This window comes from Stenotrophomonas pictorum JCM 9942, assembly GCF_001431585.1.
Classification (GTDB): Bacteria; Pseudomonadota; Gammaproteobacteria; order Xanthomonadales; family Xanthomonadaceae; genus Stenotrophomonas; species Stenotrophomonas pictorum.
In genome coordinates this window covers 113,818-195,490 of the sequence record NZ_LLXS01000017.1, presented here as the reverse complement: position 1 = coordinate 195,490, position 81,673 = coordinate 113,818, and the positions used below count along the sequence as shown (strand labels likewise).

At 65.9% G+C, this 81,673-nt stretch carries 81 protein-coding genes (1 of these 81 cut by a window edge); 31 read left to right on the top strand and 50 right to left on the bottom strand.

What is annotated here, in order from left to right; genetic code table 11:
- The first annotated feature begins 199 nt into the window (after positions 1 to 199).
- The 3 genes from ARC78_RS07410 (at position 200) to arsC (ending at position 2,321) form a co-directional block, all read left to right on the top strand.
- Positions 200 to 685 carry a DUF456 domain-containing protein gene (locus ARC78_RS07410; RefSeq protein WP_054659173.1) on the top strand — a complete coding sequence of 162 codons (486 nt, stop codon included), beginning with the start codon at positions 200 to 202 and terminating at the stop codon, positions 683 to 685.
- A gap of 144 nt (positions 686 to 829) precedes the next feature.
- Positions 830 to 1,969, top strand: a complete 1,140-nt coding sequence (locus ARC78_RS07405; protein ID WP_083468479.1) for a phospholipase A — start codon at positions 830 to 832, stop codon at positions 1,967 to 1,969.
- A 4-nt stretch (positions 1,970 to 1,973) separates the two neighbouring features.
- Positions 1,974 to 2,321: an arsenate reductase (glutaredoxin) gene (arsC, locus tag ARC78_RS07400; protein WP_054659169.1), complete on the top strand. Its 348-nt coding sequence runs from the start codon at positions 1,974 to 1,976 to the stop codon at positions 2,319 to 2,321.
- A gap of 43 nt (positions 2,322 to 2,364) precedes the next feature.
- On the opposite strand, the gene ARC78_RS07395 is transcribed toward arsC, so the two are convergent.
- Positions 2,365 to 2,898 carry a DsbA family protein gene (locus tag ARC78_RS07395; RefSeq protein WP_054659167.1) on the bottom strand — a complete coding sequence of 178 codons (534 nt, stop codon included), beginning with the start codon at positions 2,896 to 2,898 and terminating at the stop codon, positions 2,365 to 2,367.
- 203 nt (positions 2,899 to 3,101) lie between these two features.
- Between ARC78_RS07395 and ARC78_RS07390 the strand changes: the two genes are divergently transcribed.
- Positions 3,102 to 4,211: a sterol desaturase family protein gene (locus ARC78_RS07390; RefSeq protein ID WP_057506010.1), complete on the top strand. Its 1,110-nt coding sequence runs from the start codon at positions 3,102 to 3,104 to the stop codon at positions 4,209 to 4,211.
- A gap of 23 nt (positions 4,212 to 4,234) precedes the next feature.
- On the opposite strand, the gene ARC78_RS07385 is transcribed toward ARC78_RS07390, so the two are convergent.
- Positions 4,235 to 4,870: a glutathione S-transferase family protein gene (locus ARC78_RS07385; protein ID WP_054659160.1), complete on the bottom strand. Its 636-nt coding sequence runs from the start codon at positions 4,868 to 4,870 to the stop codon at positions 4,235 to 4,237.
- Between the two features lie 148 nt (positions 4,871 to 5,018).
- Entirely contained in the window at positions 5,019 to 6,536 is a 1,518-nt protein-coding gene (locus tag ARC78_RS07380; protein WP_057506009.1) for a fumarate hydratase, read from the bottom strand.
- A 238-nt stretch (positions 6,537 to 6,774) separates the two neighbouring features.
- Here ARC78_RS07380 and ARC78_RS07375 point away from each other — a divergent pair, with 238 nt between their 5' ends.
- The 4 genes from ARC78_RS07375 to ARC78_RS07360 all read left to right on the top strand — a co-directional run bounded on the left by ARC78_RS07375 (position 6,775) and on the right by ARC78_RS07360 (position 10,627).
- Entirely contained in the window at positions 6,775 to 7,419 is a 645-nt protein-coding gene (locus tag ARC78_RS07375) for a trimeric intracellular cation channel family protein (RefSeq protein WP_054657928.1), read from the top strand.
- A 70-nt stretch (positions 7,420 to 7,489) separates the two neighbouring features.
- Positions 7,490 to 7,819, top strand: a complete 330-nt coding sequence (locus tag ARC78_RS07370) for a BON domain-containing protein (protein ID WP_054657926.1) — start codon at positions 7,490 to 7,492, stop codon at positions 7,817 to 7,819.
- Positions 7,820 to 7,900: 81 nt separating this feature from the next.
- Complete coding sequence (locus ARC78_RS07365) at positions 7,901 to 9,760, top strand: ABC transporter ATP-binding protein (protein ID WP_054657924.1); 1,860 nt, start codon at positions 7,901 to 7,903, stop codon at positions 9,758 to 9,760.
- Between the two features lie 84 nt (positions 9,761 to 9,844).
- A complete protein-coding gene (locus ARC78_RS07360) occupies positions 9,845 to 10,627 on the top strand; it encodes a ferredoxin--NADP reductase (protein WP_057506008.1) in 783 nt (260 codons plus the stop codon).
- A 563-nt stretch (positions 10,628 to 11,190) separates the two neighbouring features.
- Here the strand turns inward: ARC78_RS07360 and ARC78_RS07355 are convergent.
- Positions 11,191 to 11,676 (bottom strand): glutathione peroxidase, encoded by a 486-nt coding sequence (locus tag ARC78_RS07355; RefSeq protein WP_054657922.1) that lies wholly within the window; start codon positions 11,674 to 11,676, stop codon positions 11,191 to 11,193.
- A 150-nt stretch (positions 11,677 to 11,826) separates the two neighbouring features.
- Here ARC78_RS07355 and ARC78_RS07350 point away from each other — a divergent pair, with 150 nt between their 5' ends.
- Entirely contained in the window at positions 11,827 to 13,998 is a 2,172-nt protein-coding gene (locus ARC78_RS07350) for a M3 family metallopeptidase (RefSeq protein WP_057506007.1), read from the top strand.
- Between the two features lie 71 nt (positions 13,999 to 14,069).
- On the opposite strand, the gene cfa is transcribed toward ARC78_RS07350, so the two are convergent.
- Genes cfa through ARC78_RS07335 form a run of 3 tightly spaced genes read right to left on the bottom strand, consistent with a single transcriptional unit; the run spans position 14,070 to position 16,387 of the window.
- Entirely contained in the window at positions 14,070 to 15,185 is a 1,116-nt protein-coding gene (gene cfa, locus ARC78_RS07345) for a cyclopropane fatty acyl phospholipid synthase (protein WP_054657920.1), read from the bottom strand.
- A gap of 18 nt (positions 15,186 to 15,203) precedes the next feature.
- A complete protein-coding gene (locus ARC78_RS07340; protein ID WP_054657918.1) occupies positions 15,204 to 16,037 on the bottom strand; it encodes a DUF3298 and DUF4163 domain-containing protein in 834 nt (277 codons plus the stop codon).
- Between the two features lie 56 nt (positions 16,038 to 16,093).
- Positions 16,094 to 16,387 (bottom strand): GNAT family N-acetyltransferase, encoded by a 294-nt coding sequence (locus ARC78_RS07335; RefSeq protein ID WP_054657916.1) that lies wholly within the window; start codon positions 16,385 to 16,387, stop codon positions 16,094 to 16,096.
- A gap of 206 nt (positions 16,388 to 16,593) precedes the next feature.
- Here ARC78_RS07335 and ARC78_RS16850 point away from each other — a divergent pair, with 206 nt between their 5' ends.
- The gene (locus ARC78_RS16850; RefSeq protein ID WP_172675043.1) at positions 16,594 to 16,752 is read left to right on the top strand and encodes a hypothetical protein; all 159 of its coding nucleotides are present in this window, start codon (positions 16,594 to 16,596) and stop codon (positions 16,750 to 16,752) included.
- A 143-nt stretch (positions 16,753 to 16,895) separates the two neighbouring features.
- Here ARC78_RS16850 and ARC78_RS07330 read toward each other — a convergent pair whose 3' ends face one another.
- Both ARC78_RS07330 and ARC78_RS07325 read right to left on the bottom strand, forming a co-directional pair.
- Complete coding sequence (locus ARC78_RS07330; RefSeq protein WP_089153133.1) at positions 16,896 to 17,513, bottom strand: rhomboid family intramembrane serine protease; 618 nt, start codon at positions 17,511 to 17,513, stop codon at positions 16,896 to 16,898.
- 2 nt (positions 17,514 to 17,515) lie between these two features.
- Complete coding sequence (locus ARC78_RS07325) at positions 17,516 to 19,084, bottom strand: POT-type proton-dependent oligopeptide transporter (RefSeq protein WP_054657912.1); 1,569 nt, start codon at positions 19,082 to 19,084, stop codon at positions 17,516 to 17,518.
- Between the two features lie 159 nt (positions 19,085 to 19,243).
- Between ARC78_RS07325 and ARC78_RS07320 the strand changes: the two genes are divergently transcribed.
- Together ARC78_RS07320 and ARC78_RS07315 are read left to right on the top strand one after the other, a co-directional pair.
- Positions 19,244 to 21,013, top strand: coding sequence for a M14 family metallopeptidase (locus ARC78_RS07320; protein ID WP_057506006.1), 1,770 nt, complete (start codon positions 19,244 to 19,246; stop codon positions 21,011 to 21,013).
- Positions 21,014 to 21,155: 142 nt separating this feature from the next.
- A complete protein-coding gene (locus ARC78_RS07315; RefSeq protein ID WP_241772695.1) occupies positions 21,156 to 21,890 on the top strand; it encodes an endonuclease/exonuclease/phosphatase family protein in 735 nt (244 codons plus the stop codon).
- A 76-nt stretch (positions 21,891 to 21,966) separates the two neighbouring features.
- On the opposite strand, the gene ARC78_RS07310 is transcribed toward ARC78_RS07315, so the two are convergent.
- Positions 21,967 to 22,578, bottom strand: a complete 612-nt coding sequence (locus ARC78_RS07310; RefSeq protein WP_054659749.1) for a superoxide dismutase — start codon at positions 22,576 to 22,578, stop codon at positions 21,967 to 21,969.
- Positions 22,579 to 22,847: 269 nt separating this feature from the next.
- On the opposite strand from ARC78_RS07310, the gene ARC78_RS07305 reads away from it, so the two are divergent.
- Both ARC78_RS07305 and ARC78_RS07300 read left to right on the top strand, forming a co-directional pair.
- Complete coding sequence (locus tag ARC78_RS07305; protein WP_054659751.1) at positions 22,848 to 23,312, top strand: guanyl-specific ribonuclease; 465 nt, start codon at positions 22,848 to 22,850, stop codon at positions 23,310 to 23,312.
- Positions 23,309 to 23,755: a barstar family protein gene (locus ARC78_RS07300; protein ID WP_054659753.1), complete on the top strand. Its 447-nt coding sequence runs from the start codon at positions 23,309 to 23,311 to the stop codon at positions 23,753 to 23,755. The genes ARC78_RS07305 and ARC78_RS07300 overlap by 4 nt, the downstream gene beginning before the upstream one ends.
- Positions 23,756 to 23,761: 6 nt before the next feature.
- Here the strand turns inward: ARC78_RS07300 and ARC78_RS07295 are convergent, their stop codons facing one another.
- The 3 genes from ARC78_RS07295 to ARC78_RS07285 form a co-directional block, all read right to left on the bottom strand.
- Entirely contained in the window at positions 23,762 to 24,289 is a 528-nt protein-coding gene (locus ARC78_RS07295; protein WP_054659755.1) for an SRPBCC family protein, read from the bottom strand.
- A gap of 64 nt (positions 24,290 to 24,353) precedes the next feature.
- Positions 24,354 to 26,249, bottom strand: coding sequence for an ATP-binding cassette domain-containing protein (locus ARC78_RS07290; RefSeq protein ID WP_057506005.1), 1,896 nt, complete (start codon positions 26,247 to 26,249; stop codon positions 24,354 to 24,356).
- 37 nt (positions 26,250 to 26,286) lie between these two features.
- A complete protein-coding gene (locus ARC78_RS07285) occupies positions 26,287 to 27,192 on the bottom strand; it encodes a LysR family transcriptional regulator (protein WP_057506004.1) in 906 nt (301 codons plus the stop codon).
- 97 nt (positions 27,193 to 27,289) lie between these two features.
- Here ARC78_RS07285 and ARC78_RS07280 point away from each other — a divergent pair, with 97 nt between their 5' ends.
- A complete protein-coding gene (locus ARC78_RS07280; RefSeq protein ID WP_054660294.1) occupies positions 27,290 to 28,324 on the top strand; it encodes a YeiH family protein in 1,035 nt (344 codons plus the stop codon).
- 46 nt (positions 28,325 to 28,370) lie between these two features.
- Positions 28,371 to 29,747, top strand: a complete 1,377-nt coding sequence (gene dbpA, locus ARC78_RS07275) for an ATP-dependent RNA helicase DbpA (protein WP_057506003.1) — start codon at positions 28,371 to 28,373, stop codon at positions 29,745 to 29,747.
- A gap of 253 nt (positions 29,748 to 30,000) precedes the next feature.
- Here the strand turns inward: dbpA and ARC78_RS07270 are convergent, their stop codons facing one another.
- The 7 genes from ARC78_RS07270 to ARC78_RS07240 all read right to left on the bottom strand — a co-directional run bounded on the left by ARC78_RS07270 (position 30,001) and on the right by ARC78_RS07240 (position 35,636).
- On the bottom strand, positions 30,001 to 30,333 hold the full coding sequence (locus ARC78_RS07270) for a hypothetical protein (protein WP_054660457.1): 333 nt from the start codon (positions 30,331 to 30,333) through the stop codon (positions 30,001 to 30,003).
- Positions 30,333 to 31,121: a thioesterase family protein gene (locus tag ARC78_RS07265; RefSeq protein WP_054660455.1), complete on the bottom strand. Its 789-nt coding sequence runs from the start codon at positions 31,119 to 31,121 to the stop codon at positions 30,333 to 30,335. The genes ARC78_RS07270 and ARC78_RS07265 overlap by 1 nt, the downstream gene beginning before the upstream one ends.
- A 29-nt stretch (positions 31,122 to 31,150) precedes the next feature.
- The gene (locus ARC78_RS07260; protein WP_054660453.1) at positions 31,151 to 31,681 is read right to left on the bottom strand and encodes an adenine phosphoribosyltransferase; all 531 of its coding nucleotides are present in this window, start codon (positions 31,679 to 31,681) and stop codon (positions 31,151 to 31,153) included.
- Between the two features lie 21 nt (positions 31,682 to 31,702).
- Positions 31,703 to 33,265, bottom strand: a complete 1,563-nt coding sequence (locus ARC78_RS07255) for a protein adenylyltransferase SelO (RefSeq protein ID WP_057506014.1) — start codon at positions 33,263 to 33,265, stop codon at positions 31,703 to 31,705.
- A 37-nt stretch (positions 33,266 to 33,302) separates the two neighbouring features.
- The gene (locus tag ARC78_RS07250; RefSeq protein ID WP_054659639.1) at positions 33,303 to 33,995 is read right to left on the bottom strand and encodes a glutathione S-transferase; all 693 of its coding nucleotides are present in this window, start codon (positions 33,993 to 33,995) and stop codon (positions 33,303 to 33,305) included.
- A 140-nt stretch (positions 33,996 to 34,135) separates the two neighbouring features.
- The gene (locus ARC78_RS07245; protein ID WP_054659637.1) at positions 34,136 to 34,345 is read right to left on the bottom strand and encodes a cold-shock protein; all 210 of its coding nucleotides are present in this window, start codon (positions 34,343 to 34,345) and stop codon (positions 34,136 to 34,138) included.
- 421 nt (positions 34,346 to 34,766) lie between these two features.
- Positions 34,767 to 35,636, bottom strand: a complete 870-nt coding sequence (locus tag ARC78_RS07240; protein ID WP_241772694.1) for a pseudouridine synthase — start codon at positions 35,634 to 35,636, stop codon at positions 34,767 to 34,769.
- A 63-nt stretch (positions 35,637 to 35,699) separates the two neighbouring features.
- Here ARC78_RS07240 and ARC78_RS07235 point away from each other — a divergent pair, with 63 nt between their 5' ends.
- The 3 genes from ARC78_RS07235 (at position 35,700) to ARC78_RS07225 (ending at position 39,615) form a co-directional block, all read left to right on the top strand.
- Positions 35,700 to 36,248, top strand: a complete 549-nt coding sequence (locus tag ARC78_RS07235) for a YaeQ family protein (protein ID WP_054659635.1) — start codon at positions 35,700 to 35,702, stop codon at positions 36,246 to 36,248.
- 13 nt (positions 36,249 to 36,261) lie between these two features.
- Positions 36,262 to 37,446, top strand: a complete 1,185-nt coding sequence (locus tag ARC78_RS07230; protein WP_057506002.1) for a BaiN/RdsA family NAD(P)/FAD-dependent oxidoreductase — start codon at positions 36,262 to 36,264, stop codon at positions 37,444 to 37,446.
- A 96-nt stretch (positions 37,447 to 37,542) separates the two neighbouring features.
- A complete protein-coding gene (locus ARC78_RS07225) occupies positions 37,543 to 39,615 on the top strand; it encodes an EAL domain-containing response regulator (protein ID WP_054657848.1) in 2,073 nt (690 codons plus the stop codon).
- 69 nt (positions 39,616 to 39,684) lie between these two features.
- On the opposite strand, the gene fabV is transcribed toward ARC78_RS07225, so the two are convergent.
- The 7 genes from fabV to ARC78_RS07190 all read right to left on the bottom strand — a co-directional run bounded on the left by fabV (position 39,685) and on the right by ARC78_RS07190 (position 47,270).
- A complete protein-coding gene (gene fabV / locus ARC78_RS07220; protein WP_054657846.1) occupies positions 39,685 to 40,944 on the bottom strand; it encodes an enoyl-ACP reductase FabV in 1,260 nt (419 codons plus the stop codon).
- A gap of 236 nt (positions 40,945 to 41,180) precedes the next feature.
- On the bottom strand, positions 41,181 to 42,149 hold the full coding sequence (gene secF / locus ARC78_RS07215) for a protein translocase subunit SecF (RefSeq protein WP_054657844.1): 969 nt from the start codon (positions 42,147 to 42,149) through the stop codon (positions 41,181 to 41,183).
- Positions 42,150 to 42,167: 18 nt separating this feature from the next.
- Entirely contained in the window at positions 42,168 to 44,012 is a 1,845-nt protein-coding gene (gene secD, locus ARC78_RS07210) for a protein translocase subunit SecD (RefSeq protein WP_054657842.1), read from the bottom strand.
- A 57-nt stretch (positions 44,013 to 44,069) separates the two neighbouring features.
- Positions 44,070 to 44,399: a preprotein translocase subunit YajC gene (gene yajC / locus ARC78_RS07205; protein WP_054657840.1), complete on the bottom strand. Its 330-nt coding sequence runs from the start codon at positions 44,397 to 44,399 to the stop codon at positions 44,070 to 44,072.
- Positions 44,400 to 44,524: 125 nt separating this feature from the next.
- Entirely contained in the window at positions 44,525 to 45,664 is a 1,140-nt protein-coding gene (gene tgt, locus ARC78_RS07200; protein WP_054657837.1) for a tRNA guanosine(34) transglycosylase Tgt, read from the bottom strand.
- A 66-nt stretch (positions 45,665 to 45,730) separates the two neighbouring features.
- Positions 45,731 to 46,771: a tRNA preQ1(34) S-adenosylmethionine ribosyltransferase-isomerase QueA gene (gene queA, locus ARC78_RS07195; RefSeq protein WP_054657835.1), complete on the bottom strand. Its 1,041-nt coding sequence runs from the start codon at positions 46,769 to 46,771 to the stop codon at positions 45,731 to 45,733.
- A 67-nt stretch (positions 46,772 to 46,838) separates the two neighbouring features.
- A complete protein-coding gene (locus ARC78_RS07190; protein WP_054657834.1) occupies positions 46,839 to 47,270 on the bottom strand; it encodes an Lrp/AsnC family transcriptional regulator in 432 nt (143 codons plus the stop codon).
- 117 nt (positions 47,271 to 47,387) lie between these two features.
- Here ARC78_RS07190 and ARC78_RS07185 point away from each other — a divergent pair, with 117 nt between their 5' ends.
- Complete coding sequence (locus ARC78_RS07185) at positions 47,388 to 48,884, top strand: aminotransferase class III-fold pyridoxal phosphate-dependent enzyme (RefSeq protein ID WP_057506001.1); 1,497 nt, start codon at positions 47,388 to 47,390, stop codon at positions 48,882 to 48,884.
- Positions 48,885 to 48,981: 97 nt separating this feature from the next.
- Here ARC78_RS07185 and ARC78_RS07180 read toward each other — a convergent pair whose 3' ends face one another.
- The 5 genes from ARC78_RS07180 to ARC78_RS07160 form a co-directional block, all read right to left on the bottom strand.
- Positions 48,982 to 49,275, bottom strand: a complete 294-nt coding sequence (locus ARC78_RS07180; RefSeq protein WP_054657832.1) for a hypothetical protein — start codon at positions 49,273 to 49,275, stop codon at positions 48,982 to 48,984.
- Between the two features lie 47 nt (positions 49,276 to 49,322).
- Positions 49,323 to 49,811 (bottom strand): hypothetical protein, encoded by a 489-nt coding sequence (locus ARC78_RS07175; protein WP_054657830.1) that lies wholly within the window; start codon positions 49,809 to 49,811, stop codon positions 49,323 to 49,325.
- A 273-nt stretch (positions 49,812 to 50,084) separates the two neighbouring features.
- A complete protein-coding gene (locus ARC78_RS07170; RefSeq protein ID WP_057506000.1) occupies positions 50,085 to 51,416 on the bottom strand; it encodes a purple acid phosphatase family protein in 1,332 nt (443 codons plus the stop codon).
- A gap of 38 nt (positions 51,417 to 51,454) precedes the next feature.
- Entirely contained in the window at positions 51,455 to 52,570 is a 1,116-nt protein-coding gene (locus ARC78_RS07165) for an NHL repeat-containing protein (protein ID WP_054658558.1), read from the bottom strand.
- Positions 52,567 to 55,080, bottom strand: coding sequence for a TonB-dependent receptor (locus ARC78_RS07160; RefSeq protein ID WP_054658571.1), 2,514 nt, complete (start codon positions 55,078 to 55,080; stop codon positions 52,567 to 52,569). Before ARC78_RS07160 ends, ARC78_RS07165 begins: the two co-directional genes overlap by 4 nt.
- A gap of 205 nt (positions 55,081 to 55,285) precedes the next feature.
- Here ARC78_RS07160 and upp point away from each other — a divergent pair, with 205 nt between their 5' ends.
- A complete protein-coding gene (gene upp / locus ARC78_RS07155) occupies positions 55,286 to 55,918 on the top strand; it encodes a uracil phosphoribosyltransferase (protein WP_057505999.1) in 633 nt (210 codons plus the stop codon).
- Between the two features lie 45 nt (positions 55,919 to 55,963).
- Here upp and ARC78_RS07150 read toward each other — a convergent pair whose 3' ends face one another.
- The 6 genes from ARC78_RS07150 to rsmD form a co-directional block, all read right to left on the bottom strand.
- A complete protein-coding gene (locus ARC78_RS07150) occupies positions 55,964 to 56,857 on the bottom strand; it encodes an MBL fold metallo-hydrolase (RefSeq protein WP_054658561.1) in 894 nt (297 codons plus the stop codon).
- A gap of 121 nt (positions 56,858 to 56,978) precedes the next feature.
- Positions 56,979 to 58,721 carry a gamma-glutamyltransferase gene (gene ggt / locus ARC78_RS07145; RefSeq protein ID WP_057505998.1) on the bottom strand — a complete coding sequence of 581 codons (1,743 nt, stop codon included), beginning with the start codon at positions 58,719 to 58,721 and terminating at the stop codon, positions 56,979 to 56,981.
- On the bottom strand, positions 58,718 to 59,002 hold the full coding sequence (locus ARC78_RS07140) for a YfhL family 4Fe-4S dicluster ferredoxin (protein WP_054658563.1): 285 nt from the start codon (positions 59,000 to 59,002) through the stop codon (positions 58,718 to 58,720). Before ARC78_RS07140 ends, ggt begins: the two co-directional genes overlap by 4 nt.
- A 129-nt stretch (positions 59,003 to 59,131) precedes the next feature.
- The gene (locus ARC78_RS07135) at positions 59,132 to 59,623 is read right to left on the bottom strand and encodes a hypothetical protein (RefSeq protein ID WP_054658565.1); all 492 of its coding nucleotides are present in this window, start codon (positions 59,621 to 59,623) and stop codon (positions 59,132 to 59,134) included.
- 26 nt (positions 59,624 to 59,649) lie between these two features.
- Positions 59,650 to 60,174: a pantetheine-phosphate adenylyltransferase gene (gene coaD, locus ARC78_RS07130; protein ID WP_054658567.1), complete on the bottom strand. Its 525-nt coding sequence runs from the start codon at positions 60,172 to 60,174 to the stop codon at positions 59,650 to 59,652.
- Complete coding sequence (gene rsmD / locus ARC78_RS07125; RefSeq protein WP_057505997.1) at positions 60,171 to 60,794, bottom strand: 16S rRNA (guanine(966)-N(2))-methyltransferase RsmD; 624 nt, start codon at positions 60,792 to 60,794, stop codon at positions 60,171 to 60,173. Before rsmD ends, coaD begins: the two co-directional genes overlap by 4 nt.
- A 198-nt stretch (positions 60,795 to 60,992) precedes the next feature.
- Between rsmD and htpG the strand changes: the two genes are divergently transcribed.
- The 4 genes from htpG (at position 60,993) to ARC78_RS07105 (ending at position 65,730) form a co-directional block, all read left to right on the top strand.
- Positions 60,993 to 62,897: a molecular chaperone HtpG gene (gene htpG, locus ARC78_RS07120; protein WP_057505996.1), complete on the top strand. Its 1,905-nt coding sequence runs from the start codon at positions 60,993 to 60,995 to the stop codon at positions 62,895 to 62,897.
- A 120-nt stretch (positions 62,898 to 63,017) separates the two neighbouring features.
- A complete protein-coding gene (gene ftsY, locus ARC78_RS07115; RefSeq protein ID WP_054657930.1) occupies positions 63,018 to 64,355 on the top strand; it encodes a signal recognition particle-docking protein FtsY in 1,338 nt (445 codons plus the stop codon).
- Positions 64,355 to 65,434, top strand: coding sequence for an A/G-specific adenine glycosylase (gene mutY, locus ARC78_RS07110; RefSeq protein WP_057505995.1), 1,080 nt, complete (start codon positions 64,355 to 64,357; stop codon positions 65,432 to 65,434). The genes ftsY and mutY overlap by 1 nt, the downstream gene beginning before the upstream one ends.
- A gap of 17 nt (positions 65,435 to 65,451) precedes the next feature.
- Entirely contained in the window at positions 65,452 to 65,730 is a 279-nt protein-coding gene (locus ARC78_RS07105; protein ID WP_057505994.1) for an oxidative damage protection protein, read from the top strand.
- A gap of 36 nt (positions 65,731 to 65,766) precedes the next feature.
- Here the strand turns inward: ARC78_RS07105 and ARC78_RS07100 are convergent, their stop codons facing one another.
- The 10 genes from ARC78_RS07100 to ARC78_RS16305 form a co-directional block, all read right to left on the bottom strand.
- Positions 65,767 to 66,219, bottom strand: coding sequence for a DUF6491 family protein (locus ARC78_RS07100; protein WP_054657932.1), 453 nt, complete (start codon positions 66,217 to 66,219; stop codon positions 65,767 to 65,769).
- 106 nt (positions 66,220 to 66,325) lie between these two features.
- Positions 66,326 to 67,036, bottom strand: coding sequence for a lipoprotein-releasing ABC transporter ATP-binding protein LolD (lolD, locus tag ARC78_RS07095; protein ID WP_054657934.1), 711 nt, complete (start codon positions 67,034 to 67,036; stop codon positions 66,326 to 66,328).
- Complete coding sequence (locus ARC78_RS07090; protein ID WP_054657936.1) at positions 67,029 to 68,270, bottom strand: lipoprotein-releasing ABC transporter permease subunit; 1,242 nt, start codon at positions 68,268 to 68,270, stop codon at positions 67,029 to 67,031. The genes lolD and ARC78_RS07090 overlap by 8 nt, the downstream gene beginning before the upstream one ends.
- A gap of 23 nt (positions 68,271 to 68,293) precedes the next feature.
- Positions 68,294 to 68,659: a hypothetical protein gene (locus tag ARC78_RS07085; protein ID WP_157722765.1), complete on the bottom strand. Its 366-nt coding sequence runs from the start codon at positions 68,657 to 68,659 to the stop codon at positions 68,294 to 68,296.
- A gap of 34 nt (positions 68,660 to 68,693) precedes the next feature.
- Positions 68,694 to 68,948 carry an FAD assembly factor SdhE gene (locus tag ARC78_RS07080; RefSeq protein ID WP_054657948.1) on the bottom strand — a complete coding sequence of 85 codons (255 nt, stop codon included), beginning with the start codon at positions 68,946 to 68,948 and terminating at the stop codon, positions 68,694 to 68,696.
- A gap of 117 nt (positions 68,949 to 69,065) precedes the next feature.
- On the bottom strand, positions 69,066 to 69,851 hold the full coding sequence (locus tag ARC78_RS07075) for a succinate dehydrogenase iron-sulfur subunit (protein ID WP_054657940.1): 786 nt from the start codon (positions 69,849 to 69,851) through the stop codon (positions 69,066 to 69,068).
- A 17-nt stretch (positions 69,852 to 69,868) separates the two neighbouring features.
- Entirely contained in the window at positions 69,869 to 71,659 is a 1,791-nt protein-coding gene (gene sdhA / locus ARC78_RS07070) for a succinate dehydrogenase flavoprotein subunit (protein ID WP_054657942.1), read from the bottom strand.
- A gap of 3 nt (positions 71,660 to 71,662) precedes the next feature.
- Entirely contained in the window at positions 71,663 to 72,046 is a 384-nt protein-coding gene (gene sdhD, locus ARC78_RS07065) for a succinate dehydrogenase, hydrophobic membrane anchor protein (RefSeq protein WP_054657944.1), read from the bottom strand.
- A complete protein-coding gene (gene sdhC, locus ARC78_RS07060) occupies positions 72,043 to 72,435 on the bottom strand; it encodes a succinate dehydrogenase, cytochrome b556 subunit (protein WP_057505993.1) in 393 nt (130 codons plus the stop codon). The genes sdhD and sdhC overlap by 4 nt, the downstream gene beginning before the upstream one ends.
- Positions 72,436 to 72,489: 54 nt before the next feature.
- The gene (locus ARC78_RS16305; RefSeq protein WP_083468406.1) at positions 72,490 to 72,663 is read right to left on the bottom strand and encodes a DUF1674 domain-containing protein; all 174 of its coding nucleotides are present in this window, start codon (positions 72,661 to 72,663) and stop codon (positions 72,490 to 72,492) included.
- A 39-nt stretch (positions 72,664 to 72,702) separates the two neighbouring features.
- Here ARC78_RS16305 and ygfZ point away from each other — a divergent pair, with 39 nt between their 5' ends.
- Entirely contained in the window at positions 72,703 to 73,566 is an 864-nt protein-coding gene (gene ygfZ, locus ARC78_RS07055; RefSeq protein ID WP_054657946.1) for a CAF17-like 4Fe-4S cluster assembly/insertion protein YgfZ, read from the top strand.
- On the opposite strand, the gene ARC78_RS07050 is transcribed toward ygfZ, so the two are convergent.
- On the bottom strand, positions 73,567 to 74,664 hold the full coding sequence (locus tag ARC78_RS07050; RefSeq protein WP_057506013.1) for an ABC transporter ATP-binding protein: 1,098 nt from the start codon (positions 74,662 to 74,664) through the stop codon (positions 73,567 to 73,569).
- A gap of 327 nt (positions 74,665 to 74,991) precedes the next feature.
- Here ARC78_RS07050 and zwf point away from each other — a divergent pair, with 327 nt between their 5' ends.
- The 5 genes from zwf to eda all read left to right on the top strand — a co-directional run bounded on the left by zwf (position 74,992) and on the right by eda (position 80,885).
- Positions 74,992 to 76,428 (top strand): glucose-6-phosphate dehydrogenase, encoded by a 1,437-nt coding sequence (gene zwf, locus ARC78_RS07045; RefSeq protein ID WP_054660147.1) that lies wholly within the window; start codon positions 74,992 to 74,994, stop codon positions 76,426 to 76,428.
- The gene (gene glk, locus ARC78_RS07040; protein WP_057505992.1) at positions 76,425 to 77,432 is read left to right on the top strand and encodes a glucokinase; all 1,008 of its coding nucleotides are present in this window, start codon (positions 76,425 to 76,427) and stop codon (positions 77,430 to 77,432) included. Before zwf ends, glk begins: the two co-directional genes overlap by 4 nt.
- Positions 77,429 to 78,148 (top strand): 6-phosphogluconolactonase, encoded by a 720-nt coding sequence (locus ARC78_RS07035; protein WP_054660251.1) that lies wholly within the window; start codon positions 77,429 to 77,431, stop codon positions 78,146 to 78,148. Before glk ends, ARC78_RS07035 begins: the two co-directional genes overlap by 4 nt.
- 100 nt (positions 78,149 to 78,248) lie before the next feature.
- Positions 78,249 to 80,165 carry a phosphogluconate dehydratase gene (edd, locus tag ARC78_RS07030; RefSeq protein WP_057505991.1) on the top strand — a complete coding sequence of 639 codons (1,917 nt, stop codon included), beginning with the start codon at positions 78,249 to 78,251 and terminating at the stop codon, positions 80,163 to 80,165.
- A gap of 51 nt (positions 80,166 to 80,216) precedes the next feature.
- Entirely contained in the window at positions 80,217 to 80,885 is a 669-nt protein-coding gene (gene eda, locus ARC78_RS07025; protein ID WP_057505990.1) for a bifunctional 4-hydroxy-2-oxoglutarate aldolase/2-dehydro-3-deoxy-phosphogluconate aldolase, read from the top strand.
- Between the two features lie 103 nt (positions 80,886 to 80,988).
- Here the strand turns inward: eda and ARC78_RS07020 are convergent, their stop codons facing one another.
- Positions 80,989 to 81,673: the 3' portion of a discoidin domain-containing protein gene (locus ARC78_RS07020; protein WP_057505989.1), read on the bottom strand. It continues 2,462 nt past the right edge of the window; the window shows 685 of its 3,147 coding nt (coding positions 2,463–3,147); the start codon falls outside the window, past its right edge; it ends in the stop codon at positions 80,989 to 80,991.

Here is an 81,673-nt window from a genome sequence, read left to right as displayed (position 1 = left end):
GCTGTCGGTGAATCGGGACTTCTTCATGGTAGAAATTTTCCTTCGAAAACTTCTACTTCTCACTGCGCTGGTTTTGCGGGGGGATTACCACGGTGACCTTGCCAAGCTCAGCGGCTGCAACTTAACCCGGGAAAAATGAAATTGCAATCGGGTAAAAGCCACTCTGTCAACCCCCTTTTGACCCATCAGTGGGACCCCTATGGACTATTCATTCATCTTGTACGTATTGGCCGGACTGCTGGTTGTGACCGGGATCGCAGGCGTCATTCTCCCCGCGCTTCCCGGGGTGCCCCTGGTGTTCGCCGGGCTGCTGGTTGCGGCGTGGACCGACGGGTTTGACCGGGTCGGCTGGCTCCCCTTGCTGTTGCTGGGCGTCCTGACCGCGATTTCGGTGGTGATCGACGTGCTTTCCACGGTGATCGGCGCACAGCGGGTCGGAGCCAGCAAGCTGGCCCTGGTCGGATCGGCGATAGGTACCGTGGCCGGCCTGTTTTTCATGCCGATCGGCCTGTTCGTTGGACCGTTCGCCGGTGCGCTGGCCGGCGAATACATCAACGGGCGCAAGCTCGGCCAGGCCACCAAGGTCGGACTCGGCACGTGGCTGGGCATCGTGCTCGGGGTCGCGCTGAAACTTGGCCTGGCGGTAGCCATGCTCGGCGTTTTCGCCGTGGCGTGGTTCTTCTGAGCGGGCCGCCGGTGTCTCATGACTCCCCCTGCACGAGACAATCACCGACAATCCCGCCTGACCTGACCACTTGCTCCGCAGCGGACATCCTTCCATGGCCCGCATCCGAAGCAGGCTTCAACTTTCCGCGACCGGATCATGCCCATGCGCAGCCTCCCGCTTCATCTCGCCATCCTGCTCGCTCTGAGCGGACCCAGCGCCTACGCGCTGGGACAGGAATCGATCACCGATCCGGCATCGCCACAGGCCTGTTTCGCGCTGGACTCCGATGCCAGCCGGCTGGCCTGCTACGACAAGGCACTGGGACGCTCGCCGGCCGATACCCGCGCCGCCGATGCCGCCGCCGTTGCCGCACAGCAGGCACGCAAGGAAGCCAAAGCCACCGCCAAGGCCCTGGACGAGCCGCTGCCGCGACGCAACGAGCTGTTCGCACATGACGACCTGGCCGCTGCCGCGGCCAACGCCGGGCGCGGTTCGCTGTGGGACAGCCGCTGGGAACTGGCCAGGGATTCGAAGTTGGGCCGTTTCCAGCTGCGTGCCTACAAGCCGGTGTACCTGTTGCCGGCATTCTGGACCAGCAAGCCCAACGTGATGCCGCGCTCGCCCAACCCGGCCAATTCGGTGACCCAGGCCGAGGAGCTGGAAAGCACCGAGCTGAAGTTCCAGCTCAGCTTCAAGACCAAGGTGGCCGAGAACCTGTTCGGCGACAACGGCGACCTCTGGGTCGGCTACACCCAGAGCTCGCGCTGGCAGGCCTACAACAGCGAAATCTCGCGCCCGTTCCGTGAAACCAACTACGAGCCGGAAGTGATGCTGGCCTTCCGCAACGGCTATTCGCTGTTCGGCTGGAACGGCCGCATGAGCGCAGTCAGCTTCAACCACCAGTCCAACGGCCGCAGCGACCCGCTCTCGCGCAGCTGGAACCGGGTGATCCTCAATGTCGGTCTGGACCGCGAGAACTGGGCAGTGATGCTGCGCCCGTGGTACCGCATTCCGGAAGGGCGCAAGGACGACAACAACCCGGATATCGACGATTACATGGGCCGTGGCGATGCCAGCGTCATCTACAACCGCAACGGCCATGAAGTGGCCCTGACCGGCCGCCACTCGCTGCGCAGCGGCGACCGCGCGCACGGCTCGCTGCAGCTGGACTACGGCTTCCCGATCAACAACCTGCTGCGTGGTCATGTGCAGGTGTTCGACGGTTACGGCGAAAGTATGATCGACTACAACCACCGCGCGACCTATGTCGGCGTCGGTGTCTCGCTACTGGAGTGGTTCTGAGGCAATGAAAGCGACAATCTGGCACAACAACCGCTGTTCCAATTCACGTGGCGCGCTCGCGCTGCTGCAGGAGGCCGGTGTGCAGGTGGAGGTCATCCACTACCTGGATACGCCACCGTCTGCGACCGAGCTGCGGACCCTGCTGGCCGAAATGGGCATGCCCGCCCGCGACCTGCTGCGCAGCAAGGAGGCCGCCTACAGCGAACTGGGGCTGGCCGCGCAGCTGGACGACGAGACAGCGCTGATCAACGCCATGGTCGCGCACCCGGCGCTGATCAACCGCCCGATCGTGCGCACGGCCAAAGGCACCGCACTGTGCCGCCCACCGGAAACCGTGAACGCCCTGCTCTGAGCCCCACGGGGCGACGGACCTTGGCGTTCCCGCCCCCGGCCCGCTACAACGTCTTGCCACCCACGGCGAGGATCGCCTCGTACAACTCCTCAAGATGCTGTCGTGGCAGAAACGCGCGATCGTTGATGAAGAATGACGGCGTGCCGGTGACACCACTGCGCATGCCGCTGTCTATATCGGCTTGGATACGCTGTCGGTAGGCCGGATCCTCCTGCGCCGCCACCAGCCCCTCTTCGGACAGTCCCAGCTCCCGGGTCAGCTGCCGGTAGAACTCCTCACCCAGCTGCGGCTGGGCGCTGTACAGCGCGTCATGCGCCTGCCAGAAGCGCCCGTATGTGCCTGCATATTCGGCCGTTACCGCCGCTGCCCAGGCCTGCGGATGCGACAGCTGCAACGGGAAGTGTCTGAAAACCACGCACAGCGAGCTGCCGAAACGCTGTTGCAGACGTTTGACGAGCGAAAACGCTTCGCCGCACGCCGCGCATTGGTAATCGCCGTATTCCACCAGCACGACCGGAGCGGCAAGGTTGCCGGCCACATGATCCTGCGCACTCGCCGGAACACCCAGGACACTCATACATGGCCTCCCCAATGATCGTTGCGGACCTGCCGGCCGCGACCAACGCGCGGGCTGCAGGAGAACCTACCCCGGCGACCGCGCTATCGGCGTGAAGCGCGGCCAACGCTCCAACTGCCACGGCACACCGTCTGGCCACCGCTCCACTTTCCCTGCGCCGATCCTGCAGGCAAAATCCCGCCACACCGACAGGAAGTCAGCGCATGCCCCGCAAGTACCGTTCGTTCTTCGCCTACACCTCGGCCCTGCTGGGCCTGTTGAGTCTGCTGGCGGTGGCCTGCTTCCACTTTCCCGAACTGCTGACCAGCCGCGAGTTCCGCGCGGTCTACAACGAGCAGTTCGCGCGCCACCTGCTGCTGGTCGGGCTGGCGGCCGCGTTCATCCTCGGCACGATGGCGATCCTGCGCGACCGCAACAAGCGCATCGCCACCCTCGGCGTGGGCAGTGCCACGCTGGCCGTGCTGCTGGGCGGCACCAATGTGCAGTTCGACGCGATCGGCCAGACGCCCTACTCGCTCGGCCTGGACTGGTTCGTGCTGTCGCTGTTCTTCTCGGCGCTGGTGTTCGTGCCGCTGGAACGTTATCTGGGCAAGCGCGCCCTGTCGCCGCTGCGGCCGGGCTGGCGCACCGACGTGGCCTACTTCTTCATGAGCCACGTGCTGGTGCAGTTCATCCTGATCCTGGTCACCGCCTCGACCTCCACGGTTGCCGCACTGGCCGCCTTCCCGGCGCTGAAGAACCTGATCCAGTCGCTGCCGGTGTGGGCGCAGTTCCTGATCGCCGTGTTCGTGGCCGACATGGCGCAGGCGCTGCTGCATCGGGCCTATCACAACATTCCCTGGCTGTGGCGTTTCCACGCGGTGCACCATTCCAGCCGGCACATGGACTGGCTGGCCGGCTCGCGCATCCATTTCGTCGAGATCGTGCTGACCCGCAGCGCGGTGCTGCTGCCGCTGCTGATCCTGGGCTTCTCCACGCCGGCGGTGAACGCCTACGTGATCCTGGTCGGGCTGCAGGCAGTGCTGGCGCACGCCAACCTCGGCATCCGTTTCGGCTGGCTGGAATACCTGCTGGTACTGCCGCGCTACCACCACTGGCACCACGCCCGGCAGCAGGACTATGTGGATGTGAACTACGCCATCCATCTGCCGCTGGTGGACATGCTGATGGGCACTTTCAAACTGCCGCGCGACCAGGCGCAGTGGCCGGAGGAATACGGCGTGATGAAGCTGGAAACCGTGCCCAAGGGCATCGTCAGCCAGCACCTGATGCCGTTCCAGGGCGGGCGCAGGTACCAGGACCACGTGGACTGAAAGCTGCCGCCAAGCGCCCCGGCTCAGCGCCAGTCGCTGATGCCCTCGCGCCGGTAGACCTCGGCAAACGCCGGCCGGGCTTTCATGCGCGCGGCATGCGCGGCCAGCTCCGGCCAGCGGTCACTCGGACGCGGCAGGTTGCGGCTCCAGCGCATCAGCATGGTCAGCATGAAATCCACGGCGCTGAGCCGCTCACCGAGCAGGTACGGACCGGCGAGGGTGAGCTGGTCGGCGACCTGCTGCCATGCCGCCTCCAGCTGCACGCGTGCCCGTTCCCGGACCGCCTCGCTGTGGTTTTCGCCGGCCGGTTCGTGCGGGTAGAACCAGCTGCGATACGCCGGCATCAGGGTGTACACGCAGAAGCACATCCAGCGGTAGTAATCGCCGCGCGCCGGGGTTCCCGGTGCCGGTGCCAGCCCGGCCTGCGGATGCAGATCGGCCAGATGCATCACGATGGCCGCCGACTCGGTCAGCACCTGCCCGTCGAGCAGCAACGCCGGCACGCGCCCGGCCGGATTGATCGCCAGGTACGCCGGCGACTTCTGCTCGCCACGCTCGAAGTCCAGCTGGCGCAACGCGTGATCGATGCCCAGCTCGATCAGCAGCCAGTGCACCACCAGCGAGGCACTGCTTTGCGATCCATACAGCACGACAGACATGGCGTTCTCTCTGGCAGGCGGAACCGCATTCTAGCGACGTCTCCGGCGCCGGAGACGGGCCGCCGGTGCAACTTGAAGCCTTCGCCGGAAAACAAAACGGCCCGGGCAGAACCCGGGCCGTTTCGGTCTCGTCAGCAACGCCGGCGGTCTACTCGACCACCACCGGAATCTTGCCGATGCGGGCCTGCCATTCGCGCGGGCCGGTCTTGTGCACCGACTCGCCGGTGGAGTCCACCGCCACGGTCACCGGCATGTCCTGCACGGTGAACTCGTAGATCGCTTCCATGCCCAGGTCGGCAAAACCGACTACCTTGGAGGCCTTGATCGCCTTGGACACCAGGTAGGCCGAGCCACCGACCGCCATCAGGTAGGCCGACTTGTTGTCACGGATGGCATCGATCGCCGCCGGGCCACGCTCGGCCTTGCCGACCATGCCCAGCAGGCCGGTCTGTTCCAGGATCTGGCGGGTGAACTTGTCCATGCGGGTGGCGGTGGTGGGGCCGGCCGGGCCCACCACTTCGTCACGCACCGGATCGACCGGGCCGACGTAGTAGATGAAGCGGCCCTTCAGGTCCACCGGCAGCGGCTCGCCCTTGTTGAGCATGTCGACCATGCGCTTGTGCGCGGCGTCACGGCCGGTCAGCAGCTTGCCGTTGAGCAGCAGGGTCTGGCCCGGCTTCCAGCTGGCCACTTCTTCCGGCGTGATGCTGTCCAGGTCCACGCGGGTGCCCTTGGAGGCGTCGTAGGTGATCTGCGGCCAGTCTTCCAGCGACGGCGGGTCCAGCATCACCGGGCCGCTGCCGTCCAGGGTGAAGTGGGCGTGGCGGGTGGCGGCACAGTTGGGGATCATCGCCACCGGCAGGTTGGCCGCGTGGGTCGGGAAGTCCTTGACCTTGATGTCCAGCACCGTGGTCAGGCCGCCCAGGCCCTGCGCGCCAATGCCCAGCGCGTTGACCTTCTCGTACAGTTCCAGACGCAGCTCTTCGGCACGGTTGGAGGGCCCACGGGCCTGCAGATCGGTGATGTCGATCGGCTCCATCAGCGCCTCCTTTGCCAGCAGCATCGCCTTCTCGGCGGTACCACCGATACCGATGCCGAGCATGCCCGGCGGGCACCAGCCGGCGCCCATGGTCGGCACGGTCTTGAGCACCCAGTCCACGATCGAGTCGGACGGGTTGAGCATGGCGAACTTGCTCTTGGCCTCCGAACCACCGCCCTTGGCGGCGACGATCACCTCGACCTTGTCACCTGGCACGACCTTGATGTTGACCACACCCGGGGTGTTGTCACGGGTATTGGTGCGCTTGCCGGCCGGGTCGGCCAGCACCGAGGCGCGCAGCTTGTTGTCCGGGTAGGCGTAGGCGCGGCGGATGCCCTCGTTGGCCATGTCCTCCACGCCCATGGTGGCGTCGTCCCAGCGCACGTTCATACCGATTTCCAGGAACACGGTGACGATGCCGGTGTCCTGGCAGATCGGGCGGTGGCCCTCGGCGCACATGCGCGAGTTGATCAGGATCTGCGCGATGGCCTCTTTGGCCGCCGGCGACTCCTCGCGCTCATAGGCGGCGGCGAGGTTCTTGATGTAGTCGACCGGGTGGTAGTACGAAATGTACTGCAGTGCGTCGGCGACGGACTGGATGAAATCTTCCTGCTTGATCGATGTCACGGCGTGCTCGCTTGCTTGGGGCTGGCGGGGGGTTCCAGCCGCACATTTTACGCCCTGCCGCCGGCCCGTGCCCTGCGGGCGTCCTGCCGGCAAGGAGGGATGTGGCGGGATCGCCCCCTCCGCAACGGCTTGGGGCCGGCCGGCGTCCGGCATTGCCGCACGCCGGCGGACGGACCCGTAGTTCCGCCGGCGGACCAGATTGATGGCCGCGGCCACGGGCAGCGCCCACAATAGCCGCATGAACACGCTCGTCCTGATCCTCGACCTCATCGGCACCTTCGTCTTCGCCCTGTCCGGGGCGACGATGGGCGTACGCCGCCGCCTGGATATCTTCGGCGTGCTGGTGCTGTCCTTTGCCGCCGCACTGGCCGGCGGCATCACCCGCGACCTGCTGATCGGCGCCACCCCGGTGGCGGCCATCAGCGACTGGCGCTACCCGGCCATCACCCTGGCCGCCGGCACCGTCACCTTCTTCTGGGCACCGATGATCGAACGCCTGCAGTTCCCGGTGCGGATGTTCGATGCGATGGGACTGGCCCTGTTCGCCGTGGCGGGCACGCAGAAGGCGTTGTCGTATGGCATCGATCCCCCAATGGCCGCAGCGCTGGGCATGCTCACCGGCATCGGTGGCGGCATCGCACGTGACGTGCTGCTGGCCCAGGTGCCGCTGGTGTTGCAGGCCGAGCTGTATGCGGTGGCCGCGCTCGCCGGCGCGGCGGTGGTCGCCCTCGGCTACTGGCTGGAACTGGCCCCGTTGCCGTGCGCCCTGGCCGGTGCCGGCCTGTGCTTCGGCCTGCGGATGATGGCCATGCATTTTGGCTGGCACCTGCCGGTAGCCCTGCAATCCTCCGATCCGCCGCCCCCGGAAGGTCCACGCCGGTAACGCGGTCACGACACGGCACGCTCACGGATGCGGGGCCATGGTGGAGCCCCCTCGCAACAGGAAGCCGCTCATGTCCGCTCCCCGCTCCGACACCCTGATTGGTGATGATGTCGTCCGCAGCCTCGGCCAGCATGGCCGTGCCTCACAGGTGCTGGTCCAGGTCCAGGACGGGTGCGTCGCCCTCCGCGGCGATGTCCCCGACCACCAGACCAGACACGAGGTGGAACAGCTGGTCGGCGCGATTGACGGCGTGCGCGAGGTCCGCAGCACCTTGCATGTGGACTCCGGCGAGCACTCCTTCGGCGCACCCGGCCAGGCCGTGCGCGACAACCCGGACGGGCAGGAGATCGGCAGGCTCGCCGGGCTTGAGCAGGAACAGGATATGGATCCGGAGCGCTGAGCCGCGCGCCGGGCTCCGCGTACCCGATCGCGCCCGGCACAATGAGCTACCCCGGAGTCATCCCGCCGCCCTACGCCGCCCATGCCGCCCCCGACACCTACCGCCGCCCCGTTGAAACTGCGCGAGCGGTTCCGCGCCATGCGCAACCTGCCGCCGTTCCTGCGGATGATCTGGCAGACCAGCCCGCGCCTGACCCTGGCCAGCCTGGGGCTGCGGCTGGTGCGCTCGCTGGTGCCGGTATCGATGCTCTATGTCGGCAAACTGATCATCGATGAGGCGGTAAGGCTGGCCGGTCTGCCGGGCACGTTCCCGCCGCTGGACCAGGCGCTGGCGAGCGGTTTGCTGGGCCACCTGCTGGTATTGCTGGGCATCGAACTGGTGCTGGCGATCGGCTCGGACCTGCTCGGCCGGCTGGTGGGCTATGCCGACGGCCTGCTCTCGGAACTGTTCACCAACGCCAGCAGCATCCGCCTGATGGAGCATGCCGCCGAACTCGACCTGGAGGATTTCGAAGACCCCGACGTGCAGGACAAGCTCGACCGTGCGCGGCGCCAGACCATGGGCCGGATGAACCTGATGAGCCAGCTGTTCGGCCAGCTGCAGGACGCCATCACCGTGACCAGCCTGGCGGTCGGTCTGGTGGTCTACGCGCCGTGGCTGATCGCACTGCTGGCGGTGGCGCTGATACCGGCGTTCATCGGCGAATCGCACTTCAATGCGATGGGCTATTCGCTGAACTTCCAGTGGACGCCGGAACGCCGCCAGCTGGAGTACCTGCGCCAGACCGGTGCCAGCGTGGACACGGCCAAGGAGGTGAAGATCTTCAACCTGCACCGCTTCCTGATCGAGCGCTATCGCACGCTGGCCAACAAGTTCTATCTGGCCAACCGGCGGCTGGCACGCAGACGCGCGATCTGGGGCACACTGCTGGCGGCGCTGGGCACGCTGGGCTACTACGCCGCCTACGGCTACATCGCCTGGCGCACGGTGCGCGGTGATTTTTCCATTGGCGATCTCACCTTTCTGGCCGGCAGCTTCCAGCGTCTGCGGCAGCTGCTGGAAGGCTTGCTGATCGGTTTCTCGCAGGTGGCCAGCCAGGCCATGTATCTGGATGACCTGTTCTCGTTCTTCGCCATCGAGCCGGAGATCCGTTCCTGTCCGGATGCGATAGCGGTACCGCGCCCGATCCGCGAGGGCTTCGTGTTCGAGAACGTGGGCTTCCGCTATCCCGACGCCGAGCGCTGGGCGGTGCGGCATCTGGATTTCCATCTGCGCGCCGGCGAAGTGATCGCGCTGGTGGGCGAGAACGGCGCCGGCAAAACCACCCTGGTCAAGCTGCTGGCGCGGCTGTACGACCCGGACGAGGGGCGCATCCTGCTCGACGGCCGCGACCTGCGCGATTACGACCTGGACGACCTGCGCGCCAACATGGGGGTGATCTTCCAGGACTTCGTGCGCTACCACCTCAGTGCCGGCGAGAACATCGGCGTCGGCCTGGTCGAGGCGATGGATGACCAGTCGCGGATCCGCGATGCCGCACACCGGGCGCTGGCCGACGAAGTCATCGAACGTCTGCCCGCAGGCTACGCGCAGCTGATCGGACGCCGTTTCAAGACCGGCGTGGACCTGTCCGGCGGCCAGTGGCAGAAGATCGCCATCGCCCGCGCCTACATGCGCGATGCACAGGTGATGATCCTCGACGAGCCGACCGCGGCACTGGATGCGCGGGCCGAGTTCGAGGTGTTCCAGCGCTTCAAGGAGCTGTCGGACAACCGCACCGCGGTGCTGATCTCCCACCGCTTTTCCAGCGTGCGCATGGCCGACCGCATCCTGGTACTGGCCGATGGCCGGATCGAGGCCAGCGGCACCCACGCGCAGCTGATGGCCGAAGGCGGCCGCTACGCCGAACTGTTCGAGCTGCAGGCCGCCGGCTACCGCTGAGGCCCGCGCAGTCACGGTTAATGAGAGGCGCTCTCATTTTGCTAGAATGGGCCGGCTAACTCCGATCCAAGATAAAGAAACGGTATGTCTTCCGCTTTTGGCACCGAAACGGTGCTTGAAGTCCGTCACTGGACGGACGCCTATTTCAGCTTCTCCACCACCCGCGATGCCGGTTTCCGCTTCGAGAACGGCCAGTTCGTGATGATCGGCCTGGAAAACGAAGGCGGCCGCCCGCTGATGCGCGCCTATTCCATCGCCAGCGCCAACTGGGAGGAGCAGCTGCATTTCTTCAGCATCAAGGTCCAGGACGGCCCGCTGACCTCGCGCCTGCAGCACCTCAAGCCCGGCGACAAGGTACTGGTCGGCAAGAAGCCCACCGGCACCCTGCTGATCAGCGATCTGCACCCGGGCAAGCACCTGTACCTGCTGGGCACCGGCACCGGTCTGGCGCCATGGCTGAGCATCATCAAGGACCCGGAAACCTACGAGCGCTTCGACAAGGTGATCCTCACCCACGGCGTGCGCTTCGAGCAGGATCTGGCCTACCGCGAGTACTTCGAGAAAGGCATCTTCGAAGACGAGATCCTGGGCGATATCGTCCGTGACAAGCTGCTGTACTACCCGGCGGTGACCCGCGAACCGTTCCGCAACCATGGCCGCCTGACCGCGCTGATGGAAAGCGGCCAAATGCAGGAGACGCTGGGCCTGCCGCCGATGGACCCGGCCAACGACCGCTTCATGATCTGCGGCAGCCCGCAGATGCTGGCCGACCTGCGCAGCGTGCTCGATGTCCGTGGCTTCCAGGTGTCGCCGCGCATCGGTCAGCTGGGCCACTACGTGTTCGAGCGCGCGTTCGTCGAGAAATAGCGCGCCGTCATGGCGTAACGGATACGCCAGCAGCTTTTATGGTGAATAGGCCGGGTCATCACGATCCGGCCTTTTTTCAGGGATGGGTGGTCATGGGATCGAGCAGTTGCCATATCCGCTTCATCGGACAGCAGTGGGTGGCGCTGCTAATCGAGCAGGCCAGGCAGGAGCCTGTCTTGGGGAAGCATTCCGGAAAAGAGTCGTGGCGGCGATGCGTGAATCGCCGGATGCCGCCATCGCGGCACACCGCAAAGCGGTCCTGGCAGATGCCCGCTGCGGAAACGCGGGCAAGGCATTCACACGCTCCCCGGCCAAGCAACTTGTCGCTGCCGAGCGTCTGCCGACGCGGCCTGCTTGCGGGGCAAGGGGGTTTTCCAGCGCTCCGAAGGGGCGACACGGCTCGCGGTCGGGGGGCCTATCCCCTTTTCTGCGTTGCCCCGCGATCCCTGGCGCGTTGCCCGTCCTATGCTTTCCTGGTCCGGTGGGGAGCAAGCGCAAGACCGGCAAAGCCACGCAGAGGGGACTGGACGGGCTCAAGAGCAGCCGCCGCTGTGGCGGCACCCTCAGCCGGCCAATGCCGCCCGGATATCGGCTTCGATCGATTCCGGACGGACCGTGGGCGCATAGCGCGCCCGCACCTGTCCGTCCCGGCCGATCAGGAATTTGCTGAAGTTCCACTTGATCGCGGCAATCCCCAGCGCACCGCGTTTTTCCCGCTGCAGCCAGCGCCACAGCGGATGCGCCTGGGCACCATTGACCTTGACCTTGGCCGACAGGGGAAAGCTGACACCGTAATCGAGGCTGCAAAAGCGCTGGATCTGCGCCGCATCGCCCGGCTCCTGGTGGCCGAACTGGTCGCAGGGAAACCCGAGCACCACCAATCCGTGCTCGCGGTACTGGCGCCAGAGCTGCTCCAGCCCGGCGTATTGCGGGGTGAAGCCGCATTGCGAGGCCACATTCACCACCAGCAGAACCTTGCCGCGGAAGCGGGACAGATCCAACGGCTCACCGGCCAGCGTGGTGGTCTGGAAATCAAAAGCACTGGGCATGACAACTCCTGCGTCTGGAGGACAAGCCTACGCCCGACAGCGGCGAACTGCGCCGAATCTGGCCTTTTCCAGCCCCATGCCCTTTGACACCTCCCCCCGATCTCCCCCTCGGGTTACCCTCGGGGTTTCGTATTTTCCCGGAGCATCACCTTGACCACCCGCCTTGCCCTCGCCCTTGCCGCGACCCTGGGACTGGCCCTGCCGGCCTACAGCGTCAGCGCTGCCGCCGCGACCAGCCAGTCGGCCGAACAGGCCAATCCGTTCTTCGCCGAGAGCCCGCTGCCGCTGCACTACCCGCAGTTCGACAAGATCAAGGACAGCGATTTCGCCCCCGCCTTCGACGCCGGCATGGCCGCGCAGCTCAAGGAAGTGGATGCGATCGCCAACAACAAGGCCGCTCCGACCTTTGAAAACACCCTGATCGCGCTGGAGAACAGCGGCGCCATCCTCGACCGCGCCACTACCGTCTTCTTCTCGCTGATCGGCGCCGACACCAACGACACCCGCAAGAAGCTGCAGGCCGACTACTCGGCCAGGTTCGCCGCGCACAGCGATGCCATCAACCTCAATGGCAAGCTGTTCTCGCGTATCGAGACCCTCTACAACAACCGCGCCAAGCTGGGCCTGGATGCCGAAGGCGTGCGTCTGGTCGAGAAATACCATGACAACTTCGTCCGCGCCGGCGCCAAGCTGTCCGAGGCCGACAAGGCCAAGCTCAAGGCCATGAACGCCGAGCTGGCCAATCTGGGCACCAAGTTCAGCCAGAACGTGCTGGCCGAGGTCAACGCCTCGTTCATCGTGGTTGACGACGTCAAGCAGCTCGACGGCCTGTCGGCCGAGCAGATCGCCGCCGCCGCCGAAGCCGCCAAGGCCCGCAAGCTGGAGGGCAAGTACGTCATCGCCCTGCTCAACACCACCGGCCAGCCGTCGCTGACCAACCTGACCAACCGCGAACTGCGCCAGAAGATCTATGAAACCTCGATCTCGCGCGGCAGCCGCGGCGGCGAGTACGACAACACCGCGCTGGTCTCGCGCATCATGACCCTGCGCGCCGAGAAGGCCGCGCTGATGGGCTTCCCGAACTTTGCCGCGTACTCGCTGGGCAACCAGACCGCCAAGACCCCGGAAGCGGTCAACGCGATGCTGGGCCAGCTGGCCCCGGCCGCCGTGGCCAACGCCAAGCGCGAAGCCGCCGACCTGCAGGCGATGATCGACGCCGAGCAGAAGGCCGCCGGCAAGCCGACCTTCGAACTGCAGCCGTGGGACTGGGCGTTCTACAGCGAGAAGGTGCGCCAGGCCAAGTACAACTTCGACGAATCGCAGCTCAAGCCGTACTTCGAAATGACCAAGGTGCTGGAGGACGGCGTGTTCTTCGCCGCCGGCAAGGAGTTCGGACTGAGCTTCAAGCAGCGCACCGACCTGCCGGTCTACCACCCGGATGTGACCGTGTATGACGTGTTCAACGAAGACGGCAGCCAGCTGGCGATCTTCATCTTCGACCCGTATGCGCGCCAGTCCAAGCGGGGCGGCGCCTGGATGAACGCCTACGTCTCGCAGTCGGGCCTGAGTGGTGATCTGCCGGTGGTGGCCAACCACCTCAACATCCCCAAGCCGCCGGCGGGCAAGCCGACCCTGCTGACCTGGGACGAAGTGACCACCACTTTCCACGAGTTCGGCCATGCCCTGCATGGCATGTTCTCCAATGTGAAGTACCCGTACTTCGCCGGCACCGCGGTGCCGCGTGACTTTGTCGAGTTCCCCTCGCAGGTCAACGAGATGTGGTCCGACGAGCCGACCATCCTGGCCAACTACGCCAAGCACCATGAAACCGGCGCAGCCATGCCGCAGGCGTTGCTGGACAAGGTGATCGCCGCGGCCAAGTTCAACCAGGGCTTCGCCACCACCGAATACCTGGGCGCGGCGATGCTGGACCAGAGCTGGCACCAGATCGGCGTGGGTGACGTGCCGGCACCGAAGGATGTGCTCGCTTTCGAACGCGCCGCACTGGAGAAGGACGGCATCTACTACGCACCGGTCTCGCCGCGCTACCGCACCACCTACTTCAGCCACATCATGGGCGGCTATTCGGCCGGCTACTACGCCTACATCTGGTCCGAAGTGCTGGATGCCAACACCCAGAAGTGGTTCCGCGAGAATGGCGGCCTGACCCGCGCCAACGGTGACCGTTTCCGCCAGACCCTGCTGTCCAAGGGCGGCAGCGTCGATGCGATGGAACTGTTCCGCAACTTCGCCGGCCATGAGCCGCAGATCGAACCCCTGCTGGAAAAGCGTGGCCTGAGCTCGGGCACCGCGACCAACTAAGCGGCAGCGATTGTTGCAATGAAAACGCCCGGCCATGCCGGGCGTTTTCATTTGCTGACCACCTGCGGCAGTCAGCGTGGCGCGACATAGCCGCCGGGCACACCGCGCGGCGACAGCACCAGCTGCCACAACTGTGAGTGGCGGGTGCGGAAGGTCGCCATCGAGGCGGCCAGATAGAAGCGCCACATGCGCCGGAACCGCTCGTCATAACGGGGATCGAGCTGCACCCATGCCGCTTCCACGTTGTCGCGCCACGCCTGCAGGGTGCGGTCGTAATCGATACCGAAATTGTGCCAGTCCTCCAGCACGAACAGCCCCTCCATGGCCGTGCTGATCTGTGCGGCCGAGGGCAGCATCGAATTGGGGAAGATGTATTTGCCGATCCAGCGGTCGGTGCGCTCGCGACTGACGTTGGTACCGATGCTGTGCAGCAGGAACAGCCCCTGATCGCCGAGGCAGCGCCGGACCGTTTCGAAATAGCCTCGGTAGTTCTTGACGCCGACGTGCTCGAACATGCCCACCGACAGGATCGCGTCGAAGCGCTCGTCCAGCGCGCGATAGTCCTGCAGGCGGATCTCCACCGGCAGCCCGGCGCAAAGCTCGCGCGCGAAGGTGGCCTGCTCCTGCGAGATGGTGATGCCCACCCCCTCCACGCCATAACGCTCGGCCGCGTACTTGAGCGCCTCGCCCCAGCCACACCCGATATCCAGCACGCGCATCCCCGGGCGCAGCCCGAGCTTGCGGCAGATCAGGTCCAGCTTGGCTTCCTGCGCCTGGTCCAGACTGGCGACATTGCGCCAGTAGCCGCAGCTGTAGACCAGGCGCTTGCCGAGCATGGCCCGGTACAGGTCATTGCCCAGGTCATAGTGGCGCTTGCCCACTTCGTAACTGCCCTGCCCGACCTGCAGGTTGAACAGCTTGGCTTTGAGTGCGTCCCAGACCTCCCCGCTGCCGTGGACGCGCTCGTCCAGACGCGCGTCCAGCAGATGGGTCAGGAAGCCATCGAGCGAATGGGCTTCCCACCAGCCGTCCATGTAGCTCTCGCCCAGCCCCAGCGAGCCATCGGCCAGCACCCGCGCGTGGAAGCGCGGGTCAAGGATATCGATGTCCTGCGGCCGATCCCCGCCGGGAATAACGTCCGCCTCCTGCAGCAATGCCTCGACACGTCGTTGCAGCCCTGCATCCATCGCTGGCACTCCACGGTTTTACGGCTGTGCGAAAAGCCCCCGGTACTCGGCCGCCACGTGTGGCAGCAACACCGCCGCCGGCACATCCACGCTCTGGGTACCGTCCGAATACGGTCCTACCTGATACGGGGGAAACACGAAACGCAGGGCGCCGATCTTGCCGGCGCCATCGAGCACCGGCTGGAACTGGCTGAAATTGACCGCCTCAGCGCCGGTGCCGTCATCGATCATCTTGGAAAGGACACGGATCTGCCGCTGTTGCTCGTCCGGGTCCAGATCCTCGCCCGGCACGCGGGCCATGGCCTGCTCCAGCAGCTTTTCCCGACTGTACTCGCTGATCGCCTGCCACCCTTTGGCGCCGGTGATCAGCTGCTCGGCGGCAAGGGCCTGCTGCTTTTCCGGCAGCCACACGAAGCGCGCGACCAGCGGCTGGCCATGGGCGCCACCGGTATAGCTGCTGCCCTCGGCCGACACGGCCACCACCGCCGGTGTATCGACCAGCATGTCGAAGGCCAGCGACAGTTCGTACGGCGCCGTCGGCTTGTCGTTGCCCAGCGCGCCCACTGCCTTCAGCAGCTCGGCACGGGTATGCTCGGCATACTCCACCAGCGCTGCCGCCAGCCCCGGGTACTTGGCCGCGGCCGGCGGGTAGCTGATTCCGATGACATGGCTGGGGGTGTTCTCGATGACATCGCGCATCTCCACCGGGGCAGGCGCCTGCGGGGAAGCTGCATCGGCAACCTCGGCGACGGCCGTGTCGGGCGTGGCGGTGGCCGGCTCATCGTTCTTGCATCCGGCAAGTACCAGCAGCATCAACGCTGCGGCATACGTTCCCTGTCCAAACCTGTTCATCGTTTCTCTGTCCTCAAAAATGCCGCGACGTGGGGCCGGGCTCCGTGCTGTGCGAATTATCCGCGCAGGTCGGCATATTCTCCATGACGCCGCATGAAAGCCGCTGCATAGGTGCAGGCGGGGATCACCTTCCACCCCTGCGCACGGGCGTGATCCAACGCCGCCCGGGTCAGCGTCCCGGCGATACCGCGGCCACCGATCGCCTCCGGCACACCGGTATGGGTGATGACCATGCCGCCCTCCTCCAGCCGGTACTCCAGCACCGCCACGTGGCCGTCCACGAGCAGTTCGAAGCGGTGGTTGGCGGCATCCAGGACAACGTCCTGCGGGCGCGGGGAGAGATCGGACATGGGCGAGGCTCTTGAGGGCTGGCCCATTCTGCCCGGTAAAAACACCGGTGTGACGTGAAAGGCCGGGGCGGTGCGGGCGCACCGCGTCACTTTCTGCCCCAATCTTCGCAAAACGCGGGGCAACGGGGGCCATTTCGGCCCTCCAACAGTTGGCATGGCGTTTGCAGCTCTCCAGGAAACGACATACTCAACCGGAGATGCCCGCCATGTACGACCTCGACCGTTCCATCCCGGCCAACGACCACGACGCCACCCTGCTGGAAGGCCTGTTCCAACTGGCCGTCGCCGGCGAAACCGAAGGCTGGCAGTTCGACAGGATCGATACCGAAGTGTATTCGCGCCTGCTCACCACCTATAACGCCTGATCGCCCAAGGCGCTCCTGCCGCCGGAATCGCCCAGACCAGGACGACTCCACCGGCGAGAAGGCAAACAGAAAAGGCCGCCCCAGGGCGGCCTTTTCGTTTCCCTACGCCCCCGGCCATCCGGTGCGGCGACGTTTTGAGCTACTCAGCCGAAGCGCGGGTTCATCAGTTCCTGCAGGAACACCTGCAGCAGCCGCGGCTCCATGCACAGCATGAACAGCACCCCGAACGCGGCGCCGGCCAGATGCGCGCTGTGGTTGATGCGGTCACCGCCCTTCCTGTCCATCCAGAGGCTGTAGCCGACGTAGAACACGGCATAGAGGATCGCCGGCGCGGGGATGAAGAACACGAAGATCAGCGACCACGGCGAGACCAGGATGAAGGCGAACAGCACCGCCGACACCGCGCCGGACGCCCCCAGGCTCAGGTAATTCGGATTCTTCTGGTTCTTCAGGTAGCTGGGCAGGATGGAAACCACCAGCGCCAGCAGATAGAACACCAGATACACCCACCATTGCCCGGTGATCCGCAGCATCAGCCCTTCGATCATCCGGCCGAAGAAGAACAGCGTGACCATGTTGAAGATCAGATGGGCGAAATCGGCATGGATGAAGCCGTAGGTCACCAGCCGGTCGTACTGTTTGTGCCTGTCGATGGCCGGCGGCCACAGGATCAGCCGGTCGGCCAGCTTGCGGTTGGAAAACGCCATCCACGACACCAAGCCGGTGATGGCGATCAGAAGCAGGGTTATCGGTCCTTGCATGCTCATGCCGCCCGGTAGTTGTCGACCATCCTGTAACGCCGCGCGTACAGGCCGAAGGCCAGCGCCGCGATGAAGGCGAAACCGGCGAAGAAGAACATCAGGAACGCCGTCTCGCTCAACCCAGTGGTGGCGATGCGGTCGGTCACCGCCGCATTGCGCACCGCCGCGTTGGACAGCAACACCCACAGGTTGCCGATGGTGGTGGTCAGGTTCCAGAAGCTCATCACCACCCCCTTCATCGAGGCCGGCGCCTGGCTGTAGGCGAATTCCAGGCCGGTGGCCGAAACCAGTACCTCGCCGAAGGTCAGCAGCGCATACGGCAGGATCTGCCAGAAGATCGACATCGCGCTGCCGCCGTCCATCACCACTTGGATACCGCCGATCACGATCCACGCCAGGCCGCTGAAAGCGATACCGGCGGTCATCCGCCGCAGCGCGGTCGGCTCGATGCCGAAGCGGCGCAGCGCCGGATACAGCACCAGGTTGTTGAACGGGATCAGGATCATCACCAGCAGCGGGTTCAGCGCCTGCATCTGCGAGGCGGTGAACCAGCTGGGCATGCTCATCTGCTGGCCCTGCAGCACCCAGGTCGAGGCCTTCTGGTCGAACAGCGAGAAGAACGGCGTGGTCAGGGCGAAGATCACCAGCACCTTGAGCACCGAACGCACGCCCTCCACCGCCATTTCCGGATGCACGCCGCGGGCGCGCTCCAGCTGCAGCATGGTGCCGCCGCCGATACCGGCCAGCACCGCCACCAGCGCCAGACACAGGCAGATCACGATGCCCAGACTCGGCACCAGCGCGAACGACGCCGCCGCCAGCACCACGCCCAGCACCGCCACGACCAGCCCCGGGCGCCCATGGCCCGGCACCTTCGCCAGCAGCGCAGTGCGCACCACGTTTCCGAAGGAATGCGGATCCTTCGGCGGCAGCGGCACCAGCACGTACTTCTTGCGGCCCAGCCAGAACACGAAGGTCGCCACGAACATCAGGATGCCCGGGATACCGAACGCCCACTGCGGGCCGAGGTTCTTGAGCGCCAGCGGAATCAGCAGCGAGGCGAACAGCGAGCCGAAATTGATGATCCAGTAGAAGGCATCAAAGACGATCTTGGCCAGATGCTTGTTGCTCTGGTTGAACTGGTCGCCCATGAACGAGGCCACCAGCGGCTTGATGCCACCGGCGCCGAGCGCGATGAGGCCCAGCCCCACGAAGAAGCCCTGCCGGCTGTCCTCGAACAGCGCCAGACAGGCGTGGCCGGCACAGTAGATCAGGCTGAACCACAGGATGGTGTGGTACTTGCCGAAGAACTTGTCGGCCAGCCAGCCACCGAGCAGCGGGAAGAAATACACGCCGATCATGAAGCTGTGCATGATGTCCTTGGCCTCGCCTGCGCGCGCCTCGGAGGTGATCTCCTGCAACAGCAGCGAGGTGATCAGGAACTGCACCAGGATGTTGCGCATCCCGTAAAAGCTGAAGCGCTCGCACGCCTCGTTGCCAATGATGTAGCCGATCTGGCGGGGCATCCGTGCCGTGGAATCAGGCATTGCTGCCTCGGTACTGGTCGTCATCTAGGGGCGATCCTGCGATACATAAGGTTGCAAGCGTAACCCAACCGGTTACCCGCGCGTCCATAGCGGAGGTGGCGCAAAGCCATCTGCCGGATGGCAGGTACACCCTACGCGCCCGGCATGCTTTCATGCCCCTTCCATCGGCCCTGAAGCTCCATCATGCCCACTGTCTCCCGCCTGCTGCTGTCCTGCCTGTTGTTGTCCTCGCCGGCAATGGCGGCCCCTGCGACGCCGTTGAGCACGCTGGCCGAGCAGTCCGGCTTCCAGCGCACCGGCCGCTATGACGAAGTCCTGGCGCTGTGCACCGCCTTCGCAGAGCGCTATCCGCAGCAGGTACGCTGCGAGGACTTCGGCACCTCGCCCGAAGGACGGCCGATGAAGGTGCTGATCGCCTCGACCGCCGGCGCGCTGGATCCGCAAACCGCCAGCGCGCGCAAGCTGCCGGTGGTGCTGATCCAGGGCGGCATCCATGCCGGCGAAATCGATGGCAAGGACGCCGGCTTCCTCGCCCTGCGCCAGTTGCTCGACGGTGAGGCCGGCCACCACGCGCTGGACAGGGCGGTGCTGCTGTTCGTGCCGGTATTCAATGTCGATGGCCATGAGCGCTTCGGTGCCTGGAACCGGCCCAACCAGCGCGGCCCGGAGGAAATGGGCTGGCGCACCACCGCGCAGAACCTGAATCTCAACCGCGACTATGTCAAAGCCGACGCCCCGGAAATGCAGGCGATGCTGGCCCTGGTCAACCGCTGGGACCCGCTCATCTACGTGGACCTGCATGCCACCAATGGCGCCCAGTTCCAGCACGACATCTCCATCCAGGTCGAGCCGGTCCACGCCGGCGATCCGCCGTTGCGCTCTACCGGCCGTGCGTTGCGCGACGGGGTGATCGCCGATCTGGCCGCGCAGGGCGCGCTGCCGCTGCCGTACTACCCCTCGTTCGTGGTCAACGACGATCCGGCCTCGGGCTTCGAGGACGGCGTGCCGACGCCGCGCTTTTCCCATGGCTATTTCCAGCTGCGCAACCGCATCGGCGTGCTGGTGGAGACCCATTCGTGGAAGACCTACCCGGTCCGCGTCGGGCTGACCCGCAACACCATCGTCTCGGTGCTGGAACAGAGCGCCCGTCATGGCGCCGGCTGGCGTGCCGAGGCCCTGGCCGCCGACCGCCGCAGCAGCGCACTGGCCGGCACGGCGGTGCCATTGGCCTGGGCCACCGGCCCCGAGGCCCATCCCGTCGATTTCCTCGGCTATGCCTATACCCGCACGCCCTCGGAGGTGTCCGGCGCGCTGATGACGCGCTATGACGAGACCACCCCGCAGGTCTGGCGCGTGCCGATGCGCGACACGATCTCCCCGTCGGTCCAGGTGGTCGCACCACGCGGCGGCTATATCGTGCCGGCCGCCCATGCCGAGGCCGTAGGCGCGAAGCTGCGCCAGCACGGCATCGATTTCCGCACGGTCGCCTCCAGCAAGGAACATCCGCTGCAGACCTTCCGCGCCGGAAAATCGACCCCGGCCGCACAACCGGTGGAAGGTCACCAGCGGCTGCAGGTTAGCGGACAGTGGCAGGAGGAAAAACGCACCGTGCCGGCCGGCTCGCTGTTCGTGCCGATCGCCCAGCCCAGGGCCCGCCTGGCGATGACGCTGCTCGAACCGCAGGCGCCGGACTCGCTGCTGCAATGGGGCTGGTTCAACAACCAGTTCGAGCGCAAGGAATACATGGAGGACTATGTCGCCGAACAGGTCGCCCGGCAGATGCTCGACGCCGATCCGGAACTGCGCAGCGAGTTCGAGCGCCGTCTGCGCGACGAGCCGGCGTTCGCCGCCGATCCCGCCGCGCGACTGGACTTCTTCTACCGCCGCCACAGCGCCTGGGATGAGCGTTACCAGCTCTATCCGGTGATGCGCAGCGACGTCAGCGCGTTCTGAGGCCTGCACAGCCCGTCCACGCCGGTGCACGTTAGGATGAAATACGCTCGAATGAATCTGTGCAATGGTGCGCTGGGGCTATCTCGGATTGCTTGTTCTGTCTTTCGCTGGCGCGGCCGAACCGACCGCGCCAGCGCTAAAAGTGGCCACTCTGCGCCTGCCTTCCGAGGCGGTGCAGTGGACGGAACAGCGCGAGCGGATTGTCGCGCTGCTTCAGGAACTGCACCCGGATGTGATCGCCGTGCAGCAGGTGCGGCAGTCGCCTGACGCCCCCAATCCCGCCTGCTGGCTGGCCAGCCGCCTGCAATACAACTGCGACTTCATCACCGCCGATCCGCCAAGCCAGCCGCTGCGCCAGGGCAATGTGCTGCTCAGTCGCGACAGCGTGGTCGAAGATGGCATCACCCTGCTGCATGGGGCCAACCAGTTCAGCGCCGCCGGCATGCAACGCCTGCAGCGCGGATCGAACACGGTGAACGTCTATCTGGTACGGATCCGGCCCGAAAACGATGACGCCAGCGCGCGCGAGCACCAGGCAGCGGACCTGCGCACCTGGATCGCGGCTACCGGTGACGGGTATCCATCGCTGGTGGTCGGCGACTTCTCGGCCTCCACCGGTGAGCTGGTCGAGCAATTGCCCGGGTTCCAGCCCGCACGCAAGAATCCTGCCGCACGCCGCAGCGAGGCGATCCCCGGTGCGCCATCCGGCCACGGCATGGATGTGCTCTACCAGGTGCGACGGTTCGCGGATGTGGCGCAACAGATGGTGCGGCTGACTTCCGAGGAGGATGGCCCCACCAACCCGCGGCCGCTGGGGCTGATGGTCACCGTCCGGCTGATCGAGACTGACGAAGCGGCTACACAGGACCCTCCCTGAAATGGAAACGGCCGGGCATCACTGCCCGGCCGTTTTGCTCCGCGCGCGCCGTCGATCACGACGGCGCCGATCGCCCTCAGGCCATCGCAGCGGCGTAACGACGCTCCACTTCCTGCCAGTTGATCAGGCTGTAGAAGGTTTCAATGAACTCGGCGCGGCGGTTCTGGAACTTCAGGTAGTAGGCGTGTTCCCACACGTCGATGGTCAGCACCGGGGTACGGCCTTCCATCAGTGGGCTTTCCTGGTTGCCGGTCTTCTCGATGACCAGTTTTTTGTCCGCGGTGACGCTCAGCCACGCCCAGCCCGAGCCGAACTGGGTCAGCGCGGCCTTGGTGAAATCTTCCTTGAACTTGGCAAAGCCGCCCAGCTGCTCGTCGATCGCCTTGGCCAGCTCGCCGCCCGGGGTGCCGCCGGCGTTCGGGGCGATCACGTCCCAGAACAGCGCGTGGTTGCCGTGGCCGCCGCCCTGGTTGCGCACGCCCTGCTGCAGGTTTTCCGGAAGGGTCTTGACCTTGCGCAGCAGTTCGTCGATCGGCAGGTCCGCGTACTCGGTGCCTTCCAGCAGCGCGTTGAGGTTGTTGACGTAGGTCTGGTGGTGCTTGGAGTGGTGAATCTCGACGGTGGCCGCATCCATGTACGGTTCCAGCGCGTCGTAGGCGTAAGGCAGCTTGGGCAGGGTAAAGGCCATCAGGAATCTCCTTGGGTATGTGCCTGGGGTCTGTGCCCGGCGATGCCGGGCGATGCAGATGCAAGGTCAATGGTAGGCAGGTAGCGGCAACTTACCAAGACCGGTGTAAAGGAAGCTTTGTCCTGTTGCAGCATTCCGATCGATGGGGAACACCTGCACTGCCGTTGTTATTCCCGGGTGAAAGCATGCCGCCGCAGCTTCCGTTCAAAAAAAGCCCGCGCCACACGTGATAATCGAAGCCCTTCGCAGCAACCTGATCCGCCCCGCCGATGCGTAAGCCCGTTCTTCTGTTCGTCGCCCTGTCCCTGCTGGTCGCCGGTCTGTGGGGCATGCACGAAGTGCAGCGTCCGGCGCCGCCGCAGTTCGCCCCTTCGCTGAGCAATCCCGCCACAGCTACCGGCGGAGACCGTGGGGAACCGCAAGCACCGCGCGCGCGCGACGCTCTGCCCGCCTTCCTGCCATCCGAGGCGCACGCCACCATCGCGCTGATCCAGCGTGGCGGTCCGTATCCACACCGGCAGGACGGCAGCGTGTTCGGCAACCGGGAACAACGCCTGCCGCAGCGGCCGCGCGGCTATTACCGCGAATACACCGTGGACACGCCCGGCCTGCAGCACCGCGGCGCCAGGCGGATCGTCACCGGCGGCGACCCGCCCGAGGCCTGGTATTACACCGATGACCACTACGACAGTTTCCGCAGTTTTGAAGTCCCCGCCCCCCGGAGTGCGCCATGAGTGACAGCGGTTTCGACATGGGGCTGGACGATGCCAGCCAGGCCGGCGTGTTTGGCGTGGGCGACGGCGATCTGGGCGGATTGGCTGCCGCCGCGCGCGATGCCGGGCTGCGCGTATGCCGGATCGATCTGCAAGCCTGTACCGACAAGCGCACGCTGCTGATGCGCATCGGCACGCAACTGGACTTCCCGACCGGCTGGAGCCGCAACTGGGATGCGCTGTCCGATGCGTTGCGCGACCTGTCCTGGCTGCCGGGCAACGGCTACGCGCTGCTCTTCAACGATGCCGAGGACCTGCGTCAAGCCGGCAGCGGGGATTTCGACACGCTGCTGGACGTGCTCTCCGAAGCCTCGGCCAGCTGGGCCGAGGACAACATTCCGTTCTGGGCGTTTCTGGAACTGGCCGATGGCGGCGCAGCGTCCACGGAACCCGCCGCCGACTGAGCCGGCTCAGCGGGGCTGCTGCAGCCAGCTCGCCAGTCCAGCCAGCTGCTGCGCCTGCACCGTATCCACGACAGGCGCGAGTTTCGCCAGGTCATCCGGGGTATAGCCGCCGGCACGGTAACGCCAGCTCACCCGGGTCGCCGCGCCCTCGGCCTGCAGCGTCCATTCGGCCACACCATGCAGGCCCATGGCCTGCATCGGCCCCAGACCGCCACTCATGCGCAGGGTCTTGTCCGGGTCGACGAACACCACCTGCAGATGCTGCGCCTGCCGGCCGCCGGCGATTTCGCAGAAGCAGCCGCCGGCGCGCGGGTCGATCGTCAGGGTGGAGGCCGCACCCCACCAGCTGTGGTCCTTGGGCCACCAGTGGTCGATCTGCGCGGTCATCGCCTCCCATACCTGCGCCGGCGATGCCTGGATCAGCACCTGGTTCTCGACCGTGAAACCCGTCGACGTGCTGTCTTTGACCGCCGCCTGCGCCGAGCCGATCAGGCCCGTCACCATCAGTGCAATACCGGTTGCCGCATAGCGCATGGCCGCGCCCGCCTGTAAGGGAAGGCGCCAGCATGCGCGGCCGGGGCGAACCCCGGCAAGCTGCTCAGCTGTCCAGTTCCTGCCAGCGCGCGTAGGCCGCGTCCAGCTCGGCCTGCACCTTGGACAGCTGCTGCGTATGTGCGGTCACCTCGGCACTGGAACGGGTATAGAACGTCGGATCGTTCATTGCACCGGTCAGGCCTTCCACGTCCATTTCCAGCTGCTCGATCCTGGCCGGCAGCTGCTCCAGCTCGCGCGCATCCTTGAAGCTGAGCTTGCGTTTGGCCGGGGCCGGCGTTTCGGCGGCGACGGGCGCAGCGGCGACGGCCGGTGCCGCGGTCGCCGAGGCCTTGGCCACCGCCATCGCACTGGGCGGCGGTGCCGGACGCTGGCGCACCCAGTCGCTGTAACCGCCAACGTATTCGCCGATCACGCCATCGCCTTCCATCACCATCGTGGAAGTCACCACGTTGTCGATGAAATCACGGTCGTGGCTGACCAGCAGCAGCGTGCCGGTGTAGTCGCCCAGCAGCTCTTCCAGCAGCTCCAGGGTTTCCACGTCCAGATCGTTGGTCGGTTCGTCCATCACCAGCAGGTTGGACGGCTGCGCGAACAACTTGGCCAGCAGCAGCCGGTTGCGCTCGCCCCCGGACAGGCGGGTGATCGGCGCACGCGCGCGTTCCGGGGTGAACAGGAAATCCTGCAGATAGGCATGCACGTGCTTGCGCTTGCCGTTGAACTCGACGAAATCGGTGCCTTCGGCCACGTTCTCGATCGCGCTCCAGTCCTCGCGCAAGGTGGCGCGATACTGGTCGAAATAGGCGATCTGCAGATTGGTACCCGGGCGGATCTCACCCTGCTGCGGCTGCAGTTCACCCAGCAGCAGCTTCAGCAGCGTGGTCTTGCCGCTGCCGTTGGGGCCGATCAGGCCGATCCGGTCGCCACGCAGGATCACCGTGGAGAAATCGCGCACCATGGTGCGGCTGCCAAAGGCGAAGGACACATCCTTGGCCTCCATCACCTTCTTGCCGGAGTTCTCGGCCTGTGCGGCCTCCATGCGGACGTTGCCGCCCAGCTCGCGCCGCACGCTGCGCTCGTTGCGCATCGCCTTCAGCCGCCGCACGCGGCCTTCATCACGGGTACGACGGGCCTTGATGCCCTGGCGGATCCACACTTCCTCCTGTGCCAGCAGCTTGTCGAAGCGGGCGTTCTCGGCCGCCTGCGCGTTGAGCCGCTCCTCGCGACGACGCTCGTAGTTGGCCCAGTCGCCGGGCCAGCTGGTGACCTGGCCGCGGTCGATCTCGACGATGCGGGTGGCCAGCGCGCGCAGGAAGCGGCGGTCATGGGTGACGAACAGCACGCTGCCGCTCCAGCCCTTGAGGAACATTTCCAGCCAGTCGATGGCTTCAATGTCCAGGTGGTTGGTCGGCTCGTCCAGCAACAGCAAGTCCGGGGAAGACACCAGCGCACGCGCCAGCAACACCCGGCGCTTCATGCCTCCGGACAGCCGCGCGAATTCGGCGTCGCCGTCCAGATCCAGCTTGGTCAGGGTTTCGGCCACGCGCTGGTCCAGCCCCCAGCCGTCGGCGGCATCGATCTTGGCCTGCACATCACCCATGGCGTCGCCGTCGAACACCTCGGCATGGCTCAGGCGGTGGAACTCGGCCAGCCAGTGTCCCAGCTCACCCAGGCCATCGGCGACCACGTCGAACACACTGCCGGCCGCGCCATGCGGCACTTCCTGCTCCAGTCGCGTGATGCGTACGCCCTGTTGCACGCGCACCTCGCCGTCGTCGGGCTTGATCTCGCCGGCAATCAATTTCATCAATGTGGATTTGCCGGCGCCGTTGCGGCCGATCAGGGCGATACGCTCACCCGGCTCGATCGACAATTCGACTTTTTCCAGCAACAACGGGCCGCCGACGCTGTAGTCGACGTTCTGCAAAGTAATCAAAGGCATGCGCGTATTGTAAGGCCAGTGCCGGGGTTGCAGGCGGTCAGCTGTCGCTGAACACGTCATCCGGCAGGGCCAGCAACCTGCGCAGGCTGTCCGGCACACGCTTGCCGGGGTGGCGTACCGCCCACAGCTGGCGGGTCAGCGGCGGCAATGGCGTAGCCAGCACCTGCAGCTTGCCCAGCGCGACCAGGTCGGCCACGGTGTGCCGCGACAGGCAGGCAAGCCCCAGTCCTGCGACCGCGCCCTGCTTGATGGCCTCGGTCCCGCCCAGCTGCAGCACGTCGGCAAACCCATGCAGATAGGGCAGCAAGGCCTGCTCGGCGGCCTCCCGGGTGCCCGAGCCGGGCTCGCGCATCAGCCAGGTGGCCTGGCGCAGCGCGACCTCCCCGGCCCCCTGCGCCCATTCCGCGGCCTGTGGGTGCCGCGGGCCGTAGACAATCACCAGCTCATCCTCACGCCAGCGCACCAGCTCCAGCCCCGGCTCATGGCAGGGCCCCTCGATCAGGCCGATGTCCACCTGTAGCTGCTGCACAGCCGCGGCCACCTCGCGGGTGTTGCCGATGCTCAGATCGACATGGGCCTGCTCATTGGCATCCTGCAGATCGGCGATCAGCCCCGGCATGAGGTAGTTGCCGATCGTGGTGCTGGCCCCCAGCCGCCAGCGTACCGGCGCTCCGGCTTCACGCCCGGCGCGGAAGCGCCGTTCGATATCGGCCACCCCGGCCAGCACGGCATGCGCCTGCGGCAGCAGCGCCCGGCCATGGCCGTTGAGCACCAGCCGGCGGCCGATCCGGTCGAACAATGCCAGCCCCAGCAGGCTCTCCAGCTCACTCAAGGCGGCGCTCACGGCGGATTGCGACAGACCGATGCTCTCACCGGCGGCCGTGGTGGTGCCGTTCTCGGCGATGGCGGTGAAGATCTGCAGCTGGCGCAGTGAGAGGTGCATGAATTACCCGAAAACCAGGTCGATATTACAAATATAATCCGTTTTACGGATTGGTTTCATCGGATCAAGATTAGCCATCTCCTGATAACCGACCGTTATGAACACTCCCGCCTCTTCACGTATCCCCGGCCTGGTACTGACAGCGGCCGTGGCCGCGCTGTCGATCTGGCTGGGCACATTGCCGTGGATACAGAGCCACGGCATCAGCGCCCTGACCCTGGCCATCGTGATCGGCATCGTGCTGGGCAACTCGATCTACGGGCGCATCGCGCCGCGCGCCGCCACCGGCGTGGGCTTTTCCAAGTCCACCCTGCTGCGCGCCGGCATCATCCTCTACGGCCTGCGCCTGACCCTGCAGGACATCGGCCAGGTCGGTACCGCCGGCGTACTGATCGATGCGCTGGTGCTGTGCTCGACCTTCGCCCTGGCCTGGTGGCTGGGTACCCGAGTGCTGGGCATGGACCGCAACCAGGCGCTGCTGATCGGCGCCGGCAGCTCGATCTGCGGTGCGGCGGCGGTGATGGCGGCCGAGCCGGTGGTCAAAGGCCGTGCCGAGCAGGTCGCCGTGGCGGTGGCCACGGTGGTGGTGTTCGGCACCGTGGCGATGTTCCTGTACCCGGCGATCTACCAGTGGGGCCTGGGCGCGGGCTGGATGCCGCTGGATGAAACCGGTTTCGGCATCTTCACCGGCTCCACCGTGCATGAAGTGGCGCAGGTGGTGGCGGCCGGCCGCGCGATCAGCCCCGAGGCTGGCGATGCCGCGGTTATCGCCAAGATGGTGCGGGTGATGATGCTGGCGCCGTTCCTGGTCGGCCTGTCGGCGCTGCTGGCCCGTGGCAAGGGCGCCGCCAAGGGGCAGCGTTCGAAGATCGCCATCCCCTGGTTCGCCTTCGGCTTCGTCGGCATGGTCGCGTTCAACTCGCTGCAGCTGCTGCCCGCACCGCTGGTCGGCCTGCTGGTCGAACTGGACACCGCGCTGCTGGCGATGGCGATGGCCGCGCTGGGCCTGACCACCCACGTTTCGGCCCTGCGCCAGGCCGGCGCCAAGCCGATGCTGCTGGCCGCGCTGCTGTTTGTCTGGCTGCTGGCCGGCGGCATGGCGATCAACCTGGGTATCGGTGCCCTGCTCTGAATGCACGGCGGCAGGCACGGTCATGCGGCATCTGCGAAAATGCGGCATGACCGACTTCTCCTCCCTGCCGCTGTCCCCGGCACTCGCACCCGGCATCGACGCGCTGGGCTACACCACGATGACCCCGGTACAGGCGCAGAGCCTGCCGCCGATCCTGGAAGGCCGCGATGTGATCGCCCAGGCCCCGACCGGCAGCGGCAAGACCGCCGCCTTTGGTCTGGGCCTGCTGCACCGGCTCGATCCGGCCACCCTGCGGGTACAGGCGCTGGTGCTGTGCCCGACCCGCGAACTGGCCGACCAGGTCGGCAAGCAGCTGCGCAAGCTGGCCACCGGCATTCCCAACCTCAAGCTGCTGGTGCTGACCGGCGGGATGCCGCTGGCACCGCAGCTGGCCTCGCTGGAAGTCCATCACCCGCATGTGGTGGTGGGTACGCCCGGACGCATCCAGGAGCTGGCCCGCAAGCGCGCGCTGAACCTGGGCCAGGTGCGCTGCTTCGTGCTGGATGAGGCCGATCGCATGCTGGACATGGGCTTCGAGGAGCCGATCCGCGAGATCGCCGGGCGCACCCACAAGGAACGCCAGAGCCTGCTGTTCTCGGCCACGTTCCCCGAATCGATCCGCGAGCTGGCCCGGGCGCTGCTCAACGAGCCGGTCGAGGTCACCATCGACGGCCAGACCGAGGCGCCGTCCATCCACCAGCTGTTCTTCGAAACCGAGCTGTCCAGCAAGCAGAAGGCGCTGGCCGGCCTGCTGCTCAAGTACACGCCCGAATCGGCGGTGGTGTTCTGCAACACCCGCAAGGACGTGGACGAGGTAGCCAACTCGCTGCGCCAGTTCGGCTTCTCCGCGCTCGCGCTGCATGGCGACATGGAACAGCGTGACCGCGACGAAGTGCTGCTGCAGTTCTCCAACCGCAGCTGCAACGTACTCGTCGCCAGCGATGTGGCCGCCCGCGGACTGGACGTGGAAGACCTGGCAGCCGTGGTCAACTACGAGCTGCCGACCGATATCGACACCTACCAGCACCGCGTCGGCCGTACCGGTCGCGCCGGTCGCAGCGGGCTTGCGCTAAGCCTGGTCACCGGCCGCGAGCGCAGCCGCGCCGACGCGCTGGAAACGGCGCAGGGCAATGCGCTGAACTGGCAGAAGACACCCCTGGCCACCGCCCGCCCGGCACAGCTGCCGCAGGCGGCGATGACCACGCTGCGCATCGACGGCGGCAAGACCGACAAGCTGCGCGCCGGTGACATCCTGGGTGCGCTGACCGGGGAGGCCGGGCTGTCAGCCAGGGCGATCGGAAAGATCGACATTTTCGCCACACGATCCTACGTCGCCATCACCCGCGAGCAGGCCAACAACGCCGTAGCGCGGCTGGAAGCCGGCAAGATCAAAGGCAAGCGTTTCCGCGTACGCAAGATGTAAACAGGCACCGGGGCGTCCGGGCGCGCACGTCTGTTCCCGGCCCGACACCCGCTCTTCCAGCATTGCCGGGTGATACACATGCCACGGAATTTCCGTGGCATGTGGTGTGTACGGTTTGCAGCAGATTCGCCCACCCTTGGCGCCGCCGCACCCGGCAGGGGTATTGGCCGTCAAGGCATCGGCCCGATGTTGCCGGCATTTGTATCGAGCGCACTGACCGCTGGCGACGTCCAGCACAGGTGCCGAACCTGCTTCAGGCATCGGACACGCGAGTCGTCGTCCGAAACGCCGCCGCAACGACCGCCACGCTGGCCGCCAGAAACAGCACCTGCGCCGCCCCCTCGCCCATGCCGCGGTGGATCAGCAGCAGGTACATACCGATGCAACTGGCCTGCGCAAATAACGGCCAGGCGACGCGGCGCAGCACACGCCCTGCCAGTATCGCGCTGAGCAGCCAGCCACAGGCAAACGCCAGCGGGTCCAACGGCGGAGCGAATTCATACCTGTTGCAGACGGCGAACCACGCACTCCAGCCAAGCAGCGCCAGCAGCAACGCCAGTCCACCCGACACCCGCGCGGCGCGCATCAGGCAAACACCGCCACACTCTGCCGGCCACGCATCACCACCCGCCCCTGTTCATCCAAGACCTGCATGTCCTGCGACGAGTAACCCTCGCGCGCGTGCTGGCTGAAGGAGCGCAGCAGGAACCATTCGCCCTGTGGCGCCGGATCCAGGAGTTCGGCATTCCAGGTGATCGAGCTGATCGGCGCGGCGACGGTGAAGCCGGTGAACGCGGCCGGCGGCATCGCATCGCCCATCGCAATCAGCGCCAAGGCAGGGTCGACCCCGGTGGCATCGCGATGGCGGACCCAGGTCAGCAACTCCGGAATTTCCGCGCCCGATACCGGCATGGCGCCTCCGGCAGGACGCATCTGGAAGTTCCGGGTAAACGCTGGCGCGAACGGCATCGCCGCCATATCCAAATCGCGGTACGCACCAGGCCCCCGGGCCGGCAGCTCGCCACCGAAATCATGCGCAATCGCGCTTTCGCGGGCGCGGCCGAACACCAGCGACAAGCGTGCCGCCAGGGCCTCGTCCTCGTCCGCGTACACATCCACCCCGACATTCACCACCGACCTGCCCTCACGCAGCACCGTCGGCATGAAGCGCAGCAGGCCAGCGGCCGGACCGATGAAGGTCACCTGCATCGAGCGCAACGGCGGCAACGCGCCGGCGTGGCGTTGCATCGCCGCCGCGACACCCAACGCGCTGACAATGCCGCCGTAGGCGGTACGTCCCTGGCGCCAACTGTCGGGGAGCAGCAGCCCTTCTTCTACGTCAAAGCAAGACAGCAGCTCACGCAAGGTCGGCATCGGGAACTCCGCAGACAGGGACAAGGTGTTCAGTAGACCAGCGTAGCGGTCAGCGGCAAACCGTCAGGCCAGCGCTGACGGCCGCCCAGGCCGTCCAGCTCCACCAGTACCGCGCCACCGACAACCTGGGCCTCGAGCAGGGCCGCCAGCTGCAAGGCGGCAAACAAGGTGCCCCCGGTAGCCAGCACGTCGTCCACCAGCAGCACCCGCGCGCCCGGCGGCGTGGCGCCGACGCTGACCTCGATGCGATCGGTGCCGTATTCCAGCGCGTATTCCTGCTTCAACGTCGCACCCGGCAGCTTGCCGGGCTTGCGCACCGGCACAAAGCCCACCCCAAGCTCCAGGGCCAGCGCGGTGCCGAGAATGAAACCGCGCGCCTCCACACCCAGCACCGCATGCAGACCGGCGTCACGCCACGGCGCGGCCATGGCCTGGACGGCCGCACGCAAGCAGGCACCATCACCCAGCAACGGGAGGATGTCCTTGAACAGGATGCCCGGCTTGGGGAAATCGGCGACGTCGCGGATCGCGCGACTCCATTCGGGATAGGCAGAGGTCATAACAATCCAGGGAAAAGGGGTTCAGGAACTGCAGGAGAGCATCGAGCAACCGGCGCGTTCGCGCGCCCATTCCGGGCGCCGGCGGGCATAGGCCTCGCGACCGGGCTGCTCGTCATAAGGATGCCGCATCACTTCCAGCAGCTCCGTGATACCGGCCAGATCGCCCTGTTCGGCAAGGTCGATGGCCTCCTGCGCCAGCCAGTTGCGCAGCACATAGCGCGGATTGGCCGACTGCATCAGGCGGCGACGCTCGGCCATCGGCGGGCCGCCGGCCAGCACCCGCTGGCCATGCCGGCGCAGCCAGTCCTCCAATGCGGGCAGCACATGCGCGCGCGCCTGGGACGAATAGAACGCCTCCTCCAGCGGCGCCAGCGCAGGGGCGGCCGGATCCACCTCCGCCAGCGCCCGGAACGCCAGCGTCATGTCCATCTGCCCGGCATGCAGCAACTGGCGGAACTGCGCCATCAGCAGCTCGTCGCCATCGCGGAACTCCCCCAGCCCCAGCTTGGCGACCAGATGCGCCCGCTCTTCGGCCGCATAACGCTCACCGAAGGCATCCAGCCCCGCCTGCAACGGCGCCACCTCATCAAACAGTGGCCCCAGCGCCTGCGCCAGCCGCACCAGATTCCAGTACGCCACCTGCATCTGCGTGCCGAAACGGTAGCGACGGCCCTGCGCATCGGTGGTATTGGGCGTCCAGTCAGGGTCGTAGTCCTCCACCCAGCCGTAAGGGCCGTAGTCCAGAGTCAGACCAAGAATGGACATGTTGTCGGTGTTCATCACCCCGTGCACGAAGCCGACCCGCAGCCAGTGCGCGACCATCACCGCGGTGCGCGTGCACACCTGCATGAACCAATCCGCGTAACGCGGCTGACCGGTGCCGCCCAGCTCGGGAAAATCACGGGCAATGCAGAAATCGGCCAATTGCCGCAGCAATGCCGTATCGCCACGCGAGGCCGGCAGCTCGAACGTCCCGAAACGGACGAACGACGGCGCCACCCGGCAGACCACCGCCCCCGGCTCAGGGCGCGGATGACCGTCGTAGAACATGTCGCGCACCACCGGCTCGCCGGTCGCCACCAGGCTCAACGCCCGGGTGGTCGGCACACCCAGATGATGCATGGCCTCCGAGCACAGGAACTCGCGGACCGAGGAGCGCAGCACCGCACGACCATCGGCGCCGCGCGAATACGGCGTCGCTCCGGCGCCCTTGAGCTGCAGCTCCCAGCGCCGTCCATCGGCCACCAGCTCGCCCAGCGAAATCGCCCGCCCGTCGCCCAGCTGGCCGGCCCAGTTGCCGAACTGGTGCCCGCCATAGTTCGCCGCCCAAGGCTGCATGCCCTCATACAGTGCGTTGCCGGCAAACACCTCGGCGAACGCCTGGCTGCCGACCTCGGCCGTATCAAAGCCAAGCAATGCCAACACCTCGGCCGAACACGCCAGCAACTGCGGCGCGGCGACCGGGGTCGGCATGACTTGCGACCAGGCCGCTCCCTGTACTTCGCGGCGGCGCGATCCGGCCTCACTGTCGCCGGGAAGCTCGCGCAGGAAGCGGTTGTCAAAGTGCAGGGAGTGGGTGCTCATCGTCTGCAGATGGGGGCGCCACCCGCTGGCTGCAACCTCAGCGGCGGCCAGCGGCCAGATCCAGCCTGCCGCCACGCTCCGCCGCCCGCCGGTAGGCCGGACGCTGTGCGATGCGGGCCAGAAAATCCTGCAATCGCGGATAGGCCTGCAATCCTCCACTACGCGAGGCCGCAGCCTGGATCGGAAAGCTCATCTGGATATCGGCGGCGGTGAACCGCTCTCCGGCAAACCAGCTGGATTGCCCCAGCTCCCGCTCCATCCAATCCAGATGCAACTTGAGCTGCGGGCCAACATACGTCTTCATCACCCGGGCGGCGATGGCACGCGCAACCGGTCGGGCGAAAAACGGCATCGGTGCTTTGCGCAGGCGGGCGAACACCAGGCTCATCAGCAACGGCGGCATCGCCGAACCCTCGGCGTAATGCAACCAGTAGCGATAACGCAGCCGCTCCGGCGCCTGCGCGGGAAAAGGGGCCGGTGACAGCTGCCTGTCCGCGTCGTAACGATCAGCCAGATATTCCAGAATCGCGCCGGACTCGGCCAGGATCAGCGCATCGTCCTGCAGAACCGGCGACTTGCCCAACGGATGGACATCCCACAACGCCTGCGGCGCCAACCATGTCTGCGGATCGCGCGCATAGCGCAGCAGTTCGTACGGCAGCCCCAGCTCTTCAAGCATCCACAGCACGCGCAGCGAACGCGAATTCTCCAGATGATGGACCGTGATCATCAGCCATTCCGCAGATTCAAAGCCGCATGCTAACGAGCCAAGCGCAGCGTGGGTGTTACGGCCAACACGCAGACAAAAGAAAACGCCGGAAGCTTGCGCTTCCGGCGTTTTTGGCTACCTTGCGGTGGCTGGCGTCTGAATTAGACGGCCTGCACCTGGTCAGCCTGCATACCCTTCTGGCCCTGCACGGCGACGAAAGTCACCTTCTGGCCTTCCTGCAGCGACTTGAAGCCGTTGCCCTGGATGGCGCGGAAATGCACGAACAGGTCCGGGCCGCTTTCCGGGGTGATGAAGCCGAAGCCCTTGGCGTCGTTGAACCACTTGACGGTGCCGGTCTGACGATCAGACATATACTAACTCCTGAAACATAAGTTGAAATAATCGCAGCCACCGGGTATCGGGGCCGAGACTGAGTTGCAGGCGTTTGGTAAAGCGGATCGATGAGCGGATCGTTGTAGATCAACTGCATCAGGCCACGATTCACGGTGACCCTTGCAAGCACAGTGGGGCAAACGATACGCGGCTTTTCGCCAAAAAGCGACAAAAACCGTATTCAGGTAATCCGATGGATTCAGGCCCCAAAATATACCGAATGAATTCATAAACTTACCCGCAAAAAACGCACTTCCCTGCGTCTGCAACGCGAAAAATTATAGCCAGACTGCGTGAGATCACGACCTCGGAGCGTCCGGTGAAGTCACCCAATACGTCCAACGCCGCCATTCGGAGCCCACCAATGATCCAGGCGACCGGACGCCCGGCCACCGCCGATCAGCCCAGCGTGCGCTCACTGCAAAATTCGCGACGCCTGCCACTGAGTGGATCCACAAACGCCAGACACCGCGCCAGCAGCTGCAACGGCGCGCGGTAGTCATCAACGGCCCGCTCGACCAGCTGCGGGTAGATGTCATCTCCCAGAATCGGTGCCCCCAGCGCGGCCATATGCACGCGCAGCTGGTGCTTGCGACCGGTGACCGGCTCAAGGGCATAGCGCCAGACGGCTCCTGTGCGCTCAATCACGGAGATCCGGCTCAGCGAATTCGGCTCGCCCGCGCACTCGGCCATGCGAAAGAACGGCTCACCACGCTCGATACGGCTGGCGCGCTCCAATGGAAACCACGCCTGAGGCAGTGCCAGCGCCCGCGCCTCGTAGCCTTTGTCGATACGGCGATCACGGAACAGCCGCTGATAGGCCGCGCGGCTGCGCCGGTTGCAGGAAAACAGCACCAACCCGGCCGTTCCGCGATCGATCCGGTGCAGTGGCACAAGATCACGGTTGCCGGTTGCCGCGACCAGCCGGGTCAGCAACGTTTCACGGACATACTGACCGGCTGGCATGACCGGCAGGAAATGCGGCTTGTCAGCGACCAGCAGATCCTCGTCCTGATACAGCACCTGCTCGACGAACGGAATCCTGGGCTCTTCGGACACTTCGCGGAAATACTGGATTTCCAGCCCCGCCCGCCACGGCTGCTGCGGCATCAACGGCACGCCACCGGCGCTCAGCACCCTGCCCCGTGCAAACCGGTCCAGCCACTGCGCGCGGGAAACCTGCGGGAATCGCGCGCACAACCCGTCCAGCAGGCAGGCCCAGGAACCGGGCGCCAGTTGCAGGCGGCTGGGCAGATCGGGATCAGGCACAGGCGTACAGGTCGGGAAGGGGGCGAGGCATTATCATGGCCGGTCTTCTTTCCCGGTATTCCCATGGCCCTCACCGCCACCATCCGCAAGGCCGAGCTGCAGATCAGCGACATGGATCGCGGCTACTACGCGACCCACAACCTGACCCTGGCCCAGCATCCGTCCGAAACCGACGAGCGCCTGATGGTGCGCCTGCTCGCCTTCGCCCTGAACGCCCAGGACCGGCTGGAATTCGGCAAGGGCCTGAGCACCGAGGACGAGCCGGACCTGTGGCAGCTCGATTACACCGGCGCCATCGAACAGTGGATCGACCTGGGCCATCCGGACGAATCGCGCATCCGCAAGGCCTGCAACCGCAGCGGCCGCGTGCAGGTGGTCAACTACGGCGGCCATGCCTCCGACATCTGGTGGCAGAAGCAGGGCAAGCACCTGGTGCGTTTCGACAACCTTTCCGTACTGGATTTGCCGGCCGGGTTCGTCGAGCAGTGGGGACAGCAGATCCAACGGGCCATGCGCTGGAACGTGCTGATCCAGGATGGTGAAGTACAGCTGCTCAACGACCAGACACAGCTGGATGTGATCCCGGTCTGGCGCAAGCGCCCGGCAGAGTGAGATCGGCGTGGCGATGAACACCATCCGCTGCGACGTCTTGGTGATCGGCGCGGGCGCTGCGGGCTTGATGTGCGCCCTCACCGCGGGTCAACGCGGCCGACGGGTGCAGGTGATCGACCATGCCAACAAGGTTGGCAAGAAGATCCTGATGTCCGGGGGCGGACGCTGCAACTTCACCAATACCGGCACCACCGCCGGCAACTTCCTGTCGGCCAATCCACATTTCTGCAAATCCGCACTGGCCCGCTACACCCCGGCCGATTTCATCGAAATGGTCGAGCGACACCGCATCGCCTACCACGAGAAGGAGCTGGGCCAGCTGTTCTGCGACATTTCCTCCAAGCAGATCGTCAGGATGCTGCTGGACGAATGCGACGCGGCCGGCGTGCAGATCCGTACCGACTGCGGCGTGCAGGACATTGAACGCGGCAGCGATGGCTTTCGCGTGCAGACCGCCCAGGGACTGTTCCACTGCGCCTCGGTGGTGATCGCCACCGGCGGCCTGTCGATTCCCAGCATGGGCGCCAGCGGCTTCGGCTACGAGGTCGCGCGGCGTTTCGGCCACGAAGTGCTGCCCACGCGCGCCGGCCTGGTGCCGCTCACGCTCAGCGGCAGGCACCAGGAGCGCTTTGCCGAGCTCAGCGGCGTGGGGCTGCCGATCGAGGCGCGCTGCAACGGGCAGCGCTTCCGCAACTTCATGCTGCTGACCCATCGCGGCGTGAGTGGTCCGGCGATCCTGCAGATCTCCTCGTTCTGGCAACCGGGCGATGACCTGCGCCTGGATCTGCTGCCGGACCGCGATGCCGAACAGTGGCTGCGCGAGATGAAGCGCGAGCGCGGCGCCGCTGAACTGCGCACCGTGCTGTCGGAGGTGATCCCGCGCCGGCTGTCACTGCGCCTGTGCGAGCACTGGCTTGCCGACAAACCGGTACGGCAGCTGGACGAGCGCGAGATCAAGGCCACCGCCGCCCTGCTCGCCGATTTCCCGCTGGTGGCCAGTGGCACCGAAGGCTACCGCACCGCCGAAGTCACGCTCGGTGGCGTGGATACCCGGAAGGTTTCCTCGTCCACGATGGAGTCGCAACTGGTTCCGGGCCTGCACTTCATTGGCGAGGTGCTGGATGTGACCGGCTGGCTGGGCGGCTACAACTTCCAGTGGGCCTGGGCGTCGGGCGCGGCGGCCGGCAATGCGGTGTGAATGCCAGCCCGGCGGAATTGCGTCACAGGCAAGCGTTCCGCGCATAGACGCCATGCCACCCATCGTGTATTAAACCCGGTCTGAGGGGAGTACTGAATGCAGAACAGCAAAGACATCACCTTGCGCCTGTTGATCGTCGATGACAGCGCCGAGAATGCCGAAGCGATCGTCAGCACTTTGCGCAACAGCGGCATCGCCGTGCGCCCTTCCCGGCCACAGAATCCGGAAGAGCTTTCGCAGGCATTGGGCAGCCAGCCGATCGACCTGGTGCTGGCCGCCCCCTCGCACAACATCCCGCAGCTGCTGCTCACCCAGCAGATCGCGGCCAGCGGCAAGGACATTCCGATGATCCTGCTGGCCGACCGGATCGAGGAGAACGTGCTGGTCGAGGCGGTCGCCAACGGCATCCGTGCCATTGCCCTGCGCCAGCGCCCGGAGCACCTGCTCTCGGTGATCGGCAACGAATGGACCGACCTTCAGGCCCGCCGCGGACTGCGCCGGATCGAAGCGCAGATGCGCGAGACCGAGCGCCGCTGCGATGCACTGATCTCCTCCTCGCGCGATCCGATCGCCTACATCCATGAAGGCATGCACATCCGTGCCAATGACGCCTATCTGGATATGTTCGGTTACGAGACCTTCGACGATGTCGAGGGCATTTCGCTGCTGGACATGGTCGCGCCGCAGCATGTGGAGGACTTCAAGCAGCTGCTCAAGTCGCTGAGCAAGGGCGAGCCCCCACCGCCACAGTACGAGATCCACGCCCGCAACCAGGACGGGGAAACATTCCCGGCGACCATGGAATTCAGTCCGGCCACCTACGAGGGCGAGAGCTGCTTCCAGGTGGTATTCCGCCGCCGCGAGGAATTCGATCCCGAACTGGCCCGTGAAGTGGAGGCGCTGCGCCAGCGTGACCAGGTCACCGGGCTGCTCAACCGCCCCACCTTCATGGTGCATCTGGAAAACGCGGTGGCGCAGGTCAGCCGCAGCGATGGCCAGTACGGATTCCTGCTGATCGAGCCGGATCACTACGCGCGGCTGCTGCCAGACATCGGCCTGGATTCGGCCGACGCGCTGATTGCCGCACTCGGCCAGAATCTCGCGGACGTGGCGGGCCAGGACGCCCAGTTGGCCCGCTTTGGCGAGCACAACTTCGCGCTGCTGACCCCGGGCGACTATGCCAACACCACCCGCGTCGCCGAGCGGGTGCGCGATGCTTTCGCCTCGCATGTATTCAGCATCGGCGAGCGCTCGGCCACGGTGTCGGTCAGCGTTGGCGGCGTGCAGGTCGGCGAGAAGATCGCCAGCGTCGGTCAGGTTCTGGCCCGCGCCACCGACTGCACCCGCGCCGCCATCGAGCTGGGCGGCAATACCGTCAAGGTATTCGACCCCGGCGCGATGGACCGGGTTGAGGAAGAGCGCATCCAGCGCTGGGTACAGCGCATGCGCGATGCGCTGGCCGGCGATGGCTTCCAGCTGCGTTACCGGCCGGTGCTGAATCTGCTCGGCGAACCGATCCAGCTGTACGACACCTCGCTGCAGCTGGAGAACAACGGCGAACTGGTCAGCCCCATCACCTTCCTGCCGATCGCGCAGGAGCACGAGCTGATGGCACCGATCAACCGGTGGGTGGTCAGCCAGGCGATCCGGGCACTGGGCGAGCGGAAGCGCGCCGGTCATCGCACCCATCTGATGGTACGCATCACGCCCGAATCGTTCAGCGACCCGCAGCTGATCGCAACGATCCGCGACGCCCTCCAGGCCGAAGGTGTCAGTGGCGAGCAGCTGTGGTTGCAGATTCCAGAAGCGAAGGTGTTCACCCACCTGCGCAACGCCCAGCAGTTCCTGGCCGATGTCTCGGCATTGGGCTGCAAGGTGGGCCTGGAGCAGTTCGGCTCGGGGCTCGATTCGTTCCAGCTGCTGGCCCACTTCCAGCCGGCGTTCCTCAAACTGGACGCGGACTTCACCGCAGACCCGGTACAGTCCAAGGAACAGTTGCCGAAGACCCAGGAAATCACCAGCAAGGCGCAATCGGCCAACATCCTCACCATCGCCGAGTTCATTTCCGACGCGGCCACGATGAGTCTGTTGTTCAGTGCCGGCCTGGACTATGTGCAGGGCGACTTCGTCGGCCCCGCCGGCGCGCAGATGGACTTCGAGTTCAACTGAGTCCGGCAAGGAGCCCACAAAAAAAGCCGCGCACTGCGCGGCTTTTTCCTTTCGACGCCAGCTGTTCAATCAGACTTCGACCAGCCCCGGAATCACCACGTCCGGATTCACGTCGGCGTCGTAATCCACGCCTTCGATGCCGAATCCGAACAGGCGCAGGAAGTCGGTCTTGTAGCCGGCCAGGTCGCTGATCTCATACAGGTTCTCGTTGGTCACCTGCGGCCACAGCGCCAGCACCTTGCCCTGCACTTCCGGCGCCATTTCCTTGTAGTCGGCGCGCAGGCGGCCTTCGCCATCGACCAGCTCCACGGTGCGGCCCTTGCCGTCCACCAGCTGCGGGCGGATGTGATCTGCGGCGTTGGCACCGCCCTGCGGACCGTTGTAGAGGATGTCGTACAGGGTATCGAGCTGCTCGATGCAGCCTTCATGGGTCCCTTCTTCCTTCATCACCTTGAACAGCAGCGACAGGTACAGCGGCATGGTCGGGATCGCCGAGCTGGCCTGGGTCACCACCGCCTTGAGTACCGACACGCGCGCATCGCCGCCAATACCCTGCAGCTTGCCGCGGATGTCCTTTACCTTGGCATCCAGATCCTTCTTGGCCGCACCGATCGAACCGTTCCAATAGATGGCCTGGGTGATCTCTTCGCCGACATAGGTGAAGGCGGTGGTGGTGGCGCCCGGCGCCAGCACACCGGCTTCCAGCAGCGCATCGATCCACATCTGCCAGTCTTCGCCGCCCATCACCTGCACGGTCCCGGCGATCTCCTCGGCGGTGGCCGGCTGCAGCGTGGTTTCGGTCAGCACTTCCTTGTCGGTATCCAGCCCCTTCAGCGTGATCGGCTCGCCGATCGGCTTGAGCGTGGAGCTGATCACCTCGCCGGTCTTCGGGTGCTTGCGGCGCGGCGATGCCAGGCTGTAGACCACCTGATCCACCTGGCCCAGATCGGCCTTGATGATCTCGATGACCTTGGCCTTGACCTCGTCGGAGAACGCATCGCCATTGACGCTGCGTGCATACAGGCCAGCCTGGTGCGCGTACTTCTCGAATGCGGCCGAGTTGTACCAGCCCGCCGTGCCGGGCTTGCTCTCCGTGCCGGCACGCTCGAAGAACACGCCCAGCGTCGCCGCATCGCTGCCGAAGGCCGCCTTGATACGCGCCGCCAGCCCGTATCCAGTCGAGGCACCGATCACCAGCACCTTCTTCGGACCGTGGGCCAGCTTGGGCTGCGCCTTGATGTACTCGATCTGCTCCTTGACCGCCGCATCGCAACCAGTCGGATGGGTGGTGACGCAGATGAAGCCGCGCACACGCGGTTTGATGACCATGAAAACCTCGATTGGGTAAGCAGAAAAACAGCCCTCGGCTGCGAAACCGGCCCTTCCACAACATGGTCGAAAGGCAGCGGATTCAGCAGGCGGGCACTGAACCGGGAGGATCGTAGTGCGCGGCCGCAGTGAACACAACCGACGCCACCGCATGGAAAAGCGGCTTGAGCACGGGCATGACGCAAAAAGAAAAGCCGCGCGGACGCGCGGCTTTTCCAGACAACCGTAGCGGTCAATCAAGGACGACGTGCCAGCTCTTCCTCGTCCTTGGCCTTGGGCAGCAGATCCTGCTTGCTGACCTTGAACGGACCGATGCTCAACAGCGGCACCGCCACGATGATCGAGGACACCACCACGATCACCGCACCGGCCATGTGCGTCTCGGCCAGGCCTTCCATCGACTCGCCGCCGTAGATATACAGCGCCAGCGCCGACAGGAAGAACATCACCGCGGTGATGATCGTGCGCGACAGGGTCTGGTTGATCGAGCGGTTGAGCACTTCCAGCGGCTCCACACGCAGGCTGCGGAAGTTTTCACGTACGCGGTCGAACACCACGATGATGTCGTTGATGGCAAAACCCATCACCGACAGCATGCCGGCCAGCACCGTGAGATCGAACTCGCGGCCCATCAGCGACATGTAGGCGATCGTCAGGATCAGATCGAAGAACGCGGTGATGCTGGCCACCATCGCGAACTTCCATTCAAAGCGCGCGGCGATGTAGATCAGGAAGCCGATCACCATGAACAGCGTCGCGTAGATACCGTTCATCGCCAGGTCCTTGCCCACCTGCGGACCGACGAACTCGCCCGGCTGGACCGTGGCCGGATTGCCGGCCGTGGTGATGGCCGCCTGGACACGCTGGGCCACCTTCTGCGCGGCATCAGCGGCGTTGTTGTGCTCACCATCCGGGGGCAGACGGATCATCACATCGTTGCCGCTGCCCACGCTCTGCACCTGGGCGTTTTCGATTCCGGCGTTGGCCAGCTTTTCGCGGACCTGATCGACGTTGATCGAATTCTCGAAATGCGTGCGCACCACGGTACCGCCGGTGAACTCCAGCGCGTAGTTGAATCCCTTGAAGCCGATGACGGCAAAGGAAACCAGCAGCAACACCACCATCAACGCAAGCACGGGCTTGCGATGACGCATGAAGTCGATATTGGTGTCGTTCGGGATGATATGAAGTGGAAACAGTTTCATTTGAGGGTCTCTTCCCGATCAGATAGCCACGGACTGCAGCTTCTTGCGGCGTCCGTAGATCAGCACCGCCAATGCGCGCGACACCGTGATGGCGGTAAACATCGAGGCGAAAATACCGATGATCATGGTCAGCGCGAAGCCCTTCAGCGGGCCGGTACCGAACGCGTACAGGGCCACACCGACGATCAGTCCGGTCAGGTTGGCGTCGAGGATGGTGCCCGAGGCCTTCTCGTAACCGGCAGCGATGGCGGCCTTGGCCGGCATGCCCAGTCGCAACTCCTCACGGATTCGCTCGTTGATCAGCACGTTCGCATCGACCGACAGACCCACCGACAGCGCCAGACCGGCAAAACCGGGCAGCGTCATGGTGGCGCCGAACATCGACATCACCGCGACCACGATCAGCAGGTTGAACAGCAGCGCTACCGAGGTGATCAAGCCGAACATGCGGTAGTAGATGGAGAAGAACACCAAGGTGAACATGAAGGAGAAGACCACGGCCTTGACGCCGCTGGCCACGTTCTCCGCACCCAGGCTCGGGCCGATCACGTATTCCTCGACGAAGTCCATCGGCGCAGCCAGCGAGCCGGCGCGCAGCAGCTTGGCCAGGTTGTCGGCCTCGGCCTTCTCCAAACCGGTGGTCTGGAAATTCTTGCCGAACACGCCATTGACGTTTGCCACCGAGATCACCTCTTCCTTGACCCGGAAGCTGCGCTGCTCCTCGCCATTGACCAGGGTCACTTGCGGAATCCGCTCGGTGTACACCACGGCCATCGGCTTGCCGACGTTGGCACTGGTGAAGTCGAACATGCGTTGGCCACCGACACTGTTCAGCGTCACGCTCACTGCCGGCAGGCCGTTCTGGTCGGTCGCCACGTCGGCCTTGACCATCTGGTCGCCGGTGACGATGGTGCGCTTGTTCAACAGCACCGGGTTGCCGCCACGGTCGCGATAGAGCTTGGCTTCCGGCGGAATCCGGCCTGTGGTGACAGCGTCCTGCGCATTGCCGTCCACAACCGCGCGGTATTCCAGCGTCGCGGTGGCGCCGATCATGCGCTTGGCCTCGGCGGTGTCCTGCACACCAGGCAGCTCGACCACGATGCGGTCTTCGCCCTGGCGCTGGATGATCGGTTCGGCCACGCCCAGCTCGTTGACGCGGTTGCGCAGCGTGGTCAGGTTCTGCTCGATGGCGCCGGAGGTGATCTGGGCCATTTCGCTCTGCGGCACGTTAACGGCGATGCGATCACCGCTGACCGCGTAGGTGAAGGTCGGCTGCGACTTGGCCAGTGCCGCACGCGCCTTGTCCGCATCGGCGGCGTTGGCCAGCACCACCTGGATGCTGTTTTCACCGCGCCGCTCGACCGAGCGGTAGGTGATGCGGCTGTCACGCAGCGTGGTGCGCACATCTTCTGCGAACGCCTCGAACCGCTTGTCCACCGCCGCCTGCTGATCCACCTGCAGCGCGAAGTGCACGCCGCCGACCAGGTCCAGACCCAGCACCATCGGCTTACCGCCAAGGTTGGCCAGCCAGTCCGGCACGGTCGAGGCCAGGTTCAACGCGACGGTGTAGTTGTCACCGGCGGTGTCACGCAGCACCTCGTTGGCACGCGATTGTGCTTCCAATGAAGGCAGGCGGACGATCAGGTTGTTCTCGCCCTCCTCCTCCACCGATTTGGCCTGCACGCCTGCCTCTTCCAGCGCGGCAGTGACACGACCCTTGAGGGTGTCGTCGATCTGTCCACCCCGATTGGCGGTGATCTGGACGGAGGGATCCTTCTGGTAGATGTTCGGCAACGCGTACAGCGTGCTGACAGCCAGAACGATCAGAATCAGGAAGTACTTCCAGCGTGGAAATTCAAGCATTGCAGGATCCTGCGCGACGCCTTCCCGGCGTCGCGACGTGACGAAAAGGGATCAGCCTCAGGCCGCGGACTTAAGCGTGCCCTTGGGCAGGACGTTGCCGATAGCGGCCTTCTGCACGCGGATGCGGACGTTGTCGGCCACTTCGATGGTGACGAAGTTGTCGCCGATGTCGGTGACCACGCCGGCAATGCCGCCAGAGGTCAGCACTTCATCACCCTTGCTGATTTTTTCCAGCATCGCCTTGTGTTCTTTCTGGCGTTTCATCTGCGGGCGGATCATCAGGAAGTACATCACCGCGATCAGGGCGATCGGCAGCAGGAACGTGCCCATGCCCGGGGCGGCCGGAGCGGCCTGGGCGACGGGGAGTAGGATAGCCATCAGATTCATGTATTGGTCCTTGGTGTTGGGTGGCGTGGCCCGGCGGTGAAACCGGTGGCGCCACCACGAAACTGGGTCAGCAGTGAAGTATGCCACGAGCCCGGAACCCCGTCCCGGGCCCGCTTGCGCTACCGCTACTCCCCCGACAGCGCCGGGACGGCGAGGCCACGGGCTGCATAGAAAGACTCGCGGAACGCCATAAAGGTTCCCGCCTCGATCGCCGCACGCATGTCGGCCATGAGTTTTTCGTAATAGAACAGGTTGTGGATCGTGCCCAGCATCGGCGCCAGCATCTCGTTGCAGCGGTCCAGGTGGCGCAGGTAGGAACGGGTATAACCGCTGGTGCAGGCATGGCAGCCGCAGCCGGGTTCGATCACGTCCATGTCGCGCTCGTAGCGGGCGTTACGGATGCGGACCGTGCCGAACGAGGTGAAATAGTGGCCGTTGCGGGCGTTGCGGGTGGGCATCACGCAATCGAACATGTCCACGCCACGGGCCACGCCTTCGACCAGGTCTTCCGGGCGGCCGACCCCCATCAGGTAGCGCGGACGATCGGCCGGCAGGATCGGATGCATGTGGTCGAGCATCGCATTGCGCTCGTGCTCGGGCTCGCCCACCGCCAGGCCACCGATGGCATAGCCGTCGAAGCCGATCTGCTGCAGGCCCTCGGCCGAGCGGCTGCGCAGATCGGTATGCACCCCACCCTGGACGATGCCGAACAGCGCCGCATCCTTGCCCAGCGCGTCGTGCGCGTTGCGGCTGCGCTGGGCCCAGCGCAGGCTCAGCTCCATCGACTTGCGCGCCACCTCCTCGGTGGCCGGGTACGGCGTGCACTCGTCGAAGATCATGACCACGTCCGAATCGAGCACCTTCTGGATCTTCATGCTCTCCTCCGGCCCTAGGAACACGCGCGCGCCATCGGTCGGCGAGGCGAAGGTCACGCCCTCTTCGGTGATCTTGCGGCGATGGGCCAGCGAAAACACCTGGAATCCGCCCGAGTCGGTCAGGATCGGCCCGCTCCACTGGCAGAATCCGTGCAGGCCGCCGTGATCGGCGATCACCTCCAGCCCCGGACGCAGGTACAGATGGAAGGTGTTGCCGAGGATGATCTCGGCGCCGAGCGCCCGCACCTGCTCGGGCAGGATGCCCTTGACCGAGCCATAGGTGCCCACCGGCATGAACGCCGGCGTTTCAACGGTGCCACGCGGGAAGGACAGCTGGCCACGGCGGGCACGGCCATCGGAGGTCTGGAGTTTGAACTGCAATCTGGACATGGAATCTATCTGTCGGTCGTGCGGGCATTGTCGCGGATTGGGCGCCGCGGCGCAGGGCCCGGCGGATCAGGCGTCGTCGTACGCAGCCGGGAACAGCAGCATCGCATCGCCATAGCTGAAGAAGCGGTACTGCTGCGCGATGGCATGGGCGTAGGCCTCGAACACCCGCTCCCTGCCGGCAAAGGCGCTGATCATCATCAGCAGCGTGCTTTCCGGCAGGTGGAAATTGGTGACCATCGCATCGACGCTGCGGATGCGGTAACCCGGGGTGATGAAGATCTGGGTTTCGCCGGCGAACGGATACAGCTCGCCGTCCCGCATCGCGCTTTCCAGCGCGCGCACCACCGTGGTGCCGACCCCGATCACCCGGCCGCCGGCGGCGCGGGTGCGGCGCACCTGCTCCACCAGCTCGGCGCCGACATTCAGCCACTCCCGGTGCATCACATGGTGGCTCAGGTCATCCACCCGCACCGGTTGGAAGGTGCCGGCGCCCACGTGCAGGGTGACATGGCCGAACTGCACCCCGCGCTCGCGCAACTGCGCCAGCAAAGGCTCATCGAAGTGCAGGCCGGCGGTGGGTGCGGCCACGGCCCCCACCTGCCGGGCGAACACGGTCTGGTAGCGCTCGCGGTCATCCACACCGGGCTCGCGCTGGATATACGGCGGCAACGGCAGGCGCCCTGCATGCACCAGCCAGGATTCCAGCGGCTCGGGAATCTCGAAGCGCAGCACATAGAACTCGCCATCGCGCCCGAGCACCTCGGCCTCGCCGCCGGCATCGAGCTGGATGCGGCTGCCCGGCTTGGGCGACTTGCTGGCACCGATCTGGGCGCGGGCCTGCTGCTTGCCAAGCAGCCGCTCGATCAGGATCTCGACCCGGCCTCCGGTGGCCTTCTGCCCGAACAGGCGCGCCGGGATCACCCGGGTGTCGTTGAACACCAGCAGATCGCCGGGCTGCAACAGCTGCGGCAGATCCCGCACATGGCGGTCGTCGAAGGCGCCGGGCACCGGCGGCACCAGCAACAGACGGCTGGCCGAACGCTCGGCCAGGGGAGCCTGGGCGATCAGCGCCTCGGGCAGGTCATAGTGGAAATCGGACTTCTTCAAGGCCGGAACATCGTACGGGGAGCCGGCTATTGTAGTCCTGCCAACGGGCGATGCCCGGTCGGCGCGATCAGCGCTCGAACTTGGTGGACAGTATGATGGCGCTGTTGGTGCGTTCCACCCCGTCGATGGCGCCGATGGCGTCGGTCACCACATCCATCTCGCCTACCCCGCCGACCACCACCATCGCGATCAGGTCGTGGTTGCCGCTGACCGAATGCAGGGTGCGGACTTCCGGCAGTTCGCGCAGCGCCTTGACCACTACCGGCATCTTCCGTGGCGACACGGTAATCAGCACGTGGGCGCGAACCTGGCCCTGCTCGTAATCCTCATGGGTGCGTACGGTATAGCCGGCGATCACCCCCTGCTGCTCGAGCCGGTCGATACGGCTTTGCACGGTAGTGCGTGAAAGGCCCAGCCGGCGGGCGATCTGAGCGGTGGAGGCGCGCGCATCCTCGCGCAGCACGGACAACAGCCGCTCATCGGCCGGGGATATATTCACATTGCCTACCAGTTTCGTCGATTCGACGAAATTACCCGAAAAACCGTCGAGATCACAGCTGCCATATGTCCAGAATCTCCAGATAATGGGTATATACAAAACTTTGTGGAGATGAGCATGACCGTACTCGGCCCCCTTGCGCCGCTTCGCGCGCACGCCGGCACCCGCCTGACCTCGGGCCTGGACGATGCCAGCATCGAACGCCTGGCCGCTGCCCATCCCGACCTGACCGGCGCCATCCATGCCGCCGCCACCGAATACGCCCGGATCAAGAAGGACGCCGCCGATCTGCTGGATCTGGACGAAAAGGATCAGATCGCGGCGATGCAGGCCGGTTTCGTCAACTTCTATGCCGATGACGCGGTAGTGCCGTATATCGCGCTGGCCGCCTGCGGCCCGTGGGTGGTCTCGCTCAAGGGGGCGGTGCTGTACGACGCCGGCGGCTACGGCATGCTCGGTTTCGGCCATACCCCGGCCGACATCATGGCGGCCGCAGCCAAGCCGCAGGTGATGGCCAACATCATGACCCCGAGCCTGTCCCAGCGCCGTTTCGTGCAGGCCATGCGCAAGGAGATCGGCCACAGCCGCGGCGGCTGTCCGTTCTCGCACTTCATGTGCCTCAATTCCGGCTCCGAAGCGGTAGGCCTGGCCGCCCGTATCGCCGATATCAACGCCAAGCTGCAAACCGATCCGGGTGCCCGCCACGCCGGCGCGACCATCAAGCGCGTGGTGATCAAGGGCAGCTTCCATGGCCGCACCGACCGTCCGGCGCTGTATTCGGACTCCAGCCGTAAGGCCTATGACCAGCACCTGGCCAGCTACCGTGGCGAGACCAGTGTCATCACCATCGCCCCGTATGACGAGGCGGCACTGCGCAAGGTCTTCGCCGATGCCCAGGCCAACCAGTGGTTCATCGAGGCGGTGTTCCTGGAGCCGGTGATGGGCGAAGGCGACCCGGGCCGCGCGGTACCGGCCAGTTTCTACAAGCTAGCCCGCGAACTCACCCGCGAACACGGCAGCCTGCTGCTGATCGACTCCATCCAGGCCGCATTGCGCGCCCACGGCACCCTGTCGTTCGTCGACTATCCGGGTTACGAGACCTTGGACCCGCCGGACCTGGAAACCTATTCCAAGGCCCTGAACGGCGCGCAGTTCCCGTTGTCGGTGCTGGCCGTGACCGAGCATGCCGCCGGACTGTACCGCAAGGGTGTGTACGGCAACACCATGACCACCAACCCGCGGGCGCTGGACGTGGCCTGTGCCACCCTGGCCCGCATGTCGCCGGAAGTGCGGCAGAACATCCGTGTGCGCGGCGAGCAGGCAGTGCAGAAGCTGGAAGCACTCAAGGCCAGGCTCGGCGGCCTGATCACCAAGGTCCAGGGCACCGGGCTGCTGTTCTCCTGCGAGCTGGCTCCGCAGTTCAAGTGCTACGGCGCCAATTCCACCGAGGAATGGCTGCGCATGCACGGCGTCAACGTGATCCACGGCGGCGAGAACTCGCTGCGCTTCACCCCGCACTTCGACATGGACGAGGCCGAGCTGGACCTGCTGGTCGACATGGTCGGCCGCGCCCTGCTCGAAGGCCCGCGCCGCGCGCAGGCCGACGCCGCCTGATCCACCCCCTCGCGTGAAACAGGAACGGCGGCCAGTGGCCGCCGTTCTCCGTTCTGTCTGGACCATGCGGCCAGGCAGCCTTGAGTGCAATGCACTGCTAAGCCTGCGGTCCGATGTGCTTCTCATACCAGTCCCGATAAGGCGTGTCCTTGACCAGGTGACGGTTGAAGTCCTGGGCACCATCTTCCCACCAGACAGGCCCCCGCTCCCCCAGCGCGATTTTTGCAGCGTTGACCGAGCTACGTGCTGCCGAAAGCGCAGCAGGATCGCCCGCCACCAATGCGGCTTTCACTTGCCGGCGTGCGGCCATCAGCGTGCCGACGAGCACCTCGTGTTCCTGTGGCGAAAGACGGGGATTCGCGACCCGCCAGAGACGGCCGCGAACCACCATGTATCGACCGTCGGGTGTCCGTGGATGCTCCACCCCGCCTGGGCCCCTCAATAACCGATGACGCGATACGGCACCACCGGAACCAACTGCACTTCCTTGCAGCCGTCATAGCGGCTGCAGCTGCCGAAATAGCCCGGGCCCCAGTAACGCTGGCGGGCGTCGCGGTTGTACGGGCTGTTGTAGAAATCCGGCCGATAGAGATGGCCCGAGCCGTAGTAGCGGAACGGCGTGACCGGCTCGGACGCCGGCGCGCGGGACGCCTGCGCCACCGACGGAGAATCGTCGTCGGCGACATAGCCGAATTCGTTGTCGTAACGGACCAGCCGGTAATAGACGGTTTCCCCGTCCTGCTGGCGGCTGCGCAGACGCTCCAGGCTGCCATCGCCGGCATCGGCATACGCCTGCCCGCCTTCGAACACCACCTCGCTGGGATTGACGATCTCCTCTTCCAGCGGCGGTGCCGCGTCCACGCCCCAGGCCAGTGCCCCCAGCAGCAATGCCGCCCCGGCCGTGATCCACCCCTTGTCTGCACGCATATCGATCCTCCGTGATACTTGCCCGGTGCGTCGGCACCGGGCCGATGATGACGCGGTCGCCCCTGCAAAGGGCAACCGTCAATGGCGCGTCCTAGCAGCGGCCGCGGCGTTCGAACCAGTGCCGCCAGGCTGCCTCCGCCGGCTCTCCGGCACGACGCAGGGGCAGAGTATAGACACAGGCCAGGGGGTCCGTCCGGGCCATGCGTGGCAGATATCCGCGGCAACGCTGGCGGCGTGCAAGCAGCCTATCTGCGCTGCCACGGGAGGGGCGGATCACTCCCAGCAGCGATCGCTCCGGCCCTTGGGCGACACCGCGCGCGGACAATCGCGCGGCGCGATGCGACCTTCGGTGATTTCACCCAGACGCTTGGCGCCGCCTGTGTCCCGCAGGATCTCGAACGCGTCGTACAGACGTCCGGTGACCGTGTAGGCACGGTAGTGCAGACGCGCGCCGTCCACCCGCAACACCTGGAACAGCTGGGTGTCCTCTGCCGTGGGTTTCATCGTTCCACGTGCCTGCGGCGACAGCCGGTACTGCTTGGGCCCTGCCACCGAGGAGATGTACTGCGGCAAAGCGCCACTGTCGTCGCCACGCCGGCCATAGGTGTGGTCATGTCCCTGCAGCACCAGATCGACCTTGTGCCGCTGCAGGACCGGGCGGATCTGCGTGGCCAGCACCGAGGTGTCCCGCTCCGCCCGCAACGGATACAGCGGCTGGTGCACCACCACGATGTTCCATGGCTGCGTGCTGCTGCCCAGTACTTCTTCCAGCCAATCGGCCTGCATCTTGGCCGTCCCCAGATCCAGCGCCGAGGTGCCGTCGAGTATCGCCACGCGGATGCCCTGGTAATCGAACCAGTAGGTGGTGCTGGCTGCACCGGGCGCACCGTTGCCCGGCAAGGCAAAGCTCAGCGGCCAATGTCTGCCGAGTACGCGACGCTCCTGCGGGGTGTCCTCGAACTCCTCGAAATATTCGTGGTTGCCCGCCGCGGGCGCCACCGCCATGCCCGGCAACAGCCAGCCACCGGCGGCGAACCACTCGCCCCACTCGTTGTCGTCCTCGCCATCCCCCCCACTGACCAGATCGCCGGCGAACAAGGCAAGGCGTGCATCGGGAGCGATCTGCCAGCCCTGCCGGATCACCCGGCTGACATGGCTGAGGTTCTTGTTCTGGGTATCGCCGAAGTACAGCAGCGTCAGCGGCTGACCCGCCGCGCCAGCGGTACGGAAGTGATGCCAGGCGCTCCACGTGTCCTGTCCCTGCACCCGGTAGGCGTAGAGCGTGTCCGGCAACAGCCCCTGGACGTCGACCCGGTGGTGTTGCGACACGCCATTCTCGCTTTGCAACAGGCCGCTGCGGGCCTCAAGCGCACGCACCTGCCCCAGGTCCGGTGAATCCCCGGCAAGCGCGAGCTCCAGCTGAGGCACGGCCGACAGCGGCGAGGTCCGCCACGCCACCGCGAAACCCTGCGCGGCATCCTGCGCCGGCGAGGCGACGATGCGATCGGGGAAACCCGTGGCCGCGTAGTGCCTGCTGCCCGCCGGTACCTGCGTGTTCGGCTCCGCGGCCGGAGCGGCCCCCACCGCTCCGGCCGCCGCCATCATGGCGGCCAGCAGCAGCCACGACCTCCTGCCCCGGGTGCTCACAGCGCGCAGTCCTGCGGCAGCGACAGGGCGCTGGCGATATCGCGCCAGTCGAACGCCACCACGCCCTGGTCGTCATGTACCGCATACAACGCGCCCTGCGGGAAGCGTGCCGATGCCTGCTGGCTGCTCCATATGCCGTCGGTATTGGCCACCGTATTGCCATGAAACGCGCCGACGTGGGCCAGCGTTTTGCGGTCGAACAGGTGGAACACGCTGCGCTCCTTGCCCTGCTCGGTGGTGATCCACCAACCGCCCTCGCCGCAGGTACGCAGCATCACGCCCTCGGCCTGGGCCTTGAACACACCCTCGCCGAAGGTGCTGCCGGTGAAATCGCCGGCCAGCGTGTAGACCTTGACCTCGCTGGCGTAGCTTTCGTCCTCCTCGGCCACCAGCAGGCGGTCGTTGTCCGGATCGCCCCAGATCGACTCGACCACCCGCAGCGCCCCCTTGGCCGTGGTGTCGCCGATGCTGCGGACCAGACGGGCCTGCACGGCACCGCCATCGACGCGGACGTGGTAGCGACGCACCCGCTCGTTCAAACGTTCCAGTGACGGCAGGATATCGTTGCCGGCGGCGTCCTCGCCCTCGTCGTAGGAATCGGTGACGTACACGTCGTAGCCGTCCTGCTGCGGATTCACCCACAGCCCGTAAGGCTTGCGCAGGTCGGTGCCGGCGAATGTGCCCAGCGGGGTGAAGTCAGGTAGTTGCAGCACCTGCACGCGATGGTTGTCGCGCTCGACGATGAACAGCAGATCGCCCTGCACGGCGATGCCGTTGGGGCGGTCGAACTGGCCAAGCGCGGTGCCGCTGCTACCCACGTCACGCAGGTGCCGGCCGGTCTGCCCGTCGTAGACCACCAGTTTGTCGGTGGCCTTGGCGGTGGCGATCAGCCATACCCGGCCATCAGCGTTGCGCCAGCTGGCTGGCGAATCGATGTTGTCGGCCGGCGTCATCGGCGTGAGGAAGGCCTCCCCTACCCGCTTGGCGGCCGGCGGGCGCGCACCCTCGGCGATGTCGGCCGCAGTCAGCGGATGGGAGCTTCTGGCAGCCGGCTGGCAGGCGACAAGCGCCAGGGCCAGGGCCAAGCCGCTACACAGCAGCGCGGCCTTCACAGTGCCACCTTCAGGCCAACGGCGTAGGTACGGCCGTATTCCTCGTTCTGCAGCGTTCGCGAACGCACGCCCTGGTACAGCTCCAGCGGTTTGTCGAGCAGATTGGACGCCTCCAGATACAGGCTCACGTTGCGGGTGAAACGGTAGTCCAGACTGAAATCCAGCTGGGTGTGCGGTGCTACATGGATGTCGTAGGCGCGGCTGTCGCCGATGCTGTCCAGATACTGGCTGCGGTATACACCGGCCAGACGCGTGCTGAAGCCGCCCCACTCGTAGCCCACATGTGCGCTGTAGACATTGCGCGACGCGCGCGGCAGGGTGAAATCATCGCGCTCACGTCCGGCGATACCGGGATCGAATCCGGTATCCAGCCAGGTGCCGCTGGCCCCGACCAGCAGGCCGCCCCAGGCCCCCGGCAGGAACGCCAGTTGCTGCTGCCAATTGAACTCGGCGCCGAACACCCTGGCCCTGTCGCCATTGATCGAACGGGTGACCTCGAAGCCCGGGAATGCGGCATCGGCATCGCTGACGGTCTGCACGATGTAACCGTCGATGTCCTTGTGGAACAGGCCCAGCGCGACCAGCCCGGTCTGCCCCAGATAGCGCTCGAACGAGAAATCCAGGTTGGTCGATTCGTAGGGGTCCAGCTGCGGGTTGCCGACCCGGACTTCCTCGTCATCCCGGTTCATCGCCAGCCGCGGTGACACGTCGCCGAAGGACGGGCGCGCCACGCTCTTGTTGAGCGCGCCGCGCAGCACCCAGTTGTTGCCTGTGTCGTAGCGTAGATGCAGGCCCGGCAACACGTTGCTGTAGCTGTTGCTGGCGTTGCGCGGGCTGACGGTAACGGTCCTGCCGTCGGCGGCGATGTCCACCTGGTTGCCGCTGGCATCGAACCGGGTGTTCTCCACGCGCACGCCGCCGATCACACGCAATGCGCCGATATCCCAGGTGCCCATCGCATAGGCGGCGAGGATGTCCTCGTTGGCGGTGTAATCCTCTTCCAGCGAGGCCATGACGTTGCCGGCGACATCCTGCGGCCGGGCGCTGTACTGGCCACCGCTGCTCGCCCACCAGCGACGCATCGCCGCCGAGCTCATGCCCTGCCCCAGCGGCCCGCCACGGTGTGCCAACGTCGCACCGTTCCAGCTGGTCAGATCCACCGCCGGACCGCGGCGCATTTCAGCCTCGTCAACATTCACCGCACGCTCGCGCCAGCGGCCGAGCAGGCCGAGCTTGTAGCTGGCATGGTCGGCATCGAAACGGATATTGGCCTGCGCGCTGCGTTCGCTGTCATCCACCTGCTTGGGCCCGATCACCACCCGGTCGAACGTGTAGTTGGCGCTGTCCATCCACCCGGCATCACTGAAGTCCAACCCGGGAATGTCGCGGTTCTGGTCGATCGTGGCCGACAGGTCGGCACCGCCGTACTCGAAGCGCGCTTCCATTTCATCATTCACGCGCTCGCGGGTCCTGGTATAGCCCAGCCGGTAATCAAGCACCGCATTGCTCAGGCGGTTTTCACCGCCGAGACTGGCGGCAAAGGTGTCCTCCTCCTTGGTGCGGTAGCGCATGCGTTTGCTGATCGCGTCGGCCGGCAGGTCATCCACCTGGTAGCGGCCACCGCCCAGCGCACTGATGACACCGTCCTCCAGACCGAACACAGTGCGCTGGCGGGTTTCGGCATCATCGAAGCGGCTGTACAGCGTGCGCAGGTAGTAGCGGTTGTCCTGGTCCGGTCGCCAGTCCAGATTGAGGTTGGCGCCGCTGCGGGTGCGCTCGATGCTGTACTTGCGACGCTGGATCTCCAGTGCGGCCAGGTCATCGTCGGCGCCCCCGTCGAAGCTGCCGTAGGCAACCTCGGTGTTGTCCGACTCGAAGCTGCGTTTGTGATGATTGATACCCAGCGCGATACCGAAGGTGTCGTTGAACACCTCGCTGTAGTTGAACGCGGCCTTGGGGCTGGTTTTGCCGGAAAGCTGCTGGTGACTGGCTTCGAGCTTGCCCTTGAGCGAACGGCCGTCGCGGTCGAAGGCCGAGGCCGACTCCACCACCACACTGCCGCCAATGGCATCGCCCGGCATGTCCGGCGTGGCCGACTTGATCACCCGTAGGCGTTCGGTCGAATCGGTGGGAATCACGTCCAGCGGCGCGGCGCGCGAGGAATCTTCCGGCGTGCCCACCGCGATGCCATCGATGCTGACACTGTTGAGCGCCGCATCCAGACCACGGATCACCACAAAGCGGCCTTCACCCTGGTCGCGGGTGACACTGACGCCGGGCAACCGCTGCAGCGACTCGGCGACGTTCATGTCCGGGTAGTCGCCCATCGAATCGGAAGCCACCGCATCCTGGATCGCATCGGCATCGCGCTTGAGTTCGACCGCCCGGATCTGCGCCTCGCGCTGCGCACGCACCTCGATCCGCTGCAGATCCACCGCTGCCGCCGTGACGGCGGCAACCACCGCGCCATCCGGAGCAACCGGCCTTTGCCCAGCCTGCGCGGTGGCCATACAGACCACCGCCGTCGTCACCGCCATCACCAACACGCGCTTGCGCACTACCGCCCCCAGAGGATGTAAAGGATGGGTGGGCACGGTATGTCAGTGGGATTGCGCGGCGATGACAGCCCGGGGACGGTCGTATTGCAACGCCGTACTGGCCGGATACAGAGGGCCTGCGGCACACTGGCCACTCTCCCCTGCCGTCATATCCGCCATGAAAATCGTCGAAGTCCGCCACCCCCTGGTCCAGCACAAGATCGGCCTGCTCCGCGATCCGGACATGAGCACCAAGGATTTCCGCGAAGTGGTCAACGAGCTGGGTACCCTGCTCGCCTACGAGGCCACCGCCGATCTGGACACCGAGAGCCACACGATGAAAGGCTGGGCCGGTCCGGTGCAGGTGCAGCGCATCGCCGGGGCCAAGATCACCGTGGTGCCGATCCTGCGCGCCGGCCTGGGCATGCTGACCGGGGTGCTGTCGCTGATTCCGGCCGCACGGGTGAGCGTGGTCGGCCTGCAGCGCGATGAGGAGACCCTGCAGCCGGTGCCCTATTTCGAGCGCCTGACCGGTCGCCTGGAAGAGCGCGACGCATTGATCCTGGATCCGATGCTGGCCACCGGCGGCACCCTGATCGCCACCATCGACATGCTCAAGCGCGCCGGCGCCCGCCGCATCAAGGGCATCTTCCTGGTCGCCGCACCGGAAGGCCTCAAGGCCGTGGAGGCCGCGCACCCGGACGTGGAGATCTTCACCGCCGCCATCGACGAGCGCCTCAACGACAAGGCCTACATCCTGCCGGGCCTGGGCGATGCCGGCGATCGCATCTTCGGTACCCGCGTGGGCTGATTACCACGGTCCCGGGCGCCATCGCCCGGGACCTTCGGGCAGTTTTCAGGCAGAGGCCAGCGCGCGGGCTTTCAGCTCGGCCACTTCATGGGCGGTGCCGAAACGGCCCTTCTCATCACGCACCACCTGCGCCATCGCGCACTGCGGATCGTGGGTGAAGAACAGATGCACGTTGCGCGCAAGCTTGTCTTCCAGAAACGCGCGCTTCTCGTCGATCAGCAGCTCGGCATTGCGGTCATAGCCCATCGTGATCGGCACATGCACCCACGAGCGGCCGGGAATCAGGTCGGCACAGAACACCACGCCACCGCGCGGTAGGCCATCGACCCGCTCCGGGCCGACGATCTCGGCCAGCATCAGCCCCGGCGTGTGGCCGTCGCTGAAACTGAAACGCACCGATTCCCCGAGCACCTTCGAATACTCGCCGGACACCACTTCCAGCCGCCCGCTGTCCTGCAGCAGCTTCGGCAGTTCGGGGATGAAACTGGCGCGGTCACGCGGATGGGGATGCAACGCCCGCTCCCAGTGCGCGGCGCCCACCACGAAGGTGGCGTTGGGAAACAGCAGCTCCGGCACGCGGCCTTCCGACCATGGCGCCAGCAGCCCACCGGCGTGGTCGAAATGCAGATGGCTCAGCACCACCACATCGATATCCTCGTGCTCGAAGCCGGCTTCGCGCAGCGAATCGATCAGGATATGCCGCGGCTCCTGCACACCGTAGCGTTCGCGCAGTTTCGGCTCGAAGAACGCGCCAATACCGGTTTCGAACAGCACCGTCTTGCCGGCCAGCGGACTGGCCAGCAACGCCCGGCATGCCAGTTCGATCCGGTTGAGGTCATCGGCCGGTGCCCACTTTTCCCACAACGCCTTGGGGGCGTTGCCGAACATTGCACCGCCATCGAGTTTTTGCGAATTACCGCGGATCGACCATAGTTTCATATGAAAAATTCTACTGACTCCGCGTTAAATATTCGCAAGCCGACAGCGCCGGATTATTGACACCCCGGAACAGAAAAGCCCCGCCGGGCGGCGGGGCTTTTTGCGTTGTTCGGCGCGCGTGTCAGTCGGCCGTTGCGTTGCGCTTGACCTCGGCACTGCCGACCGGATTGCGCGGGTCGGTGCCGCCGCTGAGGGTGTTGCTGCGACGGTCCCATTCCACCGTCTGCAGGTTGCCCCATACGTGGCTGGAACCGCGCCCGCCTTCGGCCGAGTCGCCCGGCAAGTCGACCTTGTGCCCCATCGCCTGCAACTGCCTGGCCACGTCCGGCGAGAACGCGCCGGACTCGGCGGAAATCTCGTCGGGCAGCCACTGGTGGTGGTAACGCGGCAATGCGGCCACCTGCTGCGCATCCAGCCCGGCGTCGTAGCCGAGGATGCCCAGCAGCACCATGGTGATGATGCGGCTGCCGCCTGGCGTGCCGATCACGATGACCTTGTCCTCGTTCTCCATGAACGTCGGCGTCATCGAGCTCAACATGCGTTTGCCGGTCTTGGGCGCGTTGGCCTCGTAGCCCATCACGCCGAACGCATTCGGGGTGCCCGGCTTGAGTGCGAAGTCGTCCATCTCGTTGTTCAGCAACACGCCGGTGCCGGCCGGGATCAGCCCCGAGCCGTACAGCAGGTTCACCGTCTGGGTGCCGCCGACGCGGTTGCCTTCGCCGTCGATGATCGAGAAGTGCGTGGTCTCGTCATCTTCCAGCGGCGTCGGATTGCCCGACAGCAGGTCACTCGGCGTCGCCTTCTCCGGATGGATGGTCGCGCGCAGGCCCTGCGCATAGTCGCGGCTGGTCAACACCTTCTGCGGGATATCGACAAAGTCCGGATCGCCGAGGAAGAACGTGCGGTCGCGATAGGCGCGGCGCATCGCCTCCACCACCAGGTGGGTGCGGTGGGCCTCGTCCATCTTGTTGATGTCCCAGCCTTCCAGGATCTGCAGCATCGATGCCAGCGCGATGCCACCGGAGGACGGCGGCGAGGCGGTGGTGATCTTCCAGTCGCGGTAGTTGAAAACGATCGGCTCGCGGGTCTTGACCCGGTAGCCGGCCAGCTCCGCGGCGGTCCAGCGGCCGCCGGCCTGCTTCACCCCGGCCAGCAGCTTCCTGCCGGTTTCGCCGCGGTAGAAACCGTCAAAGCCCTTCTCCGCCAGCAGCTGCAGGGTGCGCGCCAACTCCGGCTGCTTGAAGATGTCGCCTTCGGCGATCGGACGGCCGTTGCGCAGGTAGACCTCGCGGGTCCCCGGATAACGCTCCATCACCTCGCGGCGCGACTCGTAGCCACGGGCCATACGTGCATACACCGGGAAGCCGTCACGGGCGACCCGGATTGCCGGCGCCAGCGAGTCGGTCAGCGGCAGCCGGCCGTGTTCGCGGGCCACCTGCACCAGCAGCGCCGGCAGGCCCGGGATTCCAGCCGACCATGGACCGTTGACCGAGCGGTCGCGATCCAGCTCGCCGTGCTTGTCCAGGAACTGCTCCGGCGTGGCCGATTCGGGCGAGGTCTCGCGCGCGTCCAGCATCACATCCTTGCCGGTTCTGGCATCGTGCAGCAGGAAGAATCCGCCGCCACCCAGGCCCGAGCTGATCGGCTCGACCACGGCCAATGTCGAGGACACCGCCACCGCGGCATCAAAGGCGTTGCCGCCCTTGGCCAGGATTTCCATGCCGGCATCGGTGGCCAGTGAATGGCCGCTGGCGATGACCGCTCCGTCAGGATGGGCGGCACGGGCCGGTGCCGTGTCCGAGGCCCACACGCTCGGGCTCAACAGCCATGCACACAACAACAGGGAACGGGCAAACGGTTTCATGCCGTCGGATCCTCCGGTTCGTAAAGTTCGGGATGGTCGCGCTGCAGGCCGAACAGCTTGGCCAGCAACTGCTCCTGGGTTTCGGGGATATCCGGGTCCGGGTCGATGCATTCCACCGGACAGACCACCACGCATTGCGGCTCATCGAAATGGCCGACGCATTCGGTGCAACGGGCCGGGTCGATCACGTAGATCGTCTCGCCCATGGAAATCGCCTTGTTCGGGCAGGCAGGCTCGCAGACGTCGCAATTGACGCAGAGCTCATTGATTTTCAACGACATGGCACTACTCCATGCCCGCGCCTGCCAGCGTTGAACCGGTGGGCCCAGCCGCGACCGGTTGCCTGCGGCGCGACATCGCTGCCGGCCGCAACCGGGCACGCATTGCGCGTGCCCGGCCTTGCACGGGTATTACTTGGCTTCAACGAAGATGTAATCGGCGCCGGTCGGCTGCACGATGGTCTGCACGCGGGCATTGTCGGCGGCATCGCCGATGAACACCACGCGCACGCCCTTCATCGAATCGGCCTGCACGTCCTTGAACGCGGTATCGATCATGTCGGCCATCTTGGCCGAAGCCGAGGAACCGAAGGCCAGCATGTTGCCCGGCTGGATGCCGCGGCTGATGGCGACGGTGGCGCTTTCCACCTGGCGGCCGTACTTGGCGGCGAATTCCGGATCGGACTCCGGCGGCAGGTAGTACAGGAACGGGCTGGCGGTGATGTTGCCCATGTTCTGCACGGCCACGGCCTGCAGGTACTTCTTCCAGCCGGCATCGTCGTCCTTGGCCGGGGCGACCAGCGCCTGCTGGGCGTCGGCGACCGGCGCGGCCTCTTCCTTCTTGCAGGCCGCGAAGGCCAGCACCAGCGAAGCGGCCAACATCACGCGCATCGTTTTCTTCATGGTGGTTCTCCCTTTAAAGGTGTTCGTTACAGCTGTTTGGAGGATTCGGCGGCCGCGCGGGCTTCGCGGGCCTTGCGCAGCGCTTCCAGCACGGTTGCCGGCACGAAACCGGACACATCCCCGCCCAGCCGGGCGATTTCACGCACCAGCGAGGAGGAAATGAAGCTGTGCTGTTCAGAGGGGGTCAGAAACAGGGTTTCGACCTCCGGGATCAGATGGCGGTTCATGCTCGCCATCTGGAATTCGTATTCGAAGTCGGACACCGCGCGCAGACCGCGCAACAGCACGCCGCCATGCACTGAACGTACGAAATGCGCCAGCAGCGTATCGAAACCCACGACTTCCACATTCCCGTGGCGCCTGAGCGCCTCACGCGCCAGCTCCACACGCAGGTCCAGCGGCAAGGTCGGGCCTTTGGACGGGCTGAAGGCCACACCGACCACGATCTTCTCGAACAGCGGCGCAGCCCGGTTCACCAGGTCGATATGACCATTGGTGATCGGATCAAATGTCCCCGGATAGACGGCAATACGACGATTGGCCGAAGTCATGCGTTGTTTACCGCGTTCAAGTCGTTGCGAAGTGTAACAGTGGCATGCCGATACAGGGCATAGCCGACCTCGCGGGTGCCGCCCTCGCGATGCAGGCTCCATTCCGGCGGCAACGACTGCCGCCGCTGCGCTGGCGCCTCCACATACAGCCACGCACCCGGCGCGATATGTCGCGGCAGGCGCTCGATCACCTGCTCCCACAGGCCATCGGCGAACGGCGGATCGACGAACACGATATCGGCCTGCTGCGGCGCGGCCGTGTCCAGCCAGCGCAGCGCATCGCCGCTGGTGACCTGCACCTGCCCCTCGGCGCCCAACCGGGTCACCACCGCGCGCAGCGCCGTGACCAGGGCCGGATCCCGCTCGACCAGCACGGCGGAGGCCGCGCCTCGCGAAAGCGCCTCCAGCCCCAGCGCGCCACTGCCGGCGAACAGGTCCAGCACCCGGGCACCGGGCAGCTTGGGCATCAGCCAGTTGAACAGGGTCTCGCGCACGCGGTCACTGGTCGGACGCAGCCCCGGCAGGTCCGGCACCTGCAGCCGGGTATTGCGCCAGCGCCCACCGACGATACGCACCTGTCCGCCACCAGCTGGACCGGCCGCCTTGCTGCGGCCGTTCATGTGCCCACCACCGGAAGGAACAGGCGAGAAATCAAGGACATTGGCGGCACGGACCTTCGAGCGGAAAACAGGACGGGAATGATAGACCAAGCACCTGCCGGGCCACCCAAGCCTTGAAATCGGTTCAATCACCCTTACCCGTGGAGTCAGCCGCCGCGATCCCCACGCGGCATGTCAGCCATGGAGCACGACCGACCGATGAACGCAGAAACCCAAAAGGAAACCCTGGGCTTCCAGACCGAGGTGAAGCAGCTGCTGCACCTGATGATCCATTCGCTGTACTCGAACAAGGAAATCTTCCTGCGCGAGCTGGTGTCCAATGCCGCCGACGCCGCCGACAAGCTGCGCTTCGAAGCGCTGACCCGGCCCGAGCTGCTGGAAGGCGGCGCGCCACTGCGCATCCGCATCGAGGCCGACCCGGCCGCGCGCACCCTGACCATCGACGACAACGGCATCGGCCTGAGCCGCGAGGAAGCCATCGCGCACCTGGGCACCATCGCCAAGTCCGGTACCGCCGATTTCCTGAAGAACCTGTCCGGCGACCAGAAGAAGGACTCCAACCTGATCGGCCAGTTCGGCGTGGGCTTCTATTCGGCCTTCATCGTCGCCGACCAGGTCGACGTTTACAGTCGCCGCGCCGGTCTGCCGGCCAGCGAGGGCGTGCACTGGTCCTCCAGGGGCGAAGGTGAGTTCGAGATCGCCACCATCGACAAGCCCGAGCGCGGCACCCGCATCGTGCTGCACCTGAAGGAAGGCGAGGACAGCTACACCGACGGCTGGCAGCTGCGCAGCCTGATCAAGAAGTACTCCGACCATATCGGCCTGCCGATCGAGCTGCAGAAAGAGCACCACGGCGAGGAAGCCGACAAGCCGGCCACGCCGGAATGGGAGACCGTCAACCGCGCCAATGCACTGTGGACCCGCGCCAAGTCCGAGATCAGCGACGCGGAATACCAGGAGTTCTACAAGCACATCGCCCACGATCCGACCAACCCGCTGGCCTGGAGCCACAACAAGGTCGAGGGCAAGCTGGAATACACCTCGCTGCTGTACACCCCCGGTCGCGCCCCGTTCGACCTGTACCACCGTGACGCGCCCAAGGGCCTGAAGCTCTATGTGCAGCGCGTTTTCATCATGGACCAGGCCGAGCAGTTCCTGCCGCTGTACCTGCGTTTCATCAAGGGCGTGGTCGACTCCAACGACCTGCCGCTGAACGTGTCCCGCGAAATCCTGCAGTCCGGCCCGGTGATCGACTCGATGAAGTCGGCCCTGACCAAGCGTTCGCTGGACATGCTGGAGAAGCTGGCCAAGGACAAGCCGGAGGACTATGCCGGCTTCTGGAAGAACTTCGGCCAGGTGCTGAAGGAAGGTCCGGCCGAGGATTACGGCAACCGCGAGAAGATCGCCGGCCTGTTGCGCTTCGCCTCCACCCATGACGGCAGCGGCGAGCAGAGTGTGGCCCTGGCCGACTATGTCGCCCGCATGATCGACGGCCAGGACAAGCTCTATTACCTGACCGGCGAAAGCTACCAGCAGGTCAAGGACAGCCCGCACCTGGAGGTGTTCCGCAAGAAGGGCATCGAAGTGCTGCTGATGACCGACCGCATCGACGAGTGGCTGATGGGCTACCTCAACGAGTTCGACGGAAAGTCCTTTGTCGACATCGCCCGCGGCGACCTGGACCTGGGCAAGCTGGAAACCGAAGAGGACAAGAAGGCGCAGGAGGAAGTCGCCAAGACCAAGGAGGCCCTGGTCACGCGCCTGAAGACCGCGCTGGGCGAGGACGTGGCCGAAGTGCGCGTCTCCCACCGCCTGACCGATTCGCCGGCGATCCTGGCCATCGGCGAGCAGGATCTGGGGCTGCAGATGCGCCAGATCCTGGAAGCCAGCGGCCAGAAGGTACCGGAGTCCAAGCCGGTGTTCGAGTTCAACCCGGCCCATCCGCTGATCGAGAAGCTCGACGCGGAAGCCGATATGGACCGCTTCAACGACTTGGCCCACGTGCTGTTCGACCAGGCCGCACTGGCCGCCGGCGACAGCCTGAAGGACCCGGCCGGCTACGTGCGCCGCCTCAACGAGCTGCTGCTGGAGCTATCGGCGTAACTTGCGCCCATGCAGCTCCCGCCCGGAGCCGGCCCTGTGCCGGCTCCGCGTTTATCCGCCACCGCCCCCCTGCGGGCCCCGGTGGTAGCATATGCCGCTGATTTCAGACCTTTTTCCCTCATGTTCAGCTTTTTCCGCCGCAAGAAGAACGACGACGCCCAACAGCCCGCCAAGCCGTCCACGCTGAGCGCGGAGGAGCTGGCCGCAGCGTTCCCGAAAGCACCCGCCGATGCCTCACCGCATATCGATGCCAGTGAAGCGTTTCCGGCGCCGGCGGCTGAATCCCCTGCCACGGCCGTGAGCGAGACGCCTGCTCCGGCCAGTGTGGTGGCCGAAACACAGCCTGCATCCGTCATCAGCGCAGCGACAGCTGCCGTACCGGCCGCTCCGCAAACGCCGGCCGCAGTGATCGAACCAATGCCCGCCGCGCAGGAAGAGGCGCCACCGGTAGCGGTTGCAGTGCCCGCAGTCGAAACCGCGGCGACCGACGATGCGCTTATTCCCGCCAGCGCCGCACCGGCCGCCGCCTCCGGCAAGCTCGGCTGGCGCGAACGGCTGCGCAACAGCACCCTCGCCCGCAGCTTCGGCGGCCTGTTCTCGCGCAATCCCAAACTCGACGACGACCTGCTCGACGAGATCGAGACCGCGCTGATCACCGCCGACGTCGGCGTGCCGGCCACCACCGCGCTGGTCGAAGACCTGCGCAAGCGCATGAAATCGCGCGAATTCGCCGACGCCAATGCATTGCTGGCCGCACTGCGCGCGGACCTGATCGCACTGCTGCAGCCAGTGGCCAAGCCGCTGGTCATCGACGCCAACGCCAAGCCGTTTGTGATCCTCACCGTCGGCGTCAACGGCGTCGGCAAGACCACCACCATCGGCAAGCTGGCCAAGCGTTTCAAGGATCAGGGCCACAGCCTGATGCTGGCCGCCGGCGACACCTTCCGCGCCGCCGCGGTGGCCCAGCTGCAGATCTGGGGCGAGCGCAACGGCGTGGCCGTGGTCGCCCAGGGCCAGAACGCCGATGCCGCCTCGGTCGCGTTCGACGCCCTGCAGGCCGGCAAGGCGCGTGGCACCAGCGTGTTGATCGCCGATACCGCCGGCCGCCTGCACACCCAGACCGGCCTGATGAACGAACTGAGCAAGATCCGCCGCGTGCTCGGCAAGATCGACGACACCGCTCCGCACGAAGTGCTGATGGTCATCGATGGCACCACCGGCCAGAACGCGCTGTCACAGCTGCGCCAGTTCCACGCCGCCGCCGGCGTCACCGGGCTGGTGGTGACCAAGCTGGACGGCACCGCCAAGGGCGGCGTGGTGTTCGCGCTGGCCCGCGAGTTCGGCATTCCGATCCGTTTTGCCGGTATCGGCGAGCGCCCGGAAGATCTGCGCGTGTTTGATCCGGAAGCCTTCGTCGACGCCTTGCTGCCCGAAGCGCTGGGCAGCAGCGGCAATTGATGCCGCACACGGACAACGCCGGCGCCGACAGCTTCGTTGCGCCGCTGCTGGCGTGGTTCGACCAGCACGGCCGCCACGATCTGCCGTGGCAGCACCCGCGTTCGCCATACCGGGTATGGCTGTCGGAGATCATGCTGCAGCAGACGCAGGTGGCCACGGTCACCCCCTACTTCCTGCGCTTTGTGCAGTCGTTCCCGACGCTGGCCGATCTGGCCGCCGCCGACAACGACATGGTGATGGCGCACTGGGCCGGGCTGGGCTACTACGCCCGCGCCCGCAACCTGCATGCCGCGGCAAAGCAATGCGTTGAACTGCACGGCGGTGAACTGCCCCGCGATTTCGAGGCCCTGCTCGCCCTGCCCGGCATCGGCCGCAGTACCGCAGGTGCGATCCTCAGCCAGGCCTGGAACGACCCGTTGCCGATCCTCGATGGCAACGTGAAGCGGGTGATGACCCGCTATCACGGCATTGCCGGTTTTCCGGGCCTTCCCGCCATCGAAAAGCAGTTGTGGGCACTGGCTGCCGAACAGCTCACCCAGGTGCCCGCCGGCCGCATGGCCGACTACACCCAGGCGCAGATGGATTTCGGCGCCACGCTGTGCACCCGCGCCAAGCCGGCCTGCATCCTGTGCCCGCTGCAGACTTCATGCATTGCCCATGCGCAAGGACTGGTCGAGTCGCTGCCCACGCCCAAACCGAGCAAGACCCTGCCCGAACGCGAGGCCACCGCGTTGCTGCTGGAGGACGCGCAGGGTCGCATCCTGCTGCTCAAGCGCCCGCCGACCGGTATCTGGGCCTCGCTGTGGACCTTGCCCCAGGCCGAAACCGACAGCCAGATGCGGCAGTGGTTTGCCGACAACATTGCCGGTGACTATGACAACAGCAAGGAATTGCCGCCGATCGTGCATACCTTCAGCCACTACCGCCTGCACCTGCAGCCGCTGCACGTGCGCAAGGTCGCCCTCCACGCAAGGGTCGGCGACAATGACAGCCTGCGCTGGGTGGCAGCCAGTGAACTGCCCTCGCTGGGGCTGCCCGCACCGATCCGCAAACTGCTAGAGCGCCACCCGGCGCACTGATCCAACAGGAATACGCCATGTCCCGCTCCGTCTTCTGCCAGTACGAACAACGCGAAACCGAAGGTCTGGATTTCGTGCCCTATCCCGGCGAGCTGGGGCAGCGCATCTTCACTGGCATCGGCAAGCAGGCCTGGGCATCGTGGCTGGCGCACCAGACCATGCTGATCAACGAGAACCGGCTCTCGCCGCGCGATCCGAAGCATCGCGCGTTTCTGGAAGAAGAACTGGTGAAGTACCTGTTCGCTGGTGGCGCGGAAAAGCCGGCCGGCTATGTGACGCCCGACACCCAGGGCTGAACCCGAGGCGCGGGCCACCTGCGGCCCGCGGTGCGATTACGGCTTGGCCGCTTCGCGCTCCTGCAACCTGGCTTCGCGCAACGCCTTCTCGGTCTGCCGCAGGCCCTTCACGTCCACTGGCCGGATGGTCTGGATCCGGCAGGGAATGCCCGGCCCACCCAAGCCAGCGCCAAGCACGATCACACTGTCGAACCGGGCAGATACCCGCCCCATCTGGTTGGTCACTGAAATGGCCGGCGCAAAATCCAGATCGATACATGGCCCCATCAGCTCCAGCAGATATGCCTCACTGGGGCGGGTCCACACCGCCAGTGCGCTGTCGCCCAGCTCGGTCCAGCCGTTGAGCGAGCCGAAATACTGGAAATCCTTTACCGGTTCGCCGGCATGGGCGCGATACAGCGCCAGCCGCTCATCGCTGGACAACTTGCCCGTGGTTGCACACCCAGCCAGTGCGGCGAGAGCAATCAAGGTAACCAGCAGCTTTCTCATGACATGACTCCTTGGACATAGGGTAACCACGGGCATGGCACCCGCATGGCGATCATCCGCCGTGCAAAGTTAAATCCGCAGCAATACCGGCGCGTAAGACCCGGGATCAGACCTGGCCGCGTTCCAGCTCGTGCAGGCGTCCTTGGCGCAGCTCCAGCACCCGGTCCAACTTGCGCGCCAGACCCCGGTCGTGGGTCACCAGCACCAGACTGGTGCGCTGGGCACGGTTCAACTCCAACATCAGCTCGAAAACGGTCGCGGCCGTCTTGTCATCCAGATTGCCGGTCGGCTCGTCTCCCAGCACGCAGGCCGGCTGGTTCACCAGTGCACGCGCCACCGCGGCACGCTGGCGCTCACCGCCAGACAGCTCGCCCGGCTTGTGCTCCAGGCGATGGCCAAGCCCGACCGATTCCAACAGGGCCGTAGCACGCTTGCCCGCCTCGGCCGCGTCGCTGCCGCCCAGCATCACCGGCATCATCACGTTCTCCAGCGCGGTGAACTCCGGCAGCAGATGGTGGAACTGGTAGACGAAGCCCAGCGAGCGGTTGCGCAGGCGCCCGCGCTCGGTATCGGACAACGTCGACATCTTCTGCCCGGTGACATAGACCTCGCCGGCGCTGGGAATATCCAGACCGCCCAGCAGGTGCAGCAGCGTGCTCTTGCCGGCACCGGAAGCGCCGACGATCGCCACGGTCTCGCCGGCGGCCACATCCAGGTCCAGGCCATCGAACACCGGCGTGTGCATCTTGCCTTCGGCGTAGGTCTTGCCCAGTCCCTCGGCGCGGATCACCGATTCCATGCGTGCATTCTCATTCATAGCGCAGCGCCTCCGCCGGCTGGGTGCGCGCCGCGCGCCAGGCCGGGTACAGCGTTGCCAGGAAGCTCATCATCAGCGCCACCAGGGTGATCACCACGATATCGCCGGTCTGCATATCCGTCGGCAGGCCGGTGATGTAATACACGTCCTCCGGCAGCAGCTTGATGTTGAAAGCGCTCTCGATCAGGCCGAGGATGCGCTCCAGATTCAGCGTCAGGGTGATGCCACCGATCACGCCGGCCAGCGTGCCGAAAAGCCCGATCAAGGTGCCCTGCACCATGAACACCTGCATCACCCCGCCCGGAGTCAGGCCCAGGGTGCGCAGGATCGCGATATCGGCCTGCTTGTCGGTGACCAGCATCACCTGCGAGGACACCAGGTTGAACGCCCCCATCGCGATGATCAGCGACAGCAGGATGCCCATCACCGTCTTCTCCATGCGCAACGAGTGGTAGAGGTTGGCGTTTTCCTGGGTCCAGTCGCTCACGCGGTAATAGCCGTTGAGATTGACTGCCAGATCGCGCGCCACCGTGTAGGCCTGGTCCATGTCATGCATCTTCAGGCGCACGCCGGTGGCCCCGTCCATGCGCAGCACCCGTTCCATGTCCTGCATGTTGGTGAAGGCCACGCCACGGTCGACCTCGTTGGAACCGGCCTCGAAGATCCCACTGACGGTGAAGCGCTTGACCCGCGGCATCGCCCCCATCGGCGTGCCCTGCACTTCGGCCAGGGTGGCGACCACGCTGTCACCGACGCCGACGCCGAGCCAGATCGCCAGCTCCTTCCCGAGCAGGATGTTGAACTCTCCGGGCTTGAGGCTGTCCAGCGATCCCTTGACCATCTTCTCGCCGATCACCGACACCTTCGGCTCCTGTGCCGGGTCGATGCCCTGCACGATGGCACCCTGTACGCGCGGGCCGGCCAGCATGGCCTGGATCTCGATATACGGCGCGGCACCGGCCACGCGTGGATCCTTCATCGCCAAATCCACCGCATGTTGCCAGTTGGACATCGCCTCGCCATCGGCACTGACGGTGGCATGGGCGGACATCTGCAGCAGGCGGTCGCGGATCTCCTTCTGGAAACCGCTCATCACCGCCAGTGTGGTGATCAGCACCATGACCCCGAGTGCGATACCCAGGATCGATGCCATCGAGATGAAGGAGATGAAACCGTTGCGGCGCTTGGCACGCAGGTAACGCAATCCGATTGCGACAGGTAAGGGTTTGAACATGCGTGTGTGCCCGTGAACTGCCGCTATGGTGCCACCGTCGGCGCGTCGCGGGAAACGGCATGGGTACGAACGGCCAGTCGCAGTTCACGTCGCTGCCCGGAATCCAACGTGTCGGGCCAGAACAGACAGCTGCTGCGGCGGCGGCCCTGCCTGAAGCGCAGCAGCGTCAGCGGCCCGCGCTCGAGCAACTCCACGGCGGTGACCGGCGCGCCGTCCACCAGCACCGGCGATGGCGCGATAGGAACCAGCAGCTGACGCGGCGGGCGCCGCAACTCGCGGCGACAGCTCCACACGCAGACGGCCAATACGCACAACGCCGCGGGCGCCGCATACAGGCGCGGCAACGCGCAGTCCATCAAGGCGATGGCCGCGCCGAGGCCCAGCGCCATCATCACCAGCGCCAGCCAGCGCGATGGCCGCCACTCACACCGGCAAGGCGCGGATCTTGTCGAGCAGTTGTGCCAGTTGCGCATCGGGGCAAGCCTCGTAGCCCATGGACCAGCGCCACAACTTATCGTCTTCGGTCTCCAACAGCTGTAGGAAAACCGCGCGCTCTGCTGCCGGCGCCTGCACCCAGCAGCGGTCCAGATAGCGACCGAACAGCTGGTCCAGCTCGCGCATGCCGCGTCGGCAGCGCCAGCGCAGCTTCTTCAGCTCGATTTCTTCTTCCGGGCTCATCATCCACCTGTCCTGCAAGCCGTGGCCAGTCCACGGCAGAAACGAAGACGGCACCAGACCCAAAGGCCGGTGCCGCCAAAGTCGCCAGGCACGGATGCCTGGCGGAAAACCGCTGGATCAGGCTCGGCGCGCCATCATCAGCTTCTTGATCTCGGCAATGGCCAAGGCCGGGTTCAAGCCCTTCGGGCAGGTCCGTGCGCAGTTCATGATCGTGTGGCAGCGGTACAGCTTGAACGGATCTTCCAGGTCGTCCAGACGCGCACCGGTGTCCTCGTCACGCGAGTCGATGATCCAGCGGTAAGCCTGCAGCAGGATCGCCGGGCCCAGGTAACGCTCGCCGTTCCACCAGTAGCTCGGGCAGCTGGTCGAGCAGCACGCGCACAGGATGCACTCGTACAGGCCGTCGAGCTTCTTGCGGTCCTCCGGCGACTGCAGGCGCTCACGGTCCGGCGGCGCCGGGGTCTGGGTACGGATCCACGGCTTGATCGAGGCGTACTGCGCATAGAAGTGGGTCAGATCCGGAACCAGATCCTTGACCACGTCCATGTGCGGCAGCGGGTAGATCGGCACCTCGGCCTTGCCGCAATCGGCAATGGCGCGGGTACAGGCCAGCGTGTTGGTGCCGTCGATGTTCATCGCGCACGAACCGCAGATGCCTTCGCGGCAGGAGCGGCGGAAGGTCAGGGTCGGATCAATCTCGTTCTTGATCTTGATCAGCGCGTCCAGAACCATCGGGCCGCACGCATCGAGATCGATCTCGTAGGTGTCGGTCCGCGGATTCTGGTCGTCGTCCGGACTCCAGCGGTAGATCTTGAAGGTCCGCGTGTTCTTCGCACCGCTCTTGGCGGGGAAGTGCTTGCCCTTGGTCAGCCGGGAGTTCTTCGGGAGTGCAAATTCAGCCATTTTCGTAGTTCCCCGGATCAGTAGACGCGCGGCTTCGGCGGCACCACGGACACGTCATCGCTGAGCGTGTACATGTGCACCGGACGGTAGTCGAAGCTGCACTTGCCCTTTTCGTCGACGGTGACCAGCGTGTGCTTCTGCCAGTTGACGTCGTCGCGGTCCGGGAAGTCCTCGTGCGCGTGGGCACCGCGGCTTTCCTTGCGCTGTTCGGCCGAGTTGATGGTGGCCACAGCGTTGAGCAGCAGGTTGTTGAGCTCGTAGGTTTCGATCAGATCCGAGTTCCAGACCAGCGAGCGGTCGGAAACCTTGACGTCCTGGAACGAATCGAACACCTGCGCCATCTTCTGGCAGCCTTCTTCCAGCGTCTTGCTGGTGCGGAACACGGCCGCGTCAGCCTGCATCGTGCGCTGCATGTTGTCGCGGATCACCGCCGTCGGCGTATCGCCATTGGCGTGGCGCAGCTTGTCCAGCAGACCCAGCGCCTTGTCGCAGGCATCGGACGGCAGGGTCTTGTGCGAGGCACCCGGCTTGATCGTCTCGGCGCAGCGGTTGGCAACGGCACGGCCGAACACCACCAGATCCAGCAGCGAGTTGGAGCCCAGACGGTTGGCACCATGCACCGAAACGCATGCGGCTTCACCGATGGCGTACAGGCCCGGCACGACCGCATCGGGGTTGTCGCCGACCTTGCGCACCACTTCACCGTGGTAGTTGGTCGGGATGCCACCCATGTTGTAGTGCACGGTGGGGATCACCGGGATCGGCTGTTTGTGCACGTCGACGCCGGCGAAGATGCGGGCGCTTTCGGCGATACCCGGCAGCTTCTCGTCGATCACGCCCGGGCCCAGGTGGGTCAGGTCGAGCAGGATGTGATCCTTGTGCTCGCCGACGCCGCGGCCCTCGCGGATTTCGATGGTCATCGAACGCGACACCACGTCACGCGATGCCAGATCCTTGTAATGCGGCGCGTAGCGCTCCATGAAGCGCTCGCCACTGCTGTTGCGCAGGATGCCACCCTCGCCTCGCACACCTTCGGTGATCAGGCAGCCGGCGCCATAGATGCCGGTCGGGTGGAACTGCACGAACTCCATGTCCTGCAGGGGCAGGCCGGCACGGGCCACCAGGCCACCGCCGTCACCGGTACAGGTGTGCGCCGAGGTGGCGCTGAAGTAGGCACGGCCGTAGCCGCCGGTAGCCAGCACCACGCCCTGCGAACGGAACAGGTGCAGGGTGCCTTCGGCCATGTCCAGCGCCAGCACGCCGCGGCAGACGCCTTCCTCGTCCATGATCAGGTCGAGCGCGAAGTACTCGATCATGAACTGCGCGTTGTGCGCCAGCGACTGCTGGTACAGGGTGTGCAGGATCGCGTGGCCGGTACGGTCGGCCGCGGCGCAGGTGCGCTGCGCGGACGGGCCCTCACCATACTTGGTGGTCATGCCACCGAACGGACGCTGGTAGATCTTGCCGTCTTCGGTACGCGAGAACGGCACACCGTAGTGTTCCAGCTCGATGATCGCCGGAATGGCCTCGCGGCACATGTACTCGATGGCGTCCTGGTCACCGAGCCAATCCGACCCCTTGATGGTGTCGTAGAAGTGGTAACGCCAGTCGTCCTCGCCCATGTTGGCCAGTGCGGCGGAGATGCCGCCCTGCGCCGCCACGGTGTGCGAGCGGGTCGGGAAGACCTTGGTGATGCAGACGGTCTGCAGGCCCTTCTGGGCCAGACCGAAGGTCGCGCGCAGGCCGGCGCCACCGGCGCCGACGACCACCATGTCGACCTTGTGTTCAGTGATGTTGTAAGCGGACATGTATCAGTTCCCAAGCGCAACGCGGGCAACCGCGAAGATGCTGACGATCGCGCCGATCACGGCAACGAACTTCACCGTGGTCTGCAGGGCCAGGGCCAGCAGCGAATTGTGGATGTAATCCTCCAGCACGACCTGCAGACCGAGCTGCGCGTGCCAGAACATGGCCACCAGGAAGCCGACCAGCAGCATGGCATTCCACGGCTTGGCCACGGCAGCCACGGCGGTGACATAGTCGGCGTTCATCAGGCTCAGCACGAAGCACAGGAACCACAGGGTCAAGGCGACCAGTGCGGTTGCGGTCAGGCGCTGGTGGATGAAGTGCTCGGTGCCGGACTTGGCGCTGCCAAGGCCGCGGGCATTCTTGAGCGGGGTGCGGTACTTGCTCATGCGGCAGCTCCCATGCAGGCGTAGGCCCAGATCAGCGCGGTGATGACCAGCGATGCGATCACCGACACCCAGCTGCTGCGGATGAAGGTCGGCTTGGCGTAGCCGATGGCGAAGTCCTGCACGATGTGCCGGATGCCATTGCACAGGTGGTAGGCAAAGCACCAGGTCCAACCGAACAGGATCACCTTGCCGTACCAGGCGCCGGCATGGGAGGTGAAGCAGCTCCAGGACTCAGGGCCCATCATCAGGGCGAGCAAACCGCCTGCGATGATCAGGGCGCCGACAGCCAGAATGATGCCGGTAGCTCGATGCAGGATCGAGGTGGCCATCTGGATCTGCCAGCGATACACCTGCAGGTGCGGAGAAAGGGGGCGGGGTCTGTTCGCCATTCGCTGACTCGTATCTCGGCTGGGCGGCGGAATGCCGCGTTGGCTGTACGCTGCTCAGAAATCGATGCAGCGCCCGTTTTTCTCCCAATCCCCGTATCGCACCGGATCAAGTCCGCCGCGACCACCGATTTCCTGCGGCACCGCATCAGCCTCGGGAAGCGGCTGCTTTTCCGGTGCCTGCGGGGCTTCAGTTTCGGTCTCGGGAGTGGGGGTTGTTTGGCCTATCATTGTCGGTCTCGCAACGCACAAATTTTAGTCCCCAGTCACGTGTCTGACAACCTCGCCCCTGTTTTCAACGGTTTCCGCATGCTCGCCCAGCCGCAGGTATTGCGTCTTGCCGGCCCCGATGCGGTCCCCTTCGCCCAAGCCCAATTCGCCAATGACGTGGTCGCGCTCGATGACGGCCATTGGCAATGGAACGCCTGGCTGACGGCCAAAGGCCGCGTGGTTGCTGCGTTTCAGCTGTTGCGCGTGGATGCCCAGCAGTTGTTACTGGTCTGTCATGACGGCGGTGCGGAAGCCATGGCCGAGCAACTGCGCCGCTTCGTCTTCCGCCGCAAAGTCACCCTGACGACGGAAGCCACCCCCTGCGTGAGCGGCGCCTTCCAAGCACCGGCCCAGGCCACCGGTGCGCAGATCGCGCAGCTTGAAGGCGGTGTCCTGGAGCTGGATGTGGGTACGCCGCAGCTGCCCCGGAGCCTGCGCCTTGGCGCAGCCAGCGGCGCTCAGCAGGCCAGTGCGACAGAAGAGCTGGCCTGGCGCCAGTCCGACCTGCGCCTAGGCCTGCCGCGTCTGATCGACACGCAGCGCGAGCAATGGACCCCGCAGCAACTCGGGCTGGACCGGCTCAATGCCTACAGCGTCAGGAAGGGCTGTTACCCGGGACAGGAAATCGTGGCGCGCACCCACTTCCTGGGCAAGGCCAAGCGCTCGCTTGCGCTGCTGCACACCGCTGCCACCCCCTCGCCCGGCGACAGCGTGAGCGCGGAGGATGCCAGCGTCGGCACCGTGGCCAGCTGTGCCGGCGCACTGGCATTGGCGGTATTGCCACTGGAGCTGCCGCCAGCCGCACTACGGATCAATGGTGAGGACGCCGCGCGGCTGGAGCTGCTGGACGGTCTGGCCCGCTGATCACCCCGGCACCCATTCCAGCCGCTGGCCAGTACCGGCATCAAAGAAGTGCAAGGCCGCCGGAGTGACCGCGACCCCGACCCGCTCACCCGGCGCCGGCAGCGGCTGCGGCGCCACCCGCATCACGAGCGGCTGCGCGCCATGGCGCAGGTTGACGAAGATCTCGTTGCCGACCGGCTCCACCCCCTCGACCACGGCACTGAAGTGCCCTACCGCTTCACTGGGCTGAAGATGCTCGGGGCGCACGCCCACCACGATCTCCGTGCCAAACCAGCCCGGACTCAGCGTCAGCCCGCCCAGCGGCAGCAGCGGCCCGTCCGCCAGTTCCAGCGCCAGGCCATCCACGGACGAGGACTTCAGCCGCCCACGCAGCATATTCATTGCCGGACTGCCCAAAAACCCGGCCACGAACAGATTGGCCGGCCGCTGGTAGAGCGCCATTGGCGTATCGATCTGCTGGACCCGCCCTTCATCAAGCACCACGATGCGCTGCCCCAGCGTCATCGCCTCCACCTGGTCGTGGGTGACATAGATCATGGTGGTACCCAGCTTGCGGTGCAGCTGGGCGATCTCGGCGCGCACCGAGTGACGCAGCTTGGCATCCAGATTGGAGAGCGGCTCATCCAGCAGGAACACCGAAGGCTCGCGCACCAGCGCCCGCCCCAACGCCACGCGCTGCCGCTGCCCGCCCGACATCGCGCGTGGCAGCTTGTCGAGCATCGCTGCCAGGCCGAGCGCCTCGGCCGCGCCCTGCACTCTTCGCTGTACCTCGGCCTTGCCGTGGCCACGCAGTTTCAGACCGAAGGCCAGATTCTCGGCGACGGTCATGTGCGGATACAGCGCGTAGTTCTGGAACACCATGGCGATGTCGCGATCCTTCGGCGCCACGTCGTTGACCACACGATCACCAATGCTCAACGTGCCGGCGCTGATCTCCTCCAGCCCGGCCACCATCCGCAGCAGGGTGGACTTACCGCAGCCCGATGGCCCCACCAGCACCATCAGCTCCCCATCTTCGATATCGAAACTGGCCCCGTGCACCGCCACCTGGCCGTTGTCGTAGACCTTGCGCACCCCGTCAAACCGGACCTTGGCCATCGCCACCTCGCTGCCGAACCCGTCACCGCCACCTCGCGGCAGCCCTCCAGCACAGGCAAAACCATCCAGCACCCGTACCCTGCAATCGTATACATCGGAAACCGTGCCCCCGTTAAGCATATTCATATGGCACCATCACCTGGCTTCCCAGCGTGAACGGCGGACCCGAAGTCCGCGGGCGAAATCGCCCAGCCAGATCGCCCTGCGCACGGTGCCGTGCACGCCGCAACTGCCCGTGCCAGCCTGCATTTCCATACCCGCCCGCATGTGGTGCGGCCCGATGAACAACGATTGACAACGATGTCACCCGCACACGAAACTCGAACCATGCACGACACCCTTTTCCTGTTCGGTGCCACAGGCGATCTGGCCCAGCGTTATCTGTTCCCCTCCCTGCTGCGTCTGCTGGGCGACGGCCTGCTTCCCGAGGACTTCCGCGTACGTGCACTGGCGCTGTCGCCGCACGACACCGCGAAGTTCCACGACATCCTGCGCCCGCGCCTTGAACAGGCCGTGCCGCATGCCAGCCAGGACGACATCGACAGCCTGCTCGCGCGCATCGACTACCGCTCGGTGGATCTGCGCAACCCGGAGTCGGTGGCCGAAGCGGTCAAGGATCTGGCGCACCGCAAATGCGTGAGCAACCTGTCCATCCCGCCGGGCCTGTACATCTCCACCTGCGAAGGGCTGGCCCTGGGCGGCGCGCTGGCGGCACCGAACCGGCTGATGCTGGAAAAACCGATCGGCTCGGACTCGGCCAGTGCCGCCGAAATCCTGCGTTCGATCGGCAAGCTGATCGACGAGGACCGCGTCTTCCGCATCGACCACTACCTCGGCAAGGCGGCGGTGCAGAACCTGATGGCGCTGCGCTTCGGCAACACCTTGCTGGAGGCGGTGTGGAACCGCAATTACATCGAGTCGGTGCACATCCTGGTCGCCGAAAGCGATGGCGTGGATGGCCGTGACTCTTATTACTCGCGCTCCGGTGCGATGCGCGACATGGTGCAGAGCCACATCCTGCAGCTGCTGTGCCTGGTGGCGATGGAGCCGCCGGCATCCCTGGAAGCCGACCGCATCCGCGACGAGAAGGTCAAAGTGCTACGCGCCCTGCGCCCGCTCAGCGCCAGGCACGCGGCCAAGGACAGCGTCCGCGGCCGCTATACCGCCGGCACCATCAACGACCAGCCGGTCCAGGCCTACCAGCCGCCGGAAGGCAGCGAGGCCGAGACCTTTGTCGGCGTCACCGCGCATATCGACAACTGGCGCTGGGAAGGTGTCCCGTTCCATCTGGTTACCGGCAAGCGCCTGCCCGAGCGCACCACCCGCATCGAAGTCAATCTCAAGCCGGTCACGCACTGGGTGTTCGAACGCCCGGATCGCAAGAACGCCACGCCCAACCGCATCACCTTCCAGCTGCAGCCACAGGAGAACATCCAGCTCGGTCTGATGAGCTCGCTGGCCGGCCCGGAATGGGGCGCACTGGAGCTGCAGCCGCTGTCGCTGGAGCTGTCCGTCCCCACCGGACTGCACCGCCGCATCGCCTACGAACGCCTGTTCCTGGACGCGTTCAACGGCAACCACGCCCTGTTCGTGCGCGATGACGAAGTGCGGGCGGCCTGGGCCTGGATCGACAGCGTTGCCGATGCCTGGAAAGCGGCCGACCTGCCCATGGAGCCTTACGCGGCCGGCAGCTGGGGCCCGGCGCAGGCCCTGGATTTCCTGCCCGAAGATATGGCCGCCAAGTCTGCGGAGGCAGCACAGTGACGGCACCGGCGGAGTTGACCCTGGTGGCCGATATCGGCGGGACCAACGCGCGCTTTGCGCTGGCCGACATCACCGCCGGGGCCCCGCTGGACCAGAGCAGCATCCGTGCCTACCCGGTGACGGCCTTCCCGTCGCTGGCGGATGCGGCAGCCCACTATCTTCAGGAACAGGGCGCGCAAGCGCGCAGCGGGGTGTTCGCGGTGGCCGGTCGGGTGGATGGTGACGAGGCCCGGATCACCAACCATCCGTGGGTGATCTCCCGTGACCGCACCGCCGCGCAGCTGGGCTTCCATTCGCTGCACCTGGTCAACGACTTCGTTGCCCAGGCCATGGCCGTGGCACTGCTGCAGCCGCAGGATGTCGCCCAGATCGGCGGCGCCAGCTGGCAGCCGGGCGCCGCCGGCCAGTCGCGCACCTACTGCGTGATCGGCCCGGGCACGGGCCTGGGCGTGGGGGCGCTAGTGGTCCGCGATGGCCGCAACTATCCGCTGCCTACCGAGGGCGGCCACGCCAGCTTTGCGCCGGCCTCGCCCGAACAGATCCGGATTCTGGAAATCCTTTCGGCACAGTTCGGCCGTGTCTCCAACGAGCGGCTGGTCTGTGGCCCGGGCCTGGTCAACATCCACCGCGCACTCAGCGAGATGGCCGGTAATGACCCGGGGCTGCTGCGGCCGGAACAGATCAGCGAACGCGCCCAGGCCGGTGATCCGCTGGCTGTGCGCGCTATCGAGGTGTTCATGGAAGTGTTCGGCGCGGTGGCCGGCGATACCGTGCTGGTCCAAGGCGCATGGGACGGGGTATTCCTGACCGGCGGCCTGGTGCCACGGCTGCTCGATTCACTGCGGCATTCGGGCTTCCGCCAGCGCTTTGAAAGCAAGGGCCGGTTCACCGCGACCATGTCGCAGGTACCGTCAATGGCCATCATCCACCCCTGCCCCGGACTGCTCGGCGCTGCCGCCTATGCCGTGGACGCGGCCCGTCACACTGAAGGAGTTGTCGCATGAACGCCGCTGTTTCCGACCGTATCACGCTGGTTCGCCACGCCAATCCCGAGGCCTGGACCGACGGTGTTGCCAAGGAGATGGAAACGGTCCTGGCCCACGAGATCGAGCAACGCGGGCGCGCACGCATGCTGCTGTCCGGCGGTACGACCCCGGCACCGGTCTATGAAACGCTGGCCGAGCTGCCGCTGGAATGGGCACGTGTCGAGGTCGGCCTGGCCGACGAACGCTGGCTCTCGCCGCAGGACCGCGACAGCAACGCCTGGCTGGTCCGCAACAGCTTCCTCAAGCATGCCGAAGGTGCGCACTTCGATCCGCTGGTGCGGATCGGCAAGCCGCTGGCCGAGTGCGTGCACGACGCCAATCTACAGGCCCAGCACAGCCAGCCGGCCTGTCTGGTGGTGCTCGGCATGGGCAATGACGGCCATACCGCCTCGCTGTTCCCGGGTTCGCGCGATCTCGGATGGGCCTTGGCCAGCACCCAGACCTATGCGGCGCTGGACGCCACCGGCTGTCCGGTCGCCAATGGCTGGCCGCTGCGTATCACCCTGACACCGCAGGGGTTCGCTCCGATCGGCACGCGCCTGTTGCTGCTGCGCGGGCAGCAGAAGCTGGACGTGCTCAATGCCGCTCTCGAATCCAACGATGTCGCCCGCTATCCGGTACTGGCCGCCATCAATGCCCCGGGCCCGCGCCTGCGCGTGCACTGGTGCGCCTGAGTACCGGTCCGGGCCAACCACGCTGCCGACGATCGCGCCTGCGCAGTCGCCGCACCCTGTCACCGGGCGCTGTCCGCGCCCCTCTCATAGCTGGTAGCCAATGAGCCTGCACCCGAAAATCCAAGCCATCACCGACCGTATCCGCCAGCGCAGCGCCCCCTCGCGCGCGGCCTACCTGGCCGGCATCGACGCGGCGTTGCGTGACGGACCGTCCCGTTCGCGCCTGAGCTGCGGCAATCTCGCCCATGCCTTTGCCGCCTGTGGTCCGACCGACAAGGGCCGCCTGCGTGCCGATGTCACCCCGAACCTGGGCATCATCACCTCCTACAACGACATGCTCTCGGCCCACCAGCCGTTCGAGCACTACCCCGAGCAGATCCGCCAGGCCGCGCGTGAACTGGGCGCCACCGCGCAGGTCGCCGGCGGCGTGCCGGCCATGTGCGATGGTGTCACCCAGGGCCGTGGCGGTATGGAACTGTCGCTGTTCTCGCGGGACGTGATCGCCCAGGCCACCGCGATCGGCCTGAGCCACGACATGTTCGACAGCACGATCTACCTGGGCGTGTGCGACAAGATCGTGCCGGGCCTGCTGATCGGCGCACTGGCCTTCGGCCACCTGCCGGCGGTGTTCGTGCCGGCCGGGCCGATGACCCCGGGCATCCCCAACAAGAAGAAGGCCGAAGTCCGCGAGCGCTATGCCGCCGGCGAGGCCACCCGCGAAGAGCTGCTGGAAGCCGAATCGGCCTCCTACCACGCCCCCGGCACTTGCACCTTCTACGGCACCGCCAACTCCAACCAGGTGCTGCTCGAGGCGATGGGCGTGCAGCTGCCCGGCGCCTCGTTCGTCAATCCGGAGCTGCCGCTGCGTGATGCACTGACCCGCGCCGCCACCGCACGGGCGCTGGAGATCTGCGCGCTGGGCACGGACTTCCGCCCGCTCGGCCGCATCATCGACGAGCGCGCCATCGTCAACGCGGTGGTCGCACTGATGGCCACCGGCGGCTCCACCAACCACACCATCCACTGGATCGCCGTGGCCCGCGCCGCGGGCATCGTGCTGACCTGGGACGACATGGACGAGCTGTCGCAGATCGTGCCGCTGCTGGCCCGCGTCTACCCCAACGGCGAAGCCGATGTGAACCGCTTCGCCGCCGCCGGCGGACCGGGTTTCGTGTTCCGCGAGCTGATGGACGCCGGGCTGATGCATGACGACCTGGTCACCATCGCCGAGGGCGGGATGCGCGCCTTCGCCCAGGAGCCGCGTCTGCTCGATGGCGAGGTCCGTTACGTCCCCGCCGCAGCGGTCAGTGGCGACGAGGACGTGGTACGTCCGGCCTCCAATCCATTCGAAGCACAGGGTGGCCTGCGTCTGCTCAAGGGCAATATCGGCCGTTCGCTGATCAAGCTCTCGGCGGTCAAGCCGCAGTACCGCACCATCGAGGCCCCGGCCGTGGTGGTGGATGCGCCGCAGGTGCTGAACAAGCTGCACGCCGCCGGCGCCCTGCCGCAGGACTTCGTTGCGGTGGTGCGTTACCAGGGCCCGCGCGCCAACGGCATGCCGGAGCTGCATTCGCTGGCACCGCTGCTGGGGCTGCTGCAGAACCAGGGCCGACGCGTGGCGCTGGTCACCGACGGCCGCCTGTCCGGCGCCTCGGGCAAGATCCCCGCCGCCATCCATGTCACCCCGGAAGCCTCCCGTGGCGGCCCCATCGCCCGCGTGCGCGAGGGCGACATCATCCGCCTGGATGGCGAGGCCGGCACCCTTGAAGTGCTGGTGGACGCCGCCGAATGGGCGGCCCGTGGCATCGCCGCCAATACCGCGCCGGCCGGCAACGACCTGGGCCGCAACCTGTTTGCGATGAACCGTCGCATCGTCGGCCCGGCCGACCAGGGCGCGGTGTCGATTTCCTGTGGCCCGGCGCATCCGGATGGCAGCCAGTGGGACTATGACGCCGAATACGAACTCGGTCACGACGCCGCCGCGGCCGCCGCGCCGCACGAAGCCAAGGACGCCTGACCCCCGCGCGCCGCGCAATTGCGGCGCGCCCACCGCTTCAAGAGGAACCCCATGAGTATCGCCCAGCTCCAGGATCGCGCCGAACAGCTGCTCACCGCAGCCGGCATTCTGCCCGTGGTCACCGTCCATACCCTGGACCAGGCACGGGCGGTCAGCGCCGCGCTGCTTGAAGGTGGCCTGCCGGCCATCGAACTGACGCTGCGCACACCGGTGGCGATGGAGGCGCTGGCTATGCTCAAGCGTGAGCTGCCCGACGTCGTGGTCGGCGCCGGTACCGTGCTGACGGTCGAACAGATGCAGCGCGCCATCGATGCCGGTGCCGATTTCCTGGTGACACCGGGCACCCCGGCGCACATGGCCGAGGCGCTGGCCGCCGCGCCGCTGCCGGTCGTGCCCGGCGCGGCCTCCCCGACCGAACTGCTGACGCTGGTCGCGCGCGGCTTCCGCATCTGCAAGCTGTTCCCGGCCACCGCCGTGGGCGGGCTGGCGATGATCAAGGGCGTGGCCGGACCGATCCCGGAACTGAAGCTGTGCCCCACCGGCGGCATCACCGAAGCCACCGCCGGCGACTACCTGTCGCAGAAGAACGTGGTCTGCATCGGCGGCTCGTGGATGGTCCAGGACAGCTGGATCCGCGCCGGCCAGTGGGATGAGGTCAAGCGCTCAGCCGCTGCCGCGGCGGAAATCGTCCGTACCGCGCGCGCTGCCCGCGCCGGCTGATTTTCTGAAAGTACGGCGGGAATCCCCCTCTCCTTTCCCGCCGGCTGCCTGCGCCTCGCCTGCGAGGCGCAGTTTTTATTTGCGCAGACCGCTCCGGCCCACCTCAGAGGCGTGAGCGCTCATCGCGCCGCACCTGCGCCGGCATGTCGATCTCGACCTTGGCCGGCACGCTGCCGATCCGCAGCTCCCTGCCCGACCACGGTACCGACTCGCCATTGATCATGGCCGCCCCCGGCTCACCCTCGTAGGGCCACGGCAACACCAGCCCGCCGGGCGGAAGCTGCAGGCCATCGGCCACCTGCAAGGTCAAGCGACGCTCGCTGCGGATCAGGCTGAATTTCAAGGGGCCATGCGCGGTATGCAGGCCCTCAATGGCAATGCCCTTGCCGGACAACCAGGCCACCGGCACCCCGGCGGCCAGCACGATCGACTCGTCCAGCTCACGCTCGTAGGCGAACATGTCCAGCGCCGAACGCACGAAGTCCGACGCCACCCAGGCATGCGGCAGGTCGCCGACAAAGAACGGCTCGCGCGGCGTGCGTGACACCACCTCGGCCCACTGGTTCCAGCCGGCCGGCGCACGATCCTTGAAGAAGTATTCGCTGGCCTGCTGGGCCCGTTCGCGCCAGCCCAGGCGCACGAACGCCCCGACATTGCGCCATTCGTAGGGCGTGTAGTCCTTCCAGTCGCGCTTGCCGTCACGGCGGGCGAGGAATTGCTGCCAGTAGCGCTCGAAAGTGTTGTCCAGCGCCGGTTGCGGCAGCCGCCCCTGCTCGCCGCCCGGCGCC

Bases quoted from the DNA above. Each gene is read 5' to 3' on its own strand.
- ARC78_RS07410 (WP_054659173.1), top strand. From the start codon at position 200: ATGGACTATTCATTCATCTTGTACGTATTGGCCGGACTGCTGGTTGTG.
- ARC78_RS07405 (WP_083468479.1), top strand. From the start codon at position 830: ATGCGCAGCCTCCCGCTTCATCTCGCCATCCTGCTCGCTCTGAGCGGA.
- arsC (WP_054659169.1), top strand. From the start codon at position 1,974: ATGAAAGCGACAATCTGGCACAACAACCGCTGTTCCAATTCACGTGGC.
- ARC78_RS07395 (WP_054659167.1), bottom strand. From the start codon at position 2,898: ATGAGTGTCCTGGGTGTTCCGGCGAGTGCGCAGGATCATGTGGCCGGC.
- ARC78_RS07390 (WP_057506010.1), top strand. From the start codon at position 3,102: ATGCCCCGCAAGTACCGTTCGTTCTTCGCCTACACCTCGGCCCTGCTG.
- ARC78_RS07385 (WP_054659160.1), bottom strand. From the start codon at position 4,870: ATGTCTGTCGTGCTGTATGGATCGCAAAGCAGTGCCTCGCTGGTGGTG.
- ARC78_RS07375 (WP_054657928.1), top strand. From the start codon at position 6,775: ATGAACACGCTCGTCCTGATCCTCGACCTCATCGGCACCTTCGTCTTC.
- ARC78_RS07370 (WP_054657926.1), top strand. From the start codon at position 7,490: ATGTCCGCTCCCCGCTCCGACACCCTGATTGGTGATGATGTCGTCCGC.
- ARC78_RS07365 (WP_054657924.1), top strand. From the start codon at position 7,901: ATGCCGCCCCCGACACCTACCGCCGCCCCGTTGAAACTGCGCGAGCGG.
- ARC78_RS07360 (WP_057506008.1), top strand. From the start codon at position 9,845: ATGTCTTCCGCTTTTGGCACCGAAACGGTGCTTGAAGTCCGTCACTGG.
- ARC78_RS07355 (WP_054657922.1), bottom strand. From the start codon at position 11,676: ATGCCCAGTGCTTTTGATTTCCAGACCACCACGCTGGCCGGTGAGCCG.
- cfa (WP_054657920.1), bottom strand. From the start codon at position 15,185: ATGGATGCAGGGCTGCAACGACGTGTCGAGGCATTGCTGCAGGAGGCG.
- ARC78_RS07340 (WP_054657918.1), bottom strand. From the start codon at position 16,037: ATGAACAGGTTTGGACAGGGAACGTATGCCGCAGCGTTGATGCTGCTG.
- ARC78_RS07335 (WP_054657916.1), bottom strand. From the start codon at position 16,387: ATGTCCGATCTCTCCCCGCGCCCGCAGGACGTTGTCCTGGATGCCGCC.
- ARC78_RS16850 (WP_172675043.1), top strand. From the start codon at position 16,594: ATGTACGACCTCGACCGTTCCATCCCGGCCAACGACCACGACGCCACC.
- ARC78_RS07330 (WP_089153133.1), bottom strand. From the start codon at position 17,513: ATGCAAGGACCGATAACCCTGCTTCTGATCGCCATCACCGGCTTGGTG.
- ARC78_RS07325 (WP_054657912.1), bottom strand. From the start codon at position 19,084: ATGACGACCAGTACCGAGGCAGCAATGCCTGATTCCACGGCACGGATG.
- ARC78_RS07320 (WP_057506006.1), top strand. From the start codon at position 19,244: ATGCCCACTGTCTCCCGCCTGCTGCTGTCCTGCCTGTTGTTGTCCTCG.
- ARC78_RS07310 (WP_054659749.1), bottom strand. From the start codon at position 22,578: ATGGCCTTTACCCTGCCCAAGCTGCCTTACGCCTACGACGCGCTGGAA.
- ARC78_RS07305 (WP_054659751.1), top strand. From the start codon at position 22,848: ATGCGTAAGCCCGTTCTTCTGTTCGTCGCCCTGTCCCTGCTGGTCGCC.
- ARC78_RS07300 (WP_054659753.1), top strand. From the start codon at position 23,309: ATGAGTGACAGCGGTTTCGACATGGGGCTGGACGATGCCAGCCAGGCC.
- ARC78_RS07295 (WP_054659755.1), bottom strand. From the start codon at position 24,289: ATGCGCTATGCGGCAACCGGTATTGCACTGATGGTGACGGGCCTGATC.
- ARC78_RS07290 (WP_057506005.1), bottom strand. From the start codon at position 26,249: ATGCCTTTGATTACTTTGCAGAACGTCGACTACAGCGTCGGCGGCCCG.
- ARC78_RS07285 (WP_057506004.1), bottom strand. From the start codon at position 27,192: ATGCACCTCTCACTGCGCCAGCTGCAGATCTTCACCGCCATCGCCGAG.
- ARC78_RS07280 (WP_054660294.1), top strand. From the start codon at position 27,290: ATGAACACTCCCGCCTCTTCACGTATCCCCGGCCTGGTACTGACAGCG.
- dbpA (WP_057506003.1), top strand. From the start codon at position 28,371: ATGACCGACTTCTCCTCCCTGCCGCTGTCCCCGGCACTCGCACCCGGC.
- ARC78_RS07270 (WP_054660457.1), bottom strand. From the start codon at position 30,333: ATGCGCGCCGCGCGGGTGTCGGGTGGACTGGCGTTGCTGCTGGCGCTG.
- ARC78_RS07265 (WP_054660455.1), bottom strand. From the start codon at position 31,121: ATGCCGACCTTGCGTGAGCTGCTGTCTTGCTTTGACGTAGAAGAAGGG.
- ARC78_RS07260 (WP_054660453.1), bottom strand. From the start codon at position 31,681: ATGACCTCTGCCTATCCCGAATGGAGTCGCGCGATCCGCGACGTCGCC.
- ARC78_RS07255 (WP_057506014.1), bottom strand. From the start codon at position 33,265: ATGAGCACCCACTCCCTGCACTTTGACAACCGCTTCCTGCGCGAGCTT.
- ARC78_RS07250 (WP_054659639.1), bottom strand. From the start codon at position 33,995: ATGATCACGGTCCATCATCTGGAGAATTCGCGTTCGCTGCGCGTGCTG.
- ARC78_RS07245 (WP_054659637.1), bottom strand. From the start codon at position 34,345: ATGTCTGATCGTCAGACCGGCACCGTCAAGTGGTTCAACGACGCCAAG.
- ARC78_RS07235 (WP_054659635.1), top strand. From the start codon at position 35,700: ATGGCCCTCACCGCCACCATCCGCAAGGCCGAGCTGCAGATCAGCGAC.
- ARC78_RS07230 (WP_057506002.1), top strand. From the start codon at position 36,262: ATGAACACCATCCGCTGCGACGTCTTGGTGATCGGCGCGGGCGCTGCG.
- ARC78_RS07225 (WP_054657848.1), top strand. From the start codon at position 37,543: ATGCAGAACAGCAAAGACATCACCTTGCGCCTGTTGATCGTCGATGAC.
- fabV (WP_054657846.1), bottom strand. From the start codon at position 40,944: ATGGTCATCAAACCGCGTGTGCGCGGCTTCATCTGCGTCACCACCCAT.
- secF (WP_054657844.1), bottom strand. From the start codon at position 42,149: ATGAAACTGTTTCCACTTCATATCATCCCGAACGACACCAATATCGAC.
- secD (WP_054657842.1), bottom strand. From the start codon at position 44,012: ATGCTTGAATTTCCACGCTGGAAGTACTTCCTGATTCTGATCGTTCTG.
- yajC (WP_054657840.1), bottom strand. From the start codon at position 44,399: ATGAATCTGATGGCTATCCTACTCCCCGTCGCCCAGGCCGCTCCGGCC.
- tgt (WP_054657837.1), bottom strand. From the start codon at position 45,664: ATGTCCAGATTGCAGTTCAAACTCCAGACCTCCGATGGCCGTGCCCGC.
- ARC78_RS07185 (WP_057506001.1), top strand. From the start codon at position 47,388: ATGACCGTACTCGGCCCCCTTGCGCCGCTTCGCGCGCACGCCGGCACC.
- ARC78_RS07180 (WP_054657832.1), bottom strand. From the start codon at position 49,275: ATGGTGGTTCGCGGCCGTCTCTGGCGGGTCGCGAATCCCCGTCTTTCG.
- ARC78_RS07175 (WP_054657830.1), bottom strand. From the start codon at position 49,811: ATGCGTGCAGACAAGGGGTGGATCACGGCCGGGGCGGCATTGCTGCTG.
- ARC78_RS07170 (WP_057506000.1), bottom strand. From the start codon at position 51,416: ATGATGGCGGCGGCCGGAGCGGTGGGGGCCGCTCCGGCCGCGGAGCCG.
- ARC78_RS07160 (WP_054658571.1), bottom strand. From the start codon at position 55,080: ATGGCCACCGCGCAGGCTGGGCAAAGGCCGGTTGCTCCGGATGGCGCG.
- upp (WP_057505999.1), top strand. From the start codon at position 55,286: ATGAAAATCGTCGAAGTCCGCCACCCCCTGGTCCAGCACAAGATCGGC.
- ARC78_RS07150 (WP_054658561.1), bottom strand. From the start codon at position 56,857: ATGAAACTATGGTCGATCCGCGGTAATTCGCAAAAACTCGATGGCGGT.
- ggt (WP_057505998.1), bottom strand. From the start codon at position 58,721: ATGAAACCGTTTGCCCGTTCCCTGTTGTTGTGTGCATGGCTGTTGAGC.
- ARC78_RS07140 (WP_054658563.1), bottom strand. From the start codon at position 59,002: ATGTCGTTGAAAATCAATGAGCTCTGCGTCAATTGCGACGTCTGCGAG.
- ARC78_RS07135 (WP_054658565.1), bottom strand. From the start codon at position 59,623: ATGAAGAAAACGATGCGCGTGATGTTGGCCGCTTCGCTGGTGCTGGCC.
- coaD (WP_054658567.1), bottom strand. From the start codon at position 60,174: ATGACTTCGGCCAATCGTCGTATTGCCGTCTATCCGGGGACATTTGAT.
- rsmD (WP_057505997.1), bottom strand. From the start codon at position 60,794: ATGAACGGCCGCAGCAAGGCGGCCGGTCCAGCTGGTGGCGGACAGGTG.
- htpG (WP_057505996.1), top strand. From the start codon at position 60,993: ATGAACGCAGAAACCCAAAAGGAAACCCTGGGCTTCCAGACCGAGGTG.
- ftsY (WP_054657930.1), top strand. From the start codon at position 63,018: ATGTTCAGCTTTTTCCGCCGCAAGAAGAACGACGACGCCCAACAGCCC.
- mutY (WP_057505995.1), top strand. From the start codon at position 64,355: ATGCCGCACACGGACAACGCCGGCGCCGACAGCTTCGTTGCGCCGCTG.
- ARC78_RS07105 (WP_057505994.1), top strand. From the start codon at position 65,452: ATGTCCCGCTCCGTCTTCTGCCAGTACGAACAACGCGAAACCGAAGGT.
- ARC78_RS07100 (WP_054657932.1), bottom strand. From the start codon at position 66,219: ATGAGAAAGCTGCTGGTTACCTTGATTGCTCTCGCCGCACTGGCTGGG.
- lolD (WP_054657934.1), bottom strand. From the start codon at position 67,036: ATGAATGAGAATGCACGCATGGAATCGGTGATCCGCGCCGAGGGACTG.
- ARC78_RS07090 (WP_054657936.1), bottom strand. From the start codon at position 68,270: ATGTTCAAACCCTTACCTGTCGCAATCGGATTGCGTTACCTGCGTGCC.
- ARC78_RS07085 (WP_157722765.1), bottom strand. From the start codon at position 68,659: ATGGCGCTGGGCCTCGGCGCGGCCATCGCCTTGATGGACTGCGCGTTG.
- ARC78_RS07080 (WP_054657948.1), bottom strand. From the start codon at position 68,948: ATGAGCCCGGAAGAAGAAATCGAGCTGAAGAAGCTGCGCTGGCGCTGC.
- ARC78_RS07075 (WP_054657940.1), bottom strand. From the start codon at position 69,851: ATGGCTGAATTTGCACTCCCGAAGAACTCCCGGCTGACCAAGGGCAAG.
- sdhA (WP_054657942.1), bottom strand. From the start codon at position 71,659: ATGTCCGCTTACAACATCACTGAACACAAGGTCGACATGGTGGTCGTC.
- sdhD (WP_054657944.1), bottom strand. From the start codon at position 72,046: ATGAGCAAGTACCGCACCCCGCTCAAGAATGCCCGCGGCCTTGGCAGC.
- sdhC (WP_057505993.1), bottom strand. From the start codon at position 72,435: ATGGCGAACAGACCCCGCCCCCTTTCTCCGCACCTGCAGGTGTATCGC.
- ARC78_RS16305 (WP_083468406.1), bottom strand. From the start codon at position 72,663: ATGATAGGCCAAACAACCCCCACTCCCGAGACCGAAACTGAAGCCCCG.
- ARC78_RS07050 (WP_057506013.1), bottom strand. From the start codon at position 74,664: ATGGCCAAGGTCCGGTTTGACGGGGTGCGCAAGGTCTACGACAACGGC.
- zwf (WP_054660147.1), top strand. From the start codon at position 74,992: ATGCACGACACCCTTTTCCTGTTCGGTGCCACAGGCGATCTGGCCCAG.
- ARC78_RS07035 (WP_054660251.1), top strand. From the start codon at position 77,429: ATGAACGCCGCTGTTTCCGACCGTATCACGCTGGTTCGCCACGCCAAT.
- edd (WP_057505991.1), top strand. From the start codon at position 78,249: ATGAGCCTGCACCCGAAAATCCAAGCCATCACCGACCGTATCCGCCAG.
- eda (WP_057505990.1), top strand. From the start codon at position 80,217: ATGAGTATCGCCCAGCTCCAGGATCGCGCCGAACAGCTGCTCACCGCA.